The following is a 113376-nucleotide window of genomic DNA, read 5'->3' on the forward strand; positions in this document are numbered from 1 at the left end:
GTTCCGGCGGCGATTCCGGTCGTGGACGCACGGGCCGCGATGGCGGCCGTGAAGGTGCACGCCGCGGTCCCAAGTCCGGCGACGCTCCGTCCCGTGAAGGAGACGGTGACGGCGGACGCAACCGCACCCGCCGCCGTCGTACTTCCGAAGGCGACGCAGCCCCCGCTGAAGGTTCAGTTCAGTCTGCCGAGCCCCAATCCCGGCAGGCACAGTCCGACGAGGGCGCGGACAAGCCGTCCCGCGCACGCCGTTCCCGCACCCGCCGCCGCAACGGCGAAGTGGTGTCCGCTTCCGGTGCATCCGGCGAGAGCACCGAGGCTTAACGGCCTCGATGACTGACACTGTTTGGGCGCCGGACGGCAGCAATTTGGTGGTTCACGCGGACAACGCGGATTTCCTCCCGACGCTGCCGGACGGCGCCTTCACACTGATTTACGTGGACCCGCCCTTCAATACGGGCCGGGTCCAGAGCCGCCAGGAAACGCGCATGGTCCGCAACGCCGACGGCGACGGCGACCGCGTCGGATTCAAGGGACGCTCCTATGACACCATCAAGGGCGCCCTGCACCGCTACGACGACGCCTTCAGCGACTATTGGTCCTTCCTGGAACCCCGGCTCGTGGAGGCCTGGCGCCTGCTCGCCGACGACGGCACCCTGTACCTGCATCTGGACTACCGCGAAGTGCACTATGCCAAGGTCATGCTTGACTCGATCTTCGGCCGGGAGTGCTTCCTGAACGAGATCATCTGGGCCTACGACTACGGCGCACGCGCCAAGAACCGTTGGCCCACCAAGCACGACAACATCCTCGTGTACGTCAAGAACCCTGCCAAGTACCACTTCGACAACGCCGAGGTCGACCGTGAGCCGTACATGGCGCCGGGCCTCGTGACGCCGGCCAAACGCGAACTTGGGAAGCTTCCGACGGACGTCTGGTGGCACACCATCGTTTCCCCGACCGGCAAGGAAAAGACTGGCTACCCGACGCAGAAGCCCGAAGGCCTGGTCCGGCGCATCGTCACGGCATCGAGCCGGCCGGGAGACTGGTGCCTCGACTTCTTCGCGGGCTCAGGAACCCTTGGTTCAGTCGCGGCGAAGCTTGAGCGCAGGTTCGTGTGCGTGGACCAGAACGCCCCGGCCATCGACGTGATGCGGAAGCGCCTGGACGGCAAGGCCACCTTCTACCCCGTCTAACGGACCACTGAACTACCCGTGCCCAGCTCCTCGATGCGGGCCAGGACATCGGGCGAGGTCAGGTTCTCCCCGAGCAGATTGGGCTTGCCGGTCCCGTGGTAGTCGGACGATCCGGTCATGAACAACCCGTGTTCGGCAGCCAGGCGCCGCAGGAACACGCGGCCTTCCTCGGGGTTATCGCGGTGCTCCACTTCCAGGCCCAGGAGGCCTGCGTCGATCATTTCACGGTAAGTCCGCTCCCCGACCACCCGGCCGCGGGCCGAGGCCACCGGATGCGCGAAGACGGGGACACCGCCCGCCGACCGGACGAGCTCGACGGCGAGCGCCGGGTCCGGTGCGTAGTGCTGCACGAAATAGCGCGAATGCGAAGTCAGGATCGCGGTGAACGCCTCGGAGCGGCTCGCCACCGCACCGGCCGCCACGAGGGCGTCGGCGATGTGGGGCCGGCCCACAGTGGCACCCGGAGCCACATGATGGATGACATCGTCCCAGCTCAAGGGGTAATCCTCGGCCAGGAGCGTGACCATCCGTTTAGCGCGGGTGAGCCTCGCGTCTTTCGCCTTGGTGATTTCCTCGAGCAGGCCGGGATGTGCGGGATCGTGGAGATAGCTGAGCAGATGGACGCTGATCCCCTCCCGGGTGCGGCACGAGATCTCTATCCCCGGAACGAAAGCCACTCCGAATTCGCGGGCTGCGACCGAGGCCTGCTCCCATCCGTCAGTGGAATCGTGGTCGGTCAAGGCCACCACATCCAGACCCGCAGCTGATGCGGAAGCGATCACTCCCGCGGGAGCCTCGGTCCCGTCGGAAACATTGGAGTGCGCGTGCAGGTCGATCTTCACTTTCCAAGCGTATTTGATTGGGGACGGCTTGGACCGTTTCGGCGTTGGCCTAGTGTCGGCCTTGATGGGACGATTGGACGGTGAACGATGCAGATAACACCCAAAACGGTGAAACCACAGCCTCCCAGCCCCTGGAGGAGCGCGTCAACAACCGCTCCCAGCGGCCCACATCCGATGCCTTCAAGGCTTTCATGGCCAGCAATTGGGCGCCGGCGCCGCAGGTGACCCCTGCGCGTGACGCCGTCGCCGACCATGCCGCCACGCGTCGTCGGGCCATCTCCGACAAGTTCGCTGGCCTACGCCTCGTCGTACCGGCGGGCCCGCTCAAGGTCCGCTCGAACGATTGCGACTACCGCTTCCGCCCCCACTCCGGCTTTGCCCACCTCACGGGCCTGGGCCTGGACCACGAGCCCGATGCCGTGCTGGTCCTGGAACCCGTCGAGGAGGGAACCGGCGACGACGGCGGCAACCACCTCGCGACGCTCTACTTCCGTCCGCTGGCCGGCCGGGACACGGAACAGTTCTACGCCGACTCGCGTTCCGGTGAGTTCTGGATCGGCGCGCGCCCGACGCTCAGCGAATTCGAAGCGCGACTCGGGCTCAGGACCGCGCACATCGACGAACTCGAGATGGCCATCACCAAAAACGTGGGTGCCCCGGAAATCGGCGGCATCTCCATCCGCCTGGTCCGCAAAGTCGACGAGAACATCGATGCCCTCGTGGACACCGCCCGCTACAACACAGCCAAGGATCCGGAAAACCTGGACCTCGGCGAACTCGATGCCCTCGACGAACTGCTCAGCGAGGCGCTCTCCGAGCTGCGCTTGCTCAAGGACGCTTGGGAAGTCGAGCAAATGAAGATCGCCGTGTCTGCGACGGTGGAGGGTTTCGCCGACGTTGTCCGCGCCCTCCCCCGCGCCATGACCCACCACCGCGGCGAACGCGTCATCGAAGGCGCCTTCTTCGCACGTGCCCGCGAGGAAGGCAACGAGCTCGGCTACGACACCATCGCGGCCGCAGGAAACAACGCCACCGTGCTGCACTGGACCCGGAACACCGGCAGGGTCAACGCCGGAGAGCTCGTGCTGCTCGACGCCGGTGTGGAGGCAGATTCCCTCTACACAGCCGACGTCACGCGTACCATTCCCGCCAACGGAAAGTTCTCGGACGTCCAGCGGAAGGTCTATGAAGCCGTCCTTGACGCAGCCGACGCCGGATTCGCCGCAGCCCAGCCGGGCGTGAAGTTCCGCGACATCCACACCGCCGCCACCACGGTCCTCGCAGAGCGCCTTGCCGAGTGGGGACTGCTGCCGGTCTCCGTGGAGGAAGCCATCAGCACCGAAGGCCAGCAGCACCGCCGCTGGATGCCACACGGCACCAGCCATCACCTTGGGCTGGACGTCCACGACTGTGCCCAGGCCAAGCGTGATCTCTACTTGGACGGCGTACTCACCGAGGGAATGGTCTTCACCATCGAACCCGGGCTCTACTTCAAGGACGAGGACCTCGCCATTCCGGAGGAATACCGAGGAATCGGAGTCCGGATCGAGGACGACATCCTGATGACGGCAGACGGTCCCGTCAACCTCAGCGCTGCCCTCCCCCGCAAGGCCGACGACGTCGAGTCCTGGATGGCGGGCATCTACCAGGACGCCGAAGCCTAACAACTGAAGCAAAACGCACGAGGAGGGCTACCGGATACTTTTCCGGTAGCCCTCCTCTTTTGCTTTGCGCCGTCCTCGTAGCGTGACTGGCCGTGATGAGCAGATGCTCCTGTGCCATGTCCTGCTGGCGCGTTCAAACACGTAGACGCGGGGCACCGACCACTTAATTTCGGGTTTTTTACACTGAGATTTGCCGTTTTGACCACTGAGATTGGCGAAATCCACACGGAGACGCCCTTCGGCACTTGTACCCTCCTCCTAGGCGCAGCACCGATAGTCGATCCCCCGTTTGGTGCTGTTGCCACGCTGTGAAATGGCATTTTCTCCATCTTCGAATCGGTCAAAGCGAGGAGGTGAACACACATGGAGATGATCTCAGAAGATGTGCTGGAGGCGGAAGCCACCCTGGCCTGTAGCAGCGGGTGCATGTGCACCTGATCTAGCGCTCGGTTCGTTGGTGGCGGGGCTTGTGTATCGCCACCAACGAACCAAGTGAGATAGCAAGATACGAACAACACTGAATTTGGGGGGCAGCGTGCGCTTGCCACTGTTCAATATTTTCGACTTTCCGAAGCACAAGAATTTCTATGAGGCGATCCAAGCTGCAGGTCCAGTTGGCGCGTGGAACCTTATGAAGGAGCTAGACGCGCTTGATCGGCCCATCTACCGGGCAAACCAACCTGACATAGACAATTTCGCACTCTTGAAGGCCCGGGCCCTGGATTTCATGAATGCTGTCCCTGGGCTTGATCGGTTTGACAAGGAGTTGCACGCCACGAGCTTTGCTGAATACGGACCGAAGCTGCAGTTTGAATCGACTTTCATCAATCTGTGGATGAAAGACACTGAGACCCTGTTTCGGGACGTTGTGACCGTCGATGGGCGCCATCACCTTCACGAGGCGGCGTCCAGTGGCAGAGGGGTAATCGCTCTCCCGCTGCATCTGGGACCCTCATATGCCGCCATTCCCATGCTCGCTTATGAAATGCCGACGACGACGCTCTACAACCGAATGAATTTTGACGAGATCCACGCAGCGTCCTTTCCTGATTTGGACTTCCGCGGGATCCGGCTCGGGAGCACATCGGCGATGCGCTCTGGCCTGGCCGCCCTGCGTGAGGGCAGGATCTTCTCCATGTTCCCTGAACTGGACCCTCGTGGAGTGGATGAGCACCACGCCCGAATTCCCTTCTTGGGAACAACCATCATGGCTCCCACCGGTCCGATTGTCCTGAGCCATGTTTCGGGTGCCCCTATGGTCCCACTCACCCTCAGGGCTATCGGCGACGGGCGCTTTCGACTCAAATACCACCCTGCCATACCACCGCCGGCATCTCCCGATGAACGTCGCCGCTCCCTCCTGGCCGTTTGGGATGTCATTGAGTCCGAGCTTCTCGCCGGCGACGTCGGAGAATGGGAAATGTGGTTCGAATTTGACCGGATGCTACCCCAGGTATGGGCCATCGAATCATGACTGTTGCCCCTCTTCCCGCCATTTCTCTCAAAGGCGTTCGTCGCCTCTATGACGACGGTGCCGGAAACGAGAAAACTGCGCTAGAAATTGATGAACTCGAGATCCGGTCGGGTGAACTTGTTGCCGTCATTGGCCCATCTGGATCCGGCAAGTCAACCCTGCTCCAATTGGTCGGGGGGATCGATTCGCCGACTGCGGGGAGCATAGACGTAGCAGGACTCCGGGTCTCCGGGATGGATGAAAAACAGAAGACAATCTTCCGGCGAGAGAATATTGGATTCATTTTCCAGGCATTTCATCTTGTTCCAAGCATGACAGTGGTGGAGAACGTCGGATTGTCATCGATTGTTTCCTGTCAAAAAGGCTTTCGTTGGCGAGCAGACGCTCTGGTGCTGCTCGATCAGCTGGGACTGTTTGAATATGCCGATAGGTTTCCCGATCAATTGTCAGGCGGGCAACGTCAGCGGGTCGCCGTAGGTCGAGCGCTATTCGGGGCTCCTGGCGTCGTCCTGGCCGATGAGCCGACGGGAAGCCTCGACTCCGGGAATAGGGATATTGTTCTCCATCTGATTCGCGACGCGATCGGAGACGGTCGTCGCACGACCGGGCTGATCGTCACCCATGATCCATATGCTGCGAGTTACGCCGACCGGATCATCGCGCTGCGGGACGGGAAGATCGTTGATCAACTTGACCTGACCCTCAACGGACCACCTCGGGAGGGAGATTCTCACCATGATGAGCGCGTTCGCTCGTGGTTTGCGGCAACTTCGCTTTGATTTTCCACGATATGGAGTCGCAGCGGTTGCGCTGGTGTTCGGCGTAGCGCTCATTTTCGGCACTCTCCTCACATCTAAGAGCATCAACGACCAGATCTCGCAAGGAGTTGGCTCGCTATCAGGCATTGGCGACTTCGCCGTGGTCCCTGCTATTCCCGGGACCACGGTCCCGGAGAGCGCAGTGAAGGCCTTGGCGGAGCTCCCTGGCGTTGCGACGCCGATCCCGACTCTGGCACGAAATTCGAGCGTCCGGCCTGCGGGAACCGTCGGAACAGGCCGCCCGCTGACGGTTACGGGTTACCCCACTACGTTCAACTCTGAGTTTCAACTCATGAGGCTTGAGCTACGGGGACGGCTCCCTGCCGTAAACAAGCCTGAGGCACTGGTTCCGTCTGACGTGGCTTCGCGTTTAGGCGTGGACGTAGGCGATTCGCTGGTGGTCGCGTCGAGCGACGCTACCACGCAACTGCGAATCGTAGGGGTGTTCAATGGCAAGGTTCTTGGTCCGTTGGCGTACGACAATATTTTCGTCGATTTGTCGTACGCCCAGATGATATTCAAGCAACAAGGCCAGGTATCAAGGGTCGACATCCAGCTGACGGCCGGAAACTCCGCTGAACGCTGGCAGAGCGAGTATTCGTCCAGCCTGCCTCCTCAGTTCAAAGTACAGGACACTTCTGCCTTCAATTCGACCCTCGGCCCCCTCCTCGCGGTTGTTTCACTCATCTTGATGATCGCCTCCGGCACCGTACTGGGCATCTCGATCCTGCTCTCAGCGACGGCCTTCCAGTCCGTCGTAAATGCCCGTCGGCTGACTTATGGTGTCATGCGCGCTGCCGGCGCCCGCGGTTCCTGGCTGGCGGGCGCCGTCTTTTATGAGGCACTGACGCTCGCGTTCGCGTGCTCGATGGTCGGGCTGGGGCTTGGGTTTGGTGTCAGCTGGATCCTCAACCAAGGGCTATCGTCGATCGGCAACATACCTCCAACAACCATTGCGGTCGAACTTTGGCAAGTTCTGCTTGCCATTCTGAGCGGCGTCGCCGCGGGCTGCGCCGGGGCGGCCCGGGCCATAATGAAAGTGCTGCGCCAGGCCCCTCTTACGGCTATCTCGCCTGAAGACGCAGAGCGCAGGTCTTCAACGAGATTCCGCGTCGCCCTCGGCATCATGCTCCTCGTATTCGGAGCCGGCAGCTACTGGCTTGACTCCATTGTCGTGAAGCTCGTTGGCTTCGTCATATCGCTGGCCGCCGCGGGACTCCTTGCTCCGTCAGTTCTCATCGCCTGCACCAGGCTGCAGATCTTCAAAGGATGGACAGGGAAGGCTGCGGCTCAGCGCCTGCGCAAACACGCATCCCTCGACTCCACGACGGCCATCATGGGGATTGTCGTCTGCCTGGGTACGGCCCTTGTGATCGGGGTCGGCTCCGTACGGAGCGCCATGATGGAGCAGATTGGCCGTCAATTCGGGGCCGACATTCAAATATCGTCCACGACGCCCATCACCGAGAAACTGGACAAACGCTTGGGGTCCATTGAGATGATCAACCGGGTTTCGGACACAGTTTGGGATCACGCGGCGTTGCAGTTCCAAGGCTCCACGACCCAGGTTGCAATCCTGGCTGTCGATCCAAATAGCTACTTCGCCACTGCTCAGCTTCCATGGCGCCAAGGAAGTGACGGATCTGCGCCCGTTGCCCTCAAAAAGGGCGGCGCGGTCATCATTCCTGAAGCTCTCGCCGCCAGCCGCGATATTTCCTTGGGCGACTACGTCAGATTGGATCGGGCGGGTAAGACCCTCCAGCTTCGCCTTGTCGGGACGTATGCGTCCTTGGCAACAGGGAATCAGGTGGTGATGAGTCGCGACGCGGCAGCCGAGCTCGGAATTACCGGATCCAATGGCTGGAATGTAGAAGCGAGACCGGGTGTCGACGTCACAGCGCTCCGGGACACGATCGCCGATTCAGTTGCCGACATCCCTGGCGTCTCGGTGATCACAGCCGCCAAAATGAAGGAGCGCGCAGAATCAGAGCTCGGCTCCTACGCCGGAGCCGCCTTCGGCATCGTGGTGCTTGCGCTCAGTCTCGGCGCGATCGGCGCGGCCGGCCTGTTCTCGATCGGCGTCGCTCGTCGGGAGAAAGAGTTCGGGATGTTGCGCGCGATTGGTGCCACCCGGGGCGACATAACGAGGCTCGTTGCCGTTGACGCGATCTTGATTGGAATCGCGGCGCTTGCTTCGGGACTTCTCGTTGGTCAGTTGGCTGGGTGGATACTGACCCGGCTTGTCGCCGGGGCACTCGGAGTGACGCTGAGCGCGACTGTTTCCGTCCTGGCATTCAGTGGAATCGCAATTGTCACCTTGACTGCATTGTGCATGGCGGCGATAGGACCGAGCCGCAGGGCGGCTCGAATAGAGCCTGTAGCGGCCCTGAGGGCCGAGTAATGGCCGATAGAGGAGGAGCGAAGACCGGCTGCCGCCCGTTGAGACTGCGGGACAGCGTTCTGGTATTCAACCGCGATTGTCGAATGCAGTTCATTTGTACCATGGAACTCAGGGTCCTTGAATTCGACGTATCCCCGTTTGTGATCGAGTTGATCCCGTTGCTTGACGGGTTGAATTCCATCGAGAGGATCGAATCGATCCTCGAAGGAAGTGCCGGGTTCAGTCGCAAATCGCTTGAAAACGTCCTGGCCATCATGGAAACCGAGCGCCTCTTTGATAGATACCCGCAGCCGGAGTATTTGAACGCAAACAGGTTCGAACGTCAAGAGAGGCTGTTCCAGGAGTTCGCATCCACGTTTTCCCTTGCTAGCTCGCCGACTCAACTGCAGGAAAGACTCCGTACTTCGAAAGTCGTGGTCGTGGGAGTCGGCGGGACCGGGACCTGGCTACTGCAATCCCTTGTCGCCGCAGGCATCGGCAGAATTGAGATTTTCGATCCGGACATTGTAGAACTCACAAACTTGAACCGGCAGATCCTATTTCAGCCGGGCGACCTAGGCTTGGCTAAGGTGGACGTCTCCGCCGAACGGTTCACGTCGATAGACGAGAACCTTCAGGTCACGGCGAACCGTCATCGAGTGGTTGCAGCAGCAGATCTCGAATCGGCGCTAAGGGATGCCAGCCTGGTGGTCGGATGCGCCGATGAGCCCGACGTCGTCGTCATCTCGGATATCATCGCTGAAGCCGCGATGGAAGCGCGCGTTCCCCACATTGTCGGTGGCGCATATGGCGGAAACCTGGGGGTGCCCGGCACCAGCATCATCCCTGGACAGACGGTGTGCTGGCAATGCATTCGCGCACAGACCATGAACGATCACAGCCGCTCCAATTTCCTTCCGCTCAAGGGACGGACGAGGAGCGGCGGAAGCACCGCAGCCATTTCGGGCTTGGTAGCGAATCTGGCAGCCTGGGAGGCCATGCGGATCCTGCTCGGGTTGCCGCTTGCGTTGTCCGGGCAGGTGCGGGAACTCGAGCTGTTCACCTTGGACTGGCGCGTCCGAAAGCTCGCAGGCCTTCCAGATTGCAGGTGTGAGGCCCAGCAATAACTACTGCTTCGCCGGATCCTCACCGTTGGCGGCCTGCTCGCCGTTTCCGGTCTCGTTCACCCGCACACCGTACTGCGGCCGGCCGTCGGGAAGGTCCGGGTAGCGGACGCCGGCGGTTGGCCGCGCGGCCGCGGCCGGGGCCGGGGCATCCGCAACAGGCTGGGCGGGTTCGCCGCCCGTACCCTGTCCGGCTTCGGGTCCGCGCTGGCCATAGGGGTCCTGCCATGACGCCGGACGTTCCGGGGCCGGGCCCTGGGGTGCACCTGGATGGGCCGGCGGGTTCCGGTAGTCCTGCGGCGTGTATGCCTGCGGCGGCCGGCCGAAGGCTGCCTCGGAAGGATTCATCGGCAATTGGTGAAGGAGACGTCGGGCTTCGTGGGATGCCTCCAACGCGACAATGACGTCATAGTTCGTCGCAACTACCTGGCTGGTGGAGGTGAAGTCCCGCTTCCCGCGCTGCGCAGCGTAGGTGACAATCCCGAAGAGCATGAAGAATGCCGCACCCATGAGGACCGAGGTCACAATCGAGAAGGGCCCCCCGGCCGGGGTAAAGAACGAAAGCATGACGCCCACGAACAGGCCGAACCACATACCGCTCAGGGCGCCGGACAAAGCGACCCGCGGGTAGCTGAGCCGTCCCGTTACCCGTTCCACCATTTTGAGGTCGTTTCCGACAATGGAGACATGCTGGACGGGGAACTGCTGGTCGGCAAGATAATCCACCGCCTTCTGGGCATCGAGATAGGAAGTGTAAGAGCCCACGGTGTCGCCCTTGGGGACGCTGCGGGATTCCTCCGTGGCCTTAGGGGCACCGAAAATGTTCGCCATACCCCCATTCTGTCCCATACACATGTGAACCGGCTGAAATTCAGCTAAAAGAGAGCAGACTCGGTAGCCTGTAAGGGTGAGCACAAATCCTTCACGCATCTTTGTTGCGCGCTTGCTCGGCCTCGACGTTTTCGACCCGCTCGGCGATCGCCTGGGCCGGCTGCGCGATGTCGTGGTGCTCTCGCGCGGCCTGCGCGGGGCCCCGCACGCAGTGGGTATCGTCGTCGAAGTTCCGGGCAAGAAGCGCGTCTTCGTTCCCATGACGAGGCTGACGTCCATGGACCAGAGCCAGATCATCTGCACCGGGCTCGTCAATCTGCGCCGCTTCCAGCAACGCGGTGCCGAGCAGCTGGTGGTCGGCGAGCTCTTCGATCGCAAGGTGACCCTCAAGGACGGCAGCGGCGATGCCATCATCGAAGACATCGCCATGGATCAGCAGCGCAACGGTGACTGGCTGGTCTCCAAACTCTTCATTCGACGCGGCACCTCTACCTCCAGGCTGCGGGGGCTGCGCCGCGGTCACACCCTCCTGGTGGACTGGGCGGACACGCTGCAGGGCTCCGAGAACGATCCCCAAGGCGCCAGCCACTTCGTTGCGACCCACGAGGACCTCAAACCGGCCGACTTTGCCGACGCACTCCAGGAGATGTCGGACAAGCGACGGATCGAAGTGGCCAGCGAGCTCCAGGACGAACGCCTCGCGGACGTTCTCCAGGAATTGCCGGAAGAGGACCAGGTGACGCTCTTGTCCGCCCTGGACAACGAACGCGCAGCGGACGTGCTGGAAGAGATGGACCCGGACGACGCCGCAGACCTGTTGGCAGACCTTCCTTCCGCGAAGGCCGAGGAACTGCTGCTCCTCATGGAGCCCGATGAGGCCGACGACGTGCGCCGGCTCCTGCAGTATGACGAAGACACCGCCGGCGGCCTCATGACCCCGGTTCCCGTCATCCTTCCCCCCGAAGCCACCGTCGCTGAGGCTCTCGCCCACGTGCGCAGCGAGGAACTCTCCCCCGCCCTGGCCTCTGCTATCTTTATCTGCCGCCCGCCGCTGGAGACCCCGACGGGCCGATTCCTCGGCGTCGTGCATATCCAGCAATTGCTCCGGAGCGCCCCGCCCGAACAGCTGGGCAGCATCGTGGACAAGAACCTGGAGCCGGTTTCCGATCACGCCAGCGTCAGCGAGGTCAGCCACACCATGGCCTCCTATAACCTCAACTCCCTCCCGGTCGTGAATAGCGCCGGTCGCCTCGTAGGGGCGGTGACTGTTGACGACCTCTTGGACCATTTGCTCCCGGACGACTGGCGAACCCACGAAGACGGAGCCCCGATCAGGAAACTAGGAGGCCGAATTGGCTGAGAAGCCCACCAGCGGAGGACTGGACACCCCGCTCGAGCTACGTTCCCGCATGCTGCCGAACTTCGGCAGCGATCCCGATGCCTTCGGCCGATTTGCCGAGCGCTTCGCCCGATACATGGGTACGGCGAATTTCCTGTTCTACATGACGATCTTCGTGATCGTCTGGATCGCGTTCAACGTTATTGGCTTGTTCGGCTTCCAATGGGATCCCTACCCGTTCATCCTCCTGAATCTCTTCTTCTCCACGCAGGCCTCCTACGCCGCACCCCTGATCCTGTTGGCCCAGAACCGCCAGGACGACAGGGACCGCGTGACAATCGAGCAGGACCGCGCCCGAGACGAGCGCAATCTGGCTGACACCGAATACCTGACCCGTGAGGTCGCGGCTCTTCGCATCGCCTTGCGCGAGGTCGCCACCAGGGACTACGTACGTGCAGAACTCCGCTCGCTCCTGTCAGATCTGCTCGAAGCGCAGGAGGAGTTGGGTCCGAACAATTCCGGCGGCTCCAACAACGGCGAGAAAGCCAAGGACAAAATCAAGGACAAGCGCAATAAACAGCGCAATCCCCCCACGCAACAGATTCCCAAGGTCCATCCGGCCCATTCCAACGCGGAGCAATCTGCCCCCGACCTCTCGGCAGTCGGCACTTCGCCGGCGCGTCACTCAAGTCCTCCCACCCAGCCCGAAAGCTGAACATCCACCCCATGAGCACACCATCTGTCGAGGCCCTCAACGCTGCCTTGGCAACCGTCATCGATCCCGAACTCCGCCGGCCCATCACTGAGTTGGGGATGCTGGATTCGGTAGAGGCCCGTCCGGACGGAACCGTCCGGGTTGTGGTGCTGCTGACCATCGCCGGCTGCCCCCTGCGTGAGACGATCACGGCCGACGCCACGGCTGCCCTTACGGGGGTTCCGGGCGTGGCGGGCGTCGAAGTCGAGCTCAAGGTCATGACACAAGCGCAGCGCGACGCACTCAAGGAACAGCTGAGAGGCGCAGGGGGACAACGCGGAATCCCCTTCAACGAACCGGGTTCCCTGACGAAGGTCTTCGCCGTGGCGAGTGGCAAGGGCGGCGTGGGAAAGTCCTCGGTAACGGTCAACCTCGCGTGCGCCCTTGCTGCGCAGGGGCTGCGCGTGGGAATCGTCGACGCCGACGTCCACGGCTTCTCCGTCCCGGCGCTCATGGGAATCACGCAACAGCCCACACGGGTGGACGACATGATCCTCCCCCCCGTGGCTTTCGGCGTGAAAGTGATCTCCATTGGCATGTTTGTTTCCGGTAACAAGGCTGTGGCCTGGCGGGGACCCATGCTGCACCGTGCCCTGGAGCAATTCCTCACGGATGTCTATTTCGGCGATCTGGATGCCCTGTTCCTGGATCTTCCGCCAGGCACGGGCGACATCGCCATCTCGGTGGCGCAGTTGCTTCCCAACGCGGAAATCCTCGTGGTGACCACCCCGCAGGCCGCAGCGGCGGATGTTGCCGAGAGAGCCGGAACCATCGCAACGCAGACCGGCCAGAAGCTTGCCGGAGTCGTCGAGAACATGTCCTTCCTGGAAATGCCCGACGGCGGCAGGATGGAATTGTTCGGAAGCGGCGGCGGGCGGGTGCTGGCTGAGCGGTTGAGCGCCGCCGTCGGGACCGACGTTCCGCTGTTGGGACAGATCCCCCTGGACATCCTTCTGCGCGAAGGCGGAGACGCGGGCCGTCCCGTAGTGTTGACGGCGCCGGAGACGGCCGCCGCACAGGCACTTCAGGGCATCGCGGGAAAGCTCAACGCCAAGCCGCGCGGCCTCGCCGGAATGTCCCTCGGGATCCAGCCGAAATAGCTCTTCTAGGTGGCCTCAGCGTCGAAGGGCGCCTTTTCACCAATGGAAAGCCGTTCAACAACGCGCTCGGGAACCTTCGTCGGGGTCTCCACGGTTGCCACGGCAACAGGCGCGCCGTCGCTGACGGGCTTCGTGTCGTCGTCGAGCAGTGCTTCCTTGATGATCCGACGTGGATCGTACTGGCGCGGGTCATACTTCTTCCAGTCGACTTCATCTATGTCGATGCCGACTTCTTCCTTGATCTGCTCGCGGGCACCGGACGCCATGCGCCGCAACTCCTTGACCAGGTTCGTCAGCTTCCGCGTGTATTCAGGCAAACGGCTGGGGCCGATCACGATGACGCCGATGATCAGCAGGATGAGAAACTCCGAGCCATTGATTCCAAACACGTATCGAAGATTACCTTGTCCGTTGGTCCGCTCAGAAACCTGCGAGGCCCGCCAGGGCATGGAGTCCCCGTTGCAGCCGCTCATTCCAGGTCTCGGGGCTGTTTTCGGCGGGCCGGGAGACCACCAGCGAATCGCCCGCTTTCACGAGCTCAGGAACGGCTCCCGCAGCCTGATTGGCAGGCATGTCGGAGGAGTATCGCAGCACGGCCACCGGCGAGGAATAGACGGCCTGCCACGGGGCCCCCTGGGTGATGGACAGTTGGGTTCCCGAAGTTCCGCTGCCCTCCAAGTGCTGCTCCACCAGGGTGGCATGGTGGTCACCGTCGCTGAGGTGCAGCTCAACGGCGGGATGCCCGTCCTGCATCAAGGCCCGGGCGGAAACCACGTGGTATCCTATGCTCGCCATTTCGGGACATGCCCAGCCGTCTCTCCGCAGCTCGGACAACTGCTGCTCGCTCAGGCTCACCGTCCCGGCGACGCTCGCGGGCAGACTCAACTGCGCACCAGTCACGGGGAGCTGCTCTCCGGCGTTTCCGGGCACGGTTGAACTCACCAGCGTCCGGACTTCCTGCTCTCCGTGGTTCGAGGCCTGCGGCGCAACTTCACCGCCGACCGCGTAGGCAGCAACCGCCAGGATTCCGGCGCTCACGGCGAGTCCGCCGGCCGCGGCGCTGGCAAGCCGGATACCGTGCCACACACTTCGCTGGGGCACAGGGCGCTCAGGAAAATCGGATTGCGCCAACCGCTGGGTCTGTTCGATCAACCTGTTGGTGAAATCCTGGCTTGCCTCCGGAACGGCGGCACGGCGAAGCCGTTCCAGGTACTGGCGCTCCCGCAGGACCGCGGCGTGGCAATCAGAGCATTCCTGCAGGTGGCCCGGGGCGCGGCTGTGCCGGACACTTCCCCGGGTCAAACCACCGCGTCGTCCTTTCAGCAGACCCATCGGCAACTAAAGGAGACCGGCGATGCGCGGCATCTTGAGCCGCGGCTTGCGGGTTTGGACGGGACGTGGATCCCTGTGCGCCAGCTTTTCACGAAGCATTGTCCGTCCGCGGTGGATGCGGGACCTGACGGTCCCCAGCTTCACGTCAAGTGCTTCGGCAACTTCGTCGTACGAAAGGCCTTCTAGATCGCAAAGCACGACGGCGGCGCGGAAGTCCGGGGGGAGTTCTTCCAGGGCGCGCTGGACGTCGAGGTCGAGGTTGTTCAGCTCGAAGCTCTGCTCGGGCCCGGGTTCATGCCCCGGCAACCGGGATTCGGCGTCTTCGGCCAACGCATCGAAGCGTATGCGGCTCTTCCGGCGCGCCTGGTCAAGGAAGAGGTTGGTGGTGATGCGGTGCAGCCAGCCGTCGAGTGTGCCTGGCTTGAAGTTTTCGAGCGAACGGAAGACCCTGACGAAGACTTCCTGGGTGAGGTCCTCGGCGTCGAACTTGTTTCCAGTGAGCCGGTAGGCAAGGCGGAAGACCTTGGCGGAGTGGTTCTCCACCACTTCTTCCCAGCTTGGCCTGACCCACTCTTCGGCCGGAGGGGCCGTGTCGGTGGAACCCAGGACTGCTGCCGTTGTCTGGACTGGCGCAGCACTTGATGCCCGCATCGTCCGCTCCCCTCAAACTGTTTGTCATCCTGCCGGTCACTCAGGAGTTCGTTGCCGGCCCTCGCTTGGATGGCTGGATATACATCATCCCAGTCTTGCCTGAGATTTTGCTGATCACAGCCAGGCTTTTCCCGCAGAGCGAACATTGTCCGAAGGACACCCGCGAGACACCCGGGAAGACACAGAATTGCGGGCCGCGGGCGTCCGGGCCGGACGCCCCGTAGCCAGTAGTCTGGAAGCAATAACCCTCTGCCTGGAAAGCGAACCCCCATGAGTGCCGACAAGTCAACCAGCTGGTCCTACGCAGAAGATCTGCCTGCCGAGGACGACGTGTTGCTTCGCGCCCGTGAACGCTCCTTCGAGCTGGGCGTTACTCCCGTCAGCCCCGGCGTGGGCGCTGTCCTGACAGTCCTCGCCGCGGCATCGAAGGCCCAGACGGTTGTAGAGGTCGGATCCGGCGCTGGCGTCTCCGGCGTGTGCCTGCTGCGCGGCCTCAGCCCGCAGGCTGTCCTGACCACTATCGACGTCGACGTCGAGCACCTCAAGGCGGCCCGCGAAGCCTTCCTGGAATCCGGCAGCCCCGCGAACCGGACCCGGACCATCTCCGGCCGTGCAGCCGACGTCTTGCCGCGCCTCACCGACTCCGCTTACGACCTCGTGTTCATCGACGCAGACAAACCCAACTTTCCCCGTTACGTCGAGCAGGCCATCAGGCTGCTCAAGTCAGGCGGAACACTGGTCATCAATGACGCGCTGGACAAGGACAAGGTTTCCAACCCGGCTGCCAGGGACAGCACCACCGTGGTGCTGCGCCAGATCGGCAAGGCCATCCGCGACGACGAACGGCTCTCCTCGGCGATGCTTCCTACCGGCGACGGCTTGCTGGTAGCGGTCAAGAAGTAACCGGCCAGCCTTCGCTTTCAGCCTTAAACATGAAAGCAGGGCGCCGGCTCTTCTGCCGGGCCCTGCCCAGTGAATCTATTCGGTAACGCCTACGAGGCATTCCTTGAGGTTCGCCGCCTCTGCTGCGTTGAGCTCGACCACCAGCCGTCCTCCGCCTTCGAGCGGCACACGCATGATCAGGCTGCGGCCCTCTTTGGTTACTTCCATAGGGCCGTCGCCAGTACGTGGTTTCATAGCCGCCATTAGGAAAATCCCCTCCAGTTGTCCCAAATCCCGCCAACCCGGCCGGGTTGGCTCCGCGTGGAATATACGGCGTCGACAGTCATGGCAGTTCAGTCGTCGTCGCCGGGCACCCGAGAGTGCCTTCGTCCTTGCTTGTGTCCATTATCTCGTAATTACCCGCCCGTAGCTAATTGATGGACTTTTCCCGGCGGGCCGTGATCGCGCTTGAAGAGGCGAAACGACGCTCAGGCATCACGGAGGGTAGTCGCCGCCGCCCGGCAACTGCGCCCACGCCCACAGCCAGACGATCCATACGATCTGGAGGAGGAAGAACATGACCACCACAGTGCCGCGGTAGGCCTTGGAGCGGGACAACCAGGCTGCGCCGAGCGCCAAAGGGAACAAGGGCAAGAGCATCCGGAACGTACTCGTCTGGGGGTGCAGGAAGACCAGGAGGTAGCCCATGTAGCACGCGCACCACAGCCTCAGTTCGGTGCCCAGTGCCCGGACCGGTTTGCTCAACATCAGCAGGGCAAAGAGCGCCACGAAGACAAACGGCGCCAGAATACCGAGTACCGGTCCGAAGAGCATTTGACCGGTCTCGAACCATGGCTTGAACGGAACGAGGTCAGCGCCGCGCCAAACAGTTTCGGTCTTGGTGTAGGCCAGCGGATCCCCCGTGACCGCCCACGCAATGGCCGGCCAGGCGAAAGCCCCTGCCACGCTGACGACCACGAGCGCGGCCAACCAAATGAGTTCCCGGAGCGTCAATACGGCGGCTGTTGGCACGGAGTCCGGAATTGACCCGGCGCCGGGGCGGCGTCCGAACCTCTTCCACAGGTGGTGCAGCAGCAACAGGCCCGCCATGCCCGCGAAGGGCACTCCGGTGGGCCGCGATAGGCACATGAGCAAGACCACGGGCATCGCGCCAAGATACTTGCGTCGCACCACAAGTAGAAGCGATCCCGCCAAGAGAAGGGTATTGAGGGATTCCGCATAGGGGACCTGCAGGATGGCCGAGACGGGGAACATCGAGAAGAAGGTCAGTGCCCACAGCGCAGTTGTTCGCCCGGCGAATTCGCGGAACAGTTTGTAGACCACCAGGGCCGCCCCAATCCCGGCAACCATGGCGACGACCGTCAGGGCCGGCAGAGCCGGCAGTCCAGTGAGAGCACCGAGCGCCCTGGCAAGGTAGGGGAAGAGCGGATAGAACGCCCAGGAATTCTCGGCGACACCGCCGTTCGCATCGACCGGCAAAACGGACGGATAACCGTTGTTTGCTGCTTCGGAGTACCAGCGCCCATCCCAGATCGTGATGAAGTTCCAGTAGTCCGGTGCTGGCGGAAACCACGGATTGACGCCTTGCTGCAATGCAGCAGCCATGAAAATACAAGCGCTGACGAGCCTCGAGGCGATGTAAATGAGGGCGACCTGGATCCACCACGGCCAGCTCGCGGCGTGGGCTCCGGCGCGGCTCAGTCTTCGGGCGAGGGATCCCGTCGAGGACCGCGATTCGACTGACGGGGTCACTCTTTTGGTTCTTCCTGGGTCCCCGCTGCTTCAAGGGCCAGTTTCAGCCGTTCAATTTCCCTCTCCCGCCAGGTGAGCTGATCCCTCAGCTCATCGAGGACCTCATCCACCTGGTCCATCCGGTAGCCCCGCAGCCCAAGGGCAAAGCGCACGCGGTCGACGTCGGACGCCTTGGCTCCGGCCGGTAACAGAACGGGCGGCAGGTTCGGAACGGGTTCATCCAAACCAGCGCCGGAGTCGCGGCTGGATTTCGCCATTCCGGCGCCAAGGAACAACACGGCACCGACAATGGCAATGGCGAGAAAGACCAGAAAAAAGCTCACAACAACCATCGTGCCAGACTCAGCTGAGAGCTCAGTTCCGGCAAGGCTACTCCGGGCGCTGGTCTCCGTTGGTCGAGGGTGGCCGCGGGATTCCGTGCAGGACGCGGTGAACGGCATCCGCAGGATCGTCCACAAGCTGGATGAGGTCCAGGTCTTTTGCGGAGACCATTCCTTCGGCCACGAGGGTCCCCTTGATCCATTCGATCATCGGGCTCCAGAAGTCGACCCCCAGAAGAACGATAGGGAACGATGTCACCTTGCGGGTCTGCACCAGGACCATGGCTTCGAACAGTTCGTCCAGGGTTCCCAAACCACCCGGGAGGACGATGAAGCCTTGCGCGTACTTGACGAACATGGTCTTGCGGGCGAAGAAGTACCTGAAGTTGATGCCAAGGTCCACCCAGCGGTTGAGGCCTTGTTCGAAGGGCAGCTCGATTCCCAGTCCCACGGAAACGCCGTTGCCTTCAACGGCCCCCCGGTTGGCGGCTTCCATGGATCCCGGGCCACCGCCGGTGATGACGGCAACGCCGGCTTCCGCGAGGTGGCGGCCGACCTGCACGCCCATATCGTAGTAGCCGGTGCCCGGCTTGGTCCGGGCAGAGCCAAAGACACTGACGGCGGGGCCGAGCTCGGCGAGCGCACCGAATCCTTCAACGAATTCACTCTGGATCCGCAAGACCCGCCAAGGATCGGTGTGAATGAAGTGGTCGGCTCCCCTGGTGTCGAGGAGTCGCTGGTCCGACATCGGCATGGCGGCCTGTTTGCGCCGAAGCTCCAAGGGTCCTTTGTGCTTGGCTGGCGGTTCCGCGGCTACGGCCGGAGCTGACGCTGCCGATCCGTTGCTCATCGCCTTGCCATTGGCGTCTGGACTTGGAACTTGGGGCTGGCTGGTACTCATTGACCTAGGCTAGCGCGGATGGCGGCTGCAGCCGTTCCAGCGTGGCCCTGTTGTTTGCGGTGTTGAGTTCGCTACCCACCATTTGCTGTCAGATAGCTGCAAAGCAGGTATCTGTTGAATCACGATCCGCGGAAGTAACTGTGACCTGGCTCAACTTGAATCATTTGTTCGCTAGATTCGTCTCATGACTATTCAAGCCGCCAGCGATGCCCTCGTCTCCCTGAATGGCGTCAATAAGCACTTTGGTCAACTGCATGTCCTGAAGGACATCAACCTCCAAGTGAAAAAGGGGGAAGTCGTGGTTGTCATCGGGCCGTCGGGCTCGGGCAAGTCCACCCTGTGCCGCGCCATCAACCGCTTGGAGACCATCGATACCGGCGAGATTTCGATCGATGGCAAGAAACTGCCCGAGGAAGGCAAGGAACTTGCACTCCTCCGGGCCGACGTCGGGATGGTGTTCCAGTCCTTCAACCTGTTCGCCCACAAGACGATTCTCGAAAACGTCACGCTTGGACCGATCAAGGTGAAGAAACAGGACAAAGCAACCGCTGACAAGGACGCCATGGCGTTGTTGGAGCGGGTCGGCGTCGGGCAACAGGCACCCAAGATGCCTGCACAGCTGTCCGGTGGCCAACAACAGCGTGTGGCAATTGCCCGGGCGCTCGCGATGAAGCCGAAGGTCATGCTGTTCGATGAGCCGACCTCGGCACTTGATCCTGAAATGATCAACGAGGTCCTGGATGTCATGGTCCAGCTGGCCAAGGAAGGCATGACCATGATCGTGGTCACCCACGAGATGGGATTTGCGCGCAAAGCTGCCGACCGCGTCGTCTTCATGGCTGACGGCCAGATTGTGGAAGACGCCAAGCCGGAGGAATTCTTCACCAACCCACAGAGCAACCGCGCCAAGGATTTCCTCTCAAAACTCCTGACTCACTAGCACTAATCGCACCCAGGCTGCGGGGGTGGCCGCACAATGAAAGGAAAATCATGAAGGCTTTTATCAACCGGAGGAAAACCCTCCTTGTCGCTGCAAGCGCGGCGCTCGCCCTTTCGCTGAGCGCATGTGGCGGCGGCGGGGGTTCCACTTCCGCTCCGAGCAGCGAGTCCGCACCGTTTACGGTGGCTCAAAACGTGTCCATTACGGGCAGCCCCACGTTCGACAAGATCAAGTCGAACGGAAAGATCACGATCGGCGTCAAGCAGGACCAGCCCGGCCTGGGCTTCAAGGATGCAGCGACCGGCGAGTACAGCGGTTTTGACATCCAGGTTGCCCAGTGGATCGCCGCATCCCTCGGTTTCTCCAAGGACAAGATCGAGTACAAGCCCATTCCTTCGGCCAACCGCGAATCCGCCATTACCAACGGCGACATTGACTACTACGTCGGCACATACTCCATCACGGACAAGCGCAAGCAGTTGGTCGACTTCGCCGGTCCCTACTTCGTGACGGGTCAGGGCCTGCTGGTCAAGAAGTCCAACACGACGATCAACAGCGAGAAGGACCTGTCCGGGAAGAACGTCTGTTCAGCCACGGGCTCAACGCCCATCCAGAACATCAAGGCGAACTTCCCCGGCACCAAGACCACCGAGTTCGACACGTACTCGCAGTGTGTCGAGGCCCTGAAGAGCGGCCAGGTCGATGCAGTGACCACCGACCAGGCAATCCTGATCGGCTACGCCTCCCAGGACACCGACAACCTCAAGGTCGTCGGACAGCCGTTCACCACTGAGAAGTACGGTGTGGGCTTGAAGAAGGGCGACACCGCCTTCCGCAAGTTCGTCAACAAAATGTTCACCGACGGCGGCTCCGTGTGGCAGAAGATCTACGACGCCACGCTGGGACAGTCCGGCACCAAGGTCACCCAGCCCGCAGTGGACAACTACTAAACCCATGTTGAGGGGGCGGCCATTGGCCGTCCCCTCGAATATCGGCTGAAAGCGACCATTCTGTGAATACGCTGCTGAATAATTCGGACCTTTTCATCACGGGGTTCCGGAACACCCTCATACTTTTCGGCGTTGCCGGGATCTTTGCGCTGATCCTGGGCACCATCGTGGCGACACTGCGGGTTTCTCCGATCCCAGCGATGCGCGCCGCGGCCACGTTGTATATCAACGTCGTGCGCAACACTCCGCTGACGTTGGTTCTTTTCTTCTTTGCCTTGGGCTACCCGAAGCTCGGCCTCGTGGAAATCGATTTCATGACGGCGGCAACTGTCGGTCTCAGCCTGTACACGGCTACCTATGTGGCTGAAGCCGTGCGCTCCGGCATCAATACCGTTCCTGTCGGTCAGGCCGAGGCTGCCCGCGCCATCGGCCTACCGTTTACGCAAACCCTGACGCTGGTGATCCTCCCCCAGGCTTTCCGCGCCGTCATCCCGCCCATGTTCAGTGTGTTCATTGCATTGCTCAAGAACACCACCGTGGCTGCCGGCTTCTCGGTCGCCGAAGCGGGAGCCATCCGATCGAATCTTTCCGAGCGCGGTGAGCCCGCCATGGCCGGGCTGCTCTGGGTCGCACTCATCTTCGTTCTGCTCGTTTTCATTCTTTCCTTTGTCCAGCGGAAGCTTGAAAAGAAATGGAAGGTGGCCCGATGAGTTCGGTCCTTTTCGACGCTCCGGGCCCAAAGGCCCGCGCACGCTACCGGATTCTCGGCGTCGTGACCGCTTTGGTCATTATCGCCATCGTCGGATTCATCGTCCTTCGCTTCGCCCAAAGCGGCCAGTTCGATGAGAAGAAGTGGCACTTGTTCACCTTCCCGCTGGTTCAGCAGACCATCATCCAATCGGTGGGTGCAACGCTTTCGGCGTTTGCCACAGCGGCCGTGCTCAGCCTGGTGCTGGGTGTCTTCCTGGCCTTCGGCAGGCTCTCCGACCGTAAGTGGATCAGCTTGCCCTGCTACGGGTTCACAGAACTCTTCCGTGCCATTCCCTTGCTGATCCTCATGATGATCTTCTACTACGGGCTCCCTCCGCTCGGCGTCCAGGGGATCACGCCCTTCACGGCAGTCGTTGCAGGCCTGGTGCTCTACAACGGGTCAGTGCTCGCTGAAGTCTTCCGTGCCGGCATCGAATCGCTCCCCCGCGGCCAAAGCGAGGCCGGCTATGCCATCGGATTGCCGAAGAGCGCGGTCATGACGAACATCCTGCTTCCGCAGGCGGTCCGCTCAATGCTCCCGGTGATCATCTCCCAGCTCGTGGTCATTCTCAAGGACACGGCTTTGGGCTTCATCGTGACCTACAACGAGATCCTCTTCCAAGCGAAGTACTTCGGAAGCCAGGCCCAGTACGGTTCGCCCATCATTCCTTCCGCGATCATCGCCGGCGTCCTGTACGTCGGAATGTGCCTGATTCTGGCTGGAATCGCCAAGTGGCTTGAAAGCCGGATGCGCCGCAACGTCAAAGTGGTAAAGGTAGCCAAGTCGGAGATTGTGGCAATCGAGGGCTAGGCGCAAGAACGCCGGAAACGCGGGTGTGGCCCGTGGGCTTGGTTCCGGAACCAAGCCCACGGGCCACACCCGCGTTCACGAGCAAAAGTGAGGTTGCTCGACTTAGTCAGCCAGCCACGACCGCAGCGCGCGGAGGCACTCACGGATGGCGTCGGCGTCGACGTGTTCGTTGTCTTTGTGCGCTAGAAGCGGATCGCCCGGCCCGAAGTTGACCGCGGGAACGCCCAGCTCGCTGAAGCGCGCGACGTCGGTCCAACCGTATTTGGGTTTGGGTTCGGCTCCGACGGCGGCAACGAAGGACGCAGCAGCCGGGTGGTTGAGGCCGGGCCGCGCTCCAGCGGCAGCGTCGGTGCGGACGACGTCGAAGCCCTCCAGCAGTTCGCGGACATGGGCTTCGGCCTGGTCCGGGGTCTTGTCCGGCGCGAAGCGGTAGTTGATCTCCACGACGCAGCGGTCCGGGATGACGTTGCCCGCGGTACCGCCGTTGATCTTCACGGCATTCAGGCTTTCCCGGTAGTCCAACCCGTCCACGTTGACTGTGCGCGGTTCGTAGGCTGCCAAGCGGCCCAGGATGGGGGCGGCGGCGTGGATGGCGTTGCTGCCCATCCAGGCCCGGGCGGAATGCGCCGCTTCACCGGTGGTGGTGGCCTCGAAGCGGCTAGTGCCGTTGCAACCGCCTTCCACCGTGCCGTCAGTCGGTTCGAGCAGGATCGCGAAGTCCCCCTCCAGGAGATGGCCATGGTTACGGACCAATCGGCCAAGGCCGCTCTTGACCGCTTCAACTTCCTCATGGTCGTAGAAGACGAACGTGACGTCTTTGCCCGGCTCGGCGCCGCCGTCGAACATTGTCGCGGCGAGCGCAAGCTGGACCGCGACCCCGCCCTTCATGTCCGTGGCTCCGCGTCCGTAGAGGTTTCCCGTCCCGGGGACGCCGGACTCCCATGTGGACGGCACGGTGCCGAGTGAACCTTCCACAGTGGGCAACGGCACGGTATCGAGGTGGCCGGCCAGGATCACCCGCTCCGGGCGTCCCAGCTCGGTGCGGGCAATGATGGCGTCGCCGTCCCGCACAAGCTGCAGGCCCGGGATGGTGCGGAGGGCGGATTCAACGGCGTCTGCAAGCGCGGCTTCGTTGCCGGACACGCTGTTGATGTCCATCAGCGCGGCGGTCAGCAGCGCAACGTCTTGCCTGATGTCAAGAAGGACTGGAGTAGTTTCAACGGTCACCTCTCCACTGTATCCCGAGCGAATTGCGACCCCTTCGGTACACACACGGTTTCAAGGGAAGCAGTGGCTCTCGATAGACTTGCGCCATGACTGAAACCGCTGCCTCTGCCGCTCTCGATAGCGCTTCTGACAACGATCGCTCCGCCTATGGCTTTGGCCTGGCCACCATCGCCACCTCCGACTCCGGCGAAGCGACAGTGCTGGACGTATGGTTTCCGGCGCCGGCGCTGGGCGAAGCGGCCGCATCCCTGCGGGCCGTGGAGCACGCCGACGAGTCGCTGACCGCTCTCGCGGCTGAAAGCCACGACGCCGACCGCCGGACCGAACAGAAGGTGGTCTTTGCCCAGATCAACCTGGACGAAGCCCCCGCGGACACCGTCGACGCCTACCTGCGTCTCCACTTGCTCTCGCACCGGCTGGTCAAGCCCAACAGCATCAACCTTGACGGCATCTTCGGCAAGCTCCCCAACGTTGTGTGGACAAACTTCGGCCCCGCCGCAGTGGACGGCTTCGAATTGACCCGTGCCCGCCTGCGCAAGCGCGGCGCCGTCACGGTCTACGGAGTGGACAAGTTCCCGCGCATGGTGGACTACGTCGTACCCACCGGCGTCAGGATCGCCGACGCCGACCGGGTCCGCTTGGGCGCATACCTCTCCGAAGGCACCACGGTCATGCACGAGGGCTTCGTGAACTTCAACGCCGGCACGCTCGGCACGTCCATGGTGGAAGGCCGCATCTCGGCGGGCGTCGTTGCCGGTGACGGCACCGACGTCGGTGGAGGCGCGTCCATCATGGGCACCCTCTCCGGTGGCGGCAAGGAAAAGATCGCCCTGGGTGAGCGAGTGCTCCTGGGCGCCAACTCGGGCGTCGGCATTAGCATCGGCGACGACTCCGTGGTTGAAGCAGGCCTCTATGTCACGGCTGGAACCCGCGTGCGCATCCCGGGCCCGAAGGACGACAACGGCGAGGACACCAGCAGCATCATCAAGGCTGTTGAGCTCTCCGGCGTGCCGAACCTGCTGTTCCGCCGCAACTCCACCACAGGTGAAGTCGAGGTCCTCCCCCGCAAGGGCCAGACGGTGGAACTCAACGAAGCCCTTCACGCCAACTAGCTGGTACCTGGATGCGCCGTCTCCGACGCACCATCATTTTGTTGCTGGCGCTTGCCTTGGTGGCGGGCGCAATCTACGCCGTGGTGACTGTACTGCAGCGCTCCGAAACCTTGGTTACGGAGCGCTGCGTCGCCGTCGTCGGCTCCGACTCCTACGAGCTGGCGACGGACCAGGCGGCGAATGCCGCCCTCATCACCGCCATTGCTGTGCAGCGGGGGCTGCCTCCGCGCGCGGCCACGATCGCTGTGGCCACCGCCATGCAGGAATCCAAGCTTCGCAATATCGGCCACGGTGACGAAGTCGGCCCCGATTCGAGGGGACTGTTCCAGCAGCGCCCCTCCCAGGGCTGGGGCACCGAAGCCGAGGTCATGGATCCCGTCTACGCGACAAACGCCTTCTATGACCACCTGGTGAAAATACCCGGCTACGAAACCATGGCGATCACTGATGCGGCGCAAGCGGTCCAGCATTCCGCATACCCGCAGGCATACGCGCAGCAGGAACCCATGGGCCGGGCGTATGCGTCGGCGCTGACGGGACATTCCGAACGGGCACTCGACTGCACGCTCCGGGCCTCGGACACTGCCGGTGACCCGAACGCCGTTGTAGCGGCCATGACGACGGCGTTCGGGTCCCTGCCCGCCGTGGCACAGGGACGCGCGGTCCAGTTGAACACGACGGGTGCGCAGGCGTGGGCTGTCGCCCAGTGGGCCGTGGCGAATGCCAAGGACCTCTCCGTGACGCAGGTCGACGTGGCCGGCGCCACCTGGAACCGGCAGGACCACAAGGGCTGGCAGGATTCAGCAGCAGCATCGGGAACCGTGACCATTACCGTTTCGGCTCCGAAGACGTAGTACTTGGCCAGGGTTCAGGCGTGCGGCGTCAGCATGCGGGCCGCATACCGCGCGCGTCAGACCAGTAGTTCAACCACCGGCTGGACGTAGCTGCGGAATATCTCCGGCTCGGACAGGAGCCTGTGGCTCATGATCATCTTGTCCGGCTCAAGGTACCAGGCCCGTGGTTCGTTGAGGGGTAGTTCGATGATGGTCAGCTCAAAGTCCCGGGAGCTCCGTCCGACTTCGAGCAGCCGGTCCTCCACCATGTCCCCCAGGAGCAACGTGGCGCCGCTCGCTTCGCGTTCAGCTTCCAGCTTTTCGTACTCTTCGAGGCGTTCACGGGCCCACGTCAGGGCGGCCCCGAAGTGGGCCTGCAGAACCCGCCGGAGGGCAGGCGAGTTGCCGAAGGCATTGAATCCCGGGGGTGAAAGCTCCGGAGCGGCATCCGGATACGCCCTCAACAGCTGCTCCCACCATGCCTCCCACTCTGTCTTGAGGGCCGGCACTCCGCCTACCTCAGCGGTGAGGTGGGTGTGGTCCGCGTGTCTGACTTTGGGTGTGGCGTGGGACAACGTCGGCGTACCGGCTCCGTCCAATCCAGCAACGTCTCTCAGATACAAGGCAATGAGCATCGGTCCGGAGGTGTCCATTGTGATGCGCCACCCCTGACCGCCTGTGTCATGCATCCGATTGCCTCCCTTGGCAGGTGCCCACTCAGAGTTCCAGTCTATTCCCGATGAGCCGTGACGTTAACGGTTGGACGGGAGTGCAATAAGGCTGTCCAGATGCGCGGTGAGAACGTCGCGGCAGACTTCGGCTGTCATCCACTCAGGCTGCAGCAGGGCATGCATGCACAGTCCGTCGAGGGTCGCCAGGAGGCGCTCGGCCTCGGTCACCAGACGCTCCTGGCCGGATCCGCCGTCGGGCATCAGCCGCATCACCAAGCGGCCGACGACGGCGGCCACGGCTCGGTGGCTGCGAGCGGCTTCTTGTTCGAGCACCGGCCGGATCCGGGCGGCGTGCCGGAATGCCATCCACACGCAGGCGTCGACGGCCAGTTCCTCGTCGAGCGGCAGGAATTGACCCAGCAGGGTTAACACGGCGGCGTCGTGTTCCGCCGAGCCCGGCACCAACGATTCGACGACGGCGAACGCTTCCTCAAGCCGCCCGGCGATCCTGTCGATGACCACCGCAAAGGAATGGACGAGCAGTTCGTCGCTGCTGGCAAAGTAGTGGCGGACCGAGCCAACGGCGAGCGCGGCTTCGTCGGCCACCTCCCGCAAAGAGGCGCGTTCCAGGCCATCCGAGGCGATGATCCTGAAGACGGCTTCAACTACTTCCTGGCGCCGGGCTTCGGCATCAACAATCTTGGGCACAAGTCTTTTTAGCACAAACGTGCTTGAACCGTTCCGTCCGGCGCACGGGAACCACGGGACTGTGGCGTACGCAACACTGAGCGGGCAGGGACCAAGTTCGGATAGCGTTGCTTGCATGAGAATTCTTGTCACGGGTGGCACCGGCTACATCGGATCGCACACCGTCCTGTCCTTGTTGGAAACCGGACACGAAGTGGTCGTGGTGGACAACCTTGTGAATTCAAGCGAAGAATCCCTGCGCCGCGTTGGTGAATTGGCGGGAAAGACCGCAGCGTTCCATCAGGTGGACCTGGTGGACGAGGCTGCGCTTGAGGCCGTGTTCGACCAGCACAGCATCGACGCCGTCATCCATTTCGCCGGGCTCAAGGCGGTTGGGGAATCCGTCCAGGAACCCCTGAACTACTACTACAACAACATCGTGGGCACGTTGAACCTGCTGCGCGCCATGGACAAGCACGGAGTCCGTTCGATCGTTTTCAGCTCCTCCGCAACGGTATACGGCGAGCACAACCCCATCCCATACATCGAGAAGATGGAGATCGGGGCGAACAACCCCTACGGCCGCACCAAGGAACAGATCGAAGACATCCTCACGGACCTCGGGGCCGCGGACGAGCGCTGGCACATCGCCTTGTTGCGCTACTTCAACCCGGTGGGAGCACACCCCTCCGGCAGGATCGGCGAGGACCCACAGGGCATCCCGAACAACCTGGTTCCGTACATCGCCCAGGTTGCCGTTGGCCGCCGCGAAAAGCTCATGGTCTTCGGTGGAGACTACGACACCCCGGACGGCACCTGCCTGCGGGACTACATCCACGTCGTCGACCTCGCGGATGGGCACGTCGCCGCCCTGGACTACGTTGCCGAGCGCCCCGGCGTGCACCGCTGGAACCTTGGCTCCGGAAAGGGCACGTCCGTGCTGGAGATGCTCCACGCCTTCGAACAAGCCGTGGGCCACCCGCTGCCGTACGAGATCACGGGACGCCGCGCTGGAGACCTGCCCGCGTTCTGGGCCGATGCCTCCTCCGCCCTGGCTGACCTGAGCTGGTCCACCACGAAGACCGTGGACCAGATGTGTGAAGACCACTGGCGCTGGCAGAAAAACAACCCGCTCGGCTATAGCTCTTAAAGCAACGCGGGGTCACTTACGGCCCATGATGTCCCTTGGGACGGACCGTAAGTGACCCCGCGTTGGGTTAGACCGCTGGGTAGTCGCGTTCCGGCTCTCCTGTGTAGAGCTGCCGCGGACGGCCGATCTTCGTCTGGGGATCGTTGATCATTTCGCGCCACTGGGCGATCCAGCCGGGGAGCCGGCCGATCGCGAACAGCACGGTGAACATCTTCTCGGGGAAGCCCATGGCCTTGTAGATCAGACCGGTGTAGAAGTCGACGTTCGGGTAGAGCTTGCGCTGGATGAAGTAGTCGTCAGCCAGGGCCTTCTCTTCGAGGCGCATCGCGATGTCCAGCAGCTCGTCATTGCCGCCGAGCTTGCCCAGGATCTCGTGTGCCGTCGCCTTGATGATCTTCGCGCGGGGGTCGTAGTTCTTGTAGACCCGGTGCCCGAAGCCCATGAGGCGGACGCCGTCCTCCTTGTTCTTGACCTTTTCCATGTATTCCTCGGGCTTGATACCGTCGGACTGGATCTGGCGCAGCATCTTCAGCACGGCTTCGTTTGCGCCACCGTGGGCGGGACCGAAGAGGGCGTTGATGCCGGCGGAAACGGAAGCGAACAGGTTCGCGTTCGAGGAGCCCACAAGGCGGACGGTCGACGTCGAGCAGTTCTGCTCGTGGTCGGCGTGCAGGATGAGTAGGAGGTCCAGCGCCTTGACGACGACGGGGTCCAGCTCGTACTGCTCCGCCGGCAGTCCGAAGCTCAGGCGCAGGAAGTTCTCCACGAGGTTCATCGAGTTGTCCGGGTACAGCATGGGCTGGCCGATGGACTTCTTGTGGGCGTACGCCGCGATGACCGGCAGCTTCGCCATGAGGCGGATAGTGGAAACTTCCACATGCTCGGGGTTGAACGGGTCCAAGGAGTCCTGGTAGAACGTGGACAGCGCGGAGACGGCCGAGGAAAGCACCGGCATCGGGTGCGCGTCACGCGGAAAACCGCCGAAGAAGCCCTTGAGCTCTTCGTGGAGCAACGTGTGGTGGCGGATCCGCTGGTCAAACGCGTCCAGCTCGGTGGGGGTGGGGAGGTTGCCGTAGATCAGCAGGTAGGAAACTTCAAGGAAGCTTGAGTGCTGGGCAAGCTGCTCGATCGGGTAGCCGCGGTACCGCAGGATACCGGCGTCGCCATCGATGTAAGTGATCGCCGATGTGGTGGCGGCGGTGTTCATGAAGCCGGGGTCATAGGCGACGGCGCCCGTCTGCTTCAGCAGCTTGGAAACGTCGTATCCTTCGTTCCCTTCTACAACCTTGATCCGCGGGAGCTCGAGCTCTCCGCCGGCATGGCGCAGGGTAGCGCTGGTGGTCTCAGTCATGGAGTCCCCTTCATGAGGCTCTTGGCCTCGGTCGAAAGCTTGATCCAACCAACATCTGGTGACTCCAGCCAGGAGTCTGCAGGTGCAGACACCATTGGCCGAACTGCCTTCGTGGAGAAAGCCACCATTGATAGTCAGTTAAAAGCTACCGCCAGTAAGCGGGACAAACTAATCCACAAGCTACGGTTACTGGCGGAATGACGCACCCTGTGCGGCAAGTCACAGGATTGTTACCGAGCGGTGTTCAAGCGCTCCACGGCCGCATCGATGCGTTCGTCCGTGCCCGTGAGCGCCACCCGGATGAAACCATTGCCGGCGTCTCCGTAGAACACTCCAGGCCCGACGACGATCCCCAGGTCAGCGAAACGCTGGACCGTGTCCCACGTCGCCTCCCCTGCGGTGGACCACAAGTACAGGCCTGCTTTGGACTCCTGGATCTCCAGGCCGAAGTTCTGCAGTGCCGGCAGGAGGCGCTCACGGCGGCCGCGGTAGAGATCCTTTTGGGCGAGCACATGGCCGGCATCGCCGAGAGCGACGCGCATGGCCTCCTGGACCGGGTAGGGCACGATCATGCCGGCGTGCTTGCGGCTGTTGACCAGATTCGCCACGATCGACGAGTCACCGGCCACGAAGGCGGCACGGTAGCCGGCGAGGTTCGACTGCTTACTGAGGGAGTAGACGCACAACAAGCCATGCGTGGACCCTCCCGTGACACGCGGGTCAAGGACGCTCGGCACTGGCTCGCCGCCACCCTGGGCATCCCATTCGCCCCAGCCGAGTTCGGCGTAGCATTCGTCCGACGCCACGACTGCGCCGATCTCGCGCGCCTGGGCCACTATCTGCCTGAGGGACTCGACGTCACGGACGCTGCCCGTGGGGTTGCCCGGCGAATTGATCCAGATGAGCCGGACCCTGGAGCGGGTGGCCGAGTCCAGTTCGTCCAGGCTGTCCGCGGCGATAGCAGTTGCCCCGGCGAGCATGGCACCGATGTCGTAGGTCGGGTAAGCCACAGTGGGGCGGACCACGACGTCGCCGGCGCTGAGTCCCAGCAGGAACGGCAACCAGGCCACTAGTTCCTTCGAGCCGACCGTCGGCATGACATCCCTCGGATCGATTCCCGGGACCCCGCGACGGGTGGCGAACCAGTTCGATACGGCCTCACGAAGAGCTTCCGTGCCGTGGACCGTTGGGTAACCGTGGGCGTCCGCTGCCCCCGCGAGCGCCTCACGGATCAGCTGCGGCGTAGGATCCACAGGGGTGCCAATAGAGAGGTTGACTGCCCCGCCCGAGTGCTCCGAAGCCTTGGCCACGTACGGCGCCATAGCTTCCCACGGGTAGTCAGGCAGGTTGAGGCCGAAAGCGGGGGCCGCAGAAATCAAAGGAAGCAACCGTTCTTAGTGGTCTTGGTTCTGTGGAGGCAGCGCGGCGATGAACGGGTGGTCCTTGCCGGTGTTGCCGATCTTGGCAGCTCCGCCCGGGGAACCAAGGTCGTCGAAGAACTCGACGTTGGCCTTGTAGTAGTCGGCCCATTCCTCCGGGGTGTCGTCCTCGTAGTAGATCGCTTCCACCGGGCACACGGGTTCGCAGGCACCGCAGTCCACGCACTCATCCGGGTGGATATAGAGGGAACGTTCGCCTTCGTAGATGCAGTCAACAGGGCATTCTTCAATACATGCCTTGTCCTTGACGTCCACACACGGCTGCGCGATTACGTAGGTCACGTCCCTTGCCTCTCCACAGTTGTCCCGGACAATTTCCGGGTAGTACCACCGGCCCTGTGGCCGGTACATCGAATTCTGAGCCTATTATCCACCAGCCGGAACTCAGCAACCTAGCCGGGCGTCTTACTATGAACTGGTGAACCTGCCCCGGCCCCAGGATTTCCTGCTTCATACCGTATCCGGAACACGGGTAGTTGTCCGATACCGCCTGGACAACGGCCTCACCGATGCCCTCGGCTACCTGCTCTCCGTCACCGAGGGTGCGTGCACCATCCGTACCCGACAGTCCGACGTCGAGATCCCGCTGGCCCTTGTAGTGGCGGCAAAGGAGGTCCCCCCTCCGCCGCCGCGCCGTGGTGCTCGCATATCGCGGGAGTAGACCCGCGCTCACCGGCGGCCCCCACAGGACATGCCCCCTGCTCACTCGAACCACTGGACATAATGCCAATATGCCCATTCCTGGCTTTCAGGGCAGAGCATGTCCCTAGGCAGCGCAGGCCCTTGAGAGGGACATGTCCGTTCCTGAGGAGCAGCGATGGGCATGTCCCTTTTGAGCGATGGACATGCCCCTCCTGGCACGGGTGAAAGTTGGCCTACGCCGAGCTCACGCGGCTCGGTCGAGAGACCTCAGAGTGTCCCGGACCATCGCCACAAATTCCCGAGGCCTGTTCTTCACCATGGAATAGCTCACAACCAAGGTGGGGACACCCAACCTGGTGGTGACATTCCACCGACGGCGGTCCTCTTCGAAACTCGGCTTGTCCATGTGGAATCCTGCTCCGTCGGTTTCAATCCCAAGTCTTCCGTCCACCATCAGGTCCAGATGCCCCATGCCCGGTATGTTCACTTGTGACTCAACGTGGAAGCCTGCTTCGCGCAGGAGGTACCGGGCGATGCACTCAATGATCGACTGTGACTGGGGGACGATCCGCGCCACGAGCCTCCGCTCCCGTGCATCGTTCCGCCCACCAAGCCTCATCCTGATGGCCGTGAGCGGTAGCCTGCCAAGGGCCACGGCAGATTCAGCGATGACCAAGCCATCCAGATCCGGCAGGCAACGCAGGGCCTGAATGACTGAATCCATCAAGGTGGGCGGGGCCGCGGATCTGTGGCAGATAAAACCCTCGTACTTTCGGCTGTGAGGGACCGCTACGTGGGGAAATTGCGGGGCGTCCATCACCCACAAACCGGACAGCTCGGCCGCGGAGATGCAGGCCGGTTCCGCAGGAAGGGAACGAATGGACACCAAAACGGGATCGGCACCCGGCACCGCATAGACCCCTCTGGCCACGCGGAGAATCCGCCCGCTCGCCAACGCCGACTTCAACTGGAAATGCGACACCCCGGCTGCAGCGAGATGCTTGGCCCGCGCCACGCCGTCGTACGCTGAAATGACGTCAATGATGTTCACCATACGCCCCATCCTTCCGGCGGAAGCGGGAAGTGCGGAAGCCGCAACATTCACTATGTGGAAAACATCCAGTCCACTTTTGCGGTCGAACACCGGACATGCGCCCTCATCACCGCAGGGCATGCGCCACGTGGGGACCAAGGAATGCGCATGTTGCCATTATGTCCAGTGCTGCGGGCCAGGGCGGGGCATGTCCAGGGAGGGTCAGGCGCCATGCACCTCGTCCGGCAGCCTGCGCATTCCCCACAGCGGAGAGAACACAACAGGCGCAACAAAAACAATGCTTCCGCCCAAGCCGATCCAGAGTGTCGGGACGAGGCCAAAGTTCTCGGCCAGGAGACCCGAGGCAAGGGCTGCGATCGGCATGACTCCCCACACCACGAAGCGAATGGACGCATTCATGCGCCCCAGGAGCCGGGGAGGACACACCCGCTGCCTCATGCTCAACTGCATGATGTTGTACACCAGGACTCCGAAAGCGAACCCGAATTCGGAGACGATGAGCATCACGAGGGACATCCATCGTTCCGGGGCGAGCACGCACAGTGGAACCAGGAGAAGGAACGCCGAACTGATCATCGACGCCACGGGAATAACGGTCCCCTCGCCGATCCAGGCCGCGAACCTGGGCGCGGCAAGCGCCCCGATCAGTCCACCGACCGCACCGACCGCCATGATGAGACCCATGCCCTCCGGACCGAGTTCCAGCTCACGAAGGACCAACACCGGCATCAAGGTGAACGCGATCGTGGTGAAGAAGTTGACGCCGCCCGTGCAGGCCACAATCCTGCTGATCAACGGATGCCTGACCACAAAAACCAGGCCTTCCTTGATTTCGCTTGCCAGCGGCCGCCGATCCTTCGTGGGCACGGGCCGTTCCGCATCGCGTGTCCTGAGCAGGAAAATGGCCGACAGCAGATACCCGATCGCCTCCCCGACGAAAAGCACCGGGGCCGACACAACAGTGAGCAGCCCACCGCCCGCGGCAGGACCCCCGATCCGCGCGATCTGGGAGGTGGCTTCCAGCTTGGAGTTGGCCTGCGGCACTTTCGGCGCATCCACGAGAACAGGCACGTAGCTCTGATAGGAAACGTCGAAGAAGACCGTTGCGGCCCCGACGACGGCGGACACGGCGTACAGGTGCCAGATCTGCAGGATGCCGGACCACCACAGGATTGGTACGGTTGCCATCGCCGCGGTCCGGACCAGGTCCGCCACAATCATGGTGCGGCGCTTGAGCCAGCGGTCAACCCACGCTCCCGCCGGCAAACCGATCAGCAGGAAGGCAGCAAGGCCCGCGGCATTGAGTGCCCCGACTTCGAACTCGCTGGCGCCCAGCAAAGTCACCGCGAGGACGGGAAACGCCAATTGCCCAAGTTGCGCCCCGAGCTGGCTGACGGCCTGGCCCGACCAGAAGGTGATGAAGTTCCGGTCCCGCCAAAGCGATACAGGATGCTGGGCTGCGTCAGTTCGCAGAGCATTGTCAGTGGTCCCGGCATTCACCCGCCCAGTTTCCTTCAGTGATTGGTATATGTCAATCACTAACGGATGGCTACACTGGCCACCATGACGGAAAACGAGCGGGAGGACAGTGACCTGGTGGCCAAGGGACGCGCCTTGAGCTCACCCCTGCGCCTGAGGATTCTCCGGCTCTGCCTGCACCACGCGCGCACCAACAAAGAGATTGCCGGGCTGTTGGGCATCAACCCGGCGTCGAGCCTGCACCATGTCCGGACCCTGGTGCGCACCGGCTTTCTTGTGCCGCAGGAAGGCCGGAAGGGAAAGAGGGGCGCCAAAGAGGTGCCATACATCGCCACACGCACCTCGTGGAGCACTCCCGTCGACGATATTTCCCCGGTCCTGATCGAAACATTCGTCCAGGAAACCCGCGGGCTCGCACCGGAGGACATCGACGTCTGGCGGCTCGGTGTGAAGTTCAACGCTGCACGGCAACAGGAAATGATGGGCAAACTGCGGGCGGTCGTCGAGGAATACATGCGCCTTCCGGCAGACGACGACGGCGAGGCCACCTCGCTCTTGATCGCCCACCACCGGGACCCGAGCGCAGACTAGCTAGCCGCGCGGTCGACGCCCGTAGCGCCGGCACCACAAGAGCATCACGAAGGTAATGCCCGCACTCCCGTAGACCCAGACATTGCCGGGCACATCCGCGACGATCAGCTGCTTGCCCGTTCCGCCCGTAGAGAGCAGGCCTATGGCGGCGTAACAAACAATGCCTGCTACCGCCGTCGGGATCACAGACCGCGACCACGCGCCCAGCAGAAGCTGGAGCGATGCGAGTAGGAGCAATGCCGCTGCGGTGCCCCAATAGATGTCGACGCCGGCAACGAGGAGCGCCTGCCGGTGCAGTGCGGTGCCCGCGAGGGCAGCAAAAAGAGCCACCGGAACAGCCGCGGCAATGCCGCGTGCCGTTCCGGTGGCTCCCTTATTCAATGCGTCAGTCCGTTCAGTACGCAGTCAGCGCAGGATCAGACCTTGGCGCGGGCGCGGGTGGCCTTGGCGCGCTCGTTGGCGTCCAGGATCACCTTGCGGATGCGGATGGACTCCGGGGTCACCTCAACGCACTCGTCTTCGCGGGCGAATTCGAGGGACTCTTCGAGGGTGAGGTCGCGCGGCGGCGTCAGGTTCTCGAAGGTATCGGAGGAAGCGGCACGCATGTTGGTGAGCTTCTTCTCCTTCGTGATGTTGACGTCCATGTCGTCAGCGCGCGAGTTCTCGCCGACGATCATGCCTTCGTAGACCTCGGACGTGGGCTTCACGAAGAAGGAGCCACGTTCCTGCAGGTTGATCATGGCGAAGGGGGTGACGACGCCGGCGCGGTCGGCAACCATCGAACCGTTGGTGCGGTATTCGATGGGGCCGGCCCACGGCTCGTAGCCTTCGGAGATCGAGGAAGCGATGCCGGCGCCACGGGTGTCCGTCAGGAACTTGGTGCGGAAGCCGATGAGGCCACGTGCCGGAACGATGAATTCCATGCGGCACCAGCCCGTACCGTGGTTGGCCATGTTGGTCATGCGGCCCTTGCGGGCGGCCATGAGCTGGGTGACCGCACCGAGGTACTCTTCGGGCACGTCGATGGTCATGTGTTCCATCGGCTCGTGGATCTTGCCGTCGATGGTGCGGGTGACAACCTGCGGCTTGCCGACAGTCAGCTCGAAGCCTTCGCGTCGCATCTGCTCCACGAGGATAGCCAGCGCAAGCTCGCCACGGCCTTGGACTTCCCAAGCATCCGGACGCTCGGTGGGCAGAACCTTGATGGAGACGTTACCGATCAGTTCCTTGTCCAGGCGATCCTTCACCTGGCGGGCCGTGACCTTGGCGCCCTTGACCTTGCCGGCCAGCGGGGAGGTGTTGATACCGATGGTCATGGAGATCGCGGGGTCATCCACCGTGATGAGGGGCAGCGGCTGCGGGTTCTCGGCGTCGGTCAGGGTCTCACCAATGGTGATTTCCTCGATGCCGGCAACAGCCACGATCTCGCCCGGGCCGGCCGAGTCGGTCGGAACGCGGTCGAGGGCCTTGGTGGCAAGGAGCTCGGTGATCTTGACGTTCTTCAGTTCGCCGTTGGCGCGCGCCCAAGCGACGGTCTGGCCCTTGCGGAGGGTGCCGTTGTAGATGCGCAGGAGGGCGAGGCGGCCGAGGAACGGGGAAGCATCCAGGTTGGTGACGTGCGCCTGCAGGACACCGTTCGGGTTGTAGGTCGGGGCCGGAATGTGCTCGATGATCGCCTTGAAGAGTGGTTCGAGATCTTCGTTGTCAGGGGCCGAGCCGTCAGCCGGCTGCTCAAGGGAGGCGCGGCCGACCTTGGCTGCGGCGTAGACCACGGGTACTTCGAGGATCTTGTCGAGGTCCAGGTCCGGAACTTCGTCCGCGAGGTCGGAGGCCAGGCCGAGGAGCAGGTCCATGGACTCGTGGACAACCTCTTCGATGCGGGCGTCGGGGCGGTCGGTCTTGTTGACCAGCAGGATGACGGGCAGGTGGGCGGCAAGGGCCTTGCGGAGCACAAAGCGGGTCTGCGGCAGCGGACCTTCGGAAGCGTCAACCAGGAGGACCACGCCGTCAACCATGGACAAGCCGCGCTCCACCTCGCCACCGAAGTCGGCGTGGCCGGGGGTGTCGATCACGTTGATGGTGATGGTCTCGCCATTGGACGACGGGCCGTTGTAGGCAACCGTGGTGTTCTTGGCGAGGATGGTGATGCCTTTTTCGCGCTCCAGGTCACCGGAGTCCATGACGCGGTCTTCCAGGTGGTTGTGCTCGGCGAAGGAGTTGGTCTGCTTGAGCATGGCGTCGACCAGGGTGGTCTTGCCGTGGTCAACGTGGGCCACAATCGCGACGTTGCGCAGATCACTGCGCGATGCAGTGGCCGCGGCGGTGTTGGTGGTGGTTTCAGACATGCGTAATGGCTCGATTCAGTGGTGAAGTCAGCTGTTGTATCGCGACATTTCCAACCGGAACGCACGACGGATTAGCCCCTTTGACACAGGGCACCTTCCTAGAGTCTAAGCGCTGTGGTATTTATTGGCCTAAAAATCACCCTCCAGGCCGCCGAATTGTGCTCTTCATCACAATGGGCAGTGAGCTCCGAGACGCGCCGGAAACAGCAAAAGAGCCGGGACCACTTCCCCCCACGGAAGTGGTACCGGCTCTTCTACCCGCCAAACTGGCGCTCAGCAGACGGGCGTCAAGCCCGTCAGGCCACCACAGGCGGCAGCATCAGGCTGGCACCCGGGATCGCGTGAAGCAGGGCCTTGGTGTAGTCCTGCTGCGGCGAATCGAACACGTCGTCAGTGCTGCCCGTTTCCACGAGCTTGCCCTTCTGCATCACGCAGACATGGTCGGCGATCTGCCGCACGACGGCGAGGTCGTGCGTGATGAACAAGTACGTCAGTCCAAGATTGGACTGGAGGTCGGCCAGGAGATTCAGCACCTGGGCCTGCACCAAAACGTCCAGGGCGGAAACCGCCTCGTCGCAGATGATCACTTCGGGGTCGAGGGCCAGGGCCCGCGCGATCGCGACGCGCTGCCTCTGCCCGCCGGAGAGCTCGTTCGGGTACCGCTGCATGGTGGACTGCGGCAGCGCCACCTGGTCCAGGAGTTCCCGGACCTTCTTCTCGCGGCTGGCCTTGTCACCGATCTTGTGGGTCCGGAGCGGTTCCTCGATGGTCCTGAAGATGTTGTACATCGGGTCGAGCGAACCGTACGGGTCCTGGAAAATCGGCTGGACGCGGCGCCGGAACTTGAAGATCTCCCGGCTGTTCAGGGTGGAGGTGTCGACGCCGTCGAACACGATCCTCCCGGACGTCGGCGCGAGCAGGTTGAGGACCATCTGGGCCACTGTGGACTTGCCGGAACCCGACTCCCCCACGATGGCCGTCGTCGTCCCGCGTTTGACGTTGAACGAGACGTTGTCCACCGCTTTGAAGTCCGTTGCCTTGCCGATTCCGGAGCGCAGCTTGAAGACCTTGCTGAGGCTCTCGACCTTCAGAACGTCGTCTGCCGATGCCTTTTCGACCCCGGCTTCGGTGGGCGCCAGGAGTTCTTCCGTCTGGATTCCTTCGGCCTTGGCGGCCTGGATCCTCCGGGAAGCGAGGGATGGCGCCGAGGCGACCAACCGCTGGGTGTACGGGTGTTGAGGGTTGCGCAGCAATTCGAGCGAAGGGCCGGCCTCCACCACGTTGCCGCGGTACATGACCACCACTTTGTCCGCACGCTCGGCAGCCAGGCCAAGATCGTGGGTGATGAGCAGTACCGCTGTGCCGAGCTCCGCCGTCATGGTTTCGAGGTGGTCCAGGATCTGCCGCTGCACCGTGACGTCCAGGGCCGACGTCGGCTCGTCGGCGATCAGGAGCCGCGGCTGGCAAGACAGGCCGATGGCGATCAGGGCCCGCTGGCGCATGCCGCCGGAGAACTCGTGCGGGTACTGCTTGGCGCGGCGTGCGGAGTCCGGCAGGCCGGCTTCCCCGAGGACGCGGGCGACGTCGGCAGGACCGCTGGGCTTGCCGTTGGCGCGCAGTGTCTCGCGGACCTGGTAGCCGATCTTCCAGACCGGGTTGAGGTTGGACATCGGATCCTGCGGAACCATGCCGATCGTGTTGCCGCGCAGCTCGATCATGCGCCGTTCCGGAGCATGCGAGATGTCCTCGCCGTCGAGCAGGATCTGGCCGCCGGAGACCCTGCCGTTCTCCGGGAGGAGACCAATGGCGGCAAGCGCCGTCGTCGACTTGCCCGAACCGGACTCACCAACAATGGCGACAGTCTCGCCGGGCATGATGGTCAGGTGCGCGTTCTTGACGGCCTGGAATTCGCCGCTCGCCGTCTGGAAGGAGATGGCGAGGTCGCGGATTTCCAGGAGCGGACGCTCTTCGGATCCGGCTTCGTCGATGGTGATGTTGGACGTTGTCATGATTGCCTCCTTCATCGCTTGCGGCTCTTGGGATCAAGGGCGTCACGCAGCGCGTCACCAAGCATGATGAAGCTCAGGACCGTGATGGACAGTGCTGTTGCGGGGAACATCAGCACCTCGGGGTTGGTGCGCAACGTGTCTTTCGCCGCGGAAATGTCGTTACCCCAGGACATGATGCTGCCGGGCAGCCCGATGCCAAGGAAGGACAGCGTTGCTTCCGTCACGATGAAGACGCCAAGCTCCATGGTGGCCAGGACGATGATCGGCGCGAGCGCGTTCGGAACGACGTGCCGGACCAGCGTGCCGATCTTGGAGACACCGAGCGAGCGTGCGGCGGTGACGAAATCCGCGTTGCGGACCTCGATCACGGCACCGCGGGTGATACGGGCCATTTGCGGCCAGCCGAGCATTACGATGACCATGACCACCGTGAAGACGCTCTTGTTCTCGCGGAAGAACGGGAGCTGGGTAACAACCAGCGCACCGAGGACCAAGGGCAACGCGAAGAAGATGTCGCCGATGCGGGCAATGATGGTGTCAACCCAGCCGCCGAAGAAGCCTGCCAGCGCACCGAGGGTGACCCCGATGATCAGGACGAAGATGACGGAGACGACGCCGACAGTCAAGGATGCCTGCGTGCCGTGGATGACGCGGGAGTAGATGTCACAGCCCTGGAAAGTGAATCCCAGGGGGTGGCCGGCCGAAGGGCCCGCGAGGGAGTCCCCCAGCTGGCAGTTGTCGTTCGGGGCCGTCTGCGTGAACAGGCCCGGGAAGAACGCGACGACGAGGAGCAGCAGAATCATGAGCGCCGAGATGATGAAGAGCGGCCGACGGCGGAGCTTCCGCCAGGCATCCGCCCACAGGCTCAGGGGTGCTGCGTCGACCTTGAGGGTATCGGTCGCCAGCAGCGGTGTCTCGTCGATGGGGGCAACGAAGTGCTCGATCTGACGGTTACTTTTCATAACGGATCCTCGGGTCAAGCCAGGCGTAAAGGAGATCCACCAACAGGTTGGCGGCAACGAAGACCAGTACCAGCACGCTCACAATGGCGACGACGGTGGGGCCTTCGCTGCGGATCACTGCTTGATAGAGCTTCTGGCCGACGCCGGGCACGTTGAAAATGCCTTCGGTGACGATTGCGCCGCCCATCAAGCCACCCAGGTTCGCGCCCAGGTAGGTGACCACGGGAATCATGGAGTTTCGCAGGATGTGGGCCAGGACCACGCGGGGGCGGGAGAGGCCTTTGGCGGTTGCGGTGCGGACGTAGTCGGCGTTCATGTTTTCAATGACAGAGGCGCGGGTCAGGCGCAGCACGTAGGCAAAGGACACGAGGCCGAGGACCGTGGCCGGAAGGATCAGGGTGCCCCAATCCGCATTGGATCCGACGGTCGGCTTCGCCCAGCCGAGCTGTACGCCAACGACGAGCTGGAGCACGAAGCCCAGGACGAACGTCGGGACGGCAATGACCACGAGGGAGGCGACCAGCACGGTGGAGTCGAAGATCTTCCCCTTGCGCAGGCCGGCAATCAGGCCGAAGGCCACACCGAAGACGGCTTGGATGGCCAAGGCCTCGACGGCGAGCATGGCGGTGACCGGGAAAACGCGGCCAAGGGTGGCGGCGATTGGCTGGCCGGTGAAGTCCACCCCGAGGTTGAACGTGAAGAGGTTCTTGAGGAACAGGCCGTACTGGACCCAGAACGGCTGGTCGAGGTTGTATTGCTGGCGCAACGCGGCGATGACGGACTCGCTGGGTGGTCGGTCGCCGAACAGGGCGCGGATGGGGTCGCCCGGGAGGGCAAAGACCATGAAGTACACGAGCAGAGTGGTTCCCAGGAACACGGGAATGACCTGCAGCAAACGCCGGAGGATGTACTGGGTCACAGCAACGGTTCCTTAGCGCTCTTGGAAATGTGGGGATTCATTAGGGACAGCTTTCGTGCCGAATCAAGGCATGGGGGCCCGGTTTGTGGCCGGACCCCCATACGCTAACGAGCTTGGAACAAGTCCAGTAGGACTACTTTGCGGTGATGTTGTAGTACAGCAGGACGCCGTTCCAGCCGGAGTCAACGTTGCTAACGTTCTGGCTCCATACGGCCTGGCGTGCCTGGTACCACAGGGGCAGGTTCGGAAGGTCCTTGAAGAGGATTTCCTGCGCCTGGGTGAACTTCTTGTTGGCGTCGCCCGTGGACTTGGAAGCCAAGCCCTCGGTCAGCAGCTTGTCGAACTCAGGGTTGCTGTAACCCTCGTAGTTGGCGCTGGCTCCGGTCTTCAGCAGCGGGCCGAGGAAGTTGAACAGCGACGGGTAGTCTGCCTGCCAACCGGCGCGGGTGAAGCCCGGGAGGGTCTTGGCCGTGCGGAGGTTCAGGATCTCGGCGAACTTGGCGAACGGCTGGCCTTCTGCCTTGATGCCGAGGTTGTTCTTCAGGTTGTTGGCAACGGCGTCAATCCATTCCTTGTTGCCACCATCGGTGTTGTACGCGAGCTGAAGAACCTTGTCGGCGGGCCACGGGCTCATGGCGTTTGCCTTGGTCCAAAGGTCCTTGGCCTTCGCGGCGTCGAACTTCAGAACGTCGGAGCCGGTCACGTTGGCGTTGTAGCCATCGATGGACGGGGACGTGAAGTCCTTCGCAGGAATGCGGGTGCCGTTGAAGACAACCTTGGTGATCTCATCGCGGTTGATCGCCATGGAGATGGCCTGGCGGCGCAGCTGGCCGGCGGGTCCCTGGAACTCGGGCAGGTAGTTCGGGATGTTCAGGGTTGCGTTGCCGGCGTAAGCCTTGTTGAGGCTGTGGTCCGGGAAGTCCGTGGTGTAGGTCTTCAACGCGTTCGTCGGCAGGACGTCGGTAACGTCAAGGTTGTTGGCCTGGACGTCCGTGTAAGCCGGAGCCGGGTCGGTGTAGAACTTGAAGGTCACGCCGCCGTTCTTGGCCATGCGCGTGCCCTGGTAGTCCGGGTTCTTGACGAGGGCGATCTGGCTGTCGTGCTGCCAGGCACCCTTGGCGGCCATCTTGTACGGGCCGTTGCCGATCGGGTTTTCGCCGAAGGCCTTCGGGTCCTTGAGGGCGTCGGCCGGAAGCGGCATGAAGGCGGAGTAGCCGAGGCGCTGCGGCCAGTCTGCTTCCGGCTGGGCCAGCTTGACCGTGATGGTCGAGTCGTCCTTCAGCACCAGGCCGGACATGGTCTGGGCGGTCGGTGCGGGAGTCGACGTTGACTTTCCGTCCGCGCCCTTGGTCTTCGTGACGGCGCTGACTGCGTCGTAGCCTTCGATGGATTCGAAGAAGCTGCTGCTGGACTGGGCGTTCGTGCTCAGTGCGGCGAAGTTCCAAGTATCAACGAAGCTCTTGGCGGTGACTGCCTCGCCGTTGGTGAACTTGGCGCCCTTCTTGACCTTGATGGTGTAGTTCTGGCCGTCGCTCGTGTCGATGGATTCCGCGAGTGCATTCACGGACTTGCCATTGGCGTCGTAGCTGGTCAGACCTTCGAACAGGAGGTCGACAACGCGGCCGCCGTACACCTCGTTGGTGTTTGAAGGGATCAGGGGGTGCTGGGGTTCATTGCTGTATGCGGTGATGATTTTGTTCGGATCGCCGGCAGCGGTCGGGCCACTGCTTCCGGAGCCAGAGCTGCCGCATCCGGTGAGGGCAAGTGCGGCGACTGCCAGCAAGCCAAGAGCTTTGGAAGTGCGCGAAAAACGCATTCCGCCTCCTATGGATTCAGGGGGATGGGTCGGGGCAACTCATAGCTGCCCCCAGGGCCGGACACAGAATTATCCTGTGACGCGGCCTACATGGATGTGTAATCCTAACCACACCTTGTCCGAAATATGGAATCCCATTGGCATGAACAGCGAAGTGTGCACTTGACAGTTTCAGTAATGAAGCAGTCATTTCAAGTAAATGAAGCAGTCATTTCACGCAATGGTAGTTTCCTTGCTAGACTCGACATGCCTGACCCCTGATTTTCCCCGGAATCTAGGGCTATTTCCGGCACCCCAAAGGGGTACCACCGACACAACCGGCGCCTCAAACAACCACGAAGACAACCACGAAAAAGAGCCCCGCCGGCCAACGGCCAGAGGGACTCTTTTGCGGTTGCGGCAGCCGCCGCGAACTGGTCCGGGCTGCTACTCGATGCCGGCGGCCATGAGCTGGGCGCGCAGTTCCCGACGCTCACGCTGCTTCTCAGGGTCCGGGAGCGGCACCGCTGCCAGCAGCCTCTGTGTGTAGGACTCCTGCGGATTGCGAAGGATCTGCTCCCGGGTCCCCTGCTCCACGATCCGGCCCCGCTGCATCACGCAGATCCTGTCTGCGAGCACATCAACCACGGCAAGGTCGTGCGTGACGAACAAGCACGCGAATCCCAGCTCCCTCTGCAGGTTCTGGAAGAGTTCCAGGACTTTTGCCTGCACCGAAACGTCGAGCGCCGACGTCGGCTCGTCCGCAACCATGAGCTTGGGCTGCAGGGACAGCGCCCGCGCGATGCCGACGCGCTGCTTCTGGCCCCCTGACAATTCATGCGGATACCGGTTGCGGTATCCGCGCGGCAGTTCCACCTGGTCCAGGAGGGTCTCAATCCGTTTCTGCAGATCGACCCCCTTGGCGACTCCGGCGAGGTACATCGGTTCGCCGATGCTTTCGCCGATGGGCAGCCGCGGGTTCAACGACGACGAAGGATCCTGGAACACCATGCCGATGTCCCGCCGCACTTCGTGCAATTGCTTTCCGTTCCGCTTCGCGGCGGAAATGTCCTGCCCCACCACACGCATGCTGCCCGCGGCTACAGGCAAGAGCCCGACGGCGGCGCGTCCAATGGTCGTTTTGCCCGACCCCGACTCGCCGACAAGGCCTACCACCTGGCCGGGGTAGATCACGAGGTTGGCCCCCTCGACGGCTCGGAACGCGGGAACCCGGCCCTGTTTGGGGTACTCGATTGCCACGTCGATCAGTTCAAGCACGGGCTCGCCCTTGGGCTTGGCTGCTTCTTCCGCCGCTGCCTTCAAGGCAGCCTGGTTCTCGAGTTCCCGGCGGACCAGCTCATCGTGATCGACCGATTCCAGCTCAGAGTGGGTAGCGGCGGCCAATGCCGCGGTGACGTCGACGTCGGCGCTGTCAGCACCCTGTCCCAAGTGGGGAACAGCAGCGAGAAGAGCCTGCGTGTATTCATGCTGCGGGTTACTGAAGATCTGCTGGGCAGTGCCGCTCTCCACGATGACGCCTTGGCGCATCACGGCAATTCGATCGGCGAGGTCGGCCACAACGCCCATGTCGTGCGTGATCAGGACGATAGCGCTGTCCAGCTTGTTGCGCAGGTTCCGCATCAGATCCAGGATTTCAGCCTGGACAGTCACATCCAAGGCAGTAGTGGGTTCGTCTGCGATCAGGAGTTTGGGATCGCAGGACAATGACTGCGCGATCATGGCTCGCTGCCGCTGGCCGCCGGAGAGCTGGTGCGGATACGACTTGAAGGCCTTCTCCGGGTCCGGCAGCTCCACCAGCTCGAGCATGCGCAAGGCCCGCTGCCTGGCTTCATCGGGGGAGATCGAGTTGTGCAGCCTGATCGTCTCCACTATCTGTGTACCCACGGTGTACACAGGGTTGAGCGCGGTCATCGGCTCCTGGAAGATGACCGCGACATCCTTGCCCCGGACTTCCCGGATGTTGCCTGACTTCTCACCCAGCAGCTCCTTGCCCGAGAGCTTGACGCTCCCCCGGACACGGCTGTTGCTGGGCAGCAAGCCGAGCAGTGCCATGGAGCTTGCGCTCTTGCCGGAACCGGACTCACCGACGATCGCGAGGACCTCGCCTGCCCTGACCTCGTAGTTCAGTCCAATGGCGGCAGGGACCCATTTCTTGTCCACACCGAAGTCGACGCTGAGATCGCGTACTTCCAGGACCATGGCCCCGCGCGCGCTCTTATCCGACTCGGTCTCGAGGTGGGTGGCCTCCGGTTCGGGGCTGGCGTTGTCAGTCATGTTGGGTCTTCCCTTCCGACCGGGCCACCCTCCAAGGGGTGATTAGTGAAGTAGCCCGGAATCCTGAATTATTAGGGGCATGAGCAGAGCGCCGTATGCCGGAAATGTCGAAATCTTCAAGGCACGCACCAGCAAGATGTTTGCTTGGATCTGCTGGGCAGTTGCCGTTTTCGGAGTAGTCGTTACGCTCGTGGCAGCCGGACCGCGAGCCCTTCCCGGAGCCACTCCCCTGCTCTTCGTAGCGTTTCTTGGCTGGTTGCTTTTCTGGCGCCCGGTTGTGGTGGTCCGCGATTCCGGCGTCGCGCTGGAGAATCCCTTCCGGACCATCGATGTTCCGTGGGATGCCCTGGTGCAGGTTGATACCCGCTACGCCCTCACGCTGGTGACACCCCGTAAGAAGTATCCGGCCTGGGCTGCTCCCGCGCCGGGAATCTGGGGTGGGCGCAATGCCCGCCCAGAGCACCTCAAAGGACTCCCGGGCACCACCTACGGCCCCAGCAGCTCGGTTCGCCCCGGAGATCTCAAAAACACCGATTCCGGCGCCGCGGCGATCCTCGTGCGCACGCGTTGGCAGGACCTCGTAGAGGCTGGACGCGTGGAACCCGGCCGGGCTGAAGACGCTTCGGTGACCGTTGCCATCGGATGGTTCCGGATAGCAGCCACCGTAGTCCTGGCCGCGGCCAGTTACTGGGCGGTCTTCCTTTAGGAAGTTTCCCTGGACGGGTAGCACTCAGCTGCCTTTCGAGGCGTCGGCAACCGGCGCCGTCGTGCTCGAGTGGCGCGTGGTTTCGACCGCGGTCTTGGCTTTGAACTTCTTCTGCCGCGGATCGAAGGCGTCCCGCAGGCCGTCTCCGATGAAGTTGATGCTCAAGCAGATGAGGATGATGAACAGGCCGGGGAACCAGAACAGCCACGGCCTCGTGGCGAACGCTTCTTGGTTCTGGGCAACCAGCAGGCCGAGCGAGGTGTCGGGAGCCTTCACGCCGAGACCCAAGTAGCTGAGGGCCGTCTCGAGCAGGATCGCCGCCGACATGGTCAGCGTCACGTTGACGATCAGCACACCGACGGCGTTGGGGAGGATGTGCTTGAAAATGATCCTTGCGTTGGACGCTCCGGAGATCCTGGCTGCGTCTACGAACTCCCGCTCGCGCAAGGTCAGGAACTCACCGCGGACCAGGCGGGCGAGGCCCACCCAGCTCACAAAGCCGAGAAAGATGCCAAGGACGACGACGCCGTTGTTGGCGGCAAATCCGGTCAGCCAGCTTCCCTCATCCCTGCGGTTGGCTATCTGGCCAACAACGGCCGCGAGGAGCAGCAACGGAATGATGATGATGACATCGGTCAGGCGCATGAGGATGGCTTCCACCCAGCCGCGGAAATAGCCGGCGAGTCCCCCGACGATTGCGCCGACCGCGCCCGCGATGCCGCCGATCAGGACCATGACCGTAATGGACTGTTGCGCACCGCGCATGGTCATGGCAAAGAGATCGCGTCCAATGCGGTCCTGGCCAAAGGGGTGTTCTCCCCAAGCGAGCGGCCAAAACGAGGAGGTGGGAACGCCGTCGTTGACCAAGGGCGAAACGTCCACATGGTTGTACTTCCACCACCCGGGAATCCCGAATGCGCCCACCGAGGTGAAAGCAAGCAGGAAGATCACTGCGAAAACCGCGAGCCCGATCAGGGCGCCGGTATGGCCGAAAAACCTCTTGCGGACAATCTGGCCCTGGCTCAGGCCACTGGTAACTTCGCTGCTTGCATGGGTGGCTGCAGCTTCGGCAAGCGCCTGTTGCGCGAGGAGTTCTTCCTCTTGGGTTGGCTGGCTCATGCTTTGATCCTTACGCGTGGGTCGAGCGCGGAGTACGCGAGGTCCGCTATCAGGTTGAAGACCATGGCGGTGATTGCAACACAAAGGAACACGCCCATGACCGGGTTCGGGTCAGTGTGCAGCAATCCGTCGATGAACAGGAAACCCATGCCCCGAACGGAGAAGACCGTTTCCGTGATGACGGCACCACCGATCAACGCACCGATGTCAAAGGCGACGATCGTTGCAATCGGGATCAGGGCGTTCCGGAAGGCGTGGCCCATGATCACGGAACGTTCGCTGAGGCCCTTTGCCCGCGCAGTCCGGATGTAGTCCATGTTCATGATTTCGAGCATCGACGAGCGTGTGAACCGGGTGTAGCTGGCCAGCGACACAAGGATGAGGGCAATCGTCGGCAAGATGAGGTGGGTCAAAGTATCTGTCGACATGATCCAGAAATCGCCCTGGATGTTCGGGGTTCCGGCCCCGATCGTGGCGATCGGACGACCGCGCACCCGGCTGTTGTTGAAGTAGGACGGCCAAGCCTGCATGAATTTGTCCACGACCACCAGGAACCCGACCAGGAAGGCGGTCAGTCCTGCCGCGCGCATGGACTGGCCGCGGTCGTAACCGCCCATGAAGTACCCCACCGCGACGCCAACCAAGATGGTGGCGATTGCCAGGAGGAAGATCATGAGCCCGGTCGCGTCATTGAGCAGCGGTTGCACAGCGAAGTAGGCAATCACGCCGATGCCCACCACGATCAGGCTCGATTGCAGGGCCTTGCGGTTCTTGAGTCCCGAAACCAATATCGTGATTCCGAAGGCGATTCCCACCCCCATGATGGCGATGATGACAGGCCCAAGGCCCGGATTGCGGAACCACTGAGTCAGCGAGAAGTAGAAGAGGATAAGCGATACGGCCACAAAGACCGAGCCTCCGACGATCAGTCGACGCTTCACCGCACCGCCGACGACGACGGCCCCGATGATGCCCAGGACGGCCCCGATTCCAAGAGCCACGACCGGCGGTATTTCCGGATTTCGCAGGAAATCATTAAAGCCGATAGCACCGAATTCCTTCAGGAGAACGGCTACCCAGAAGATCGGCAAGGAGAAGAACAGGAACGCCATGAACGTTACGCCATAGTCCAATGCGCTGTACTGGCGGAGTGCCGTAACGATGCCGAGCGAAATACCGATGAGAATCGCAAGAATTGTCGCACCGGTAACGAGCGTCAGGGTTTGGACCAGCGCGAAGCCGAGCGCCTCCGTGATTGGCTGTCCGGCGATGTTCTTGCCGAGGTTGCAGGCGTTGCCGAAGGGAACCAGACACTGGGCGGCGCCTCCCAACCACTTGAAATAGCGCAGCGGCGCCGGGGTGTCGAGATCAAGCAGATTGATTCGCGCATCCATCAGTGCTTGCCGGTTCGGCGCGCTGCTGGTGCGGAGCTCTTCCAAGGGGTCTCCGGACAACGCCGTCAAGAGATACACCAGGAAGGATGCTCCAAGGAGAATGAACGCGGCGGTTACGAGCCGCCGGACGATATAGGTCACCATGGTGAAGAACCTCGAAATCCAGGCCCGGGGTCTCCGGCGCCTATCGCAGAATCGTGCCCCTTCCCTGCTTGAGGTTGTTGGGGAAGCAGACAATGTGCCGGTTCGCCAACCCGAAGGCGCCGGGACCATGATACGTCGGTCCCGGCGCCTCGGCTGGCGATATTGCGCGCTAGTTGGGCCTTACTTCTGAGCCCACTCCCAGAAGTTCCACCAAACGCCAGTCTGGTTCGGCATGAGCTTCACACCGGTGATGCGGTCGCTGTAAGCGTCCACGTTCACGGACTGGAAGAGCGGCACACCGTATGCGGAGTCCCAGATCTTCTTGTCGATCTGCTTCTGGAGATCGTCCTGCTTGCTGCGGTCAGTGGTGACCACGAGCTCTTCCATCAACTTGTCAGCGTCAGTGTTGCTGAACTGGTTGAAGTTGTTGCCACCTGCAGTCTTGAAGATCTGCGGAACGCCAGAGACTCCGACGCCCGGGTTGATCCAACCGAAGATGGTGGCATCGTAGCCGCCCTTGCCCAAGGCCTTGCCCCAGTCAGACTTGCCCAGGCCGCCGTCGACGATCTTGAAGCCCGCCTTGGTGGCGGATTCGCGGATCAGCGAGAAAGCGTCAACACGGTTGGGGTTGTCCTTGTTGTACATGATGCGGATTTCCGGAGTAGCGCCGTTCAGGAGCTTCTTGGCACCATCAATGTCCACGTCCTGGTAGGCCGACGAGCCATTGTTCTTGGCGGAGTCGGCGTAGGCAGCCTGCTGGGGAACGAAGATCTGCGAGTCGAGCGGCTTCGCGTTCGGGTCAAGCTTTCCGATGATCTTGCTGACGATGTCCTTGCGGGGCACCGTCTTCATGAATGCGGTACGCACGTTTTGGTCGGCCAGCGGACCCGAGAAGTTCAGGTCCAAGTGGTCGAAGGCCAGCTGGTTGCCCTGGTCGACAGTGACGCCCTGGCTGGAGAGTGCCTTCAACTGGTCGAGAGTGTCCGCGGAAGCCTGCGGGGCAATGATGTCCGCCTCGCCGTTCTTGAGGGCCTGCACTTGGGCCGGCGCCGAACCGATGTACCGGACGGTGATTTCGTCAAGGTTTGGAGTCGGTCCCCAGTTGTAGTCCTTGTTCCGGACCATGGTGAGGGACTGGTCCTGGTTCATGCTCTTGACGATGTAAGGACCGTTTGAGAGGAACAGCGTCGGGTCAGCGGGAAGCGTCTTCGTGTCGAAGCCGGTGTTCCACATGTCCGACATTGCCTTCAGCTTCGCGTCGGCGGGAAGCGGTGCCTTGGAGTCTCCGCGCGGCTTGCTCTTGAAGAAGTCAATCAAGGCCTGGGTGTCCTTCAGGCCGGCCTTCTGCGCAAGGACATGGGCAGGAACGTCAATGCCGGGACCACCAAGCACGATCTCCCAGTCAGCGAACGGCTTGGAGTACTTGAGCGTGAGGGTCTTGTTGTTGTTGCTGATCTCCGGGAAGTCCGTCAGGCTGAGGCCCGTGTTGTCGCCAGCGTAGGAGAAGTAGGACGTACCCGTCTTTGCCTTGGCATCGGCGTCGTCGTAGTAGCCGGAGAAGGCCGCCCATTGGAGGAGGAGGTCAGCTGCGGAGACCGGGGTGCCGTCAGACCACTTCACACCATCGTTGATGGTGTACTTGACGGTCAGCGGGTTGTCCGAGACCTTCTCCATCTTGCCGAACTTGTCGTTGTGAACGACATTCAGCTTGTTGTCGATGTAGTAGAAGCCCGAGTGAGTTGCGTAGCTGACCTTGGAGTTGATGTCAGTATTGCCGTCGGCTGTGTTGGGGTTGAACGTGTTGAAAGCGTTGACCTCGACCACAGTGGCCGTGCCACCCGTCTTGGCTGCTCCGGTGGATGGGGTATTGCCACCGGAATTGCCGGCACAGGCGCTCAGTGCGATCGCGGCGATTGCCGCAATACCCACTGCTTTGGAAGTACGTCCGAAACGCATTCCGCCTCCTATTTTTTTGAGTGGAAAAAGCCGGCGCTGTTGACTCCGGCAGACTGCCACAACCCCCTCAGCAGGCTTGTGGCTCGTCTCACATGAGCAGTAGCCTAGCGCCCGGAACGGATCTTTGGGTCTAAAGTTTCCCGCCGGTAAAGTTTGTTATCGAGATGCAATCATTGAAGGACGTCCTAGTGGTTCCGTAATCCACGCCAACATGACATAAGCCCCGATTCACGGCGAACCTGGGCATATGTCAGTTAATTCCCCATCACTGAGCCTTCCGTGCGGGGAGCGCAGGGAACAGATCCCACGAGCCGCTGGCCCGGTGCAGGGGGTATCCAGGCCCCGTCTCGGGGTCTACGTTGGGGCGTATGGGCGAAAAATTCACTTATGAAGGTGGTCCCCGTGATAAAGAACGCAGCGAGGGCGAGGTATCGGACTTCCCGGAGATTCACCCCGGCGGAGAGTACCAATGGTCTGGTTTGGCGCACGGCCAACCGCTAACCGACGAACCTGCTATTGAATCCGATGACGGCGAGCCCGCAACCGTAGTCTGGTACCCGAAAACCGACTAACCCGATCTGTGTGGACTTCTATATGCGCCGTTTCAGCCCTACGTGGGCGGTCCGGTATCCGAGGCGGGCGTAGAAGGCTCGAGCCCGTTCCCTTGCTTCGTCGGTGGTCACCTGCGCCAGTTGCGCGCCGCGCGCGCGCCCGAAATCGTGTGCCCACTCAAGCATCGCCGTGCCCAAGCCATGTGAACGCTCCGCGGCCGCAACTCGCAGTCCCTCGATCTGGAGCCGGGAAGAACCACCGCGGGAAAGACCTGGGATGACGGTCAATTGCATGGTGGCAACGATGCGATCGGCATCGTCGCGGACAACCCCCAGATAGTTGGATTTGTCGCGGACAACCAGGTTGTAGGCCGCCTCGTATCGTTCGAGCTCGACGCACTCGCGGTCGGAACCGAACTGATCATCCGACAGCAGGGCGGCAATGGCCTCGACATCATCGCGACTCGCCCGCTCCAGCCTGAAGGTCCGGCCCGCCACGCGCAGCAGTCCTCGAACCGAGGACCGCGCATCTGCCTGCAAACGAGCGACCAGCAGATCAAGCCATCCGCCGACGTTGGCTCGAGCCTCAACCGTGTCGGGATAGCGGCATCTCAAGTGCAGGCCGGACTCGTCCAGGATGAACCAAAGCATGACGCCGTCGGTGTCGATTGTCGCGCTCACATACTGGGCGTCGAGTCCCACAGAGTCGATTCGTACCGGCAGTCTGCGCAGGTCCAGCCAGGAGATCGCGAACATACCGGGAGCTACAGGCATGCCGCCCCACGGAGCCAGCACGTCCGCGAGCGACCACGAGCCAAGCTGCACAGCCTCTTTAACCGCGGCCGCCGCAGCGCGCGGCTCGGCGACCGCGGACTCAAGTACCGAATTAGTAATGAACCAGCCCACGGAGTCATGCCAGCGATCATCGAATCGGCTATGCACGGGAAAAACGGCTCGCAGCGGGGTTCCCGCCATCTCGCGGGTTACCGCTGTCATCGCCACAACGGCGAGTGCGAGAGTGGAGACACCTTCGTTGCGGGCCTGCGCTGCAAATGCTGCACCGTCGTCGAGGTCGAACACATCGCGCACTTCTACGCGCTCGCGCTGAGGATCGGGCGAGCCCAGGGGCAGCGGGAATCGCGGCATTGCGCCACCGCTGTCCCCGATGATGTCTTCCCATCGGCGACGCACGTGCTCCGGCGCCGCGTTCCGGTCCAGAAGTGCTTGCGTGTGTTCAACAAATGCCGGCGCCGGCCCGGGCAACGGTTCGTGGCCCGCCCTCCCGGCATCGAGCGCCGACAGCAGGTCGCGGGCAATCACCAGCATCGACCACATATCGACGTGGGCGTGGTCGGCAGCAATCACGACCGTGAGGCCAGCGGCAGTCTCCAGCACGCACAGCCGGTGTGAGGGGCGCTGGTATGGCGAACATGCGGCATCGAGAATGTCCCGCACCGCGTCATTGACGGACTGGCCAGGAGACACCTGATGCTCTACCCAGGTTCCAGGAGCAATATCAATCTCGTGAAGCTCCGGATCACCATCCGCACCGGGCACGAAGGCGGTTCGCAGTGTGCCGTGACGGGCGATGACAGCCAGCCAGGCTTCGGCAATTGACTCGCGACGAGTTGGCGTAGGCAGCCGAAAAGACATTGCCATCCAGGAGCCGGGCCGGGAACCCGCTCCCACATGGAGCCTCTGGTCAAAGGACACGGGAAGACGACGGCCGAGCGCCGACACACTGACGTCGTAGCCCCAAAGTCGTCCGAACGGTAGGCGCAGGTGCGTGACGTTGGTCAGCCGCATGGCAGTATCTTATCGCCCCAGATAGCCTGAATGCTCAACGTCGCCGCCCGAGGTGGCGCTGTCAGTCACGAAACGAGGAGCGAGATGCCCACTTTCGAGGTTCCCGGAGCCGAGCTTGCGGTGGCTTTGAGCGACGAAGGTGGACACCCGGTTGTCCAACTGCATGGCCTCACCTCAAGCCGCGCGCACGATCGGGTACTCAACCTCGACCTCGGCCGAGGGCTGAGTGGAACGCGACTGCTGCGGTACGATGCGCGCGGCCATGGCCGGTCGACCGGGCGGAAGGTTCCCGAGGAATATCAATGGCAAAACCTTGCCGACGACCTCCTGCGGCTGCTCGATCACTGGTTCCCGGGCGAACGTGTCCACGGAGTCGGCCCCTCCATGGGTACCGGCGCACTCCTGCACGCCGCTTCCCGCGAGCCAGACCGATTTAGCGGGCTCACGCTCATGGTGCCGCCCACCGCGTGGGAAACCCGGATTGCACAGGCTGCAACCTACCGGAGTGCCGCGGCGCTCATCGAGTCTGTTGGCGTCGAGGCATTCCTCGCCACCACCCGCGGCGCAACTACGCCGCCGGCCACAATCGGTGCGCCGGAGACGCGGCCCGACGTCGACGACGCCCTCCTGCCGTCGGTGTTTCGAGGCGCGGCACTCAGCGATCTTCCTGCTCCTGAGGACGTCGCGCGAATCGACGTACCGACGACAATCCTGGCGTGGGTCGATGATCCGGGCCACCCGCTGTCAACCGCGGAATCCCTTGCAGCACTGCTCCCCCAAGCAACAGTGACGGTGGCCCGCACCCCGGGAGATGTCGAAACCTGGCCCAATATTCTGAGCCAGGATGTCGCCCGCCGGGGCTAAGCGACCAGTCGCTCGACTACTGCTTGCCACTCGTCACACGTTGAAGCGGGAGCCCGGTGGTTAGGCTGGGTGGATGGCGACAGTTATTCTCGTGCGGCACGGCCGCACCACAGCCAATGCCACCGGGCTGCTGGCGGGTCGGGCCGTTGGCGTCAGCCTGGACCAGATCGGGCGCGACCAGGCGGCTCTGACCGGAGACCGGCTCGCGGCCGTGCCCTTGGTCGCGGTGGTGTCGAGCCCTCTTGAGCGTTGTCAGCAGACCGCCCAGCTCATCCTCGATCGGCAGGTTGGAACGCCGTACGCGCCGGTCGATCCCGATCTTACCGAGTGCGATTACGGCCAGTGGCAGGGCCGCACGCTCAGTGATCTCGCGACCGAGGAACTGTGGCCGGTTGTGCAGTCCCAACCGTCCGCCGTCGTCTTTCCCGGCGGTGAATCCATGGCCGCGATGCAGGCACGGTCGGTGGCAGCGATTCGACGCCACGATGCAGCCATCGAAGCCGAGTACGGGCCAGGGGCGGTGTGGGTGGCGGTAAGTCACGGTGACATCATCAAGTCAATCCTTGCCGACGCGCTCGGCATGCACCTTGACCTGTTCCAGCGTATTACCGTAGGCCCCGGATCCGTATCGATCGTGCGCTACGGAGCTAGCCGGCCGAGCGTTTACGCAACCAACACCGACGCGGGTGATCTGTCGTGGCTGTCGAACGGCATCCCCTCCGGCGATGCGCCGGTGGGCGGCGGTGCAGGGCAAAAGGCGCCATGAACCTCATGTGCCTAGAATACTGACATGCCTACACGTGTTCACGAGTTTGCCTGGCCTGATCGGGTCGTCGTCGGCACCATTGGCCTTCCGGGGGCGCGGACGTTCTACCTGCAGGTGCGGGCAGGGACGCAGATCGTGAGTGTCGCCCTTGAGAAACAGCAGTCGGCCCTGCTCGCCGAGAAGATCGACGAAATTCTCGACCAGCTGATCACCGTCGAGGGCAACCCTTTCAGCGTTCCCACGGGTACCCCCATTGAACTTGTCGACAATGACCAGCTCGACGCCGTTCAGGAGCAGTTCCGCACCGGTGCCATGAGCTTGGGTTGGGACCCGACCACGGCCCAGGTCGTACTCGAGGCCTACCCCATCACCGATGTCGATGCTGATGACAACGACGCATCGCTTGATGGGGACGGCGCTAACGAGACCGAAATGCTGCTGGTGCGAATGCCGGTCGGCACCGCCCGCGCATTCGCCAAGCGCACCCGTGAGATCGTGGGCGCCGGGCGTCCGACGTGCCCGCTCTGCGGTTACCCCATAGACGCCGAGGGGCACATCTGCACCCTTCCCGAGGTCTGATGCCAACGCCGGACCTAGTGACCGCCGAGCTGACGCTCACCGGCCGCATCACGACGGCTTCAAACGCTACATTTCTGGGCCGCATCGGCGACGCGGTGGTCGTCTACAAGCCGATAGCAGGCGAAACTCCGCTGTGGGACTTTCCCCACGGCACCCTGGCACACCGGGAGGTGGCCGCATACCTTGTCTCGCAGGCCTTCGGCTGGGACATCGTGCCGCACACGTGGCTGCGCGATGGTCCGATGGGCGAAGGAATGGTGCAGCTCTGGCAAGAGCAAGACCCCACGCAAAACGCCGTGAACCTGGTCGCGACAGACCACCTGCCCGAGACGGGTTGGAAACCCGTTCTCGAGGGACGGGATGAGGACGGACGGATGGTCACCCTCGTTCACGAAGACTCGCCAGCGCTCAGACGCATGGCGGTGTTCGACACGGTCGTCAACAACGCCGACCGCAAAGGCGACCACATTCTTGCCATGACGGACGGACACCGGCACGGCGTGGACCATGGCCTCACCTTCCACCGTGACCACAAGCTGCGCACCGTACTGTGGGGATGGCTGGGAGACCCCCTGACCCCGGAGGAACGCGACGGCATCGATCGCGTCAGCGAAGGACTGCACGGCGAGCTGGGCCGAAACCTGGCGGAATTGCTCAACGCCGAAGAAGTCGCATCGCTCGCCGCGCGCTGCGCCCGGTTGCGCTTGTCAGGGCGGTTTCCGGCTCCGAGCGGTGACATGTCAGCGGTGCCCTGGCCCCTGTTCTAAGGGAATTCGGCCGGCAGGAGAGTTCGGCTTGGGCTGGATTCCGCAGGATTTACCAAGCTTTTCCCCACGTCACCGTAAATCGTCCATTCAGCCGTTGATGTTCGGGCAGACTTATACCGTCTCCCGGCGTTCCCACCCGGCACTCAATCTAGGGACCCATGAAATCACGTTCTACCCGCATCTCCGCGGTGACCCTCGGCCTGCTGCTCTCACTATCCGGCGGCCTTATCGGCGCCACCGCGTCCACCGCCGCTCCGGTTCCTGCGGCAGTGCCGTCCTCCGTCTACTCTGACGCCTTCGCTAAGACGACTTTGGACCTGATGAATGCAGAGCGCGCCAAGGTCGGCGCCCGGCCCCTGGCGTGGAACCAGCGGATCGCTGACGTTTCGCAGGACTGGGCGAACCATCTTGGCGTCGCCACAATGGACCCAGCCTTCGAATTTGCCACCATCCACCGGACTGACGCCGGCGGCTCGCTCATCCCCGCGGACGCCAGCATGTATCGGGAGATCATCGGCTTCAACTTCACGCCGGAACAAATTGTCGGCTGGTGGATTAACTCTCCTAGCCACAAGGCCGCCATGCTGGATCCACGGCTCACCGACGTCGGGCTGGGCTACGTCGTCCCCACCTCCGGACCGTACCAGGGCTGGCACTTAGTAGTCTCCAACCTGGCCGCCTACCCGATGACCAGCCCTCCTGCCGCGCCGGCGTCGAAGTCCCCGATCGGGGCCAAGGCTGCCTCGTACAACGGTTCGATCGGGACCGCGACCAGCCCGGAGGTTTCCGGGCTCAAGTCCGGCGGCTCCTTCCAGTGCTACCAGGTCGGCTGCATCCTGTACTCCCCAGCTTCCGGGGCGCACCTGACTATGGGCGCCATCCGCAGCAAATGGGCTGAAACCGGATTCGAGAACGGGCGCCTGGGCTACCCGGTCACTGACGAAGTGCCGGGACTCCGGAACCGCGGCGTCTACCAGAACTACCAGAACGGGGCCATCATCTGGTCCCCGGCCACGGGTGCCCACATCTCGTTAGGCGGCATCCGCACAGCGTGGGCCGCCACCGGATTCGAGAACGGGCGCCTGGGCTACCCTGTCACTGATGAAGTGCCGGGACTCCGGAAGGGCGGCGTGTACCAGAACTACCAGAACGGGGCCATCATCTGGTCCCCCGCGACCGGTGGCTTCGTCTCCTTCGGCGGGACCCGCACCATCTGGGGCTCCACAGGTTTCGAGAACGGCAGGCTCGGGTACCCGACCAGCAATGAGTACGCGACCGGCCCGGGAGGTGCTGTCGCCCAGAACTACGAGGGCGGCGTGATCCACTGGACGCCGACGGGATGGTGGGTCACCTACATCTAGGCCCGCCTGTAAACGTCTCCTTCGCTTCACCGCAACGGGGGCGATCGGCGCTCACCGGCGGTACGAGAAGCCCCGGTCTATGAGGACTTGAAGCTCCAGCCTTGGGCATTCTCCACGTTCGGGCACAGTTGGAGGTGTTCCTGGTCGAGGCCGCCCCCGGGCCATCTGGGCCTTTAAAGACAGCTGGCTGACCGCCAGCACTGCAGAATTCAGTTCCCGGCGGTAATAAAAGCGGATAGCCGCTAAGAACAGTGTTCTTGGCGGCCTTCGCAGACGTCTCACGAGGGTCAGGAATTAAACATTAAATCTAAACTCCACCACGTCGCCGTCGGCCATGACGTATTCCTTGCCTTCAATACGGACCTTGCCGCGTGACTTGGCCTCGGCCATGGATCCCGCGGCGATGAGGTCATCGAAGGAGACAACTTCGGCCTTGATGAATCCGCGCTGGAAATCCGTGTGGATGACCCCTGCGGCCTGCGGCGCAGTGTCGCCTCGGTGGATCGTCCAGGCTCGTGCTTCTTTCGGACCGGCGGTGAGGTAGGTCTGCAGTCCGAGCGTGTGGAAACCGACGCGTGCCAGCTGGTCGAGGCCGGATTCGTCCTGGCCGTTCATCTCGAGCATCTCGCGGGCTTCTTCCTCGTCCAGTTCGACGAGATCCGATTCCAGCTTGGCGTCAAGGAAAATGCAATCCGCCGGCGCCACCATTGCGCGCAGTTCCTCTTGCTTTTCCGGGTTGCCCAGGATGCCTTCGTCCGAGTTGAAGACGTAGATGAAGGGCTTGGCCGTGAGGAGGCTGAGCTCCTTGAGGTGCTCCATCTCGAGCTTGTCGCTCTTGACCGAGGAGAAGATCGTGTCGCCACGCTCCAGCACGGCCTGGGCAGCCAGGATTGCTGCGAGTTCCGCGGCTTCCCGCTTCTTGATCTTGACTTCTTTTTCGATCCGGGGAATGGCCTTTTCGATCGTCTGGAGATCGGCCAGAATCAGTTCGGTGTTGATGGTCTCGATGTCCGATCGCGGATCGACTTTGCCGTCGACGTGGACAACGTCGGGGTCGTCGAAGACCCGGATGACCTGGGCGATGGCTTCTGCTTCGCGGATGTTCGCGAGGAACTTGTTGCCCAGGCCTTCGCCTTCAGAGGCGCCTTTGACGATTCCCGCGATGTCAACGAACGAGACGACGGCGGGCAGGAGGCGCTGCGATCCGAAGACCTCCGCCAACTTCTGCAGGCGCGTGTCCGGGAGGTTGACGACGCCGACGTTTGGCTCGATGGTGGCGAACGGGTAGTTCGCGGCCAGCACCTGGTTGCGGGTCAGTGCGTTGAAAAGAGTTGATTTGCCGACGTTGGGCAGTCCGACGATGCCAATAGTAAGAGCCACGAGCATTGATTCTACCCGTTGTGTGCCCTTCTCCGCCTTGCGAGGGGGAACCCAGGACCGGATGCCCGGGTGCCGTGAGCCGGCTTCGCTAAATTGTCCGACCCCTATGCCAAGGTTGGAGACATGGATGGTTTTGCAGTAATACTCGCTTTGTTCATGCTTCTTCTCGGAGCGGCCGCCGGGGTGGTGGCTGGCTTCCTCCTGTTCAGGCGCCGCACTGCCGCGCTTGAAGAAGATTTCGACGGCGTCTCCGCCCGGCTTGCCGCGGTGAACGCCCAGTTTGCCGCCGCCGACGCCGAACGGCGGCTTCTGTTGTCACAGAACCGTGAACTGAACGAGTCCAGGAACCAGGATGGCAGTGTGTTGCGCGCCCTTGCCCCTGTTGCCGAGAAGCTGACGGCTGTCCAGCAGCAGGTGTCCCTTCTGGAGCGGGATCGTTTAGAGCAGTACGGCCAGCTTGCCCAGCAGCTCCAGGAAGCCCGGCTCTCCGATGAACAGCTCCTGCGCTCCACCCACGCCCTGGCCTCGGCCCTTAGGTCGAACAGCGCCAGGGGCCAGTGGGGTGAAGTCCAGCTGCGCCGTGTGGTGGAGGCCGCCGGCATGCTGCGTCACGTCGATTTTCACGAACAGGTGCATTCCGCTTCCGCAGACAATGCCATCCGGCCGGATCTCGTGGTCCAATTGCCTGGTGGGAAGCAGCTGGTGGTGGACGCAAAGGTTCCGTTGGCGTCCTACCTCGCTGCCCAAGAACAAGGCAACACCGGGCACCCTGCCGGGAGCGGCGCGCTCTCTGTAGGCAATGGCGCGGATGCTTTGCTCCTCGCACATGCGAAGGCCCTCAAGTCCCACGTGGATGCCTTGGGGTCGAAAAAATACTGGGACATCCCCGGCAACTCGCCCGAGCTGGTGATCTGCTTCCTGCCAGCGGAATCCATCCTGGCCGCTGCGCTCGAAGCGGACCCCGCGCTCCTGGATCACGCCTTGTCCCGGAACGTAGTGCTCGCGTCCCCCGGCACGTTGTTGGCAGTACTTAAGTCCGTCGCCTTCACTTGGCGCCAGGACGTCCTGACGGACAACGCCCGGGAGCTCTTCGAGCTCGCCCGGCAGCTGTACGAACGCATGGGAACCCTCGGTGACAACGTGGGCAAGCTGGGTTCGTCGTTGAAGACCTCGGTGGATCGCTACAACGCACTCGTCGGAACGCTCGAAGCACGCGTTTTGCCGACGGCGCGGAAGCTCAACTCCATGGACACAGACGGCCTGGTGTCGCCGTCCGCAGTGGAAGCAGTGCCGCGGACCCTTGCCGCACCCGAACTGATCGAAGGAGAGTCGGCGGCCTAGGACCGGCCCGGTAGTGGTCCGGGCCCGGCACCCTGTACCGGGCCCGGACTACGAAGTCGGCCGGTTCCCGCGTCCGCCCAAGGCGCGTGTGACGTCTCCGGCTTCTTTGAGGGTGGCGCGCAGTTCCTTCGGCAAGGAGAACAGCAGGTCTTCCTCCGCCGTCACCACCTCTTCAACGGCACCGTAGCCGTAGTCGGCCAGTAAGCGGAGAACGTCCTGGACCAGGACTTCGGGGACGGAAGCGCCGGAGGTGACGCCCACGGTGGCGACGCCTTCGAACCAGCTCTCGTCGACCTCGTTCGCGAAATCGACCCGGTAGGAGGCCTTGGCGCCATACTCGAGCGCCACTTCGACGAGCCGTACGGAGTTGGAAGAATTCGCAGATCCCACCACGATCACGAGGTCAGCCTGCGGGGCAATCTTCTTGATGGCCACTTGGCGGTTGGTGGTGGCATAGCAAATGTCGTCGCTGGGCGGATCCTGCAACGTGGGGAACCGCTCCTTGAGCATCCGGACGGTCTCCATGGTCTCGTCGACGCTCAGGGTGGTCTGCGAAAGCCAGATCGTCTTCTCCGGATTGCGCACCTTGACTTTGTCCACTTCGTGCGGACCATTGATGATCTGGATGTGGTCCGGGGCTTCGCCCGCCGTTCCTTCCACTTCCTCGTGACCGTCATGGCCGATGAGGAGAATGTCGTAATCTTCCTTGGCGAAGCGGACGGCTTCGCGGTGCACCTTCGTGACGAGGGGGCAGGTGGCATCGATGGTGCGCAGGCCACGGTCTTCGGCCGACTGCACGACAGCCGGGGACACGCCATGGGCTGAGAAGATCACGAGGGCGCCTTCGGGTACCTCGTCCGTCTCTTCGACGAAGATGGCACCTTTCTCCTCCAGCGAGGTGACCACGTGCACGTTATGTACGATCTGCTTACGCACGTATACCGGCGGCCCATAGTGTTCCAGTGCCTTCTCCACTGCGATGACTGCGCGGTCGACGCCTGCACAATATCCGCGGGGGGCCGCGAGCAAGACTCGTTTAGGGCCGGAGACCGGAGCGGCGGCCAGCACCTCTTCCGGCGTCCGACGCCTGCGCGGGATAGAGGGCATCGGAATGGAAACTGCTGAGCTGGTCATCCCTCCATGCTACCGGCAGCGTTCGCCCGCATGCTCGGCCTGGCTTTGCGTGAGAAGATCGCACCGAGCAGGCCGAGAAGTGCAAACACTCCCGCGGCAATCCAGGCGATGGTGATCCAACCGGTGAAGTTGTCGACTGAAGCCGCAACCAACTCCCGCGCAAAGAGGCCGCCCGTGGCGGTTCCGCCCAGTCCCGCGTCGCCTGCGCCCTTGAGCACCGTCGTGGCCACTTGCCACAGCGCAGCGACCGCGGCCAATCCCAGTCCGGTGAACAAAAGAAGCGCTCCCCTGCGCCTCGCGGAAAGCAAGCCCAGGGCAAACAGCAGAACCGCGCCGAGGCCGGGAATCCACCACATTGGCGCATACGCGGCGATGGCGTCCACCTGCTGGCGCTGAGCGGGGCCGCCGATGTTGATCAGGGTGGATTCCGGCGTCGCAACGGGGAGGCCGGTTGCCGCGTGCAGCCGGTCACCGGCGAGCTTAACCAGAGGCCCGACGTCGAGCACCAAGGACGTGCCCGCGGCCGAGTTCCCGGGGCCGGCAGTGCCTGCGAAATTCAGTTGGTGGCTCCGGCGTACGGTTTCATCCCACGCTTGCGGGTATTCAGGCCACGTTGACATCGCGGTGGCGGCGTCCTTGAGGAACGAAGCGCCAAGTTGTTCCACTGGCGCCGGTAGATTGATTTTGGATTCAAGGCTTGCGACGGCGGTAGCCGCCAGCCTCGCCTGGAACGCCTGGTCCTTCCCGATCGGGGAGGTGAGCGCCACAAACCCGTCTTCCCGGACGATGTTGGCGTCTGTCCATGCCATAGGGACGGCGATTCCTGTGAGCAGAAGGGCAAAGATCACTGCGATTGCAGAGACGAACGTGCGCAATGGATTCCTCAAGTTTGGAGTGCAGCAGTTCCAGTCGGGGCGACGACGAGTAAATGTCGGTCATGCATGCTACAAGGTATGGATAGAGTTGGAAGCCTGCCACTTAGCAAAGTACCAGCGAGGACGGAACCATGCACCAGCCACCAGCAGGAGGCTACCCGCGTGTCCTATGATGCCGTACCCGGCGGCGCGCCACAGGCGTTGCCGATTTCAGGACTGCCGAACCCGGGAGCCCAGGGCGAAGGGTCCTCCGGAGAAGAATCCACGAAGGCAGAGTCAACCCTGCCCGCGACGGCGTCGGAGACAAGTCCCGACAATCCTTGGCCGCTGCAGCTGCTATCCCGCAAGCTCAAGACCCACATAGAACGGGCCCCGGCTGCGTGGATCGAGGGCCAGGTCATCGAACTCAACCGTCGTGGCGGCAGCGCATTCGTGACGCTGCGGGACACCGACGCCGAAATCTCCTTGCCCGCTTCGCTGTGGTCCAACGTCCTGGACCGCCAGAAGATGCCACTTGAGCGTGGCTCACGCGTCGTAGCGTTGGTGAAACCCGAATTCTGGCTCAAGACCGGTCGGCTCAACATGTCGATCAAGGACATCCGCCCGGTCGGCCTCGGCGATCTCCTCGCGAGAATCGAGCGCTTGCGCCAGGCCCTTGGCGCCGAAGGGCTGTTTTCAGACTCTCGGAAGAAACGGCTACCCCTGCTCCCCCACCGGATCGGGCTCATCACCGGCCGCGATTCCGACGCCAAGAAAGACGTCCTGCGCAACGCGGCGCTTCGCTGGCCCGCCGTCGAATTCGCCGTCCGGGAGGTCGCGGTCCAAGGAGTTACCGCGGTGAGCCAGATCCTGGCTGCGCTCAAGGAACTCGACGCCGATCCGCACGTGGATGTGATCGTGATCGCCCGTGGTGGCGGAGCCCTGGAAGACCTGCTTCCGTTCAGCAACGAAGATCTGGTCCGGGCGGTATCCGCAGCGGCCACCCCTGTGGTCAGCGCGATCGGCCATGAAGCCGACCATCCCATCCTGGACGACGTCGCTGACCTTCGCGCATCCACACCCACCGATGCCGCAAAAAGGATCGTCCCTGATGTCGTCGAGGAATTGGCGAGGGTACGGCAGGCCCGCGAGCAGCTACGTCGCGGCGTTGGACGCCTGGTGGACCGCGAAACGGATCGACTCCACGCCCTAAGATCGCGTCCTGTGCTGGCGTCCCCCGAAGTAATCGTCAAGATACGGGAGGACGATGTCGAACGGCTCCGGAAACATGCCCACACCGCGGTGAGCTCGGCTGTTACCCGCGCACTTGACCAGGTGCACCATCTTCGCGCCCAGGTAAGGGCATTGTCGCCCCAAAAAACGTTGGACCGCGGGTATGCCGTCGTCCAGGTCGCGGGAGCGGATCGGATCGGCCACGACGTCGTCCGGAGCCCTGACCAGGCCCCTGACGGCACGGAGCTGACCCTCCGGTTGGCGGAAGGCCGCCTTGCCGCCGTATCTTCCGGGGCCCCGGCCGCAGCCGGACAACCCAGCAAGCACCAGCAATGAGGACTAAGAAATGACAGCAGAAAACACATCCCCTGCGGCCAAGGGATCCCCTGAGGAGTTGGACACTCTCAGCTATGAGGAAGCCCGCGAGCAGCTCATGGCCGTGGTTGGCCGCCTTGAAGCCGGCGGAGCAAGCCTTGAGGAATCTCTCGCACTCTGGGAACGCGGCGAGGCTTTGGCGAAGCGCTGCGAAGAGTGGCTGGAGGGTGCCCGCAGGAGGCTCGCCGCGGCCCGAAGCAACGGCGAGGACGGCCCGGCGGCCAGCTAGGATTGGACGGCCAGAGCCCGCTCCGCCGGCACGTCAAAGTCTGCTTTCGGCCAGCTCAGGTCCAGCTTGCCGAGGGCCTCGAGGAGAAGCTCCTGGACAGCGATCCTCGCAAACCACTTCTTGTTCGCCGGAACCACATACCAAGGCGCCACGTCGGTTGAGGTCTTCTCGAAGACCCGTTGATAGGCGTCCATATAGGAATCCCAAAACGCGCGTTCCTTGAGATCGTCCGTGCTGTACTTCCAGTGCTTGGACGGGTCATCCAATCGTGCCAGCAGGCGCGCTTTTTGTTCATCACGGCTGATGTTGAGCATGACCTTGACGATCGCCGTACCTTGTTCGGCGAGGCGTGCCTCGAACTCGTTGATGGCCGCATAGCGCCGTTCCAGTTCAGCTTCATTCGCCCAACCGTGCACCCGGTGTATCAGCACGTCCTCGTAGTGGGATCGGTCAAAAACCCCGACGAACCCGGCGTCGGGCACGGCTCTCTCGACCCGCCAGAGGAAATCGTGGGTTTTCTCCTCATCAGTCGGCGCCTTGAACGGTGCAACCTTGACACCTTGGGGATCCATTGATCCGACGACGTGCTCAACGATCCCGCCTTTGCCTGCGGTGTCCATGGCTTGCAGGATCAACAGCACTCGCTTGGAGCTGCCGAATTTTCCCTCGGCAAAGAGCATCTCCTGCAGCACGTCCAAACGACCATCCTGCGCTGCCAGCAAAGCGACGCCGTCAGACTTCTTTCCCTTGTAGCCGGGCGTCGATTCGGGGTCTACTGCGTCCAGCGAGAATCCCGGCCCGGCCTTCAAGATCGTGGATACCTGCTTGGTGAATTCCTTGGTCCCGGCCATTTCGACGTCCCCTCTGGTCCGGCCGCATTCGTCGCGGCTTGCACAACAGGCTAGTTGCCTTGGTACCGCCCGAGGAAGTCCGCCATGCGGCCAATCGCTTCTTCAATATCCTTGACGTTCGGGAGGGTCACCATGCGGAAGTGGTCAGGACGCACCCAGTTGAAGGCCCGACCATGTGAGACGAGGATCTTCTGTTCCTTGAGAAGGTCGAGGACGAACTTCTCGTCGTCGCGGATGTGATAGACCTCGGGGTCCAGCTTCGGAAACAGATAGAGCGCACCCCGGGCCTGCTGTGTGCTGACGCCGGGGATGGCATTAAGCAGATCGTAGGCCTTGTTCCGCTGTTCAAGGAGCCTGCCGCCGGGCAGGATGAGATCGTTGATGCTTTGGTGTCCACCGAGGGCGGTCTGGATGGCATGCTGTGCCGGAACGTTGGCGCACAGACGCATGTTGGCCAGCAGGTTGATGCCCTCGAGGTAGTCTGCGGCGTCTTTCTTGGGACCGGAGATGGCCATCCAACCGGCGCGGTAGCCACACACCCGGTAGGCCTTGGACAATCCGCTGAAGGTCAGGCAGAGCACGTCGTCGCCGGTGAGCCCGGCAAGATTCACGTGGACAGCGTCTTCGTAGAGGATCTTCTCGTAGATCTCATCGGCGAAGACCACAAGGCCATGCTTTTCGGCGAGGGCCACGATCTTCTTGAGGGTCTCCTCCGGGTACACGGCACCCGTGGGGTTGTTGGGGTTGATGACCACGATGCCCTTGGTTTGAGGCGTGATCTTGGATTCCATGTCCTCAAGGTCCGGCTGCCAGCCCGATTCTTCGTCGCACAGATAGTGGACTGGACGGCCGCCGGCCAGAGCCACCGAGGCCGTCCACAGCGGGTAGTCCGGAGTGGGGATGAGAATCTCGTCTCCCACTTCCAGCAAAGCCATGAGCGACATGGTGATGAGTTCGCTGACGCCGTTGCCAAGGTAGATGTCGTCAACGTGGATGTTTTGGATGCCGCGGGTCTGGTAGTACTGCGAGACGGCGGTGCGGGCCGAGAAAATTCCGCGCGAATCGCTGTATCCCTGGGCATGGGGCAGATGGCGGATCATGTCCACCAAGATCGCGTCCGGCGCTTCGAATCCGAACGGTGCCGGGTTTCCGATATTCAGTTTGAGGATGCGGTGACCCTCTGCCTCCATCTGCTGGGCGGCCTGAAGAATCGGTCCACGGATGTCGTAAAGGACATTATGAAGCTTGGTGGACTGCTTGAATTCTGCCATTCATCAAATATGCCATATCGGGGATGTACTTCCGTTGAGACATCACTCACATTAACGACGACGGCGGCGAGGCCCCCAAAAAGGGTTCCTCGCCGCCGTCGTCCTTGGCAGGGGCCTCCGCCGCCTGGGCCCACGCCACCGAGGGGCCCCAATCGAGCTTGCGAGTTTTGGGGAGGTGGCGGGGAGGACTCCAAGGACGAGCGGAGCGAGGCGAGGGAGGCGGTGGGGACTTACTTCACGATCCCTTTGTCCTTGAGCCAAGCGGCCGCAGCGTCCTTGGGATTCTGCTTTTGATTGCCGCTGACTGCGCGGTTGAGGCTGATGAGGTCGTCCGTGGTGAGGATCTTCGAGACGTTGTTGAGTGCTGCCTTCGCCTTGTCCGTCATCTTGGCCATGTTGTACAGCGGGAGGACCTGCTGGGCCTTGAAGTTGTTCTTGGGGTCATCCAAGACCACCAGGGCGTTGTCCTGGATGGACGGCGTGGTGGTGTAGATGTCGGCAACCTGGACGTCGTTGGAGAGCAGCGCCTGCAGTGTGAGGTTGCCACCTCCGTCGCTGAACGGCTTCAGGCCCTTGAGCACGCAGTTGTAGTTGGACTTGAGGCCCGGGAGCCCGTAGGCGCGGGTCTCAAAAGTTGCCGGTGCCGCAATCGTGAAGTCCCCGCAGTTCTTAGCGAGGTCTTCGATGGACTTGAGCTGGTACTTCTCGGCCGTGGCTTTTGTGACAACCATGGCGTCCTTGTCTTCGGCCTTGGCGGGGTCGAGCACTCCCAGGCCCTGTGGAAGCTTCCCGGGCAGCGCCTTGTAGACGTCGTCGGCCGACACCTGTGAGGCATTGGTGTCCAGGTAGGACAACAGGTTGCCGGAATAATCAGGGGCGAGGTCGATCGAACCGTCTTGCACGGCCTTGAAGTAGATCTCGCGGGATCCGATATTGGGCTTCGTCGTAGCCGTGACGCCGGCGGCGTTCAGTGCTCCGGCGTAGATTTCGGCGATGACCTGGCTCTCGGGGAAATCTGCCGAGCCCACGGTGAGCGAGCCACCGGCCCCGGAAGGAGCGTTGGTGGACGGGCTGGACAGCGGGCTGCCGCCACACGCGCTCAGTGCAAGCGCAATGCCGACTCCGGCCGCCAGGCCGCCGAGCCCGCGGCGGGTCAGGGTGACGGGTTGCTTCATGCGGTACCTCCTTGAACGGCAGTCCCCGCTGGTGCGGCGGCTGCGAGATCTCCGGCGGCCTTGTGGCCGCCGTTGGAATCGATGGAAAGTCCGGGCGGGAGGAGGATCCTCTGCGCCATGGCCAGAACGAGGTCGACGACGATTGCCAACGCCGCGATGAGCAGTGACCCGCCGAGCATGCGGGGGAAGTCCTGAAGGACCAATCCGTCAAAAAGATAACGCCCCAGGCCTCCCAGCGGAAGATACGCCACCACGGAAACAGTCGCGATGACCTGGAGGACCGCCGTGCGGATGCCACCGAACATAACCTGAAGTCCGTTGGGCAGCTCTACGCGGAACAGAATCTGCAGTTCTGTCATGCCCATGGCGCGGGCTCCGTCAACCACCGTTGGATCAACGCTGGAAATCCCGGCGTAGGTCCCGGCCAGGAGGGGCGGCACTGTCAAGATGACGAGGGCCCAGACGGGAGGCATGAGACCGCTTCCGGCCAACAGGGCGAAGAGGACAAGCAGTCCGAGGGTCGGGAGGGCCCGCAAGGCGCCGGCGAACGCCACGGCAACCACGCGCCCGTGTCCTGTGTGCCCGATGAAGAGACCCACGGGCACGGCGATGGCCGCGGCAATCACCAGGACCAGCCCGGAATACTGCAGGTGTTCCAGGAGCCTCGTGGCGATTCCGCCGCTTCCTGACCAGTGAGCCGGGTCCGTGAGCCACGCGAGGGTGTCAACGAAGATATTGCTCATCGGCTTGCCTCCGCGTGCATCCTGGCATCTGCGATGAACTCCCCTGCTTTTGCCTCTTGCTTGGCCGTGACGGCACCGGCACGGGTCCAGGGCGTCAGCAGCTTCTCAAGAAGCACCAAGAATGTGTCCATGACGAGGGCCAGCAAGAGGATCGCAATGATGCCGACCACCACCTCGGTGACGAACGCCCGCTGCAGCCCGTCGGTGAACAGCATCCCCAGGTTCCCGACCCCCAGGAGCGCGGCGACGCTCACGAGGGAGATATTGCTGACGGACACCACGCGCAGCCCCGCAAAAAGCACCGGCAAGGAAAGAGGCAGGTCGATTTGCAGGAACCGCGCGGTCGGCTTGAATCCCATGGACACGGCAGCCATCCGGAGGTCGTCGTCCACGGAATCGAAGGCGTCCATGGCAGCCCGAACCAGCAAGGCGACCGCATACATCGTGAGGGCAACCACCACGTTGAGCGGATCCAGGATCCGGGTTCCCAGGATCGGCGGAAGGATGATGAAAAGTGCCAGGGAAGGAATGGTGTACAGCAGGGAACTTGCAGTGGTGACCACGGTCCTGAGGGTACGGTTCCGTCGGGCCAATTGCCCCAAGGGCACCGCGATGAGCAGACCCAAAACCATGGGGATCAGAGCCAGGATAAGGTGCTCGCCGGCCCGCTCAAAGACCATGCCGCTGTTCGCCAGGAACCATTCCATCAGGGGGCGTCCTCCCTGTTGTGCCGGGTCTGTTCGATGAGCGCCAGCACTTCATCGGCTTTGAGGACGCCGGCGAGCCTGCCGTCGTCGTCCACCACCACGCCAAGGCCCGAAGGTGAGGACAGCGCGGCATCCAGGGCCCGGCGGAGCGTATCCCCGCGCCGGAACAAGGAACCTCCGGGAATCAGCCCGGCGCCGTCGCGCGGCGAGGCCCATCCCATAGGCCGGGAGTCGCCGTCGAGCACCAAGGCCCATTCGCTGCTGCCCGCGGCAGCTTGCGGGGCTTCCACCGTCTTGACCGGATGCACCGGAACAGCGTCGGCGCCATTGAAGGCAAGGTGCCGGAAGCCCCTGTCACGGCCCACGAAAGAGGCCACGAAGTCATTGGCGGGTGCCCGGAGGATCTCTTCGGGCGCGGCGTATTGCGCAAGTTTGCCCCCGACGGCGAAGACGGCCACTTTGTCGCCGAGCACGGTGGCCTCATCGATGTCGTGGGTGACGAAGACAATGGTCTTGGCCAGTTCGCGCTGGAGCCGGAGGAGTTCTTGCTGGAGTTCGTCGCGGACCACGGGGTCCACTGCGCTGAAGGGCTCATCCATGAGCAGAACAGGCGGGTCCGCTGCGAGCGCGCGCGCCACGCCGACGCGCTGCTGCTGGCCGCCGGACAATTGGGACGGGTATCGCTTGCCGAGCCCCGAAGCCAGCCCGACGACGTCGAGCAGCTCTTCCGCGCGTTTGCGGGCGGCCGCCCTGGAAACGCCGTTGAGCCGCGGAACGGTGGCAATGTTGTCCAGCACCGAACGGTGCGGCATGAGTCCAGAGGACTGCATGACGTAACCCATAGAGCGGCGCAACTGGGCGGCCGGTTCGTTCGAAACATCCTTGCCGGCCACGGTGATGGTGCCCGAGGTCGGCTCCACCATGCGGTTGATCATCCGCAGGGACGTGGTCTTTCCGCAGCCCGAGGGTCCGACGAACACGGTGATGGCACCCTTTTCGATGGACATGCTCAATCCATCAACAGCGGGTTGCCCACCCTGATACTGCTTGGTGACGCTCTGGAACTCAATCATGGCTTCAGCCATTCCGGGGCTTACCTAACTTTTCGGGCCGCAAATACCAACGATGGAAATCAATCAACAGTGAACTGATGTTCTACAGCCTAACCAGCACCACCGACGATGTCAGCGCAGGCGCGAAGACCGTAATGAATCGGCAATCCTCAGGGCGTCGGCAGTTTTCCGTTGAGGGGCCGCTCACTGTGCAGGCGGAGGCCGATATCGACCAGGGACACCCGGTTCAGTCCGGGAACCTTGCCCAGCGGCACCCAGGCGGCATGGGTGGTGCTGCCGTCGATCTCGTGGGTCAACTCGCCGCCCGTGATGCTTGCCTCGTAGACCAGCCGGATTGCCTGGAAATCACGGTCCGATCCGTCCAGCCGCTCCTCACCCGGCCAGTGGCCGACGTCGATGCCGAGCATCGCTCCGATATCTGCGTCGTATCCGGTTTCCTCCTGGATCTCGCGGCGGCAACCGTCCACAGGATGCTCCCCCAGGTCCAGGCCTCCCCCGGGAAGGGTCCAGCCCTCTTTGCCGTCTTGCTTCCAATAGGCGAGGAGGATTGCTCCGTCGCGGATGACCACTCCGTACGCGGCCGGGCGGGTGTCGAACTGGATGCTCATGGAGCCAGCCTAGGCCTAAGCTGGGAGGAACACTGTTCAGCACATGGAGTTGTATTGTGACCAACTTGGAAACGGCCCCGCCACAGGAAGTCTGCCCCGCCGGACATCCCGGGCAGGGTCCTTTTGTACAGCTTTGGCCGGCCCGCGAAGTTCCCTTGGGCGGCGTCCGCAACATGACGGTCTCCCGCACCCTCCCCCAGCGCGGAATGCCGACGGTAGGAGCCTGGTGCTTCCTGGACAGCTTCGGCCCGGACCGCGTCGCGATGAGCGTTCTCCCCCACCCGCACATGGGACTGCAGACAGTCACGTGGCCCCTCCAGGGCGAGGTGCGGCACCGCGACAGCGTCGGCAGCGACGTCGTGGTCCGTCCCGGACAGTTGAACATCATGACGGCCGGCCGCGGCATTTCGCATTCCGAGTTCGGCGTGCTGCCGGCAGGACTTCACCCTGACGCGCCCGACGGCGGCACCCTCCTGCCGCTGTCCCGGGGCCTCCAGTTGTGGGTCGCTTTGCCCGACGCCGTAAGGCACCGGGCGCCGTCGTTCCAGCAGATCGTCGACCTGCCGGTGGTCGCCGCGGACGGATTCAGGGCCACGGTGCTCGTGGGCGAATTCGCCGGCCAGCGCTCCCCCGCGATCATGTACAGCCCGATTGTCGGCGTCGAAATCTCAGCCTCCGGCCCGATCGAGCTGCCGCTGAACCCTGAATTCGAGCATGCCGTCCTGGTCCTGGACGGCGCAGCGGTGATCGACGGCCAAGAAGTCGACCCGGGCCCCTTGGCCTTCCTCGGCATGGGCCGGGAAGCCCTCCGCCTCGACGCGGCTCCTGGAACCCGCTTCATGCTCCTCGGCGGCGAACCCTTCGAAGAAGACATCCTGATGTGGTGGAACTTCGTGGGCCGCACTCACGAGGAAGTGGAGCAGGCCCGCGAAGACTGGGAAGCCCAGGCGCTCCTCAGCGACGAAGACGCCCGCGCCGCGCGATTCGGCTGGATCCATGGCCACGGGCCCGACGCCGGAACCGAAGCCGGGCGGATCCCCGCACCGCCGATGCCGGGGGTCCAGCTCAAGCCGAGGTCCCGGAACAGGGCTACTGACTAAGGCTCGCGACACCCAAAAAGTTTGGCGACACGCAGCGGGACTCAGGACACCGGTATCCGAGGGTCGCCAGTCCTTCTCCATATCGGCCAGTCATTTGCGCGTCGCCAACGGGTCAGCGCAATGTCCGGCTAAGGAAGCTCCGCGACAATCCGCAGCACACCGAAAACCGGTTCCTGGTCCAGGACCCGCACATCGGTGATCCCGTGCGCAGCCAGTCCTGCCCGGAAAGCTGCCTGCAAGGGCTCGACGTTCATTCCGAGCCCGCCGCCTAGAATCACCGGTCCGGGGAGGCCAAGCTGGCGAACGGCCTGCGCCGCCAGCTCCGCGAGATCCCGTCCTGCCTGGTCCAGCAATTGGCGGCTGATATCGAGCCCCTCGCGGGCGGTCTCCACCACCGCGCTTGCGCGTTGGGCCCAGTACCGCCGGTCGGTGTCCTCCGAATGGAACAGAGCGATGAGTTTGTTGGGATCGTCTAACCCGCAGGACTCCAAGAGTGCCGCTGTGAGACCATCGGGTTCCAGTCCTTTGTTCATCCGCCGGAGGCTGTGACGCACTGCCTCCCGGCCCAGCCAGTAACCGCTTCCCTCATCGCCCAGGAGGAAGCCCCAGCCGCCGGCACGGGCTTCTTCCCCTTCGGCATTCTTTCCCCAGGCCGCGGATCCGGTCCCCGCGATGACAGCCACTCCCGTGCTGGCCCTGCCTGCCGCCAACAGCAGGCGGGAATCGTGGACCACCGTGACCTGCGCGCCCGGAACATGGGGTTCAATCAGCTCGGCGAGGGCGCGGGCATCGGCGTCGGTATCGATTCCGCCCGCCCCGGCGAGGACGCGGTCAACGTCGCCCCCACCGATCATGGCGAAGAGCTCGGCGAGATTCCTGGCCGCCGTCTCCCGGCTGACGTTCTGGACGTTGGAGCTGCCGGTGCTTTCGTCACGGACCGGCTTGCCGTCCTCGAAGCGGACACCGCGGGTCTTCGTGCCGCCGATGTCGAGCCCGATGACCGTTGCGTCGGGCCGGGGGGTCGTGTTTTCTGCAGTCTCCACGTCCAAAAGCCTAGCGTGGGGGCGCCGCGTGGATCTATTGGGTCGAGGATCGCGCTTTGACGAGGCCTGCGAGCAGCCCCGGCCCTTCGGAAAGCACCATTTCGCGGAAAAGCCTGACGGGGTCGGGTTCCTTGCGCCGTTCACGCCAAGCAATCCCTATCTCGCGGTATGCGAGTTCCGAGTCGAGCGATACCTCCACCCACCCCAGGTCCGTGGAATCCAGGACCCCTTGAGGTCCCGGCCCAAGTCCTCCTGGCGGCAGGATGCTGTAGCCCAATCCGGCAGACACGAGCCCGCGGATGGTATGCGAGTCCTGGCTCTCGAAAGCAACCCTTGGGCGAAAGCCCGCATCACGGAAGATCGCGTCGGTCAGCGAACGCAGGCCGAAGCCTGGCCCCATGGAGACGAACGGCTCGTGTCTGAGCTCGGCCAGCCGCACGCCGGCACGCCGGGCCACGGGATGGCGGTGATGGACCACCAGCCGCAATGGCTCGCGGTACAGCGACGCCGAGCCGAGGTTCCTGCCCGGAGCCGCCACGGGTGCCGTCAAGGCGAAGTCGGCGTCACCGGCAACGAGCGATTCAAGGCAGGCGGCACGCGCTCCTTGGCTGAGCTCGAAAGCCGTGGAGGGGTGCCGGCTCCGGAACGCGCTCATGAGCAGGGGCAACGTGGCCTCGCCGAAAGTGTGCTGGAACGTCACCGCGATTCGGCCGCGGACAACATCGGATTCGTGCCGGACCACGTCCAGTCCCGCCTGGAATTCCGCGAGCGCCGCTTCGATGTAGGGAAGGAGCGTTTTCGCAGCCGGGGTCAGGCGGACGCCGCGGCCTTCACGGATAAGGAGCTCGGTCCCGACGACGGCGCTAGCCCGGGCCAGCGCCCGGCTCACCGTCGATTGGGGTACTCCGAGCAGTTCGGCCGTCTCGGTGACATGTTCCGTGCGGCCAAGCTCAGCCAGCAGCGGGAGCAACGGCAGCAGTTGGACCAGTTGCTTGTGTTCGATGTCCATGCGGGTTCACCCTCAAATTGACTATCATCCAAATTCGCTATCAATTTTAAGTGAATCATGCATTGGAATCATCACTTCTGCACGCCCTACTGTGGAACGGTGAGTACGAGCGCAGCATCCCCGAGCCCCGCCGAGTCCGATTGGGAAGGCCACCTGAAGGGCTCCAGCGCATACCGGCGGATCCTCGCCGGTCTTGCCCTTGCCGGTGTGGCAACCTTCGCGCAGCTGTACTCCACCCAAGCAGTCCTGCCACTCATGGCAAACGAACTGCACATCACGGCAGCAGAGGCAGCGCTCACCATTTCCTTGGCCACGGTAGGCCTCGCGGCAACGGTGCTGCCTTGGTCCTTCGTTGCCGACAAGATCGGCCGGGTACGTGCGATGGCCATCGGAATCGCGGCGGCCACCGTCCTGGGCCTGCTCGTCCCCCTGGCCCCCACCTTTCCGCTTGTCCTTGTTTTGAGGGCGCTCGAGGGCATGGCCCTTGGGGGTATTCCAGCGATCGCCATTGCTTACTTGAACGAAGAGGTCAACAAAGTACACGCCGCACTGGCTGCAGGCAGCTACGTAGCCGGGACCACCCTCGGTGGTCTTGCCGGGCGTTTGCTCGCCGGACCCATCGGTGAATTGTGGGGTTGGCGGGCCGCCGCCTTCGCGGTTTCGATCCTTGCGACAGCATCGGCTGCCCTGTTCCTGCTCCTGGTTCCGAAGCCGCGCCGCTTCACTCCAAGTTCCGCGGGAGGTTTCCGTGGGGCCATGAAGACGTTGGCGGGCCATTCTTCCAATCCGCGGCTGCTGGCTCTGTATGTTCAAGCGTTCCTGTTGATGGGCGGCTTTGTGGCCGTCTACAACTACCTCGGATTCCGCCTCCACGCGGCGCCCTTCGGACTGCCGGCCACCGTGGTCAGCCTGATTTTCCTGGCGTATTTGTCCGGTACCGTGAGCTCCCGCTGGGGTGCCGGATTGTCCATGCGCTTCGGCCGCCGCACGGTCATGCTCGCCGGGATAGCGACCATGACGGCTGGCCTTGGACTCACCCTGTGGGACAACATCGCCGCGGTTTTGGCGGGCTTGGTGGTCTTCACCGGCGGCTTCTTCGCCGCGCACAGCATCGGAGCAGGCTGGACCGGGACCATCGCGACGAGCGGCCGCGCGCAAGCCGCGTCGCTGTACAACCTCTCCTACTACCTTGGTTCCAGCATTATTGGCTGGGCCGGCGGACTCGCCTTCCAGGCGTTCGGCTGGACCGCACTCGCCTGGGCGGTCATCGCACTGGGGTGCACGACGGCGGTGGTCACCGCCGTCGTGCACCGGTCCCCGGCGCCGCAGCCCGCCGTCGTCGGCCGCTTGGAACCGGCCGGACAGGGAAAGTAGCAGCCGCTAGCGGGTCGACTCGATAGCCTGGACCAGGTCATCCATGATGTCGGCCGGATCTTCCAAGCCGATGGAGAGCCTGAGCATGCGGGCCTGGGGCTTGGCCTCCGGGGCAACCGGGCGGTGGGTAAGTCCGGCGGGGTGTTGGATCAGCGTGTCGATGCCGCCCAGCGACACTGCGTGCGTGATGAGGCGGACCGCGCCGGGAATCCGCTCCGCATGCTCGGCTGATTCAAGGTCGAAGGAGATCAACGAGCCCGGACCGCTCATCTGCGTGCCGACCAAGTGCAGGGGATCGCACTCGGGAAGCCCCGGATAGTACACCTTGGCGACGAGTTCGTGACTTGCGAGCGCCGCCGCGATTTTATGGGCGTGATCCTGCTGGGCACGCACCCGGATGGGAAGGGTCGCCAGACCCCGGTGCAAAAGGTAGGCGGGCCACGGGGTCAGGATGCCTCCGGTCACGGCGCGGACCCGGCGCAGCCGCGTGGCCCACTCCGCACTTGTTGCCACCACGCCACCCATGGCATCGCCGTGGCCGCCCAGGAATTTCGTGGCGCTGTGAAGCACCATCGCGACGCCGTGCTTGAGTGGCTGCTGGAGGATCGGGGTAGCGAAAGTGTTGTCCACGAGCACCGGAACGTCTCCGGCGTCGGCCACCAGGCGATTAAGGTCAACGAGGTCCAGGCTCGGGTTCGCGGGAGTTTCCACTACCACCAGGCCTGTGTCCGGGCGAAGGGCATCCCGCACGCCGTCGGCCTTGACGAAGGTGACCTGGTTGCCAAGCAGTCCGCTGGCGAGGACGTGATCTGTGCCCCCGTAAAGGGGCCGCACCGCAACCACGTGCGTCTTGCCTTCTGATTGGGAGGCGAGCAGCACTGCGCTGAAAGCGGCCATACCCGACGCAAAACCGACAGCTTGCGCTGCGCCCTCAAGCGCCGCTACGCCGTCTTCGAACCTGGCTACCGTAGGATTCCAGAGACGCTGGTACACCGTGCTCTGACCGTCGAGGGGCACCCCGCCCGTGGCCATCTGTTCGTAGGCGAGGCCGCCGTCGTGAACAGAGGGCAAAGGCGCAGTGGTTGAAAGGTCGATGGGAACGGCATGCACGCCCTGCTCCGTGAGTCCTGTCCGGCCCGCGTGGACTGCGAGTGTGTCGATGGCTGTCACTGCTCTCCTTGAATTATTCACCGTTGAATTCGGTCAGTATCTGGCAATAATTCGGAGATTGACAGTGCAAATGAATGCATTGAGTGGAAACTGGCACCTATGATGAATACACAGCACTTTCAGGAGGATCCGTGACCACCACCCCGAAGAACATTCGGCCCGTCGACATCAGTGAGCCTTTGGATGCGATCGACGAACGCATCCTCGCGGCTTTGGTTGACGATGCCCGGATCTCCAACAAGCAACTGGCCGAACTCGTCGGAATTGCTCCGTCGACGGCGCTTATGCGCACGCGGTCGCTCTCCGAACGCGGCATTATCGAGGGTTTCGAAGCCGTGCTTAGCCTCCCGGCAATCGGTCGATCGGTCCAGGCCCTGATCGCCGTACGCCTGCGCGCCCACGACCGCGACCAGATCGACCGCTTCACGGCCCGGGTTCCCGCTCTCCCTGCAGTGATCTCCACGTTCCACACTTCCGGCTCCGTGGACTACTTGCTGCATATCGCGGTCGCCAACACCGACGACCTCCGCGACTGGGTCCTGGACAACCTCGCGACCGACCCCGTGGTCGGACACACCGAGACCACTTTGGTCTTCGCCCACATCCAGGGCAACCACGGGCCGCTGCCGGAATAGCGGTTGACTTAGCCGCCAATTAGGCCGCTGCCCGGCTCAGGGACGTGGCTCTAGTCCCGAGTGTGCGGCCCCCATGGCGTCCTGGCGAAGATTACCTAGTTCCTGCCGGCGCGTGAGCGCCGCTCGCTGCATGGCCAGGTCGGCCGGAGGAATGTAGCGCCTCCGCTCGGCCCACGAAACCAGGCTGGTTCCGATTCCGGCAGCTGCCGACTCCAGCATGGAGGGCCGGCGGTAGGTGCCGCATGATGCGGTGGCTGTGCTCATGACTCTTTCCCTTCGGTGGCTGCTGCGTGCGACTTCGCGTCGCGGGATTTCTTGTCTCCGGCCCACGCCGGGACTCCCAGGATCGGGAATGCGTTGAAATGGATCTGCACGGGGCGGGCATCGTCCGCCTCGGGTTCGTTCCGGATTTCTTCCAGAAGGTTGCGGGCGAAGGCTTCCATTGAGCGGGCATAGCGGCCGAGCTGTTCGGCTGACATCCGGGCGTTGGCCGTATTGACGATGGCCGCGTCGAGCCAGTCTTCGTCCAAGGAGTCCATGCCGTGTGCCATGAAGTCGGCGAGCACGGCCTGCCTGGTGCGTTCGAACTCGCGGGTTACCAACCGCGATGCCTCCTGGGTTGCCGGCGAATGTGCCAGCTCGGGCGAAGTGATCTGGATGGCTCCCCGGGGACGCTCCCACCACCGCTCCCGCGCCGTTCCCCTGCCTTGGACTTCGTGGACGAAGTCGAACTTGGCGAGTTGCCTCAAGTGGTAGCTCGTAGCGCCACTGGATTCATCGAGGAGTTCGGCCAAGCTGCAGGCGGTCTGTGGCCCATAACGGGACAGCATCTCGAGGATCTGGACGCGCAGGGGGTGCGCCAGCGCTTTGAGGGATGCCGTATCGACCTTGCGGACGGGGAATTCCGGTTCTTGAACCTTGTCCATGCCGGAAACGCTACTCTTGCAAAGAAACCTTTGCAATAGTTTCTTTGCAAATCAATCTTTGCGAACTTGGACTTCCAGGATGAACAGTCAGTCAGCCCTTGCGGAGAACCCTGCGGAGGGAGACGACAGCGAGTACCGTCGCTGCGAGCCCGCACACGACGGTGAAATAGCTGGCAGCGGCGCCCAGCCCGATGAACGAAGCGGCCAGGCCCAGCCCGATGACCGGCACAGCGCTGCCAAGGTAGGTGATGACGTAGACAGTGCTGATGATTTGGGCATGCCGGGACGCTTCGACTTTGCCGGCAACGTCGTTGAACACGAGTCGGAAGGCGATCCCCTGCCCAACCCCGGCGGACAGGCTTGCTGCCACCAGCAGCAGCGGACTGGACAGGGAGGCCGCAGCGCCGACCAACACAATGGAAACCCCCAGGACCGCCAGCCCGGCGGGCACGGCGAAACGGCCACGGACCTTGAGCAACTGGCTGAGCGCGGACGCTCCGAGCGTGAGCCCCGCGAGTAGTCCGGTCATGGGGCGGGAATCGGCGTGCACGACGACGGCGAAGTAGCCGGGCGCGAGCGAAAGGCAGAACCCGAACACGGCAAAGCTGAGGAAGCCAACGCTCGAGGCCAGCCAAAACGCCCCCCTGGCTTCCCGCGAAACGGAGGGCCGTCGTGGGGCGAGCACCGTGTAGGGACGCGGGCCTTCGGCAGGCCGAATCGCGGGGCGTGCCTTGAGAAGCCACAGCGGGACCAGCAAGAGGAGCAGGACGGCCGCGTGGATGAAGAACGGCGTTGACGTGGCACCCGGGAGCAGCGAAAGCAGTCCACCGATGGCGGGACCGGCTGCCACCCCTCCCGAGGATGACAGCAAGGTGAAGCGTGAAGCCCACTCAGGCCGGGACGGAAGCAATTCACGCAAAGCCGCCGAACTCGCACCGGTGGCAAGTCCCACGGCAACGCCCTGGAGCATGCGGCCGGCCGAGAGCATCAAGAGATTGTCCGCGTTGGCGAAAACCAGGCCACCCACCAAGCCCACCAGGACAGCCAGAACCAGCGCAGCACGCCGCCCGATATGGTCCGACCAGTGGCCGGCGAGCATCAGCACTGCCACGAGCGCCAGAACGTAGCTCGCAAAGGCAATGGTCACGCCCAGTGAAGTGATTCCGAGTTCCGCTTGAAGCAGCGGATACAGCGGGCTCGCCAAGTTGGCACCCACCAGCAGTGTGAACATGACGGCGCCGGCCAGGACCAGCCGTGCCGTGGTGGAAGCATCCCAGCCCCAGCGCCCGGCGGTGGCCTGGCGCATGCGCAGTTCGCTAAAGACAGTCATTTCCGTGCCTTCGCCTCAGCGGCCATCACGGAACCTGGCCTTGTGGGCCGGGACTGGACGGCCCAAAATATCGATGGCAACAGGATGTCGTAAGCCTGCCGGATAGATCAGAGGTCCATGAAAGAATTGATCAGAACAGTCAAAATTGATATTCACCAATGACCAAAAATGAGCCGGAGTGATGATTTGAACAGCCTCGATCCGACGGACCTGAAGATCCTGCTGGAGCTGATCCGCGATCCCAGGGTTCAGATCGGCGAACTCAGCGAGTCCCTGGGGATTGCGCGCAACACCGCCCAATCGAGGATGCGCCGCCTGGTCCGCTCGGGCGTACTGAACGACGGCGGCCGCGAGGTCGACCTCGAAAAGGTGGGGTACGACGTCGTCGGCTTCGTGACGCTGGAGGTGACCCACCGGGAACTCGACGGCGTGATCGGGGCCCTGCGCCGCATCCCCCAGGTCCTTGAGGTGCATGAAATTTCCGGGCGTGGCGATCTCTTATGCCGCGTGGTGGCCACCGACACTCACAACCTGCAAACGGCGCTTCGCTCCGTCCTCAGAACCAAGGGCGTCATCCGCACGGAAACGGTCCTTGCCCTGCACACCCATATCCCCTATCGAACAGAGCCGCTCATCGGCCGGCTCGTGGAGGCCGCAGAAACGGCCAGCGCCTTGAAACGGGTCAAAACGCAGGTTTCCATTGATTCACCGGTCAGGGAAGCCGACTAGGATTCCAGAATGGATTGGCTCTCTTCTCTTCAGCACCTCAACTGGCTGGCGATACTCCTGGCCTTTGTTTCCAGCATGGTCATCGGATTTGTCTGGTACATGCCGGCGGTCCTCGGGAGACGGTGGATGCAGGCTATCGGCAAGACCGAGGAAGACCTCAAGAAGATCGACGGCGGCGCAGGAATCTGGATCCCCATGATGGTGGCCGCAGCATTCACAAGCATCCTGTTGGGCGTCCTCATCGGAAAGCTGGACGTGCAGGGAAGCTTGCACGCTGGTTTCTTTGCGCTAGTGATTGCGGTGGTCTTCCGCGTCGGCGGCCACGTCATCCACAACGGTTTCGCAGGCAGGCCGTCCGCCGTGACTCTCATCGACTCCGGCCATGACATCGTCGCCATGACTGTCGCCGGGGCAATCATCGGGGCGTTGCAGTAGAAGGAGGAGAATAACCTCGTGACCATCATTGACAATGCCGTCTATGTGAACGGCATCCGGACCGCGACTCCGGAAAGCCTTGAGCAAAGCGTCGAAACACTCGCCGCCCATGGCGGAATGGTGTGGATTGGACTGTACCGGCCGGACGAGACGGAAATGGCGGCGGTGGCTGCCGAGTTCGGCCTCCACCTGCTCGCCGTCGAGGACGCCGTCAACGCCCACCAGAGGCCCAAGCTGGAACGCTACGACAACAACCTCTTCACCGTCCTGCGGCCTGCGCGGTACGTAGACGCGACAGAGACCGTGGAGTTCGGCGAGCTTCACATCTTCACGGGGAGGAACTTCGTGGTCACGGTCCGGCACGCGGAAACGCCCGGGGTGGCCAAGGTCCGTCGCGATCTGGAACAACAACCGGAGCTTCTGCGCCATGGTCCCGAAGCCGTCCTGTACGCACTGTTGGACCGAGTGGTGGACGACTACGGCCCCGTGATCTCGGGCCTGGAAAACGACATCGACGAGATCGAGGACCAGCTCTTCGGCGGCGATCCCCTGGTTTCGCGGCGCATTTATGAACTCGCCCGCGAGGTCATCCAGTTCCAGCGCGCAATCAACCCACTCCCGGAGATGATGGCCTCGTTGAAGCGCGGGTTCGAGAAATACGGAGTCGACATCGAACTGCAGCGCAAACTCCGCGACGTCGAGGACCACGTCGAACAGGTAATATCCCGCGCCAATGGCTTCCGCGACCTACTTCAAAATGCCCTGACCCTCGACGGGACCCTGACCGCGAACCGGCAAAACGAGGCGAGTGCGGCACAAAACGAACAAACCAAGAAGATCTCCTCATGGGCCGCAATCTTCTTTGCACCGGCATTCGTTACCGGGCTCTACGGGATGAACTTCGACGTCATGCCTGAGCTCCATTGGCCGTTCGGCTATCCCATGGCGCTCGGCATGATGGTTGCCGCGGGATTTGTCATGTATGTCATCTTCAAGCGGAAGAACTGGCTCTAGTGTTCCTTGCCCCCGCCGGGCGACGCCCCGACGCGTCCGATCTCATAGCGGAAATCATCGCCGACGCCGAGGCTTCAGGATTCATCCTCGAGCCGGCCCAGGCCGCGGCCGCCGCCCGGCTCTGCCAGCTCGGCGAGTCGATTTCCGTCGGACGCAGGGGACTCCTACGACGGCGGATGCCGCGTAGCGTCTACCTTCACGGTCCGGTGGGACGCGGCAAAAGCTGGCTCATGGACAGCTTTTACCGTCAGTTTCCAGGGCGGAAAAGGCGCATCCATTTCCATGATTTCTTCCGTCAGCTGCACCGGGGTGTGCATGCTTCGGCCGGGAGGCCCGAGGCGGATGGCACCGCCATCCAACGTTCGGTGGATGCCTTGCTGTCCGGCGTCGACATCCTGTGCTTCGACGAATTCCACGTGCACGATGTGGGTGACGGGATGTTCATCGCCAAACTGCTCCGGACAGCGGCCCAACGGCGAGTCCCGCTCGTGGTGACTTCGAACTATCCACCGGATAAGTTGTTGCCGAACCCTCTGTGGCACGATCATTTCGTGCCGACCATCGGGGTGATCAAGGAGATGATGGACATCATGGAGATCGACGGAGGCACCGATTTCCGGCGTTCGCCGGTTGCTGGTTCCGCTGCGCCGCGGCCCAGCGACTCCGCTGGCCTGGAGGCCTTCCGCAGGGGCAAGATCATCACTCCCGGAACGCCGGCGCAGCTCGGAGCCTTCGGTTTGTTCCCGCCGGCGAAGTCACAAGAGCGGATCCTCACCCCCACGACGCAACCGCTCACCGTCAAAGCGGCTGACGACATGCTCTGGGTCAGTTTCACGGAATTGTGCGGCGGCCTCATGTCGACGGCCGACTACCTGGCGTTGGCGGATGACTACGGCACATGGGTGATCGACGGCGTACCCTCGCCAGCGCTCGAGTCGACTGCCGGGTCCGCACCGGCCTGGCAACGGTTCAGCAATGTCGTCGATGTCCTGTACGACCAGGACATCACGCTCTTCCTGGTGGGCCACGGCCCCTTGGACTGGGACCTGGCCCAGGATCCGGCCCACCGGACCAGCACCCAGCCCGTTGATCTGGCCAGAATTGCGAGCCGTCTGTCGCTCCTGGGCCGAGTGGAAGACTCGACGCCTTTTGAAGAAGTGGAGGCCGGGGGCAGCTAAGCATGCCTTCCCCGCAGACACTGAGCGAGGCCGGCCTCCAGGCCCCTTACCTCACAGGCGCCCCACGGCGAAAGCTGGGCTGGCCAAGCAGGGCTGTGATAACGCCGAACTACAACGCCGGGCCCCCTTGTCACATAAGGAGTCCCGGCGTCGTAGCAAAGGTTCGTTGTTATACGCGTGACCTGCCGCGGATGAAGTGGAAAATCAGAACGACGACGGCAACAACCAGAAGCAGGTGAATGAGCCCGCCGCCGAGGCCGCCGATAAAGCCGAGAAGCCAGAGAACGGCGATAATGATGGCTATCCAAAGCAACATGTGAGTCTCCTTCGTTTGTTCGCGTACCCAGGCCGGCGGCCTAGGGCATTCGTTACTAAGTATACTTACCAATGAGGGTAAGTGGGTGGATCAGTGCGGTTTTTGTCAGTGGACGGGGATCTCCAGGGGGAAAGCCTCGGCGATTCGCGCAACAAAACATCCTCCGCGGACAGTCGGGACGTGTCGATGACGACGCCAGCTTCTTTCACCATCCGGGAGTTGCCTTTCCCACACCAAAGGTTCCGTTGATCCACATCGTCATTCGCTGAGGGTACCTCCAGAATTGTGCCGAACCCGCTGCTCGCTCCCCGGGATGTGTACGAGGCGAAGACCAGACGGTGGAGGACGGAATGGCCCACGTTGGCGGTGCTCCCGTGGCCGGCGTGAGTTGTACGGCCTGAGTGAGGTTCCTTTTATCGGTGGCCCGTTTGGCGTTCGGAAGAGCGCTATGGGGTCTGTACCGCGCCTGTCATTGCGCGACACCAGGTCGCGTGTTCATCCATTCGGCCCGAAGTATTGAAAATACCTCCTTGTCGTAACGCCTGCCGTCGCAGACCCAGCTACTGCGCAGAACGCCGTCCGAACGCATGCGCAGTCGCTGCGCGACAGCAACGCTGCGGTCGTTGTCGGTGCGGCATCGCCATTCAACGCGGGACATCCCCCGATCTACGAACGCCCACTCCATGAGCAGCTCGACCGACCGGGTGATGAGGCCGCCTCCGACAGCATTGGGTTCGAGCCAGCAGCCGATTTCGCAAATGCCCCAGACGGGGTCAAACGTGACAAACATCACGCCCCCAATGATCTTGCCCTCGTCCCAGAGGCCATAGATACGCGCTCCATCATTCGCGGTGGCTGTGGCGTAACGCTGAAGGGTAGCGCGGGCACCCTCGACGGTGTCAGTGACAAACGCCGGTCCGACCCACGGCCGGATATGGTCTCGCGCCCTGCTCATATGCTCGGCAAACTCGCCGGCGTGCCATGTCTCGAGAGGCTTCAAGACGACCCTGTCTTGCACGACCGTTTCAAACATAGTTTCTCCAAAAGTTTTTCGAGTGTTTGGTTGCCAGTGGGTGTGGGTGATTTCTCGGACGCGTGCGGCTCAGAACAACAAGACCAGCCCGACGCCGGCTGCCGCAGCTCCGACGCATGCCGCCATAGTGCCCACTCCGTTGAGGAGGGCCAGGCCGGTCCGGCCGGCCTGGACAAGCCGGACGGTCTCCAGGCTTGCTGTACTGAACGTCGTGTATCCGCCGAGGAATCCTGTGCCGAGAATCAACTGGAGGGATTCCGAAGCCTGATGTGCCATGACCAGCCCCGCCAGGATTCCCATCAGCAGCGACCCGGAGAGGTTGATGAAGATCGTGCCCAGCGGCAACGCCGTCCGCGCCCAGGAACGGACCACCCCATCCACCACGAAACGGGCGGCCGCACCTGCCCCGCCCGCGAGCGCTATGAGAAGGACGGTCATGTCCGGGCTTTCGGCGTCCGTTGGGCGGACTTGTGCAGGAGCGCCCCAAGCCAAATACCCAGGGTTGTGGCCGCGACACCGCCTAACAGGCTGGCCACCAGGTACCACATGGCGTCCATCCCGCGTCCTGCTCCGAAGAGGTGCACCGAGTCCAGCGCCAGGGTGCTGTAAGTGGTGTAGGCCCCGAGGAAACCACTTCCGATGCCCAAGCGGGCAATCCGGCGGAGTCCGGCGTCGGGCCCGCTCCGGGCGAGCGCCTCGAGCAGACAGCCAAGCGCAAGCGCGCCGGATAGATTGATAAGCAGGGTAGGCAGCGGCCACGCGTTTGGCGCGGGAAGGGCCATACCGAACCCGTAGCGGCTCAAAGCGCCCAGGATTCCCCCGGCCGCGACGAGCAGGACGAACCGCCCGTGCAAGTGGAGCGGGCGGTGCGGGTTCCGGTCCGGAGGCGCCGTCTGGGCTTTGGCTCCCGGCGGTGCGGTGCTGCTTTCCTTCATTGATCCCTGCTTGGGTCGTGACGGCCCAAGGGAACCATGAGCACGGGGCAGTTTTGGCGATGTGCCAAATGCAAGGCTACCGATCCAGTGACAAGTCCTTCAAACTTCGGGCCGAGGCCGTGTTCCTTGGTTCCCACGACGATCATGGAAGCGTTGATACTCGCCGCATATCGGCCTAGCGACCGGGCAGGCTCGCCGGCGAGGGTCACGAAGGTCCACTGCAAACCCGTTCCGTCGAGTTGGTCCGCGATCCGGGATCGGAGCGCCTCCGAGATGGCCGCGGCGTCGTCGTCGATTCCGTCGGGATCGATCGGTTCGGCAGCCAGATGCCCATCCCGGTCCCCTGCCGCCGGGAAGCTCGTGACATCAGCGAAGGCCAGGACCAGTTCCAACCCGGCGCTGAGCGCTACTTCCGCGGCTTTCTCGATCACCGCGACGGGCTGGCGCGGAAGCACCCCTGCCAGCACGGGACCGGTCAACCGGGCGGGTCCCCGCTTGGCGGGCGCGTCCTCGCCGCGGGGGTTGCTCATGGGGCCTCCAGATGTCCGGATTCTCAGGCTGCGGTTCTTCCGTCTTGCTCCAGTATGGGCTTCCACGGCTGGCGTTGTCCCAAGTGCTAGGCGAGAATGTCGGTATGTGCGGTCGGTTCAGTGTCGGTTTCGAAGCAGACTATCTCTCGAGGAAGCTCGGTGCCGTGCTGCGCGGTGATACCGACTATCCCTCGCCTACGCTCCAGATCAACCCGACTGACCCCGTGCTCTTTCTACGGGGACGGACTGGAGACGGTTCGGTCGGACGCGAGCTCGCCGCCGGGCGGTGGGGCTTGGTTCCGACATTCTCCAAGTCCTTCGATTCGAAGGTACCCACCTGGAATGCGCGCTCTGAAACTGCAGGGGCAACCCCGGTATTCAGGGCTTCCCTGCCCAAGTGGCGGGCAGTCGTTCCGGCCTCGGCCTACTATGAGTGGAAGAAATCGGGTCCCGGTCGCAAGGATCCCAAACAGCGATACATCGTCGAACCGGAGGATGAGCTGATTACCTTCGCGGGATTGTTTGCGCCATGGCGTGACGAGAGCATTGAGGACAAGTCCGCGCCCGGCGCATGGCGTTTGTCCTGCTCCATCCTGACCATGGATTCCCCTCCCGAGGGTGTTCATGAGCGACTCCATAATTTGCATGACCGGATTCCGGTTCCGATCTCTGCGGACATGATCGACGATTGGATCGATCCCAAGGAAAGCAGGGGCCAGGCCTTGTTGGACGCCGTGCTGGGCGAGGCCTATGGCTTGTCGGCGGCGTGGACAATGAGGCCCGTCGAACTCGTCGAAGACAACACCAAGTTGGTGGACGTCGCGAACCCGGCTGCCTGACTCAACGCTCGTAGCGCAGTTCGGCCCTCACGTCCGTATCCTTTAGCCACGTCATTCTCGTGCCCGATCCGAAGGGATTAGGCCACCACTGGACCAGGACCTTGCCTTCCGACGTCCGGGTGACCATGGCCGGAACATACTGAAGGTATTTCGGCCAAACGAGCTTGGCGATAACGGGCACCCTTGAAACGGTCGATAACGGTTCCGTTTGCCGCGGGGGCGGGGCGCCGACTGAATTCAACGGCGCGGGATATTCGGGCTGGTCAGGCATGCCCGAATACTACTGCGAGGCATAGACAATATGGAGGTCAGGAGGTTCGAACTCCCTGTCTCCATCACTCCGGACCACCGGGCGTGCGACGGCCACTCCCCATGGCGCTGGGAAATGGCCGCCACTGGCTAAAGCCGCGCTAAAGCCGGGTGTCGAACGAGTCGCAGAACACGTTCTCGTTGAAGGTTCCTTGGAACTCGGACTTGCCCTGGATTTTCTGGATCGTAGCCCGGATGGCCTCCCGAGTCCCAGCATGGGCGTTGATGGCCGTCCTGACCATCGGTACATCGATCAAGTGGTTCGGCTGGTTCAGCGAAACGAACACCGTGGGGACTTCCGTGACGTACCACGGGATTTCGGCCGCCATAGGGCTGGACCACTTGATACGGATCGCAGCCTCTTGGGCAAAGCCCAAGACGCAAGCGAAGACGAACGCGGCGTCATACTTGTCCGCATAATCGCCGGTAGCTTCGTCCGAGATGACGCTCATGAAGTTCACGCCCGACTCCCCCGCAGCCTCACGCTGTTCTGCCGTCTTGAAAAGGTGGACCTCGAAACCGGCGGTTTCAAGTTCCTCCTTGACCGTATCCAGGTAGGCCAGCGGGTCCGCCCGGGTGAAATCGGAACCGCCGGAGATGCCATACAGGCGAATCCGCTTGTGCGTTTCCGGCGTGATGGGCAGGTTGCCGGCGGTGTCCTTGATCAGAGCGACGGTCTTGTCGGCGATTTCGGCGGCGACGGCGAGGTGAGCCTCGCTGCCGATCAGCCGCAGGGCCTCACGTGACGGGGTCAATTCTTCCGGCAGTTTCTTGTGCAGCCCCAGGCTGGCCTTCAGCCCCAGAATCCGGCGCAGCGCGTCATCCAGGCGCTGATCGCTGATCACTCCTGATTTGTAGCCGTCCATCATGTACTGGAAGTCCTCCGCCGGATTGCGGAAGAACAGGAACATGTCGCAGCCGGCGGCGATTGTGGCTGGAACGAGGTCCTTGCGCTTCTTGGCCTGGGTGAGTCCGACCATTTGCGACGCGTCAGTGAGGATCAGTCCGTTGAAGCCGAGTTCGCCACGGAGCAAGTCCTGGAGAAGCTCCGGGGCGAGGGTGGCGGGCAGGATGTCCCTGTCTTCCGTCCCCGGACGGAAATGCCGCGTGAGCTCAGGCGCCCCGATGTGTCCGGCCATGATCGATTGGACCCCGTGGCCGATCATTTCCCGGTACACGTGCCCGTAGCTGGAATTCCACTCCGCGTACCCTAGCGTGTTGTACGAAGTGACCACGTGCTGGTCGCGTTCGTCCACGCCGTCGCCCGGGAAGTGCTTGATGGCGCAGACAGTGGGCGATTCGCTGATGCCGTCGAAGTACTCCTTGGCTCGCTCCACGACGATTTCGGGAGTGTTGCCGAAGGCCCGGGTGGAAATGACCGTGTTGCGCCAGTTGTAGTGGATATCCACGATCGGCGCGAAGGCCCAATTACAGCCCAAAGCCGCGGTTTCCACACCGGCCACCTGGCCCATTTTCCGGGCGATGGACTTGTCCGGGTGCGAACCGGCCTGGAGGTGGGTCGACACGAATGTTCCGTCGTCGCAGCTTCCGGCTCCTCCCATTTCCGGGTTGGAGGCCACCAGAAGCGGGATGCGCGTTTTGGACTGGGCATAACGGATGTGTTCCTGGACAGCGGCGGACGGACCCGGCCGGTACCGCATCCCACCAACGTGATAGTTCTCCAGCACACCGTCGAGGTACTCCGGGGAGTAATCGTTGTTGTGGTTGATGAAGAGCTGCCCGATTTTTTCCTCGAGGCTCATGCCGTGGATGGTGGAATCCACCCACGCAACGGCGTCGTCGTCGAGATTGAACGGCGCAGCCTGGAGGTCGACGTCGAACTGGCGCGCCTGGATGCCCGCGGCACCCGCGGCGCGGCTGCCGGCCGGAGCTTTGGAACCTGCGACGGCGGCAATCCCGGCCAGCGCTTCCGCGACCACCTCGCTCACCGGGACGGCGATGTCCACGACGAACCCGGCCTCGTCGGCGTCGAGCGGTTCCAAGGTGGCGAGCTGCGAATCCAGCAGCGCAGGCGGCATGAAGTGGCCGGAACGCCCTTCGGTCCGTTCCCTCAGCACCTCTTTGCTGCCGTGCAGGTGCAGGAAGACAGTGTCCGGGGCCTTCTCACGAATGGCATCCCGGTAGCTGCGACGGAGTGCGGAACAGGCGAGAACCAACCCGCCGTCTCCAGCGTTGGCGAGTTCCGTGCCGACCGTCGCCAGCCACGGCCAGCGGTCTTCGTCAGTCAGCGGGGTTCCGGCAGCCATTTTGGCGACGTTTTCCACCGGGTGGAGCGAATCGCCGTCGAGGAAGGGAATTCCGAGAGCCCGGGCTACGAGGTCCCCGATGGTTGTCTTGCCGCAACCGGAGACGCCCATCACCACAATGCGCCGCGGCTTTTCCGCGGCTGCGGTGGGCTCGCCAGTCACGCCCACGCTCCTACCAGTCATGAACGGTGCCGTCCACGAGGCGGTTGTAGGGCAGGTAGGCCTGCTGGTACGGGAAGGAGTTGGCGGCTTCTTCGTTGAATTCGACGCCGAGGCCCGGCTTGTCGCCGGGGTGCAGGTAGCCGTCGGTGAAGGTCATGGACTGCTCGAAGACCGTGTTGGTCTTGTCCGAGTGCTGCATGTATTCCTGGATGCCGTAATTGTGGATGGCCAGGCCAACGTGCAGCTGCGCGGCGAAACCGACGGGGGAAATGTCGGTGGGGCCGTGGAAGCCGGACTTGATCTGGTACTGGGCAGCGAAGTCCATGACCTTCTTCAGAGGCGAGATCCCGCCGAAGTGCGTGGACGCGGCCCGGACGTAGTCGATGAGCTGTTCCTTGATGAGCGTCTGGAAGTCATACACCGTGTTGAAGATTTCGCCGATGGCGAGCGGTGTGGTGGTGTGCTGGCGGACCAGGCGCAGCCCTTCCTGGTTTTCGGCCGGGGTGCAGTCTTCGAGCCAGAACAGGTCGTACGGTTCCAGCGCCTTGCCGAGCTTGGCGGCCTGGATGGGGGTCATGCGGTGGTGGCCATCGTGCAGCAGCGGGATTTCCGGGCCGAACTCGTTGCGCACCGCTTCGAAGACGGTGGGCAAGTGGCGCAGGTAGGCGCGGGTATCCCAATCCTCTTCCTGCGGGAACGCACCGCGGCCGGCTGGCTCGTAGTCGTAACGCTCACCCGAAGCCTGCGCCTGGGCGGCCACGCCATAGACGGCCTTGATACCCGGGATGGCGGTCTGGATGCGGATCGACTTGTAACCGAGCTCAAGGTGCTCCCGGACCGAGTCGAACAAGGACGGGATGTCCGCACCGGAGGCGTGGCCGTACGCGCGGAGCCCGTTGCGGGAGGCGCCGCCCAGGAGCTGGTAAACCGGCAGTCCGGCGACCTTGCCCTTGATGTCCCACAGGGCCATGTCGACGGCGGCGATGGCGGCCATGGTGACCGGGCCGCGGCGCCAGTACGAGCTGCGGTACAGGAACTGCCAGGTGTCCTCGATGCGGTGCGGGTCCTTGCCGATCAGCAGCTGCGCAACGTGTTCCTTCAAGTAGGCGGCCACGGCGAGTTCACGGCCGTTAAGGGTCGCGTCGCCGATGCCGGTCACGCCGTCCTCGGTGGTGATCCGCAAGGTCACGAAGTTCCGGGTAGGGCTGGTCACGAAGACTTCAGCGGCAATGATTTTCACAGCTGGTCCTTTCAGGGTTGCTGATCGAGGGCTGGCCTGGCCCGGATGCGACGTGCACCACAGGGCGGGTAAAGACGATCTTAGGATGGATGACAATTATTGGCAACCGGTTGCAGTATTATTTCGTCGAGATTTTTTCTGGCCCAGCGGTTTCCGCTGCGGCCCGCTCGGCGGGGCTTGCGGCTGCACCCTCCTCGCTAAATGGCTCCTCGCCGGATGTTTCCAGGGAACGGCGGGCCTTGATCTCGCCCAGGATCTGGGCGTGGAATGCGTCAGTCAACTTGTACTTGGCCATGACGACAATCGCGAGGATGGTCATAATGGCGGGCAGCGCGCCTGCGGCAAACTGGATGGCCTGCAGGGATTCGGTGCTGTGTGTAGTGCCGGACTTGTAGCCGCCGGCCGCGAGCGCGTATGCGGCAAGGGCGCCGCCGACGGCTTGGCCCGTCTTGCGGGTGAAGGAGAACAGTGCGTAGGTGATGCCCTCAGTCCGGACACCGGTCTTCCATTCGCCGTATTCCACGGTATCCGCCTCCAGGGCCCACACCACGATATTGACGGCCATGACGCCAAGCATGCTCAAGAGCAGACCGGAAAATCCAACCCAGACCATGGAGGCCGGAGCAAAGAAGACGATTGCGCCACCGATGATGGCGAGGAAACCGGCAGCCACATAGATGGTCTTCTTGCCGAAGTTTCGGACCAGCCTCGGCATGAGCGGAGCGAGGGCAAAGGTCACCACCAGCTGGACGATGGAGAGGACCGCGTAGAGATCCAGCCGGCCGAGGACGTCGCGCAAGTAGTACAGCTGCACCGAAGACAGCGCCATGTAGCCGGTCAGGAAGAGGAAGGAGCTCAGGCACAGCATAAGCAGGGGACGGTTTGTCTTGAGTGTCGCCATGCTTTGCTTGAAGGAAACCTTGGGTACCGCACGGTGGACCCGCTCCTTGGCGGTCAGGAACGTGAAGAAGTACAGCGCTGCGCCGATCACGACGAAGACCAGGGTGATGATGGTGAACGTGGACTGCAGGTTTGCGCCGGGTTTGATGAGCGGAGCAACGAAGATGCCCAACGCAGAACTGACCAAAAGTGCGCCGACCATGCGGGCGGAGCCCAGCTTGGCTCGCTCCCCTGGCTCTTGGGTCATCGCGCCGGCCAGCGAACCGTATGGGATGTTCACCAGCGAGTAGGCCAGGCCCAGGGCCGCGTATGTCACGTAGGCGTAGAGCAACATCCCTGTTTCGCCGACCCGCGGAATGGAGAAGGCTGCGACGCTCAGAAGCAGCAATGGGATCGAGCCGAACATGATGAACGGGCGGAATTTTCCGAAGCGCTTGCTGTAGGCGCGGTCAACCAGTCGTCCGGCGAAGACATCGGCGAAAGCGTCGAAGATCCTCACGGTAAGCAACAGGGTGCCGGCGGCCGCCGCGGATATGCCCGCGACGTCGGTGTAGTAGACAAGGAGGAACATGGTGGCAGTAGTGAAGGCAAGGTTGTTGGCGGCGTCGCCAGCCCCATAGCCGAGGATGCTGAGTTTGCTGAGCTTGTTCATTGCGGGCTCCTTTACCCTTGCCGGTACCCCACGTTCCGGCTTGCGATGATGGAAAAGCTTCGGCCGAATCAGGCCTGAAATTGTTGAAGCTTTATGTAATTCTAATCACCCGGGCAATCATTCGGCAAGCGGTTGCCAAATGTTTCCATAGAACTTTCCACTTCAGGCCGGATTCGTCAAAGGTGAGCGAGTGTCAGGGGGAAGTGCCGTAAAGGTGAGCGAGCGTCAGGGGGAAAGTGCCGTAAAGGTGAGCGAGCGTCAGGGGGAAAGTGCCGTAAAGGTGAGCGAGCGTCAGGGGGGAAGTGCCGTAAAGGTGAGCGGGCGCAGTCCTGCCCAACGCCGGCTCACATACACCGGGTGTCCGACAGACGCTCGCTCACATATATCGCGGTCCTGCCGAACGCTCGCTCACTTGTCAGGGCCAAAACGAGGGCGCCCGTTGCCTTCACGTGGAAGGCAACGGGCGCGTCGGAAATGCGTGTCGGACTAGCTGAGGTTTCCAGCGACCGCGAAGGACTCGGCCAAACCCTCAACGAGGTCCACGATCGCCGCGTCGGCAACCAATTCCGGATCCACGAGGCCGAGCAGAGCCTCAAGCCGGGCACGTCCCGTGAGGAGGTTCGCCGCAGCGATGTCCGCCGCCAGCGGATCCTGGAGGCCTGCCGCCGTGGCGGTGTAGGCAGACCAGGCCGCGATCATCCGCGCAGCAGCCTGACCGCTCCGGCCGGCGGCGCGCTCGGCGCGGAGCACAGGCAGCGCCCGCATGCGCAGCTTGGCACTTCCATCCATGGCTATCTGGGCCAGATGGTGGGCGATCCGGGAATTTCCGAAGCGTTCCAGCAGGGCAGCCCGATACTCGGGGATGCGCAAGTCCTCACCGTGCAGGTTGGCAGCGGCCTCGTCCCAGAAGTCCTCCACCGACCGTCGACAGAAATCGTCGGCGAGGGCTTCGGCCACGGTCTTGTGTCCGCGCAACTGGCCGGCATAGGCGAGGAGCGAGTGTGCGCCGTTGAGAAGCCATAACTTGCGGTTCTCGTACGGCTCGATCTCGTCCACGAAAACGGCGCCCGCGTCTTCCCAATGCGGGCGTCCCGCGGGAAAGTCCCCGCTGAGGACCCAGTTGCGGAAGGGCTCGGCGACCACGGGCGATTCGTCGCGATATCCGCAGGCGGCGGCCACGGCGTCGATATCGGCCTCCGTCGTCCGCGGCGTGATGCGGTCAACGGAAGTGCTGACGAAACTGACGTTGGCGTCGATCCAGGCAGCGAGTCCGGCGTCGAACGCCTTGGCCATCCCCACCACGGCGCTCCTTGCGACGGTCCCGTTGTTGGAGAGGTTGTCGCAGCAGACGACGGCGAGTGGACCGGCGTCGGCGTCGCGGCGCGCAGCGAGGCCCAGCACCAGGCGGCCCAGCGGCGTCGTCGGCTTGCCCGAAGCAGAACCGCCAGAGAGCACGGCGAGGTCCGCGACGACGTCGGGCGCCTGGTTGTCCAACTTGCCGCCGGCCCCAAGCCGGTAGGCGGCTTCGGTGATGGTGAGCGTGATGACGGAGGTTAGTGACGCGGCGACAAGCTCGACAAAACGCTCGACGTCGGCACCGTCGACTGCCTCGACAATGCTGCCGATGACTTCGAAAGAATCACCCGCATCCGAACGCTCCACCACGGTGAACAGGCCGTCCTGGGCGGCCAGGACTTCGGCGGCATCCGGGCGGCGGCCCGTGAAGGAGGCGATGCCCCACTCCACCGAGTCGCCGGCATGCTGGGTGTACCACGCCTGGTGCGATCGGTGGAAGGCTCCCAGTCCTATGTGCACAATGCGCACCGGGGCTTTGCCGATGGGCTTGACGGCACGGCTCAAGCGGGGAAGATCCGCAGTTTGCCCGGGTTCGTTGCTCACAGCTTGAAGACCCTTCGGGGTGAGGAGTCGACCACGTCGACGATGATTTCATGGGCCCGGTCTTCGCTGACACGGTGCTCGGCTACGAGACGGGCGAGGAAGGATGCTTCGATCCGGCGGGAGGCGTCGTGCCGGGCCGGGATGGAGCAGAACGCACGGGTATCGTCGATGAAGCCCGAGGACCGGGAGAAGCCGGTTGTCTCGGTAACGGCGGAGCGGAAGCGGAGCATGGCATCCGGTGCATCGAGGAACCACCACGGAGCGCCGAGGTACACGGAGGGGTAGAACCCAGCCAGCGGCGCGAGTTCGCGGGAGAACACCGTCTCGTCCAGCGTGAACAGCACCAGGTGGAAGTCCTTGGCCGTGCCGAAGTCCCGGAGCAAGGGCCGGATGGCTTCGGTGTAGTTGGTGGCGAACGGGATGTCGTGGCCGGTGTCCGCCCCGTAGGCGTCGAAGGTGGGCTGGTGGTGGTTGCGGAAGGAACCCGGATGGATCGTCATGACCAGGCCGTCTTCGACGGACATCCTGGCCATCTGGTACATCATGTGGGCTTCGAAGGTGTTGCGGTCCTCGGCCGTGGCCTTGCCGGCGCGCGCAAGCTCGAAGATCCGCTCGGCTTCGCTCCGGTCCAGCTTGAGGGTCGCCGGGGTGAGGACGCCGTGGTCCGCGGACACCGCACCATGGTCCACGAAATAACGACGGCGGTTTTCCAGGGCCTTGAGGTAGCCGGTGTAACCGGTTGCGCCGTCGCCGGCGGAATCGACAAGCCGCTCAACGTTGGCATTCCACGCCGGGTGGGCGATGTTCAGGTAGGCATCCGGACGGAAGGTCGGCAGCACGCGGCCGTTGAAGGAGGGGTCATCGGCGATGGCCTTGTGGCTGTCCAGGCTGTCCAGTGGATCGTCCGTGGTGGCGAGGACTTCGATGTTGAAGTCCTTGAAGAGCTGGCGGGGACGGAAATCAGGCTCGACGAGCTTGGCGGCAATGGCGTCGTAGCTGGCGTCGGCAGGCATCTCGCCAAGGTCCGCGCCAAGCTTGAACACGCTGTCGAACTGCGTACGCAACCAGTACCCGGAGGCAGTGCCTTCGAAGAGGGGCCACGCCTGGACGAAAGTCCGCCAGATCTCCCGCGATTCGGAGTGGTTGGCGCCTCCCGAGAGCAGCTTTCCCATGGGGACTCCGCTGGCGTGGATCAGCCTGGTGACATAGTGGTCCGGGCTGACCAGGAGCGCGGCCGGATCAGGGAACGGCGTGTTGTGCTCGATGACGGCGGCGTCAACGTGGCCGTGCGGAGAGATGATGGGCAGGTCCTGGACGCGCTCCAGCAGGGAGCGCGCAATGCTGCGCGTCCCGGGATCCGCGGGCAGGAGCCGGTCAGGATTGGCTGCGATCGACTGTGACATAGGTCAATTTTCAGTCGGAAGAATCAATCTGTCAACCGGTTGCCAACTATTGCCATGTCGTTGCAACTCCCCCCGGGGATCGCTTGAAGCTACGCGATGAGCCGTCCGCTGGAGCCGCGCACCACGAGCTCCGTGTCCACGCGAACTGCTCCCGCGGGCCCATCCTGGCCGAGCAGCATGTCCAACAGAAGGGCGGCAGCGCGGGAACCGCACTCCCCCAACGGCGACCTCACGGTGGTGAGGGCCGGCGTCGTGAAGTCTGCCCCGAAGATGTCATCGAAACCGACAATGCTGATCTGATCCGGGACGTGCATGCCGGCGGCCTGAAGCTCCTGCATGAGGCCTATGGCGAGGAGGTCGTTGTAGGTGATCACCGCCGTCGCACCGCTCGCCAGGACGTCGCGCGCTACTTGGCGGCCGCCGTCGACGGTTGGCTTGGACGATTCCAAGCGGACCGACCCCAATTTGTACCAATCGCAGGCGGCTTGGACGCCTTCCCAGCGGCGGCGCGACATCCAGGACTGCGGCGGCCCCGCAACATAAGCGAGCTGCTGGTGGCCGTTGGCGGCTAGGCTCCGCACGGCCTGGCTAATCCCCTTGTTGACGTCCGGGACCACGCATGGCACTCCTTCTATTTCGCGGTTGATCACGACCACCGGCTTGTCTGCGGCCAAGGCACGGATCTTTTCGTCGTCCATGCGCGGACTCGCCAAAATGAGACCGTCGACTGTACTCAACATCCTGCGGGCCGCAATCAACTCGGTTTCGGGCGACTCTGCGGACTCGGCCAGCACCAGGGTGTAGTCCCGGGCGGACCCCGTGGTTTCCGCACCGCGGATGATGTCGAAGAACGTCGGGTTGGTGATATCCGCGACGATCAGTCCGATCGTCTGGGTACGGCCGGTGGGAAGTGCCCGGGCGAAAGGGTTCACCTGGTAGTTCAGCTGCTCGGCGGCATCCTCGATGATCTTCTGGGTCTTGGCACTGACCCTGCCGGGTTTGCTCAACGCGCGCGAAACCGTGGATGGGTTGACTCCCGCGAGCCTCGCGATGTCGTAGATGGTGGGCGAGGATTTCTCCCCGCGGCCACGCTTGGCGGGGAAGGTTGCTGCTCCGGATTTCGTCGCTTCAGTCACGGCTCCATCGTAATCCGGCTTGGCAACAAAAGCAGGACGGTTGCCAAACCGTTCGGCCGGCGACCGCCCTGCTTATATGCCCCGCTTGAGTGCCCCGCTTGAGTGCCCCGCTGATTTACGAGCGCTCGGCGAACTTGCCTTCTTCGGCGATGCGCTGGTTGAGCTCGCGCATGTACTCGTCCTCGTCGAAGTCCAGGGGGACTTCCCTGCCGGTCCAGCTCGACAGGTGGATGGCGTTGGCCAGGCGGACGCCCTTGATGCCGTCCGAGCCGGGTGCCAATAGCGGAGTGCCGTCCAGGATCTTGGCCGCGAAGTTCTCCAGGACGCCTGCGTGCTGTCCGCCCCAGGCCGACTCGAACTCGATGACTTCGGTGGTGTAGTAGTCCTCGGCTTTCAATTCGCCCATGAAGAGTTTGCGGACATCGTCCATGTCCATTCCGTCGCTGAGCTCGCGCTCGGGCTTGACCAGGCGGGTCACTGTGGCGGTCTTGCTGTTTTCCACCACGATCTTGCCCTGGTCGCCCAGGATCTCGAAGCGGTCCGTGCCCACGAGGTCGTGCGTGGCCGTAACGAAAACGCCGGTGGCGCCGTTGCCGTAGTCCACGACGGCGGTGACCTCGTCTTCGACGGCGATGTCCCGGCGGAATCCGTACGCCACCTTGGAGTAGACGGACTTCGGCACGCCGCAGATCCACTGCCACAGGTCGAGCTGGTGGGGTGCCTGGTTGACCAGGACGCCGCCGCCTTCGCCGCCCCACGTTGCGCGCCATTCGCTGGAGTTGTAGTAGCCCTGAGGACGCCACCAGTTGGTGATGATCCAATTGGTGCGCCGGATGGCCCCGATCTCGCCGTTGTCTACGATCTCCTTGAGCTTCTTGTAAAGCGGGTTGTTGCGCTGGTTGAACATGATGCCGAAGGAAAGCTCGGGCTTGGAGGCCGCGAACTCGTTGAGCTCCTTGACCTGCTTCGTGTAGACGCCGGCGGGCTTCTCCACAAGCGCGTGGATGTTGCGCTTGAGGGATTCGATGCCCATTTCCGGGTGCAGGTAGTGGGGCACGCACGTGACAATCGCGTCGACGTCGCCGCTTTCGAGCATCGCAATGTAGTCGTCGTAGAAAGGCGCGTCGGGGTACAGCGAAGCTGCCATTTCCTTCTTTGCAGGATCGGTGTCGCAGATAGCGCCGATCACCATGTTCGGGACCAGGCCGTCAGTGATGAATTTGGCGTACGTGCCGCCCTGCTGGCCCAGGCCGATGATGCCAAGGCGTACTTTCTTGCTCATGAGTGGATCTCCGTTGTTGAGGGATTAGAAGAGGTCGGCGTGGCCCATGGCCACCAGGTTGTCGTAGGAAGTCTGCAGCGCTTCCCACACCGTGCGGCCGTAGAGCTCGTCCTGCTCCACGAGCAGGTACTCCGCGCCGGCAGCCTGGGCCGCCGGAATGATGGACGGGAAGTCAAGGTTGCCTTCCCCCACTTCGGCGAACTGGACCACGTTCTTGAACTCGGCCATGAAGCCCGCGATGTTCCCTGATTCCAGGAGCCCAAAGGCCTCCTCCGGCATCTCACCGATCCGGTAGTCCTTCAGGTGCACCATGGCAGTGCGTCCGGCGTACTTTGCCAGGGTCCGGACAGGGTCCAGGCCGCCGCGCTGCACCCAGTGCACGTCGATTTCCATGCCCATGGCCGGGGAGTTTTCGGCAATGATGTCCAGCATGTATTTGCCGTCGAACTTGGCGAACTCGATGTGGTGGTTGTGGTAGTAGAGGCCGATGCCGTGTTCCCGCAGGCGTTCAGCGTATTCGTTGGCCCGCTTCGCGAAGTCCACCGCGGCGTCGATCGACTTCATGGCCGGGAACGGCATCATGCCAATCCGCAGGAGGTGCGTGTCAAGTCGCTTTGCGTCGTCAACGATCTTGTCGAAGTGGTCCTTGAGGGACTCCCCCGGCGTGCCTTTGGGCGTCTCCATGGCGACCGAAAGCGCCGCGACGTCCATGCCAAGTTCGCTGCGGGAACGGTCCAGATCGGCAACGTTTTCCGGTGTCATCGGGATCTGGGAGATTTCGACGGCGTTGTACCCGATCGCGCTGACCTTGCGAAGCGTTTCAAACGCCCCGGCTTCGGCAAAACTGCCCTTCAGCATCATTGCCTGTACGCCGATTTTTGCCATTTTGTCCTCCGTTGTTCCGGGCCTTCGTGGGCCGGGTGGTTAGCCCACTTGCCCGGAAATCTCCGGGTAGCTTTGGGCATAGATCTCTTTGACGATCCTGAGTGACTTTTCGGCTTCCGCCGGGCTGATCCAGAACGGCGCAGGATCCCCGAGCTTGGCGTAGAAGTCCTTGATGAGGAGCTCGTGCGATACGCCCCAATATGCGCGCCCGCCCGATTCCAAGTCACGCTCCGGGATGGTTTCCACGGTGCCGTCGGCGTAGCTGACAACAAGGTCGCCCCTGAGCCTGAGGGTGGCCTTTTCGGTCACGATGTCCAGCGTCACAGGTGCGTTGCTTGCGTTGGCCAGGGTGGCGTAGAAGACGCTGGTAGCACCGTTGGAGTGCCCGGCCATGAATTCCGCCGTGTCCTCCACCTCGATCACGCCGCCCAGGGAGCGGGTGGAGGCGTGACCCTCGACCTTGGTAACGTCACCTACCAACCACTGGAGCAGGTCTACCGTGTGGATGGCCTGGTTCATCATGAGGCCACCGCCCCCTTCAGCCCAGGTGCCGCGCCACGGCCTGTCACGGTAATACTCGGCCGTCCGGTGCCACATCACGGTTGCCGAGGCGCCGAGAACCTGGCCCAGTCCGCCGTCGTCGAGCAGTCTCCGCATGGCCTGCGACGTCGCGTTGTAGCGGTTCTGGAAACACACTGCGATCTTCGCCGTGCTCCGTTCCGCCGCCTCGACCAGCCGCCGACCCTCTTCGAGAGTGTGGGCGAGCGGCTTCTCGACAATCACGCTAACCCCGCGCTCAAGGCAGTCCGCAGCCAGTGAGGCATGCAGGTGGTGCGGAGTGCAGACATGCACGACGTCGGGCCTCACCGCATCGAGCATCTTCAGGTAGTCCGCGTACCCCGCCACGCCGTAGGCGTCCGTTGCCGCCTGGAGGCGTCCGGCGTCGGTGTCACAGACTGCCACCAGTTCAACGTCGTCCATCTTGGCGATCGCTCCGAAGTGCACGCTCGATACATCGCCGCAACCGATGACTGCTGCTGTAGGCATTCTTCTCCCTCGAAAGATGTTTTCCTTTGAACCTACAGGCCCTCAGGCGAGGGCAACACCGTTCTTGGCTGCGAGTGCCGCAAACGCGCGCGCGGCGGCGCCGAAGGCGACGGGCCCGGAGAATCCGCCAAGTTCGTGGGCGCTTGCAAGATGCGGTTCAAGGGATGCAAAGCCGGCAAAGCCGTCGGCCTGGAGCGCGGCGATGGTAGCGTCCAGTTCGCCGTCGCCTTCACCGGCAGGCACCACCTCACCTGTACCGGCGACTGCATCCTTGACCTGGAAGTACACGAGGTAGGGGCGCAGTACGGCATAAGCCTCCGTGTACGGCTTGACGCCCACCTGGACAAAATTGGCACTGTCCCACGCGACGCGCAGGGCGGGTGAATCGACGGTCTCCATGATGTCCACGACTCGCTCGGGCGTGTCGCCGTATATGCCCTTTTCGTTTTCGTGCAGGAGTACGACGCCGGACGCGGCCGCTTCGTTCGTGAGTGCGGTCAGGCGCTCCATCACTGAGTCGCGGATGTCTTCGTGGCTCTGCCCTTCGGCCCGGTAGAAGGAGAAGATGCGGATGTATTTGGTGTCGAGGCCCTTGGCCACCGAAATGATTTGCCGCAGCCGGGCGAGCTCGTGCTCCACGGGAACACTGACGTCGATCTTGCCGATGGGACTCGCGACCGCGGAAACCTTCAGGCCCTTCCCGTCCAGGATGGCCTTGAGCCGCTCGACTGCTTCCGGCGCGAGTTCAGAGACATTGGTGCCCCATGCGCTGCGCACTTCGATATGGCTGGCACCGAGGGCCAGCAGCACGGCGGCCTGGACCGCAGGATCGGGATCTACTTCGTCGCCGAAACCGGACAGGCTCCACACGGCATTGGTTTCAGTCACGAAAATCTCCTTTGGATCCGTTCGCCCGCACGGCGGCATATGGCGCCAAGTGGTAGTTCACGGGCATGCGTTCACCTCGAGTCTAGCCAGCTTGGCACTCGATTGACAACCGATTGCCAAATATTGGCAACTTGTGATTTCGATTGGCGAAGACCGGGCCGTTACCGTCATAGGGGTACGTCGTGGCGCCTCCCGGCCGCGCGGAGCAGCCCCCGCCCCTGGAGCCGGCCCAGCAGAGTTCGTCGGCGGCGTTGTGGGCGTTGTAGACCGGGAGTCGCCGTCGTCCCCATCTCCTCATACGTCATTCTCAATGACGGTTCGGCCTGCTACTCCGGAGGGCCAACCGCCGCCTACGGATAACCAATCACGGCGAAAAGAATGCAGGGAAGCGAAAGCTTCCCTGCATTCTTTTTTCCGGCGAATTTTCAGTTAGCGGAAAAATGATCCAGAGCGCTATCAAATAGCTCGGGCTCAGCGTACGTCGCGAAGTCTATTTCGATTGTGTGGGGGGAAAGCACTCGCGAAACAGGGCTCTCGTAAGGCAAGACGAGAATATTTGTCAGTCCCCTTTTCCAGGCACGTTTCAAGGCGTCAAAGCTCTTCCGTTCGGGTTGTTCGTCCAGCGGGTCGATATGGAAGCTTCGCAGCCCGGCGCGCCAAATTTCAAAGTCTTCTTCCGGGAACAGGTCACCGTGGAGCACATCGTACCAAATAGGCGGCGCAGCGATCTTTTCGGTGAACTTCTCAATCCCTTGTGTGCTCTTCAAATCTTCCAACTCAAAAAGCCAGGACCTCAGCTCAGACCAGTGTCCGCTCCAATCCTTTGCGAAGGCGGATCTCTGGGCGTCAGTGATCTGAACAGGAGCCGGAGATGGGCCAAGCCCGGGGATATCCTCAGATGCATCGAGACGCCAAGCATCACGTGCATACAAAAGCCTCAGCAGTTCCGGATTGTGCAGGTCTACTGCGATCCGCATTTCTGTCGGCCATGTACTACCTTTGCCGGGCTCTGCCTTCCACATGCCAACACAGTAACCCAGAGCACGATGTGCCATGCCACGGTTTTCGCTATTTTCCGGTGTAGTGGTTGCCATGCCGACTAAAAGCCCATCGGCAAGACCCAGCAGCACGGCTTCCACACCAACCGCCGACAAACGTAGATCCCGGAGCGCCCGGGTTCCGGCGGCCCGCCGCGTCTTTTCTGTGGACGGCTGGGCGCCAGCGGAGGAGCGCCGACCGGCTAGAAATCGGCTCGACTGGTTTGTTTCGCAAGAGCAGTGCCCCTAGCGTCTCAAACACGGACAGGGGACCTATCATGACTGATCAAATAGAGCGCAGCTCCGCCAAGCTCTGGAATCGCGACTTCAGCACACTGTGGTGGAGCGAAGCCGTATCGATCTTCGGAAGCCAGCTCACCCTGTTCGCGATTCCCATCGTGGCGCTCCAGATCCTTGACTCTTCCGCCTCGGACGTCGCGTGGATCAACACGTCAGCAGGACTGGGAACCGTGGTCTTTCTCGGACTGCTTGGACCCTGGACCGACAAGGCGCAGGACGCGGTTCATGTCCCTGATGTCGGGACTTCGAGCACTGGTCCTCAGCGCGATGTCGGATGCGCTCACTTACCTGGTGTCAGCGCTGGCGGTTGGCCGGATCCGGGAAGAGCGACAGGCGCCACCGGAGACTTTCACTTTCAGGGGATATTTCTTGTCGCTGGGTTCAGGATTCGCAATTCTCGTACGGGATCGCGTGATGTGGCCAGTCACCTTGTCGATTGCCCATTTCAACCTATTCACCACGGCGATCCAGTCGGTCTATGTCACACATGCACTGCGGACTGGATCCATGACGCCAGCCGAGATCGGAATCGCTGGAGCTATCGGTGGAATCATCGGCCTGCTCTCCATGATGGCCGCACCCTGGGTCTGGGACAGCTTTCAGCCTGTCCGGGCACTCATGGCAACCTTCATGCTCCCAGCTCTCGCAGGCCTCGGCATGCTTTTACTCACGCCCGGACAAGATGTCGCGAACGTACTTCTCCTCGGGCTTTCGCTCGGTTTCTGGGCGTCTTGCGTGATGGTCAACATCACCGGAACCGAAACACTCAAACAGCTTCTTATTCCCCACGAAGCCCTCGGAAGATTCTCATCCGCCAGCAGGGTCCTCACGTGGGGTATCGACCCGATCGGCGCTGCTCTGGCCGGTGTTCTGGCCCTGTTCCTTCCGACCGGTGCCGTACTCGCCGCGGCGAGCTCCGGCGTCGTGATTTCGGCTTGCTGGATTGCCGCCTCCGGTGCCGTTCGAGAATTGCCGCTCCTATCCGCGATCGGCAAGGGCTCGGACTGAGCCGTCGTCAGGCCGGCGCTCCCTCCGTCTGGGCAGTGATCGGGGCAGCTATGTCTTCCAGCGACCGTCTTGCGGCCTCAACTCCGAACACGATCTCGACGACGCCGGCGGCGACCATCAGCACGGCGCCGATGACATAGCCGAAGGCCACGGACTGGATTCCCTCTCCAACGAACCTACCGAACAGGATGGGGCCGATGATGCCACCCAGTCCGGTGCCCACGGCGTAAAAGAACGCGATGGCCATGGCCCGAGTCTCCATTGGGAAGATTTCGCTCACTGTCAGATACGCAGAGCTGGCGCCGGCGGAAGCGAAGAAGAAGATCACCATCCAGCAGGCGGTGAGCCAGAAAGCATCAAGCGCTCCGCTGGCGAAGACGAATGCCGTGACGGCAAGCAGGACACCTGACGCGATGTAAGTGCCGGAGATCATCGTGCGGCGCCCGACGCTGTCGAAGAAGCGGCCCAAGACGAGCGGGCCAAGGAAATTACCGACGGCGATCGGAACCAGCGTCCATGGGGCAAGGTCGCTGGGGACGTTCAGCAATTTTGTCAGCACAAGCGCGTAAGTGAAGAAAACTGCGTTGTAGAGAAACGCCTGGCCAATGAAGAGCGACAGGCCCAGGACGACCCGCTTTGGGTAGCGCTGGACCGCCGTCTTGATGATGACACCGAAGCCGATTGATTTGCGCTGACGGACCTTGAGCGTCTCGTGGACATCAGACAGCTTCTCCCCCGTGGCCTCCTCCACGTCGTCCTCGATCTTGCGGACGAGCTGATCCGCCTCTTTGTCCCGCCCGTGGATGAACATCCAACGGGGCGATTCGGGCACGTTGCGCCGCACGAGCAGGATCAGCAGGCCGAGAAAGGCTCCCAGCCCGAATGCGAGACGCCACCCGATGCCGGGCGCGAAGAAGGCTGGATTGAGCAGTAGAACCGAGAGAGAGGCGCCGAAGGCGGTCCCCAGCCAGAAAGAGCCGTTGATGGCCAAATCCACGATGCCGCGACGTGCGGCCGGGATGAGCTCGTCTATCGCCGAATTGATCGCAGCGTATTCCCCGCCAATGCCCGCTCCGGTGAAGAAGCGGCAAATGAAGAACCACATCGGGTTGAGGGAGAACGCCGTGGCTACGGTGGCAAGCAGATACAGCCCGAGGGTGAGCAGGAAGAGCTTCTTTCTCCCGAACCTGTCCGTGAGATGCCCAAAAACGAGGGCCCCGACGCAGGCGCCGGATACATAGACCGCGGCGGCCACGCCGATGTCCGCCGTGGACATGCCAAGACCGCCATTCGGCTGCGTGAGGCTGTCACCGATCGCCCCAACGATGGTGACCTCGAGTCCGTCCAGGATCCAGACGGTGCCGAGACCGATGACGATCATCCAATGCCATCTGGACCAAGGGAGGCGATCCATTCGGCCGGGGATGTTCGTTTCGATGACGTCGCGTGTTGCACCTCTCACTGCTGACATGACCCTCCTCCTTGAGTAGATCATCAGTATGCTTTGTATATGCCGTTGACGGAAGCATTTCCGGCGCTGGCCGCCAAGAGAGCCGCTGCGATTCGCTATGGCACAGAGGCCCACGTGCTGCCAAGATGGGCACCATGGACCCTCTTGACATGGCGACACCCCCTCTGGCCGAACCGGTTGTGCTGGTTGTCATGGGCGTTTCGGGCTCCGGCAAGTCCACGGTTGCCGCTCTCTTGGCGGGTCGGCTCGGCTGGGCCTTCGAGGAAGGCGATGCCTTGCATCCCCAAACAAACATCGACAAGATGGCTGCGGGACATCCGCTCACGGATGAGGACAGATATCCCTGGCTGGAGAAGGTCGCCGAGTGGGTCGACCGGAGGCTGGATCAGGGGGAAAACGGCGTCATCACTTGTTCGGCGCTCAAACGGTCATACAGAAACATCATCAATCGCCGGGGTTCAGGCGTCGTCTTCGTTTTTCTGTCCGGGACGCCCGAGACCATCAGCGCACGGCTTGCCGAACGCCACGGCCATTTCATGCCCGCCAGTATGTTGGGGAGTCAGTTCGCGGACCTTGAGGAACTGTCCCCGGGTGAGCCGGGAATCCGGATCGACGTTGGCCCGGCTCCAGGTGTGATTGCCCAACAAATCATGGACAAGTTCGGCCTGCGGCCGAGCGGAACAGGACGAGAACCATGAACGGAATCTCCATCCTCAGCAGGCCTCTTGCCGGGGTCGCCACGGACGCCACCACTGACGCGATGCATCAACCGTGGACCGGCCATGACACACAAGTACTTGTGGTGGCGGCCATTGGCATCGCGATAGTCGTGTTGCTGATCGTCTGGGCAAAGATGCACGCTTTCCTGGCTTTGAGCATCGGGGCCCTCTTCGTCGGCATCGCCTCAGGTATCGCCTTGGACAAGGTGACCACTTCCTACGAAAACGGCGTCGGCGGCGTGCTGGGGTACGTCGGTGTGCTCATCGCTTTGGGAGCTATGCTGGGCAAGCTGTTGGCCGATTCCGGCGGCGCGGACAAGATCGTGGACACGCTTCTCCATGGTCGGCCCGCAACGCTGCCTTGGAAGATGGCTCTCATCGCCGGCATCATCGGCATCCCCATGTTCTTCGAGATCGGGCTCGTGCTACTCATTCCCGTGGTGATGCTCGCTGTGCACCGCTCCAAGGGCCCGGCAATGCGTCTTGGCATTCCGGCTCTGGCCGGCTTGTCGGTGCTCCACGGGTTCATCCCGCCGCATCCGGGCCCGTTGGCCGCGATCGGCATCCTGCACGCCAATGTCGGTGTGACTCTTGCCTTTGGCCTGCTAATAGCCATTCCGACCGTGATCATCGCAGGTCCCCTCTTTGGCCGTCTCGCCGCACGGATCGTGCCGATCGGAGCCGCAGGCGCTGGCCTCGCCGTTACCGTTGGAGCCGGCGAGAACGCCGAGACGGCCAGATCGCAAGGCCCCGGCGCGAAAGCCGCCAGTTCACACGGCGACGCGCCGGTAGGCAAGGCGCAGGATCCGCAAGCAACGCGCAGCCCGTCCTTTGCTTGGACCTTGGTGACCCTGTTGTCGCCGTTGGTGCTCATGCTGATCAAAGCCGGGGCAGACATTTGGATGGACAAGAGCGCCGCGCTCCGTCCTTTCCTGGACTTCATTGGCGATCCGGTCTTTGCCCTGCTCGTGGCCGTGCTTCTGGCAATGGTGACATTCGGTACACGGGTCGGCTTCTCGGCCTCCATCCTGACGAAGAAGATCGGCGAGAGCCTGTTGCCGATTGTCGGGGTCATGCTTATCGTCGGCGCCGGGGGCGGCTTCAAGCAGGTACTCGTCGACGGCGGTACCGGAACCGCGATCGCCAAGATCGCGGTAGCTGCCAGCCTGTCGGCCCTGGTGCTGGGCTGGATCATCGCAGTGCTGATTCGCCTCGCCACTGGCTCCGCGACTGTTGCCACAGTGACAGCCGCTGGCATCATCGCGCCGCTGGCAACCGGCTTGTCGCCGGCTCAGCTAGCGCTGGTAGTGCTCGCCATCGGTGCAGGATCGCTGTTCTTCTCCCATGTCAACGATGCGGGCTTCTGGCTGGTCAAGGAATACTTCGGACTAACAGTAGGCCAGACGATCAAGACCTGGTCGGTTATGGAAACCATAATTTCCGTGGTGGGATTCGGATTCACCCTGCTGCTATCGGTTTTCGTCTAGCCAGGACGAGCCCTAGAGGGCGGCACGCGCCTCGTCGGCGCTCAGAAGCCTTCCACCCAGCCCGCCATTCTGGTGAAGGTCGCCCCGCATCAGCTCGAGCCTGCCGGCCGCCCCGATTCCCCCGGCCTTGACCGGATCGAAACCAGCTGCGCTAATGAGCCTTTCCACCGTTTCGGCCGCCGCGTCGTCGTCGGTTGCGTAAAACAGAACGGCCCGCCCGGATGGCCGGTTGGCTGCCGAACCCAGCGCGTCGGCACCTAACGTACCGAAGGCCTTCACGAAATGCGCGCCGTCAGGGAGCAGGCCTGCCACGATCGAGGCTGCTGATTGGCCCTCCGGCAGCGTAGTGGTGTAGCCCCCCTGGCCGTCAGGGCCGATCGGGTTGGTCGGGTCGATTACCACCTTGCCGACCAGCGCCTCCGACAATTGGGAGATGAGTTCCTTCTCAGTGTCCAGCCATACGGCCATCAGGACGGCATCAGCTTGTGACACGGCCTCGGCGACGCTCGCCGATCTAGCCAATGCACCCAGCTCAGCGGCCAACGATTCAGCATGGGATTGATCGCGGGCCGCCAAGACGACCGGCTCGCCGCCCTGAACAAGATGGCGGGCGACGCTGGACCCGACGTTGCCGATTCCGATAATTGCAGTTGTCACGTCAACCTCCGGATGATGGTGGTGGAGAGTCTGCCCTCTTCCGATAGTACGCGTGGCGCTAGTTGCCAACCATAGGCTGTTTATCAGCGCCCGGACTGGAACCAAAGACGATCAGCTGCAGCCTTATGCCGTCTCCGGGATGTCTGCGGGCCGGACGCTTCGCCGGATAATGCCCAACTGCTCTAGCTGGGCCGACATCCCTGCACCGTCGGGAGAATAGATCCAAGGGATCCCCGGAGTGGGTTGAGCTGCGGACTTCGACCGCCCGCCAGCGAGTACCGCTTCACTGGCGGAGAGCTGGCGGATCGCGATAGCCCTGACGTTCTGCGGATGGCGTTGGGCGAACTCTGCGTAGATGGCCTCGTCGTGCTGTCCGTCGTCGCCAACCAGCAGCCATTTGATGCCCGGGAACTCCGATGCGAGACGTTCCAGGGAGGTCCGCTTGTGCTCCTGGCCGCTGCGGAACCAGCGGTCCGGGGTGGGACCCCAGTCGGTCAGGAGCTTGGGACCGGCGGGATACAAATTTCGGGACAGGAAGCGCGACAGCGTCGGAGCGACGTTCCAAGCGCCCGTCGACAGGTACACCACCGGGGCCGAGGGCACCGTCCTTACGATCCGCTCGTACAGCACAGCCATGCCCGGCGTCGGGGTCCTCGCGTGTTCGTCGAGTACGAACGTGTTCCAGGCGGCTAGGAATGGACGAGGCAGCGCCGTGACCATCACGGTGTCATCAATGTCGGAGACGACGCCGAAGTCTGTGTCGTCCGCGATGATTTGCACCGGGGCTTCCACGATCCTGGATCCGCCGGATTCAATGGTGATTGTGTGCCAGCCGGCGTCGAGGGCTACGGGGATACGCGCGTCGACGACGCCGCCGCGGTCGGCTTCGACGTCATGGACAGTGCCTGCGATCGTCACCCGCACGGCGGCGTGTGCCACGGGCGCACTCGTGAAATTGCGCCAGCCGCGCATGCCGTCCTGCAGCGGTTTGAGCGCACCTGCCTGATCACCACTCCCGCTGTCCCGCGGTTGACTGCGGACAATGCGCGCCAACACCCGCACCCAGGAAGTGGTGCCGTACCCGGTGTACGGGATGACGGTCTCCACCCGACCGCGACGGATCGCGAGGCGCGTCTGGAACCTGAGCCAGCCGTCGTCGAGCCTGAGGGCGAAGTGGCGGCCCGCGCCGCTGGACGGCGTCGGGCCCCCGCTGTCAACGCTGTCGGACAGAGCGAGTGGCTTCACGTAACGGGGGCACATGCGTTCAGTCTGACATGGCAGAAGATGACCGGCGGCATCCGTTCTACAACCCCAAGAGCGGATCCGTGAGCAGCCGATCAAGTGTGCTCCGTCCAAGTGCGCTCATTGTGGGATTCGACTCGGCGTAGTACCAGACGAGCCCGATCGCTTGCTCATATGCCCAGGCGGCACCCCGCCTCCACTCCAGGTCCCCGATCCCGAGATTGATGCGGACAATGTCCCTCTGGCCGAAGTCGAGCATGTGCCATGCGCCAACGAGATCGAGCGCGGGATCGGCAGGACCGAAGCCACCGGTGTCGAGGATGCCCGCGAGGCGACCGTCCCTGAGGATCACATTTCCGGGAATGAGATCCTTGTGGGACATCACATCGTCACCGTGACGAGGCAGCGATCTGAGCGATGCCCAGGCCCGGCGGAGCCGATCCACCGGCAAGAGCCCCTCGCTCTGTTGCAGGCAATGCGCGATCCACCGATCGTGCGCGGCCAACTCCCCGCCGCGGCCTTCGCCGGAGAACGAGCGACCCATTGTGTCCGCCTGCCGAAGGCTCGCGATGAGCGCCGCAAGGTCCACCGCGAAGGATGTCGACGCCGCGACCGAGGCAGGGGTCGCGATCTCGCCGTCGATCCACGTTTGGACAGACCAGGGTAACGGGTACTCTCCGCTTGGCCCACCAATCGCAACAGGCAAAGGGGACGGCACGGTGCTCACTGCGGCGAACTCGCGCATTGCAGAGTGTTCCGCGAGAAGGACTTCGCGGACTTCGCGAACGTCACCGCCTTGCATTGGGAACCTGGCGGCGCACCCTGTTCCCACCCGGTACAGGTAATTGACCGTTCCGGCACTCTCGACCGCGGTCACTTCCGATTCCGAGACCGAAGGAAACAGGCCCCGCACCAGGCGCACGGCTTCAGTTCGTCCGAGGCTGAGCTGGTTCTCATGCATGGTCACCCCCCAAGCCTACGCACGGGCCGTACCAGCCAATCGGCAGGCTTGATAGGCTCCGTCTTGGGCCGTGAAACGAACACTTTGGAGGCTTTCCCATGTCGCGCATCATGCGGTTCGACCACGTCGGTGTCACCGTTCAAGACCTTGACCACGTGACGGCGTTCTTCGTTGGGCTCGGCCTCGAGGTCGAGGGCCGGACCTTCGTGGAGGGCGAATTCATCGACACGGTCATAGCGATCCCCGATTCCCGCACGGAGATCGTCATGTTGCGGACACCGGACGGAGGAACAGGGGTCGAGCTATCCAGCTTCGTCCGGCCGGACCCCGAGCCGGGATCGCCTGCCGCCATGGCCAACGAACTAGGGCTGCGCAGCCTGTCCTTCGAAGTCGACGATCTCCAGGCCCACGTCGACCGGCTTGCCGCCGAGGGATACGGGTTGGTCGGCGGCATCGGCCAGTACGAAGGAGCCTGGCGCATGGCCTACGTGCGAGGTCCAGAGGGAATCATCGTGTCCCTGGCTGAGCGGATCATCTGACGCGAACCGGGCCGCGTCACGCCGAGCGGGTTTTCGGCGCCCCCGACGGACTGCGAGCCCGGGATTCCGGGGTTTCGGAGGAGTCCGGGCGCCAAAAAAGTGCGTGGCGTGACGCAGTTCCAAGAATGGGGAACGAAAAAGGCCCTCCGTCCCAGCGTTTCCGCAGGTCAAAGGGCCTTCCCTGTGGAGCTAAGGAGATTCGAACTCCTGACCTCTTCGATGCGAACGAAGCGCTCTACCAACTGAGCTATAGCCCCTGGTCAACTGAACGTTGCCAGACCCTAGGCTACAAACTTTCTTCGCGCTTCGCCAACCAGGCCTCGAATCTCTCGGTTCCGATTCGCTGCTCCGGAATGAGATTCAGCCCGCTCCGAAGATATTTGCCCATCGCTCCGGGCAGCGGCAGCTCCACGATCCGCCCATGTCCGGTAGATTTTCGCCAGATCCCAGCGAGGTCGCGCATCGTCCGGATCTCCGGCCCTCCGATGGTCCGGACCCGGTGCCGCTCTGGAGACGGCGCCCCGAGCGCCTCCGAAAGCAACTCGGACGCCACATCCGACGGTGAAATCGTTTGAAAGCGTGCGCCCTTGAAGACCGGGATGAGGCGGACTTTCGCCCCGGCCTGGAACACCGCGGCCACGAGGCTGTGGAACTGGGTGGCCCGCACAACCACCGTCTCAAGCGCCGAATTCGCGTAGACCCGTTCTTTATCTGCTTTGGAGACGTAAAAGGCCGCGTTGCTCTGGTCGCAGTTGATGATGGAGAGGAGAACCGCCTTGCGGACGCCGGCATCGGCCGCCGCGGCGAGCAGGCGCGCGCCGCCGTCGGCGAAATTCTTGCGGGCCTTCCCGAACTGCCCTTCCAAGCAATCAATCACGACGTCGGCCCCCTGCAGGGCTTCCGCCAGCCCGCTGCCTGTGGTGACGTCAGCCTGAAAGTAGCGGGCGCCGTCGTGATGGACCGATGACGTACCCGACGGCGGGCGGCGGCTCAGCACCGTCACGCCTAGTCCGGCGTCGAGCGCCAAACGGACGACTTCACGGCCCACCTGTCCGGTGCCACCTGCGACGCAGACACTAGCCAAGGGAGGTTATGCCCGGCGGCGCTGCAAAACGTCGTCGAGGTTGCTGAGCGCGCTCTGAGGCTTGCCGTGCTGCGCCTGGACCGACGGGGCCGCGGACGGCACGCTGGCCGGCTTCAATGTCGGCTTGCCGAGAGGCTTGGGAGCGTCAGGCAAGTCGAGGGGTTCTGGTGCCGGCCGAGGCGCCTTGGCCGCGTCGACGTATGTTGGTTTGGGAACGTCCACCGGCTGCCATTCGGATTCCTTGGATTCCGCCGTAAACCGGACAGTGTTGTCGCCGGCGGCGACGGCAACATTGAGGGCAGCCTGACGAAGTTCGACGGCGGTAAGGCGGGTCGCTTCCCGGGCATGGGCTTCGGCGTCGAAGATCTTGGTAGCCGGGCGGTCCGAGGCCGGAGGACCTACGCTGGGGCTCTCAACCGTGGGGCCCATTGCGTTGCGGAAGGCCCTGTTCATCTTCGCTCTGCGGTCCCTGATGGCCAGCCGGCGAAGCAGGAAGACGGTCCCGACCACGCCGACGATGGATACCAATGGCACCCAGCCCGAAACGAGGCCCAGAATGCGCAGCACGCCGGAAACGGCTGCCGTGAGTAACAGGAGGAGACCGGCGAGAGCAAGGGCGCAGCGCCCGTATCTGACTTTGAAGGCCGCTGTGTCCGATGCAGCATCACGCCGTTCGCCGGCGCCAGCCGATACCTCGGGCAATGCGGTTGCGGTGCTCTGCATGGTTTCCATTGCTTTCTCCTGCCGAGGGGTGATTGACAGAACCACCCCGGCTTGCGGTTCATGAGCGTCTTCGTGGATCACATCTGCTGGCATGTCACCGGCCACTTGGACGTGGTTGTGACGATTCCGCAGTATGTATGGCGCAACCCAAACAATCCACAGCGCGACAGCAATGACCAATATCACCGAGCTGCTGAGAGGGAAGTCCACAATCAAAACCGTAGAAGCAAATACGCGGAGGCCGCCGCATTGCCCACGGTGTGTCGCCGGAGAGTCGGCAAATCAATGGATTTACCGACTCTCGTACACCCAGCGGACTAGTTGGCCCCGCGTCTCAGCCAAGCAGCCAGCAAACCCCCAGGGATCTCCTCCGAGGTCAACGCAAAGCTTCGATGGTCAGCCCATTCGCCGTTGATGTGAAGGAAACGCTCACGGCGGCCTTCGTCTCGGAATCCCAGCTTCTCAACGACCCGCAGGCTCGGCCCGTTCTCGGGCCGGATGTTGATCTCCATCCGGTGAAGGCCAAGGGCCTCAAAGCAATGGTCGGTCGCCATGGCAACCGCAGTAGGCGCTATTCCGCGACCGGCCCGGGCCTGGTCGACCCAATAGCCAAGGGTGGCCGTCATCGCCGATCCCCACATAATCGAGGAGACCGTCAACTGCCCGACGATCCTGGGCTCCGGGAACCCCGGAATGCGCTCCGTGATCACAAACGGAAGGGCACTGGCTTGCCGAGCCTGCGCGTTCAGGGAAGCCACCATCTGCCGGTAGTTCGGCAGGCGACCGCCAGGGGCCGGGTTGGAGGCTTCCCAAGGCGCCAGCCACTCACTATTGCGCGAGCGGACCTCGGTCCATTCCTTCTTGTCCCGGAAATGAATGGGACGCAAGATGAGGTCGCCGCTCTCCAGCGTCACCGGCCAAATGGCCGACCCCCACACGGGCAGCTACTCGCTGAGGCCGGCAGTAAAGCCAGGCAACCACTCACGCAAGCCCGGCCCGAGGTCCTCACTGTCGCACGCAAGCTGGACGCAGGCTTTGAGGTAGCTGAGCTTGTCCCCGGTATCGTATCGACGGCCGCGGAAGACGACTCCGTAGACGCCGCTACCTTCGCCGTCGCCCGCAGCGAGTACTTGAAGCGCATCCGTCAGCTGGATCTCTCCCCCACGGCCCGGTTCGGTTTTCTCGAGAACGTCGAAAACCGAGGGGTGAAGCACGTAGCGGCCGATCACGGCCAAGTTGGACGGAGCTTCATCGACAGCGGGCTTTTCCACAAGTTGCTTGATGCGGACGTAGCCGTCCTCGCCGATATCTTCAATGTCCGCACAGCCGTAGGCGCTGATCTGGGAGGGCTCGACTTCGATGAGGGCCACAACGGAACCACCGGTTTTGTGCTGGACCTCGATCATGTCGCTCAGGAGTGTGTCCCGCGCGTCGATAAGGTCGTCACCGAGAAGAACGGCAAAAGGTTCGTACCCGACATGCTGCTTTGCACGCAACACTGCGTGTCCCAGCCCTTTGGGGTCACCCTGACGGACGTAGTGAATGTCGCCGAGGTTACTGGTAGCCTGCACCGACTCCAGCTTGGTGGTGTCACCCTTGGCCTCGAGGGTCGCTTCCAAAGCCGGTACCCGGTCGAAGTGGTCCTCCAACGCACGTTTGTTGCGGCCTGTGATCATGAGGACGTCGTTGAGTCCCACGCTCACGGCTTCTTCGACGACATATTGGATGGCCGGCTTGTCGACTACCGGGAGCATCTCTTTGGGCATGGCTTTTGTAGCAGGCAGGAACCTGGTGCCGAGTCCGGCAACGGGGATAACGGCCTTGCGGACGGTGCAGTTGTTGGAAGTCACCGGACTAATCTAACGGAAGGAGCTGGACATTGGGCAAAAGGAACCTGTGCGGATAGAAGCGACTCCACTATTTCTTCCCCCTCCCCAAGCTGCAAAGCTGCGTGAACAGGAGCAAAAATGACTTTGAAAGACGATATCCGCCGGGACTACCGCAAGCGCCGGCTGACTTTGACAAGGCAACAGCGGGTTGACGCTGGAACCGGGATTGCCCTCGGTGGCCTCTCCTGGGCGGATTCCGTTGCCCGGGGGAAAC

112 protein-coding genes and 1 tRNA gene (2 of these 113 cut by a window edge) are annotated in these 113376 nt (G+C 62.9%); 43 read left to right on the forward strand and 70 right to left on the reverse strand.

The genetic code is table 11. From position 1 onward, the window contains the following. Together LFT47_RS15140 and LFT47_RS15145 are read left to right on the forward strand one after the other, a co-directional pair. Positions 1-323, forward strand: the 3' end of a protein-coding gene (locus LFT47_RS15140) for a DEAD/DEAH box helicase (RefSeq protein ID WP_236812019.1). Its footprint begins 1387 nt before the window's first position; only the last 323 of its 1710 coding nucleotides appear in the window; the start codon falls outside the window, past its left edge; the stop codon is at positions 321-323. A gap of 8 nt (positions 324-331) precedes the next feature. Continuing rightward, positions 332-1195 carry a DNA-methyltransferase gene (locus LFT47_RS15145; protein ID WP_236812020.1) on the forward strand — a complete coding sequence of 288 codons (864 nt, stop codon included), beginning with the start codon at positions 332-334 and terminating at the stop codon, positions 1193-1195. Here LFT47_RS15145 and LFT47_RS15150 read toward each other — a convergent pair. Continuing rightward, complete coding sequence (locus LFT47_RS15150; RefSeq protein ID WP_236812021.1) at positions 1192-2037, reverse strand: PHP domain-containing protein; 846 nt, start codon at positions 2035-2037, stop codon at positions 1192-1194. The genes LFT47_RS15145 and LFT47_RS15150 overlap by 4 nt on opposite strands. 80 nt (positions 2038-2117) lie before the next feature. Here LFT47_RS15150 and LFT47_RS15155 point away from each other — a divergent pair, with 80 nt between their 5' ends. The 5 genes from LFT47_RS15155 (at position 2118) to LFT47_RS15175 (ending at position 9500) form a co-directional block, all read left to right on the forward strand. Continuing rightward, positions 2118-3701 (forward strand): aminopeptidase P family protein, encoded by a 1584-nt coding sequence (locus LFT47_RS15155; protein ID WP_236812022.1) that lies wholly within the window; start codon positions 2118-2120, stop codon positions 3699-3701. Between the two features lie 535 nt (positions 3702-4236). After that, positions 4237-5175, forward strand: coding sequence for a lysophospholipid acyltransferase family protein (locus tag LFT47_RS15160; RefSeq protein ID WP_236812023.1), 939 nt, complete (start codon positions 4237-4239; stop codon positions 5173-5175). Continuing rightward, positions 5172-5954, forward strand: coding sequence for an ABC transporter ATP-binding protein (locus tag LFT47_RS15165; RefSeq protein WP_236812025.1), 783 nt, complete (start codon positions 5172-5174; stop codon positions 5952-5954). Before LFT47_RS15160 ends, LFT47_RS15165 begins: the two co-directional genes overlap by 4 nt. Then, the gene (locus LFT47_RS15170; RefSeq protein WP_236812027.1) at positions 5911-8394 is read left to right on the forward strand and encodes an FtsX-like permease family protein; all 2484 of its coding nucleotides are present in this window, start codon (positions 5911-5913) and stop codon (positions 8392-8394) included. Before LFT47_RS15165 ends, LFT47_RS15170 begins: the two co-directional genes overlap by 44 nt. Before the next feature lie 83 nt (positions 8395-8477). Next, positions 8478-9500: a HesA/MoeB/ThiF family protein gene (locus tag LFT47_RS15175; RefSeq protein ID WP_236812030.1), complete on the forward strand. Its 1023-nt coding sequence runs from the start codon at positions 8478-8480 to the stop codon at positions 9498-9500. On the opposite strand, the gene LFT47_RS15180 is transcribed toward LFT47_RS15175, so the two are convergent. Continuing rightward, entirely contained in the window at positions 9501-10328 is an 828-nt protein-coding gene (locus tag LFT47_RS15180) for a general stress protein (RefSeq protein WP_236812032.1), read from the reverse strand. A 76-nt stretch (positions 10329-10404) separates the two neighbouring features. Here LFT47_RS15180 and LFT47_RS15185 point away from each other — a divergent pair, with 76 nt between their 5' ends. From LFT47_RS15185 to LFT47_RS15195, 3 genes are read left to right on the forward strand one after another with little or no spacing between them, the layout of a single operon-like run. Beyond that, on the forward strand, positions 10405-11688 hold the full coding sequence (locus LFT47_RS15185) for a magnesium transporter MgtE N-terminal domain-containing protein (RefSeq protein ID WP_236812034.1): 1284 nt from the start codon (positions 10405-10407) through the stop codon (positions 11686-11688). A gap of 49 nt (positions 11689-11737) precedes the next feature. Then, positions 11738-12382, forward strand: a complete 645-nt coding sequence (locus LFT47_RS15190; protein WP_236818617.1) for a DUF1003 domain-containing protein — start codon at positions 11738-11740, stop codon at positions 12380-12382. Between the two features lie 11 nt (positions 12383-12393). Then, positions 12394-13521, forward strand: coding sequence for an Mrp/NBP35 family ATP-binding protein (locus LFT47_RS15195; RefSeq protein ID WP_236812036.1), 1128 nt, complete (start codon positions 12394-12396; stop codon positions 13519-13521). Between the two features lie 5 nt (positions 13522-13526). Here LFT47_RS15195 and LFT47_RS15200 read toward each other — a convergent pair whose 3' ends face one another. From LFT47_RS15200 to sigE, 3 genes are read right to left on the reverse strand one after another with little or no spacing between them, the layout of a single operon-like run. Then, entirely contained in the window at positions 13527-13910 is a 384-nt protein-coding gene (locus LFT47_RS15200) for a twin-arginine translocase TatA/TatE family subunit (RefSeq protein WP_236812038.1), read from the reverse strand. 31 nt (positions 13911-13941) lie between these two features. Continuing rightward, positions 13942-14823, reverse strand: coding sequence for a hypothetical protein (locus tag LFT47_RS15205; RefSeq protein WP_236812039.1), 882 nt, complete (start codon positions 14821-14823; stop codon positions 13942-13944). 36 nt (positions 14824-14859) lie between these two features. Beyond that, on the reverse strand, positions 14860-15504 hold the full coding sequence (gene sigE / locus LFT47_RS15210; RefSeq protein ID WP_236812040.1) for an RNA polymerase sigma factor SigE: 645 nt from the start codon (positions 15502-15504) through the stop codon (positions 14860-14862). A gap of 270 nt (positions 15505-15774) precedes the next feature. On the opposite strand from sigE, the gene LFT47_RS15215 reads away from it, so the two are divergent. Continuing rightward, positions 15775-16407: an O-methyltransferase gene (locus LFT47_RS15215; RefSeq protein ID WP_236812041.1), complete on the forward strand. Its 633-nt coding sequence runs from the start codon at positions 15775-15777 to the stop codon at positions 16405-16407. A 75-nt stretch (positions 16408-16482) separates the two neighbouring features. Here LFT47_RS15215 and LFT47_RS15220 read toward each other — a convergent pair whose 3' ends face one another. The 4 genes from LFT47_RS15220 to LFT47_RS15235 form a co-directional block, all read right to left on the reverse strand. Continuing rightward, positions 16483-16650, reverse strand: coding sequence for a DUF3117 domain-containing protein (locus LFT47_RS15220; RefSeq protein WP_009357720.1), 168 nt, complete (start codon positions 16648-16650; stop codon positions 16483-16485). A 231-nt stretch (positions 16651-16881) separates the two neighbouring features. Then, on the reverse strand, positions 16882-18159 hold the full coding sequence (locus LFT47_RS15225) for a hypothetical protein (protein ID WP_442863403.1): 1278 nt from the start codon (positions 18157-18159) through the stop codon (positions 16882-16884). Continuing rightward, the gene (locus LFT47_RS15230) at positions 18156-18491 is read right to left on the reverse strand and encodes a DivIVA domain-containing protein (RefSeq protein WP_236812042.1); all 336 of its coding nucleotides are present in this window, start codon (positions 18489-18491) and stop codon (positions 18156-18158) included. The genes LFT47_RS15225 and LFT47_RS15230 overlap by 4 nt, the downstream gene beginning before the upstream one ends. A 37-nt stretch (positions 18492-18528) precedes the next feature. Next, on the reverse strand, positions 18529-19329 hold the full coding sequence (locus tag LFT47_RS15235) for a TIGR00730 family Rossman fold protein (RefSeq protein WP_059387487.1): 801 nt from the start codon (positions 19327-19329) through the stop codon (positions 18529-18531). 235 nt (positions 19330-19564) lie between these two features. Between LFT47_RS15235 and LFT47_RS15240 the strand changes: the two genes are divergently transcribed. From LFT47_RS15240 to LFT47_RS15255, 4 genes are all read left to right on the forward strand, one after another. Further along, a complete protein-coding gene (locus LFT47_RS15240) occupies positions 19565-20320 on the forward strand; it encodes an amino acid ABC transporter ATP-binding protein (protein WP_059387486.1) in 756 nt (251 codons plus the stop codon). A gap of 50 nt (positions 20321-20370) precedes the next feature. Next, the gene (locus LFT47_RS15245) at positions 20371-21270 is read left to right on the forward strand and encodes a glutamate ABC transporter substrate-binding protein (RefSeq protein WP_236812043.1); all 900 of its coding nucleotides are present in this window, start codon (positions 20371-20373) and stop codon (positions 21268-21270) included. Positions 21271-21332: 62 nt separating this feature from the next. Continuing rightward, positions 21333-21980, forward strand: a complete 648-nt coding sequence (locus LFT47_RS15250; protein ID WP_236812044.1) for an amino acid ABC transporter permease — start codon at positions 21333-21335, stop codon at positions 21978-21980. Continuing rightward, positions 21977-22831, forward strand: coding sequence for an amino acid ABC transporter permease (locus tag LFT47_RS15255; RefSeq protein WP_236812045.1), 855 nt, complete (start codon positions 21977-21979; stop codon positions 22829-22831). The genes LFT47_RS15250 and LFT47_RS15255 overlap by 4 nt, the downstream gene beginning before the upstream one ends. A gap of 102 nt (positions 22832-22933) precedes the next feature. On the opposite strand, the gene dapE is transcribed toward LFT47_RS15255, so the two are convergent. Beyond that, positions 22934-24058, reverse strand: coding sequence for a succinyl-diaminopimelate desuccinylase (dapE, locus tag LFT47_RS15260; RefSeq protein WP_236812046.1), 1125 nt, complete (start codon positions 24056-24058; stop codon positions 22934-22936). Between the two features lie 86 nt (positions 24059-24144). On the opposite strand from dapE, the gene dapD reads away from it, so the two are divergent. Both dapD and LFT47_RS15270 read left to right on the forward strand, forming a co-directional pair. Then, the gene (gene dapD / locus LFT47_RS15265) at positions 24145-25170 is read left to right on the forward strand and encodes a 2,3,4,5-tetrahydropyridine-2,6-dicarboxylate N-succinyltransferase (RefSeq protein WP_236812047.1); all 1026 of its coding nucleotides are present in this window, start codon (positions 24145-24147) and stop codon (positions 25168-25170) included. A gap of 11 nt (positions 25171-25181) precedes the next feature. Then, a complete protein-coding gene (locus LFT47_RS15270; RefSeq protein WP_236812048.1) occupies positions 25182-26024 on the forward strand; it encodes a hypothetical protein in 843 nt (280 codons plus the stop codon). Positions 26025-26080: 56 nt separating this feature from the next. Here the strand turns inward: LFT47_RS15270 and LFT47_RS15275 are convergent, their stop codons facing one another. Both LFT47_RS15275 and LFT47_RS15280 read right to left on the reverse strand, forming a co-directional pair. Further along, positions 26081-26692 carry a hypothetical protein gene (locus LFT47_RS15275; RefSeq protein ID WP_234748340.1) on the reverse strand — a complete coding sequence of 204 codons (612 nt, stop codon included), beginning with the start codon at positions 26690-26692 and terminating at the stop codon, positions 26081-26083. A gap of 63 nt (positions 26693-26755) precedes the next feature. After that, positions 26756-27382, reverse strand: a complete 627-nt coding sequence (locus tag LFT47_RS15280) for a TetR/AcrR family transcriptional regulator (RefSeq protein WP_236812049.1) — start codon at positions 27380-27382, stop codon at positions 26756-26758. A gap of 115 nt (positions 27383-27497) precedes the next feature. Between LFT47_RS15280 and galE the strand changes: the two genes are divergently transcribed. Further along, positions 27498-28511, forward strand: a complete 1014-nt coding sequence (gene galE / locus LFT47_RS15285; RefSeq protein WP_236812050.1) for a UDP-glucose 4-epimerase GalE — start codon at positions 27498-27500, stop codon at positions 28509-28511. Positions 28512-28578: 67 nt separating this feature from the next. Here the strand turns inward: galE and LFT47_RS15290 are convergent, their stop codons facing one another. From LFT47_RS15290 to fdxA, 3 genes are all read right to left on the reverse strand, one after another. Then, positions 28579-29862 carry a citrate synthase gene (locus LFT47_RS15290; RefSeq protein WP_236812051.1) on the reverse strand — a complete coding sequence of 428 codons (1284 nt, stop codon included), beginning with the start codon at positions 29860-29862 and terminating at the stop codon, positions 28579-28581. A 230-nt stretch (positions 29863-30092) separates the two neighbouring features. After that, positions 30093-31241 carry a succinyldiaminopimelate transaminase gene (gene dapC / locus LFT47_RS15295; protein WP_272909628.1) on the reverse strand — a complete coding sequence of 383 codons (1149 nt, stop codon included), beginning with the start codon at positions 31239-31241 and terminating at the stop codon, positions 30093-30095. Between the two features lie 15 nt (positions 31242-31256). After that, positions 31257-31583 (reverse strand): ferredoxin, encoded by a 327-nt coding sequence (fdxA, locus tag LFT47_RS15300; RefSeq protein ID WP_018776555.1) that lies wholly within the window; start codon positions 31581-31583, stop codon positions 31257-31259. Between the two features lie 136 nt (positions 31584-31719). On the opposite strand from fdxA, the gene LFT47_RS15305 reads away from it, so the two are divergent. Further along, positions 31720-31962: a putative acetyltransferase gene (locus tag LFT47_RS15305; RefSeq protein ID WP_336885415.1), complete on the forward strand. Its 243-nt coding sequence runs from the start codon at positions 31720-31722 to the stop codon at positions 31960-31962. Between the two features lie 225 nt (positions 31963-32187). On the opposite strand, the gene LFT47_RS15310 is transcribed toward LFT47_RS15305, so the two are convergent. Beyond that, positions 32188-32997 (reverse strand): type IV toxin-antitoxin system AbiEi family antitoxin domain-containing protein, encoded by an 810-nt coding sequence (locus LFT47_RS15310; RefSeq protein ID WP_236812053.1) that lies wholly within the window; start codon positions 32995-32997, stop codon positions 32188-32190. Positions 32998-33198: 201 nt separating this feature from the next. Continuing rightward, positions 33199-34497: an MFS transporter gene (locus tag LFT47_RS15315; RefSeq protein WP_236812055.1), complete on the reverse strand. Its 1299-nt coding sequence runs from the start codon at positions 34495-34497 to the stop codon at positions 33199-33201. A 63-nt stretch (positions 34498-34560) separates the two neighbouring features. Between LFT47_RS15315 and LFT47_RS15320 the strand changes: the two genes are divergently transcribed. Further along, entirely contained in the window at positions 34561-35067 is a 507-nt protein-coding gene (locus LFT47_RS15320; RefSeq protein ID WP_236812057.1) for a helix-turn-helix domain-containing protein, read from the forward strand. Here LFT47_RS15320 and LFT47_RS15325 read toward each other — a convergent pair whose 3' ends face one another. The 7 genes from LFT47_RS15325 to LFT47_RS15355 all read right to left on the reverse strand — a co-directional run bounded on the left by LFT47_RS15325 (position 35068) and on the right by LFT47_RS15355 (position 45392). Further along, positions 35068-35448 carry a hypothetical protein gene (locus LFT47_RS15325; RefSeq protein ID WP_236812059.1) on the reverse strand — a complete coding sequence of 127 codons (381 nt, stop codon included), beginning with the start codon at positions 35446-35448 and terminating at the stop codon, positions 35068-35070. A gap of 35 nt (positions 35449-35483) precedes the next feature. Next, complete coding sequence (gene typA, locus LFT47_RS15330) at positions 35484-37412, reverse strand: translational GTPase TypA (RefSeq protein WP_236812061.1); 1929 nt, start codon at positions 37410-37412, stop codon at positions 35484-35486. Between the two features lie 296 nt (positions 37413-37708). Then, positions 37709-39421 (reverse strand): ABC transporter ATP-binding protein, encoded by a 1713-nt coding sequence (locus LFT47_RS15335; protein ID WP_236812064.1) that lies wholly within the window; start codon positions 39419-39421, stop codon positions 37709-37711. An 11-nt stretch (positions 39422-39432) separates the two neighbouring features. Further along, a complete protein-coding gene (locus tag LFT47_RS15340) occupies positions 39433-40383 on the reverse strand; it encodes an ABC transporter permease (RefSeq protein ID WP_236812066.1) in 951 nt (316 codons plus the stop codon). Continuing rightward, entirely contained in the window at positions 40373-41302 is a 930-nt protein-coding gene (locus LFT47_RS15345; RefSeq protein ID WP_059387472.1) for an ABC transporter permease, read from the reverse strand. Before LFT47_RS15345 ends, LFT47_RS15340 begins: the two co-directional genes overlap by 11 nt. 133 nt (positions 41303-41435) lie before the next feature. Next, positions 41436-43118, reverse strand: coding sequence for a peptide ABC transporter substrate-binding protein (locus LFT47_RS15350; protein WP_236812067.1), 1683 nt, complete (start codon positions 43116-43118; stop codon positions 41436-41438). Between the two features lie 426 nt (positions 43119-43544). Further along, positions 43545-45392, reverse strand: a complete 1848-nt coding sequence (locus tag LFT47_RS15355; protein WP_236812068.1) for an ABC transporter ATP-binding protein — start codon at positions 45390-45392, stop codon at positions 43545-43547. Positions 45393-45471: 79 nt separating this feature from the next. Here LFT47_RS15355 and LFT47_RS15360 point away from each other — a divergent pair, with 79 nt between their 5' ends. Next, positions 45472-46098: a PH domain-containing protein gene (locus LFT47_RS15360; protein ID WP_236812069.1), complete on the forward strand. Its 627-nt coding sequence runs from the start codon at positions 45472-45474 to the stop codon at positions 46096-46098. Between the two features lie 24 nt (positions 46099-46122). Here LFT47_RS15360 and LFT47_RS15365 read toward each other — a convergent pair whose 3' ends face one another. From LFT47_RS15365 to LFT47_RS15375, 3 genes are all read right to left on the reverse strand, one after another. Further along, complete coding sequence (locus LFT47_RS15365; RefSeq protein WP_236812070.1) at positions 46123-47217, reverse strand: ABC transporter permease; 1095 nt, start codon at positions 47215-47217, stop codon at positions 46123-46125. Next, on the reverse strand, positions 47214-48755 hold the full coding sequence (locus tag LFT47_RS15370; RefSeq protein ID WP_236812071.1) for an ABC transporter permease: 1542 nt from the start codon (positions 48753-48755) through the stop codon (positions 47214-47216). The genes LFT47_RS15365 and LFT47_RS15370 overlap by 4 nt, the downstream gene beginning before the upstream one ends. A 180-nt stretch (positions 48756-48935) precedes the next feature. Next, a complete protein-coding gene (locus LFT47_RS15375; RefSeq protein ID WP_236812072.1) occupies positions 48936-50711 on the reverse strand; it encodes an ABC transporter family substrate-binding protein in 1776 nt (591 codons plus the stop codon). 368 nt (positions 50712-51079) lie between these two features. Here LFT47_RS15375 and LFT47_RS15380 point away from each other — a divergent pair, with 368 nt between their 5' ends. Beyond that, positions 51080-51283: a hypothetical protein gene (locus LFT47_RS15380; protein WP_236812074.1), complete on the forward strand. Its 204-nt coding sequence runs from the start codon at positions 51080-51082 to the stop codon at positions 51281-51283. A gap of 18 nt (positions 51284-51301) precedes the next feature. On the opposite strand, the gene LFT47_RS15385 is transcribed toward LFT47_RS15380, so the two are convergent. After that, a complete protein-coding gene (locus LFT47_RS15385; protein WP_236812076.1) occupies positions 51302-53068 on the reverse strand; it encodes a GNAT family N-acetyltransferase in 1767 nt (588 codons plus the stop codon). Between the two features lie 84 nt (positions 53069-53152). Between LFT47_RS15385 and LFT47_RS15390 the strand changes: the two genes are divergently transcribed. The 5 genes from LFT47_RS15390 to LFT47_RS15410 all read left to right on the forward strand — a co-directional run bounded on the left by LFT47_RS15390 (position 53153) and on the right by LFT47_RS15410 (position 57405). Continuing rightward, on the forward strand, positions 53153-53932 hold the full coding sequence (locus tag LFT47_RS15390) for an alpha/beta fold hydrolase (RefSeq protein ID WP_236812078.1): 780 nt from the start codon (positions 53153-53155) through the stop codon (positions 53930-53932). A 73-nt stretch (positions 53933-54005) separates the two neighbouring features. Further along, complete coding sequence (locus tag LFT47_RS15395; protein WP_236812081.1) at positions 54006-54698, forward strand: histidine phosphatase family protein; 693 nt, start codon at positions 54006-54008, stop codon at positions 54696-54698. 24 nt (positions 54699-54722) lie between these two features. Then, positions 54723-55277, forward strand: a complete 555-nt coding sequence (locus tag LFT47_RS15400; protein ID WP_236812083.1) for a DUF3090 domain-containing protein — start codon at positions 54723-54725, stop codon at positions 55275-55277. Next, entirely contained in the window at positions 55277-56044 is a 768-nt protein-coding gene (locus LFT47_RS15405) for an SCO1664 family protein (RefSeq protein WP_236812085.1), read from the forward strand. The genes LFT47_RS15400 and LFT47_RS15405 overlap by 1 nt, the downstream gene beginning before the upstream one ends. Before the next feature lie 158 nt (positions 56045-56202). Continuing rightward, the gene (locus LFT47_RS15410; RefSeq protein ID WP_236812086.1) at positions 56203-57405 is read left to right on the forward strand and encodes a CAP domain-containing protein; all 1203 of its coding nucleotides are present in this window, start codon (positions 56203-56205) and stop codon (positions 57403-57405) included. Positions 57406-57699: 294 nt separating this feature from the next. Here LFT47_RS15410 and ychF read toward each other — a convergent pair whose 3' ends face one another. After that, a complete protein-coding gene (gene ychF / locus LFT47_RS15415; RefSeq protein ID WP_236812088.1) occupies positions 57700-58785 on the reverse strand; it encodes a redox-regulated ATPase YchF in 1086 nt (361 codons plus the stop codon). 123 nt (positions 58786-58908) lie between these two features. Between ychF and LFT47_RS15420 the strand changes: the two genes are divergently transcribed. Beyond that, entirely contained in the window at positions 58909-60126 is a 1218-nt protein-coding gene (locus tag LFT47_RS15420; RefSeq protein ID WP_236812090.1) for a DNA recombination protein RmuC, read from the forward strand. A 48-nt stretch (positions 60127-60174) separates the two neighbouring features. Here the strand turns inward: LFT47_RS15420 and LFT47_RS15425 are convergent, their stop codons facing one another. Continuing rightward, positions 60175-61260: a 4-hydroxy-3-methylbut-2-enyl diphosphate reductase gene (locus tag LFT47_RS15425; protein WP_236812092.1), complete on the reverse strand. Its 1086-nt coding sequence runs from the start codon at positions 61258-61260 to the stop codon at positions 60175-60177. Beyond that, a complete protein-coding gene (locus tag LFT47_RS15430) occupies positions 61257-62135 on the reverse strand; it encodes a hypothetical protein (RefSeq protein WP_236812095.1) in 879 nt (292 codons plus the stop codon). Before LFT47_RS15430 ends, LFT47_RS15425 begins: the two co-directional genes overlap by 4 nt. A gap of 216 nt (positions 62136-62351) precedes the next feature. Here LFT47_RS15430 and xseA point away from each other — a divergent pair, with 216 nt between their 5' ends. After that, positions 62352-63683 (forward strand): exodeoxyribonuclease VII large subunit, encoded by a 1332-nt coding sequence (gene xseA / locus LFT47_RS15435; protein WP_236818626.1) that lies wholly within the window; start codon positions 62352-62354, stop codon positions 63681-63683. Between the two features lie 10 nt (positions 63684-63693). After that, positions 63694-63951, forward strand: coding sequence for an exodeoxyribonuclease VII small subunit (locus LFT47_RS15440; protein WP_236812097.1), 258 nt, complete (start codon positions 63694-63696; stop codon positions 63949-63951). On the opposite strand, the gene LFT47_RS15445 is transcribed toward LFT47_RS15440, so the two are convergent. The 7 genes from LFT47_RS15445 to LFT47_RS15475 form a co-directional block, all read right to left on the reverse strand. Further along, the gene (locus LFT47_RS15445; RefSeq protein WP_236812099.1) at positions 63948-64802 is read right to left on the reverse strand and encodes a polyphosphate kinase 2 family protein; all 855 of its coding nucleotides are present in this window, start codon (positions 64800-64802) and stop codon (positions 63948-63950) included. The genes LFT47_RS15440 and LFT47_RS15445 overlap by 4 nt on opposite strands. Positions 64803-64852: 50 nt before the next feature. Beyond that, a complete protein-coding gene (locus LFT47_RS15450; RefSeq protein WP_059387460.1) occupies positions 64853-66073 on the reverse strand; it encodes a pyridoxal phosphate-dependent aminotransferase in 1221 nt (406 codons plus the stop codon). Positions 66074-66303: 230 nt separating this feature from the next. Then, a complete protein-coding gene (locus tag LFT47_RS15455; protein ID WP_236812101.1) occupies positions 66304-67248 on the reverse strand; it encodes an ABC transporter substrate-binding protein in 945 nt (314 codons plus the stop codon). Further along, positions 67245-67991, reverse strand: coding sequence for an ABC transporter permease (locus tag LFT47_RS15460; protein WP_236812103.1), 747 nt, complete (start codon positions 67989-67991; stop codon positions 67245-67247). Before LFT47_RS15460 ends, LFT47_RS15455 begins: the two co-directional genes overlap by 4 nt. Continuing rightward, positions 67988-68698, reverse strand: coding sequence for an ABC transporter permease (locus LFT47_RS15465; RefSeq protein ID WP_236812105.1), 711 nt, complete (start codon positions 68696-68698; stop codon positions 67988-67990). The genes LFT47_RS15460 and LFT47_RS15465 overlap by 4 nt, the downstream gene beginning before the upstream one ends. Next, entirely contained in the window at positions 68698-69783 is a 1086-nt protein-coding gene (locus LFT47_RS15470) for an ABC transporter ATP-binding protein (RefSeq protein WP_272909587.1), read from the reverse strand. Before LFT47_RS15470 ends, LFT47_RS15465 begins: the two co-directional genes overlap by 1 nt. 137 nt (positions 69784-69920) lie before the next feature. Next, positions 69921-70379, reverse strand: coding sequence for an NUDIX hydrolase (locus tag LFT47_RS15475; RefSeq protein ID WP_236812107.1), 459 nt, complete (start codon positions 70377-70379; stop codon positions 69921-69923). Positions 70380-70435: 56 nt separating this feature from the next. Here LFT47_RS15475 and LFT47_RS15480 point away from each other — a divergent pair, with 56 nt between their 5' ends. After that, entirely contained in the window at positions 70436-71479 is a 1044-nt protein-coding gene (locus LFT47_RS15480) for a pirin family protein (protein WP_236812108.1), read from the forward strand. A gap of 128 nt (positions 71480-71607) precedes the next feature. Here LFT47_RS15480 and LFT47_RS15485 read toward each other — a convergent pair whose 3' ends face one another. Together LFT47_RS15485 and LFT47_RS15490 are read right to left on the reverse strand one after the other, a co-directional pair. After that, a complete protein-coding gene (locus LFT47_RS15485; RefSeq protein ID WP_236812109.1) occupies positions 71608-72522 on the reverse strand; it encodes an N-acetylglucosamine kinase in 915 nt (304 codons plus the stop codon). A 34-nt stretch (positions 72523-72556) separates the two neighbouring features. Continuing rightward, entirely contained in the window at positions 72557-73531 is a 975-nt protein-coding gene (locus tag LFT47_RS15490; protein ID WP_236812110.1) for a LysR substrate-binding domain-containing protein, read from the reverse strand. A 57-nt stretch (positions 73532-73588) separates the two neighbouring features. On the opposite strand from LFT47_RS15490, the gene LFT47_RS15495 reads away from it, so the two are divergent. After that, positions 73589-74905: an MFS transporter gene (locus LFT47_RS15495; protein ID WP_442863404.1), complete on the forward strand. Its 1317-nt coding sequence runs from the start codon at positions 73589-73591 to the stop codon at positions 74903-74905. Between the two features lie 6 nt (positions 74906-74911). Here LFT47_RS15495 and LFT47_RS15500 read toward each other — a convergent pair whose 3' ends face one another. After that, positions 74912-76075, reverse strand: a complete 1164-nt coding sequence (locus LFT47_RS15500) for a trans-sulfuration enzyme family protein (RefSeq protein ID WP_236812112.1) — start codon at positions 76073-76075, stop codon at positions 74912-74914. Positions 76076-76206: 131 nt separating this feature from the next. Between LFT47_RS15500 and LFT47_RS15505 the strand changes: the two genes are divergently transcribed. Then, the gene (locus LFT47_RS15505; RefSeq protein WP_236812113.1) at positions 76207-76710 is read left to right on the forward strand and encodes an Lrp/AsnC family transcriptional regulator; all 504 of its coding nucleotides are present in this window, start codon (positions 76207-76209) and stop codon (positions 76708-76710) included. A gap of 36 nt (positions 76711-76746) precedes the next feature. On the opposite strand, the gene LFT47_RS15510 is transcribed toward LFT47_RS15505, so the two are convergent. The 3 genes from LFT47_RS15510 to LFT47_RS15520 form a co-directional block, all read right to left on the reverse strand. Continuing rightward, positions 76747-76974, reverse strand: coding sequence for a 2-nitropropane dioxygenase (locus LFT47_RS15510; protein ID WP_236812115.1), 228 nt, complete (start codon positions 76972-76974; stop codon positions 76747-76749). Beyond that, on the reverse strand, positions 76971-77636 hold the full coding sequence (locus tag LFT47_RS15515) for an ArsR/SmtB family transcription factor (RefSeq protein ID WP_236812116.1): 666 nt from the start codon (positions 77634-77636) through the stop codon (positions 76971-76973). Before LFT47_RS15515 ends, LFT47_RS15510 begins: the two co-directional genes overlap by 4 nt. 91 nt (positions 77637-77727) lie before the next feature. Continuing rightward, positions 77728-78966, reverse strand: coding sequence for an MFS transporter (locus tag LFT47_RS15520; protein ID WP_236812118.1), 1239 nt, complete (start codon positions 78964-78966; stop codon positions 77728-77730). A 168-nt stretch (positions 78967-79134) separates the two neighbouring features. Here LFT47_RS15520 and LFT47_RS15525 point away from each other — a divergent pair, with 168 nt between their 5' ends. From LFT47_RS15525 to zapE, 4 genes are read left to right on the forward strand one after another with little or no spacing between them, the layout of a single operon-like run. Beyond that, positions 79135-79695 (forward strand): Lrp/AsnC family transcriptional regulator, encoded by a 561-nt coding sequence (locus tag LFT47_RS15525; RefSeq protein WP_236812120.1) that lies wholly within the window; start codon positions 79135-79137, stop codon positions 79693-79695. 9 nt (positions 79696-79704) lie between these two features. Next, on the forward strand, positions 79705-80130 hold the full coding sequence (locus LFT47_RS15530) for a DUF1761 domain-containing protein (RefSeq protein ID WP_236812122.1): 426 nt from the start codon (positions 79705-79707) through the stop codon (positions 80128-80130). Between the two features lie 18 nt (positions 80131-80148). Then, entirely contained in the window at positions 80149-81144 is a 996-nt protein-coding gene (corA, locus tag LFT47_RS15535; protein WP_236812124.1) for a magnesium/cobalt transporter CorA, read from the forward strand. After that, entirely contained in the window at positions 81144-82322 is a 1179-nt protein-coding gene (gene zapE, locus LFT47_RS15540) for a cell division protein ZapE (RefSeq protein ID WP_236812125.1), read from the forward strand. The genes corA and zapE overlap by 1 nt, the downstream gene beginning before the upstream one ends. A gap of 169 nt (positions 82323-82491) precedes the next feature. Here zapE and LFT47_RS15545 read toward each other — a convergent pair whose 3' ends face one another. The 5 genes from LFT47_RS15545 to LFT47_RS15565 form a co-directional block, all read right to left on the reverse strand. Continuing rightward, complete coding sequence (locus tag LFT47_RS15545) at positions 82492-82638, reverse strand: lmo0937 family membrane protein (protein ID WP_236812127.1); 147 nt, start codon at positions 82636-82638, stop codon at positions 82492-82494. Between the two features lie 469 nt (positions 82639-83107). After that, entirely contained in the window at positions 83108-83671 is a 564-nt protein-coding gene (locus tag LFT47_RS15550; RefSeq protein ID WP_236812129.1) for a GNAT family N-acetyltransferase, read from the reverse strand. A 69-nt stretch (positions 83672-83740) separates the two neighbouring features. After that, positions 83741-84109: a fluoride efflux transporter CrcB gene (gene crcB / locus LFT47_RS15555; RefSeq protein ID WP_236812131.1), complete on the reverse strand. Its 369-nt coding sequence runs from the start codon at positions 84107-84109 to the stop codon at positions 83741-83743. Continuing rightward, positions 84106-84606 (reverse strand): fluoride efflux transporter FluC, encoded by a 501-nt coding sequence (locus LFT47_RS15560; protein ID WP_236812133.1) that lies wholly within the window; start codon positions 84604-84606, stop codon positions 84106-84108. The genes crcB and LFT47_RS15560 overlap by 4 nt, the downstream gene beginning before the upstream one ends. Further along, the gene (locus LFT47_RS15565; protein ID WP_236812135.1) at positions 84603-85136 is read right to left on the reverse strand and encodes a universal stress protein; all 534 of its coding nucleotides are present in this window, start codon (positions 85134-85136) and stop codon (positions 84603-84605) included. Before LFT47_RS15565 ends, LFT47_RS15560 begins: the two co-directional genes overlap by 4 nt. 104 nt (positions 85137-85240) lie before the next feature. On the opposite strand from LFT47_RS15565, the gene LFT47_RS15570 reads away from it, so the two are divergent. Continuing rightward, positions 85241-85975, forward strand: coding sequence for an SOS response-associated peptidase (locus LFT47_RS15570; RefSeq protein ID WP_236812137.1), 735 nt, complete (start codon positions 85241-85243; stop codon positions 85973-85975). 1 nt (position 85976) lies between these two features. On the opposite strand, the gene LFT47_RS15575 is transcribed toward LFT47_RS15570, so the two are convergent. The 12 genes from LFT47_RS15575 to LFT47_RS15630 all read right to left on the reverse strand — a co-directional run bounded on the left by LFT47_RS15575 (position 85977) and on the right by LFT47_RS15630 (position 101184). Beyond that, positions 85977-86246: a hypothetical protein gene (locus tag LFT47_RS15575; protein WP_236812139.1), complete on the reverse strand. Its 270-nt coding sequence runs from the start codon at positions 86244-86246 to the stop codon at positions 85977-85979. A 139-nt stretch (positions 86247-86385) separates the two neighbouring features. After that, entirely contained in the window at positions 86386-88662 is a 2277-nt protein-coding gene (locus LFT47_RS15580) for a gluconokinase, GntK/IdnK-type (protein ID WP_236818634.1), read from the reverse strand. Positions 88663-88723: 61 nt separating this feature from the next. Next, a complete protein-coding gene (gene manD / locus LFT47_RS15585; RefSeq protein WP_059387443.1) occupies positions 88724-89953 on the reverse strand; it encodes a D-mannonate dehydratase ManD in 1230 nt (409 codons plus the stop codon). 118 nt (positions 89954-90071) lie between these two features. Next, entirely contained in the window at positions 90072-91505 is a 1434-nt protein-coding gene (gene uidB, locus LFT47_RS15590) for a glucuronide transporter (RefSeq protein ID WP_236812141.1), read from the reverse strand. A 486-nt stretch (positions 91506-91991) separates the two neighbouring features. After that, positions 91992-93404 carry a mannitol dehydrogenase family protein gene (locus tag LFT47_RS15595; RefSeq protein ID WP_236812143.1) on the reverse strand — a complete coding sequence of 471 codons (1413 nt, stop codon included), beginning with the start codon at positions 93402-93404 and terminating at the stop codon, positions 91992-91994. Then, positions 93401-94807 (reverse strand): glucuronate isomerase, encoded by a 1407-nt coding sequence (gene uxaC, locus LFT47_RS15600; RefSeq protein WP_236812146.1) that lies wholly within the window; start codon positions 94805-94807, stop codon positions 93401-93403. The genes LFT47_RS15595 and uxaC overlap by 4 nt, the downstream gene beginning before the upstream one ends. Before the next feature lie 89 nt (positions 94808-94896). After that, positions 94897-95943, reverse strand: coding sequence for a LacI family DNA-binding transcriptional regulator (locus LFT47_RS15605; RefSeq protein WP_236812148.1), 1047 nt, complete (start codon positions 95941-95943; stop codon positions 94897-94899). A gap of 115 nt (positions 95944-96058) precedes the next feature. Further along, on the reverse strand, positions 96059-97225 hold the full coding sequence (locus LFT47_RS15610; protein WP_236812150.1) for a Gfo/Idh/MocA family protein: 1167 nt from the start codon (positions 97223-97225) through the stop codon (positions 96059-96061). A 24-nt stretch (positions 97226-97249) separates the two neighbouring features. Beyond that, complete coding sequence (locus tag LFT47_RS15615) at positions 97250-98110, reverse strand: sugar phosphate isomerase/epimerase family protein (RefSeq protein ID WP_236812152.1); 861 nt, start codon at positions 98108-98110, stop codon at positions 97250-97252. 39 nt (positions 98111-98149) lie between these two features. Then, positions 98150-99157, reverse strand: coding sequence for a Gfo/Idh/MocA family protein (locus LFT47_RS15620; protein ID WP_236812154.1), 1008 nt, complete (start codon positions 99155-99157; stop codon positions 98150-98152). 42 nt (positions 99158-99199) lie between these two features. Then, positions 99200-100045 carry a sugar phosphate isomerase/epimerase family protein gene (locus tag LFT47_RS15625; protein ID WP_442863405.1) on the reverse strand — a complete coding sequence of 282 codons (846 nt, stop codon included), beginning with the start codon at positions 100043-100045 and terminating at the stop codon, positions 99200-99202. A gap of 425 nt (positions 100046-100470) precedes the next feature. Next, a complete protein-coding gene (locus tag LFT47_RS15630) occupies positions 100471-101184 on the reverse strand; it encodes a hypothetical protein (protein WP_236812158.1) in 714 nt (237 codons plus the stop codon). A gap of 705 nt (positions 101185-101889) precedes the next feature. Here LFT47_RS15630 and LFT47_RS15635 point away from each other — a divergent pair. Continuing rightward, complete coding sequence (locus LFT47_RS15635) at positions 101890-102390, forward strand: hypothetical protein (protein WP_236812159.1); 501 nt, start codon at positions 101890-101892, stop codon at positions 102388-102390. 7 nt (positions 102391-102397) lie between these two features. On the opposite strand, the gene LFT47_RS15640 is transcribed toward LFT47_RS15635, so the two are convergent. Further along, on the reverse strand, positions 102398-103861 hold the full coding sequence (locus tag LFT47_RS15640; protein ID WP_236812161.1) for an MFS transporter: 1464 nt from the start codon (positions 103859-103861) through the stop codon (positions 102398-102400). 149 nt (positions 103862-104010) lie between these two features. Here LFT47_RS15640 and LFT47_RS15645 point away from each other — a divergent pair, with 149 nt between their 5' ends. Together LFT47_RS15645 and LFT47_RS15650 are read left to right on the forward strand one after the other, a co-directional pair. Continuing rightward, a complete protein-coding gene (locus LFT47_RS15645) occupies positions 104011-104559 on the forward strand; it encodes a gluconokinase (RefSeq protein ID WP_236812163.1) in 549 nt (182 codons plus the stop codon). After that, positions 104556-106067, forward strand: a complete 1512-nt coding sequence (locus LFT47_RS15650) for a GntT/GntP/DsdX family permease (RefSeq protein WP_442863406.1) — start codon at positions 104556-104558, stop codon at positions 106065-106067. Before LFT47_RS15645 ends, LFT47_RS15650 begins: the two co-directional genes overlap by 4 nt. Positions 106068-106079: 12 nt before the next feature. On the opposite strand, the gene LFT47_RS15655 is transcribed toward LFT47_RS15650, so the two are convergent. The 3 genes from LFT47_RS15655 to LFT47_RS15665 form a co-directional block, all read right to left on the reverse strand. Beyond that, positions 106080-106724 carry an NADPH-dependent F420 reductase gene (locus LFT47_RS15655; protein ID WP_236812165.1) on the reverse strand — a complete coding sequence of 215 codons (645 nt, stop codon included), beginning with the start codon at positions 106722-106724 and terminating at the stop codon, positions 106080-106082. A 123-nt stretch (positions 106725-106847) separates the two neighbouring features. After that, positions 106848-107984, reverse strand: a complete 1137-nt coding sequence (locus LFT47_RS15660; RefSeq protein ID WP_236812166.1) for an App1 family protein — start codon at positions 107982-107984, stop codon at positions 106848-106850. Between the two features lie 43 nt (positions 107985-108027). After that, complete coding sequence (locus LFT47_RS15665) at positions 108028-108927, reverse strand: aminoglycoside phosphotransferase family protein (protein WP_236818639.1); 900 nt, start codon at positions 108925-108927, stop codon at positions 108028-108030. 98 nt (positions 108928-109025) lie between these two features. On the opposite strand from LFT47_RS15665, the gene LFT47_RS15670 reads away from it, so the two are divergent. Then, a complete protein-coding gene (locus LFT47_RS15670) occupies positions 109026-109466 on the forward strand; it encodes a VOC family protein (RefSeq protein WP_236812167.1) in 441 nt (146 codons plus the stop codon). Between the two features lie 184 nt (positions 109467-109650). Here the strand turns inward: LFT47_RS15670 and LFT47_RS15675 are convergent. From LFT47_RS15675 to galU, 5 genes are all read right to left on the reverse strand, one after another. Continuing rightward, positions 109651-109723 (reverse strand) — tRNA-Ala (locus tag LFT47_RS15675). A gap of 29 nt (positions 109724-109752) precedes the next feature. Further along, positions 109753-110514, reverse strand: a complete 762-nt coding sequence (locus LFT47_RS15680; RefSeq protein ID WP_236812168.1) for an SDR family oxidoreductase — start codon at positions 110512-110514, stop codon at positions 109753-109755. Between the two features lie 42 nt (positions 110515-110556). Beyond that, positions 110557-111282 (reverse strand): hypothetical protein, encoded by a 726-nt coding sequence (locus LFT47_RS15685; RefSeq protein WP_336885416.1) that lies wholly within the window; start codon positions 111280-111282, stop codon positions 110557-110559. A 308-nt stretch (positions 111283-111590) separates the two neighbouring features. Further along, positions 111591-112211: a GNAT family N-acetyltransferase gene (locus LFT47_RS15690; protein WP_236812169.1), complete on the reverse strand. Its 621-nt coding sequence runs from the start codon at positions 112209-112211 to the stop codon at positions 111591-111593. Between the two features lie 6 nt (positions 112212-112217). Further along, positions 112218-113123 carry a UTP--glucose-1-phosphate uridylyltransferase GalU gene (galU, locus tag LFT47_RS15695; RefSeq protein ID WP_236812170.1) on the reverse strand — a complete coding sequence of 302 codons (906 nt, stop codon included), beginning with the start codon at positions 113121-113123 and terminating at the stop codon, positions 112218-112220. Positions 113124-113240: 117 nt separating this feature from the next. On the opposite strand from galU, the gene LFT47_RS15700 reads away from it, so the two are divergent. Beyond that, positions 113241-113376: the start of a 5-formyltetrahydrofolate cyclo-ligase gene (locus LFT47_RS15700; protein WP_236812172.1), read on the forward strand. It continues 470 nt past the right edge of the window; only the first 136 of its 606 coding nucleotides appear in the window; it begins with the start codon at positions 113241-113243; its stop codon lies beyond the right edge, outside the window.

The organism is Arthrobacter sp. FW306-2-2C-D06B, assembly GCF_021789175.1.
Classification (GTDB): Bacteria; Actinomycetota; Actinomycetes; order Actinomycetales; family Micrococcaceae; genus Arthrobacter.

What these genes read in the sequence shown, in the direction of transcription:
- LFT47_RS15145 (WP_236812020.1), top strand. Translation starts at nt 332, where the DNA reads ATGACTGACACTGTTTGGGCGCCGGACGGCAGCAATTTGGTGGTTCAC.
- LFT47_RS15165 (WP_236812025.1), top strand. Translation starts at nt 5,172, where the DNA reads ATGACTGTTGCCCCTCTTCCCGCCATTTCTCTCAAAGGCGTTCGTCGC.
- LFT47_RS15170 (WP_236812027.1), top strand. Translation starts at nt 5,911, where the DNA reads ATGATGAGCGCGTTCGCTCGTGGTTTGCGGCAACTTCGCTTTGATTTT.
- LFT47_RS15175 (WP_236812030.1), top strand. Translation starts at nt 8,478, where the DNA reads ATGCAGTTCATTTGTACCATGGAACTCAGGGTCCTTGAATTCGACGTA.
- LFT47_RS15180 (WP_236812032.1), bottom strand. Translation starts at nt 10,328, where the DNA reads ATGGCGAACATTTTCGGTGCCCCTAAGGCCACGGAGGAATCCCGCAGC.
- LFT47_RS15190 (WP_236818617.1), top strand. Translation starts at nt 11,738, where the DNA reads ATGCTGCCGAACTTCGGCAGCGATCCCGATGCCTTCGGCCGATTTGCC.
- LFT47_RS15195 (WP_236812036.1), top strand. Translation starts at nt 12,394, where the DNA reads ATGAGCACACCATCTGTCGAGGCCCTCAACGCTGCCTTGGCAACCGTC.
- sigE (WP_236812040.1), bottom strand. Translation starts at nt 15,504, where the DNA reads ATGCGGGCATCAAGTGCTGCGCCAGTCCAGACAACGGCAGCAGTCCTG.
- LFT47_RS15215 (WP_236812041.1), top strand. Translation starts at nt 15,775, where the DNA reads ATGAGTGCCGACAAGTCAACCAGCTGGTCCTACGCAGAAGATCTGCCT.
- LFT47_RS15220 (WP_009357720.1), bottom strand. Translation starts at nt 16,650, where the DNA reads ATGGCGGCTATGAAACCACGTACTGGCGACGGCCCTATGGAAGTAACC.
- LFT47_RS15230 (WP_236812042.1), bottom strand. Translation starts at nt 18,491, where the DNA reads ATGGTTGTTGTGAGCTTTTTTCTGGTCTTTCTCGCCATTGCCATTGTC.
- LFT47_RS15235 (WP_059387487.1), bottom strand. Translation starts at nt 19,329, where the DNA reads ATGAGCAACGGATCGGCAGCGTCAGCTCCGGCCGTAGCCGCGGAACCG.
- LFT47_RS15240 (WP_059387486.1), top strand. Translation starts at nt 19,565, where the DNA reads ATGACTATTCAAGCCGCCAGCGATGCCCTCGTCTCCCTGAATGGCGTC.
- LFT47_RS15245 (WP_236812043.1), top strand. Translation starts at nt 20,371, where the DNA reads ATGAAGGCTTTTATCAACCGGAGGAAAACCCTCCTTGTCGCTGCAAGC.
- LFT47_RS15255 (WP_236812045.1), top strand. Translation starts at nt 21,977, where the DNA reads ATGAGTTCGGTCCTTTTCGACGCTCCGGGCCCAAAGGCCCGCGCACGC.
- dapD (WP_236812047.1), top strand. Translation starts at nt 24,145, where the DNA reads ATGACTGAAACCGCTGCCTCTGCCGCTCTCGATAGCGCTTCTGACAAC.
- LFT47_RS15270 (WP_236812048.1), top strand. Translation starts at nt 25,182, where the DNA reads ATGCGCCGTCTCCGACGCACCATCATTTTGTTGCTGGCGCTTGCCTTG.
- LFT47_RS15275 (WP_234748340.1), bottom strand. Translation starts at nt 26,692, where the DNA reads ATGCATGACACAGGCGGTCAGGGGTGGCGCATCACAATGGACACCTCC.
- galE (WP_236812050.1), top strand. Translation starts at nt 27,498, where the DNA reads ATGAGAATTCTTGTCACGGGTGGCACCGGCTACATCGGATCGCACACC.
- LFT47_RS15290 (WP_236812051.1), bottom strand. Translation starts at nt 29,862, where the DNA reads ATGACTGAGACCACCAGCGCTACCCTGCGCCATGCCGGCGGAGAGCTC.
- LFT47_RS15310 (WP_236812053.1), bottom strand. Translation starts at nt 32,997, where the DNA reads ATGGTGAACATCATTGACGTCATTTCAGCGTACGACGGCGTGGCGCGG.
- LFT47_RS15320 (WP_236812057.1), top strand. Translation starts at nt 34,561, where the DNA reads ATGACGGAAAACGAGCGGGAGGACAGTGACCTGGTGGCCAAGGGACGC.
- typA (WP_236812061.1), bottom strand. Translation starts at nt 37,412, where the DNA reads ATGTCTGAAACCACCACCAACACCGCCGCGGCCACTGCATCGCGCAGT.
- LFT47_RS15335 (WP_236812064.1), bottom strand. Translation starts at nt 39,421, where the DNA reads ATGACAACGTCCAACATCACCATCGACGAAGCCGGATCCGAAGAGCGT.
- LFT47_RS15340 (WP_236812066.1), bottom strand. Translation starts at nt 40,383, where the DNA reads ATGAAAAGTAACCGTCAGATCGAGCACTTCGTTGCCCCCATCGACGAG.
- LFT47_RS15350 (WP_236812067.1), bottom strand. Translation starts at nt 43,118, where the DNA reads ATGCGTTTTTCGCGCACTTCCAAAGCTCTTGGCTTGCTGGCAGTCGCC.
- LFT47_RS15355 (WP_236812068.1), bottom strand. Translation starts at nt 45,392, where the DNA reads ATGACTGACAACGCCAGCCCCGAACCGGAGGCCACCCACCTCGAGACC.
- LFT47_RS15360 (WP_236812069.1), top strand. Translation starts at nt 45,472, where the DNA reads ATGAGCAGAGCGCCGTATGCCGGAAATGTCGAAATCTTCAAGGCACGC.
- LFT47_RS15365 (WP_236812070.1), bottom strand. Translation starts at nt 47,217, where the DNA reads ATGAGCCAGCCAACCCAAGAGGAAGAACTCCTCGCGCAACAGGCGCTT.
- LFT47_RS15370 (WP_236812071.1), bottom strand. Translation starts at nt 48,755, where the DNA reads ATGGTGACCTATATCGTCCGGCGGCTCGTAACCGCCGCGTTCATTCTC.
- LFT47_RS15375 (WP_236812072.1), bottom strand. Translation starts at nt 50,711, where the DNA reads ATGCGTTTCGGACGTACTTCCAAAGCAGTGGGTATTGCGGCAATCGCC.
- LFT47_RS15380 (WP_236812074.1), top strand. Translation starts at nt 51,080, where the DNA reads ATGGGCGAAAAATTCACTTATGAAGGTGGTCCCCGTGATAAAGAACGC.
- LFT47_RS15385 (WP_236812076.1), bottom strand. Translation starts at nt 53,068, where the DNA reads ATGCGGCTGACCAACGTCACGCACCTGCGCCTACCGTTCGGACGACTT.
- LFT47_RS15390 (WP_236812078.1), top strand. Translation starts at nt 53,153, where the DNA reads ATGCCCACTTTCGAGGTTCCCGGAGCCGAGCTTGCGGTGGCTTTGAGC.
- LFT47_RS15395 (WP_236812081.1), top strand. Translation starts at nt 54,006, where the DNA reads ATGGCGACAGTTATTCTCGTGCGGCACGGCCGCACCACAGCCAATGCC.
- LFT47_RS15400 (WP_236812083.1), top strand. Translation starts at nt 54,723, where the DNA reads ATGCCTACACGTGTTCACGAGTTTGCCTGGCCTGATCGGGTCGTCGTC.
- LFT47_RS15405 (WP_236812085.1), top strand. Translation starts at nt 55,277, where the DNA reads ATGCCAACGCCGGACCTAGTGACCGCCGAGCTGACGCTCACCGGCCGC.
- LFT47_RS15410 (WP_236812086.1), top strand. Translation starts at nt 56,203, where the DNA reads ATGAAATCACGTTCTACCCGCATCTCCGCGGTGACCCTCGGCCTGCTG.
- LFT47_RS15420 (WP_236812090.1), top strand. Translation starts at nt 58,909, where the DNA reads ATGGATGGTTTTGCAGTAATACTCGCTTTGTTCATGCTTCTTCTCGGA.
- LFT47_RS15425 (WP_236812092.1), bottom strand. Translation starts at nt 61,260, where the DNA reads ATGACCAGCTCAGCAGTTTCCATTCCGATGCCCTCTATCCCGCGCAGG.
- LFT47_RS15440 (WP_236812097.1), top strand. Translation starts at nt 63,694, where the DNA reads ATGACAGCAGAAAACACATCCCCTGCGGCCAAGGGATCCCCTGAGGAG.
- LFT47_RS15445 (WP_236812099.1), bottom strand. Translation starts at nt 64,802, where the DNA reads ATGGCCGGGACCAAGGAATTCACCAAGCAGGTATCCACGATCTTGAAG.
- LFT47_RS15450 (WP_059387460.1), bottom strand. Translation starts at nt 66,073, where the DNA reads ATGGCAGAATTCAAGCAGTCCACCAAGCTTCATAATGTCCTTTACGAC.
- LFT47_RS15455 (WP_236812101.1), bottom strand. Translation starts at nt 67,248, where the DNA reads ATGAAGCAACCCGTCACCCTGACCCGCCGCGGGCTCGGCGGCCTGGCG.
- LFT47_RS15460 (WP_236812103.1), bottom strand. Translation starts at nt 67,991, where the DNA reads ATGAGCAATATCTTCGTTGACACCCTCGCGTGGCTCACGGACCCGGCT.
- LFT47_RS15465 (WP_236812105.1), bottom strand. Translation starts at nt 68,698, where the DNA reads ATGGAATGGTTCCTGGCGAACAGCGGCATGGTCTTTGAGCGGGCCGGC.
- LFT47_RS15470 (WP_272909587.1), bottom strand. Translation starts at nt 69,783, where the DNA reads ATGGCTGAAGCCATGATTGAGTTCCAGAGCGTCACCAAGCAGTATCAG.
- LFT47_RS15475 (WP_236812107.1), bottom strand. Translation starts at nt 70,379, where the DNA reads ATGAGCATCCAGTTCGACACCCGCCCGGCCGCGTACGGAGTGGTCATC.
- LFT47_RS15490 (WP_236812110.1), bottom strand. Translation starts at nt 73,531, where the DNA reads ATGGACATCGAACACAAGCAACTGGTCCAACTGCTGCCGTTGCTCCCG.
- LFT47_RS15495 (WP_442863404.1), top strand. Translation starts at nt 73,589, where the DNA reads ATGCATTGGAATCATCACTTCTGCACGCCCTACTGTGGAACGGTGAGT.
- LFT47_RS15510 (WP_236812115.1), bottom strand. Translation starts at nt 76,974, where the DNA reads ATGAGCACAGCCACCGCATCATGCGGCACCTACCGCCGGCCCTCCATG.
- LFT47_RS15515 (WP_236812116.1), bottom strand. Translation starts at nt 77,636, where the DNA reads ATGGACAAGGTTCAAGAACCGGAATTCCCCGTCCGCAAGGTCGATACG.
- LFT47_RS15520 (WP_236812118.1), bottom strand. Translation starts at nt 78,966, where the DNA reads ATGACTGTCTTTAGCGAACTGCGCATGCGCCAGGCCACCGCCGGGCGC.
- LFT47_RS15525 (WP_236812120.1), top strand. Translation starts at nt 79,135, where the DNA reads ATGAGCCGGAGTGATGATTTGAACAGCCTCGATCCGACGGACCTGAAG.
- LFT47_RS15530 (WP_236812122.1), top strand. Translation starts at nt 79,705, where the DNA reads ATGGATTGGCTCTCTTCTCTTCAGCACCTCAACTGGCTGGCGATACTC.
- LFT47_RS15545 (WP_236812127.1), bottom strand. Translation starts at nt 82,638, where the DNA reads ATGTTGCTTTGGATAGCCATCATTATCGCCGTTCTCTGGCTTCTCGGC.
- LFT47_RS15550 (WP_236812129.1), bottom strand. Translation starts at nt 83,671, where the DNA reads ATGTTTGAAACGGTCGTGCAAGACAGGGTCGTCTTGAAGCCTCTCGAG.
- crcB (WP_236812131.1), bottom strand. Translation starts at nt 84,109, where the DNA reads ATGACCGTCCTTCTCATAGCGCTCGCGGGCGGGGCAGGTGCGGCCGCC.
- LFT47_RS15560 (WP_236812133.1), bottom strand. Translation starts at nt 84,606, where the DNA reads ATGAAGGAAAGCAGCACCGCACCGCCGGGAGCCAAAGCCCAGACGGCG.
- LFT47_RS15565 (WP_236812135.1), bottom strand. Translation starts at nt 85,136, where the DNA reads ATGAGCAACCCCCGCGGCGAGGACGCGCCCGCCAAGCGGGGACCCGCC.
- LFT47_RS15570 (WP_236812137.1), top strand. Translation starts at nt 85,241, where the DNA reads ATGTGCGGTCGGTTCAGTGTCGGTTTCGAAGCAGACTATCTCTCGAGG.
- LFT47_RS15575 (WP_236812139.1), bottom strand. Translation starts at nt 86,246, where the DNA reads ATGCCTGACCAGCCCGAATATCCCGCGCCGTTGAATTCAGTCGGCGCC.
- LFT47_RS15580 (WP_236818634.1), bottom strand. Translation starts at nt 88,662, where the DNA reads ATGGGCGTCTCCGGTTGCGGCAAGACAACCATCGGGGACCTCGTAGCC.
- uidB (WP_236812141.1), bottom strand. Translation starts at nt 91,505, where the DNA reads ATGAACAAGCTCAGCAAACTCAGCATCCTCGGCTATGGGGCTGGCGAC.
- uxaC (WP_236812146.1), bottom strand. Translation starts at nt 94,807, where the DNA reads ATGTCACAGTCGATCGCAGCCAATCCTGACCGGCTCCTGCCCGCGGAT.
- LFT47_RS15610 (WP_236812150.1), bottom strand. Translation starts at nt 97,225, where the DNA reads ATGAGCAAGAAAGTACGCCTTGGCATCATCGGCCTGGGCCAGCAGGGC.
- LFT47_RS15615 (WP_236812152.1), bottom strand. Translation starts at nt 98,110, where the DNA reads ATGGCAAAAATCGGCGTACAGGCAATGATGCTGAAGGGCAGTTTTGCC.
- LFT47_RS15620 (WP_236812154.1), bottom strand. Translation starts at nt 99,157, where the DNA reads ATGCCTACAGCAGCAGTCATCGGTTGCGGCGATGTATCGAGCGTGCAC.
- LFT47_RS15635 (WP_236812159.1), top strand. Translation starts at nt 101,890, where the DNA reads ATGACGCCAGCCGAGATCGGAATCGCTGGAGCTATCGGTGGAATCATC.
- LFT47_RS15640 (WP_236812161.1), bottom strand. Translation starts at nt 103,861, where the DNA reads ATGTCAGCAGTGAGAGGTGCAACACGCGACGTCATCGAAACGAACATC.
- LFT47_RS15645 (WP_236812163.1), top strand. Translation starts at nt 104,011, where the DNA reads ATGGCGACACCCCCTCTGGCCGAACCGGTTGTGCTGGTTGTCATGGGC.
- LFT47_RS15650 (WP_442863406.1), top strand. Translation starts at nt 104,556, where the DNA reads ATGAACGGAATCTCCATCCTCAGCAGGCCTCTTGCCGGGGTCGCCACG.
- LFT47_RS15660 (WP_236812166.1), bottom strand. Translation starts at nt 107,984, where the DNA reads ATGTGCCCCCGTTACGTGAAGCCACTCGCTCTGTCCGACAGCGTTGAC.
- LFT47_RS15665 (WP_236818639.1), bottom strand. Translation starts at nt 108,927, where the DNA reads ATGCATGAGAACCAGCTCAGCCTCGGACGAACTGAAGCCGTGCGCCTG.
- LFT47_RS15670 (WP_236812167.1), top strand. Translation starts at nt 109,026, where the DNA reads ATGTCGCGCATCATGCGGTTCGACCACGTCGGTGTCACCGTTCAAGAC.
- LFT47_RS15685 (WP_336885416.1), bottom strand. Translation starts at nt 111,282, where the DNA reads ATGGAAACCATGCAGAGCACCGCAACCGCATTGCCCGAGGTATCGGCT.